General features: G+C 48.6%; 90 protein-coding genes and 1 riboswitch (1 of these 91 running past the window's edge). Of the genes, 41 read left to right on the top strand and 49 right to left on the bottom strand.

Features of this window, described 5'->3' with window-relative positions:
* Positions 1-502 carry the 5' portion of a thermostable hemolysin gene (locus SD53_RS03240; protein ID WP_046518786.1) on the bottom strand. 224 nt of this gene lie to the left of the window's left edge, so the window shows 502 of its 726 coding nt (coding positions 1-502); its start codon is at positions 500-502; its stop codon lies beyond the left edge, outside the window.
* Positions 503-914: 412 nt separating this feature from the next.
* Here SD53_RS03240 and SD53_RS03235 point away from each other — a divergent pair, with 412 nt between their 5' ends.
* Positions 915-1,301, top strand: coding sequence for a hypothetical protein (locus tag SD53_RS03235; RefSeq protein WP_046518785.1), 387 nt, complete (start codon positions 915-917; stop codon positions 1,299-1,301).
* A 67-nt stretch (positions 1,302-1,368) separates the two neighbouring features.
* Here the strand turns inward: SD53_RS03235 and SD53_RS03230 are convergent, their stop codons facing one another.
* The 9 genes from SD53_RS03230 to sdhC all read right to left on the bottom strand — a co-directional run bounded on the left by SD53_RS03230 (position 1,369) and on the right by sdhC (position 11,561).
* On the bottom strand, positions 1,369-1,824 hold the full coding sequence (locus tag SD53_RS03230; protein WP_046518784.1) for a hypothetical protein: 456 nt from the start codon (positions 1,822-1,824) through the stop codon (positions 1,369-1,371).
* A 97-nt stretch (positions 1,825-1,921) separates the two neighbouring features.
* Entirely contained in the window at positions 1,922-2,794 is an 873-nt protein-coding gene (sucD, locus tag SD53_RS03225; RefSeq protein WP_046518783.1) for a succinate--CoA ligase subunit alpha, read from the bottom strand.
* Between the two features lie 10 nt (positions 2,795-2,804).
* Positions 2,805-3,974, bottom strand: coding sequence for an ADP-forming succinate--CoA ligase subunit beta (gene sucC, locus SD53_RS03220; RefSeq protein ID WP_046518782.1), 1,170 nt, complete (start codon positions 3,972-3,974; stop codon positions 2,805-2,807).
* Positions 3,975-4,120: 146 nt separating this feature from the next.
* A complete protein-coding gene (odhB, locus tag SD53_RS03215; protein WP_046518781.1) occupies positions 4,121-5,308 on the bottom strand; it encodes a 2-oxoglutarate dehydrogenase complex dihydrolipoyllysine-residue succinyltransferase in 1,188 nt (395 codons plus the stop codon).
* Positions 5,309-5,421: 113 nt separating this feature from the next.
* On the bottom strand, positions 5,422-8,229 hold the full coding sequence (locus SD53_RS03210; protein ID WP_046518780.1) for a 2-oxoglutarate dehydrogenase E1 component: 2,808 nt from the start codon (positions 8,227-8,229) through the stop codon (positions 5,422-5,424).
* Positions 8,230-8,340: 111 nt separating this feature from the next.
* Positions 8,341-9,060: a succinate dehydrogenase iron-sulfur subunit gene (locus SD53_RS03205; RefSeq protein WP_046518779.1), complete on the bottom strand. Its 720-nt coding sequence runs from the start codon at positions 9,058-9,060 to the stop codon at positions 8,341-8,343.
* 12 nt (positions 9,061-9,072) lie between these two features.
* Positions 9,073-10,845: a succinate dehydrogenase flavoprotein subunit gene (gene sdhA / locus SD53_RS03200; protein WP_046518778.1), complete on the bottom strand. Its 1,773-nt coding sequence runs from the start codon at positions 10,843-10,845 to the stop codon at positions 9,073-9,075.
* Positions 10,846-11,193, bottom strand: coding sequence for a succinate dehydrogenase, hydrophobic membrane anchor protein (gene sdhD / locus SD53_RS03195; protein ID WP_046518777.1), 348 nt, complete (start codon positions 11,191-11,193; stop codon positions 10,846-10,848).
* Positions 11,184-11,561, bottom strand: coding sequence for a succinate dehydrogenase, cytochrome b556 subunit (gene sdhC / locus SD53_RS03190; RefSeq protein WP_082101763.1), 378 nt, complete (start codon positions 11,559-11,561; stop codon positions 11,184-11,186). Before sdhC ends, sdhD begins: the two co-directional genes overlap by 10 nt.
* A 370-nt stretch (positions 11,562-11,931) precedes the next feature.
* Between sdhC and gltA the strand changes: the two genes are divergently transcribed.
* From gltA to SD53_RS03175, 3 genes are read left to right on the top strand one after another with little or no spacing between them, the layout of a single operon-like run.
* Positions 11,932-13,209, top strand: a complete 1,278-nt coding sequence (gene gltA / locus SD53_RS03185) for a citrate synthase (RefSeq protein ID WP_046518775.1) — start codon at positions 11,932-11,934, stop codon at positions 13,207-13,209.
* Between the two features lie 59 nt (positions 13,210-13,268).
* The gene (locus SD53_RS03180; protein ID WP_106693126.1) at positions 13,269-14,483 is read left to right on the top strand and encodes an aminotransferase class V-fold PLP-dependent enzyme; all 1,215 of its coding nucleotides are present in this window, start codon (positions 13,269-13,271) and stop codon (positions 14,481-14,483) included.
* Positions 14,480-14,920, top strand: a complete 441-nt coding sequence (locus SD53_RS03175; RefSeq protein ID WP_046518774.1) for a SufE family protein — start codon at positions 14,480-14,482, stop codon at positions 14,918-14,920. Before SD53_RS03180 ends, SD53_RS03175 begins: the two co-directional genes overlap by 4 nt.
* 51 nt (positions 14,921-14,971) lie before the next feature.
* Here the strand turns inward: SD53_RS03175 and tcdA are convergent, their stop codons facing one another.
* From tcdA to SD53_RS03140, 7 genes are all read right to left on the bottom strand, one after another.
* Complete coding sequence (gene tcdA / locus SD53_RS03170) at positions 14,972-15,760, bottom strand: tRNA cyclic N6-threonylcarbamoyladenosine(37) synthase TcdA (protein WP_046518773.1); 789 nt, start codon at positions 15,758-15,760, stop codon at positions 14,972-14,974.
* Between the two features lie 13 nt (positions 15,761-15,773).
* Positions 15,774-16,481, bottom strand: a complete 708-nt coding sequence (locus tag SD53_RS03165; protein ID WP_046518772.1) for a TIGR01621 family pseudouridine synthase — start codon at positions 16,479-16,481, stop codon at positions 15,774-15,776.
* On the bottom strand, positions 16,482-17,261 hold the full coding sequence (gene kdsB / locus SD53_RS03160; protein WP_046518771.1) for a 3-deoxy-manno-octulosonate cytidylyltransferase: 780 nt from the start codon (positions 17,259-17,261) through the stop codon (positions 16,482-16,484). It lies immediately after the preceding gene.
* On the bottom strand, positions 17,252-17,446 hold the full coding sequence (locus SD53_RS03155) for a Trm112 family protein (RefSeq protein WP_046518770.1): 195 nt from the start codon (positions 17,444-17,446) through the stop codon (positions 17,252-17,254). The genes kdsB and SD53_RS03155 overlap by 10 nt, the downstream gene beginning before the upstream one ends.
* On the bottom strand, positions 17,446-18,429 hold the full coding sequence (gene lpxK, locus SD53_RS03150; protein WP_046518769.1) for a tetraacyldisaccharide 4'-kinase: 984 nt from the start codon (positions 18,427-18,429) through the stop codon (positions 17,446-17,448). The genes SD53_RS03155 and lpxK overlap by 1 nt, the downstream gene beginning before the upstream one ends.
* Entirely contained in the window at positions 18,426-20,177 is a 1,752-nt protein-coding gene (msbA, locus tag SD53_RS03145; protein WP_241481744.1) for a lipid A export permease/ATP-binding protein MsbA, read from the bottom strand. The genes lpxK and msbA overlap by 4 nt, the downstream gene beginning before the upstream one ends.
* 68 nt (positions 20,178-20,245) lie before the next feature.
* Complete coding sequence (locus tag SD53_RS03140; protein WP_046518767.1) at positions 20,246-22,417, bottom strand: DNA internalization-related competence protein ComEC/Rec2; 2,172 nt, start codon at positions 22,415-22,417, stop codon at positions 20,246-20,248.
* A gap of 64 nt (positions 22,418-22,481) precedes the next feature.
* Between SD53_RS03140 and SD53_RS03135 the strand changes: the two genes are divergently transcribed.
* Positions 22,482-23,015: a DUF2062 domain-containing protein gene (locus SD53_RS03135; RefSeq protein WP_046518766.1), complete on the top strand. Its 534-nt coding sequence runs from the start codon at positions 22,482-22,484 to the stop codon at positions 23,013-23,015.
* 33 nt (positions 23,016-23,048) lie between these two features.
* Here SD53_RS03135 and SD53_RS03130 read toward each other — a convergent pair whose 3' ends face one another.
* The 3 genes from SD53_RS03130 to SD53_RS03120 form a co-directional block, all read right to left on the bottom strand.
* The gene (locus tag SD53_RS03130) at positions 23,049-24,287 is read right to left on the bottom strand and encodes a lipoprotein-releasing ABC transporter permease subunit (protein WP_046518765.1); all 1,239 of its coding nucleotides are present in this window, start codon (positions 24,285-24,287) and stop codon (positions 23,049-23,051) included.
* The gene (lolD, locus tag SD53_RS03125) at positions 24,280-24,978 is read right to left on the bottom strand and encodes a lipoprotein-releasing ABC transporter ATP-binding protein LolD (RefSeq protein WP_046518764.1); all 699 of its coding nucleotides are present in this window, start codon (positions 24,976-24,978) and stop codon (positions 24,280-24,282) included. Before lolD ends, SD53_RS03130 begins: the two co-directional genes overlap by 8 nt.
* A gap of 142 nt (positions 24,979-25,120) precedes the next feature.
* Positions 25,121-26,332 (bottom strand): lipoprotein-releasing ABC transporter permease subunit, encoded by a 1,212-nt coding sequence (locus SD53_RS03120; RefSeq protein ID WP_046518763.1) that lies wholly within the window; start codon positions 26,330-26,332, stop codon positions 25,121-25,123.
* 86 nt (positions 26,333-26,418) lie between these two features.
* Between SD53_RS03120 and SD53_RS03115 the strand changes: the two genes are divergently transcribed.
* The 6 genes from SD53_RS03115 (at position 26,419) to SD53_RS03090 (ending at position 34,916) form a co-directional block, all read left to right on the top strand.
* Positions 26,419-27,054 (top strand): hypothetical protein, encoded by a 636-nt coding sequence (locus SD53_RS03115; RefSeq protein ID WP_046518762.1) that lies wholly within the window; start codon positions 26,419-26,421, stop codon positions 27,052-27,054.
* Between the two features lie 224 nt (positions 27,055-27,278).
* Positions 27,279-30,782 carry a transcription-repair coupling factor gene (gene mfd, locus SD53_RS03110; protein WP_046518761.1) on the top strand — a complete coding sequence of 1,168 codons (3,504 nt, stop codon included), beginning with the start codon at positions 27,279-27,281 and terminating at the stop codon, positions 30,780-30,782.
* The gene (locus tag SD53_RS03105; protein ID WP_046518760.1) at positions 30,779-31,840 is read left to right on the top strand and encodes a CsiV family protein; all 1,062 of its coding nucleotides are present in this window, start codon (positions 30,779-30,781) and stop codon (positions 31,838-31,840) included. The genes mfd and SD53_RS03105 overlap by 4 nt, the downstream gene beginning before the upstream one ends.
* Positions 31,841-31,867: 27 nt before the next feature.
* Positions 31,868-32,119: a lipoprotein gene (locus SD53_RS03100; RefSeq protein ID WP_046518759.1), complete on the top strand. Its 252-nt coding sequence runs from the start codon at positions 31,868-31,870 to the stop codon at positions 32,117-32,119.
* Positions 32,120-32,182: 63 nt separating this feature from the next.
* Positions 32,183-33,925, top strand: coding sequence for a DNA repair helicase RadD (radD, locus tag SD53_RS03095; protein ID WP_046518758.1), 1,743 nt, complete (start codon positions 32,183-32,185; stop codon positions 33,923-33,925).
* A 148-nt stretch (positions 33,926-34,073) separates the two neighbouring features.
* Positions 34,074-34,916, top strand: a complete 843-nt coding sequence (locus SD53_RS03090) for an HDOD domain-containing protein (protein WP_046518757.1) — start codon at positions 34,074-34,076, stop codon at positions 34,914-34,916.
* Between the two features lie 48 nt (positions 34,917-34,964).
* Here SD53_RS03090 and lysC read toward each other — a convergent pair whose 3' ends face one another.
* The 3 genes from lysC to nhaD (SD53_RS18920) all read right to left on the bottom strand — a co-directional run bounded on the left by lysC (position 34,965) and on the right by nhaD (SD53_RS18920) (position 38,159).
* Positions 34,965-36,311: a lysine-sensitive aspartokinase 3 gene (gene lysC, locus SD53_RS03085; protein WP_046518756.1), complete on the bottom strand. Its 1,347-nt coding sequence runs from the start codon at positions 36,309-36,311 to the stop codon at positions 34,965-34,967.
* A gap of 110 nt (positions 36,312-36,421) precedes the next feature.
* A riboswitch (Lysine riboswitch) is annotated at positions 36,422-36,595 on the bottom strand.
* A 315-nt stretch (positions 36,596-36,910) separates the two neighbouring features.
* Positions 36,911-37,345: a sodium:proton antiporter NhaD gene (gene nhaD / locus SD53_RS18925; protein WP_206539889.1), complete on the bottom strand. Its 435-nt coding sequence runs from the start codon at positions 37,343-37,345 to the stop codon at positions 36,911-36,913.
* Positions 37,314-38,159, bottom strand: coding sequence for a sodium:proton antiporter NhaD (nhaD, locus tag SD53_RS18920; protein WP_206539888.1), 846 nt, complete (start codon positions 38,157-38,159; stop codon positions 37,314-37,316). Before nhaD (SD53_RS18920) ends, nhaD (SD53_RS18925) begins: the two co-directional genes overlap by 32 nt.
* Positions 38,160-38,296: 137 nt before the next feature.
* Between nhaD (SD53_RS18920) and SD53_RS03075 the strand changes: the two genes are divergently transcribed.
* Genes SD53_RS03075 through SD53_RS03065 form a run of 3 tightly spaced genes read left to right on the top strand, consistent with a single transcriptional unit; the run spans position 38,297 to position 42,938 of the window.
* Positions 38,297-39,541: an MksB family condensin complex protein gene (locus SD53_RS03075; protein ID WP_046518755.1), complete on the top strand. Its 1,245-nt coding sequence runs from the start codon at positions 38,297-38,299 to the stop codon at positions 39,539-39,541.
* The gene (locus SD53_RS03070; RefSeq protein ID WP_046518754.1) at positions 39,542-40,090 is read left to right on the top strand and encodes a condensin complex protein MksE; all 549 of its coding nucleotides are present in this window, start codon (positions 39,542-39,544) and stop codon (positions 40,088-40,090) included.
* Complete coding sequence (locus SD53_RS03065; protein ID WP_046518753.1) at positions 40,083-42,938, top strand: Mks condensin complex protein MksF; 2,856 nt, start codon at positions 40,083-40,085, stop codon at positions 42,936-42,938. Before SD53_RS03070 ends, SD53_RS03065 begins: the two co-directional genes overlap by 8 nt.
* 172 nt (positions 42,939-43,110) lie before the next feature.
* Here the strand turns inward: SD53_RS03065 and SD53_RS03060 are convergent, their stop codons facing one another.
* On the bottom strand, positions 43,111-44,814 hold the full coding sequence (locus SD53_RS03060) for a dipeptidyl-peptidase 3 family protein (protein WP_046518752.1): 1,704 nt from the start codon (positions 44,812-44,814) through the stop codon (positions 43,111-43,113).
* Positions 44,815-45,295: 481 nt separating this feature from the next.
* Between SD53_RS03060 and SD53_RS03055 the strand changes: the two genes are divergently transcribed.
* The 4 genes from SD53_RS03055 (at position 45,296) to SD53_RS03040 (ending at position 52,312) form a co-directional block, all read left to right on the top strand.
* The gene (locus tag SD53_RS03055) at positions 45,296-47,098 is read left to right on the top strand and encodes a glycosyl hydrolase family 18 protein (protein WP_046518751.1); all 1,803 of its coding nucleotides are present in this window, start codon (positions 45,296-45,298) and stop codon (positions 47,096-47,098) included.
* A gap of 88 nt (positions 47,099-47,186) precedes the next feature.
* The gene (locus SD53_RS03050) at positions 47,187-50,252 is read left to right on the top strand and encodes a glycosyl hydrolase family 18 protein (protein ID WP_046518750.1); all 3,066 of its coding nucleotides are present in this window, start codon (positions 47,187-47,189) and stop codon (positions 50,250-50,252) included.
* A gap of 72 nt (positions 50,253-50,324) precedes the next feature.
* The gene (locus SD53_RS03045) at positions 50,325-51,533 is read left to right on the top strand and encodes a lytic polysaccharide monooxygenase (protein WP_052749231.1); all 1,209 of its coding nucleotides are present in this window, start codon (positions 50,325-50,327) and stop codon (positions 51,531-51,533) included.
* A 170-nt stretch (positions 51,534-51,703) separates the two neighbouring features.
* Positions 51,704-52,312, top strand: coding sequence for an outer membrane beta-barrel protein (locus SD53_RS03040; protein ID WP_046518749.1), 609 nt, complete (start codon positions 51,704-51,706; stop codon positions 52,310-52,312).
* Between the two features lie 60 nt (positions 52,313-52,372).
* Here SD53_RS03040 and SD53_RS03035 read toward each other — a convergent pair whose 3' ends face one another.
* Positions 52,373-53,650 (bottom strand): acetyl-CoA hydrolase/transferase family protein, encoded by a 1,278-nt coding sequence (locus tag SD53_RS03035; RefSeq protein WP_046518748.1) that lies wholly within the window; start codon positions 53,648-53,650, stop codon positions 52,373-52,375.
* A gap of 212 nt (positions 53,651-53,862) precedes the next feature.
* Here SD53_RS03035 and SD53_RS03030 point away from each other — a divergent pair, with 212 nt between their 5' ends.
* Complete coding sequence (locus tag SD53_RS03030; RefSeq protein ID WP_052749230.1) at positions 53,863-54,396, top strand: hypothetical protein; 534 nt, start codon at positions 53,863-53,865, stop codon at positions 54,394-54,396.
* A 7-nt stretch (positions 54,397-54,403) separates the two neighbouring features.
* On the opposite strand, the gene bktB is transcribed toward SD53_RS03030, so the two are convergent.
* From bktB to SD53_RS03015, 3 genes are all read right to left on the bottom strand, one after another.
* Entirely contained in the window at positions 54,404-55,588 is a 1,185-nt protein-coding gene (gene bktB, locus SD53_RS03025; RefSeq protein ID WP_046518747.1) for a beta-ketothiolase BktB, read from the bottom strand.
* 513 nt (positions 55,589-56,101) lie between these two features.
* Positions 56,102-56,548: a hypothetical protein gene (locus SD53_RS03020; RefSeq protein WP_148092660.1), complete on the bottom strand. Its 447-nt coding sequence runs from the start codon at positions 56,546-56,548 to the stop codon at positions 56,102-56,104.
* 178 nt (positions 56,549-56,726) lie between these two features.
* The gene (locus SD53_RS03015) at positions 56,727-59,690 is read right to left on the bottom strand and encodes an ExeM/NucH family extracellular endonuclease (RefSeq protein ID WP_052749229.1); all 2,964 of its coding nucleotides are present in this window, start codon (positions 59,688-59,690) and stop codon (positions 56,727-56,729) included.
* A gap of 288 nt (positions 59,691-59,978) precedes the next feature.
* Here SD53_RS03015 and SD53_RS03010 point away from each other — a divergent pair, with 288 nt between their 5' ends.
* A complete protein-coding gene (locus tag SD53_RS03010) occupies positions 59,979-60,212 on the top strand; it encodes a hypothetical protein (protein ID WP_046518745.1) in 234 nt (77 codons plus the stop codon).
* 166 nt (positions 60,213-60,378) lie between these two features.
* Here SD53_RS03010 and SD53_RS03005 read toward each other — a convergent pair whose 3' ends face one another.
* Complete coding sequence (locus SD53_RS03005) at positions 60,379-61,089, bottom strand: alpha/beta fold hydrolase (protein WP_046518744.1); 711 nt, start codon at positions 61,087-61,089, stop codon at positions 60,379-60,381.
* Positions 61,090-61,266: 177 nt separating this feature from the next.
* Between SD53_RS03005 and SD53_RS03000 the strand changes: the two genes are divergently transcribed.
* From SD53_RS03000 to tamB, 4 genes are all read left to right on the top strand, one after another.
* Positions 61,267-62,244, top strand: coding sequence for an ABC transporter ATP-binding protein (locus SD53_RS03000; protein ID WP_046518743.1), 978 nt, complete (start codon positions 61,267-61,269; stop codon positions 62,242-62,244).
* Entirely contained in the window at positions 62,241-63,410 is a 1,170-nt protein-coding gene (locus SD53_RS02995; protein WP_046518742.1) for an ABC transporter permease, read from the top strand. Before SD53_RS03000 ends, SD53_RS02995 begins: the two co-directional genes overlap by 4 nt.
* A 120-nt stretch (positions 63,411-63,530) precedes the next feature.
* Positions 63,531-65,240: an autotransporter assembly complex protein TamA gene (tamA, locus tag SD53_RS02990; protein WP_082101761.1), complete on the top strand. Its 1,710-nt coding sequence runs from the start codon at positions 63,531-63,533 to the stop codon at positions 65,238-65,240.
* Entirely contained in the window at positions 65,237-69,016 is a 3,780-nt protein-coding gene (gene tamB, locus SD53_RS02985) for an autotransporter assembly complex protein TamB (protein WP_046518741.1), read from the top strand. The genes tamA and tamB overlap by 4 nt, the downstream gene beginning before the upstream one ends.
* 311 nt (positions 69,017-69,327) lie before the next feature.
* Here the strand turns inward: tamB and SD53_RS02980 are convergent, their stop codons facing one another.
* The 3 genes from SD53_RS02980 to SD53_RS02970 are packed head-to-tail and all read right to left on the bottom strand — an operon-like array spanning position 69,328 to position 72,151.
* Positions 69,328-70,101 carry a methyltransferase gene (locus tag SD53_RS02980; protein ID WP_082101760.1) on the bottom strand — a complete coding sequence of 258 codons (774 nt, stop codon included), beginning with the start codon at positions 70,099-70,101 and terminating at the stop codon, positions 69,328-69,330.
* A 24-nt stretch (positions 70,102-70,125) separates the two neighbouring features.
* Positions 70,126-70,890, bottom strand: coding sequence for a Nif3-like dinuclear metal center hexameric protein (locus SD53_RS02975; RefSeq protein WP_046518739.1), 765 nt, complete (start codon positions 70,888-70,890; stop codon positions 70,126-70,128).
* Complete coding sequence (locus SD53_RS02970; RefSeq protein ID WP_046518738.1) at positions 70,883-72,151, bottom strand: glycosyltransferase; 1,269 nt, start codon at positions 72,149-72,151, stop codon at positions 70,883-70,885. The genes SD53_RS02975 and SD53_RS02970 overlap by 8 nt, the downstream gene beginning before the upstream one ends.
* A 135-nt stretch (positions 72,152-72,286) precedes the next feature.
* On the opposite strand from SD53_RS02970, the gene trhA reads away from it, so the two are divergent.
* Positions 72,287-72,931, top strand: coding sequence for a PAQR family membrane homeostasis protein TrhA (trhA, locus tag SD53_RS02965; protein ID WP_046518737.1), 645 nt, complete (start codon positions 72,287-72,289; stop codon positions 72,929-72,931).
* On the opposite strand, the gene SD53_RS02960 is transcribed toward trhA, so the two are convergent.
* A complete protein-coding gene (locus SD53_RS02960; RefSeq protein WP_046518736.1) occupies positions 72,928-76,176 on the bottom strand; it encodes a sensor histidine kinase in 3,249 nt (1,082 codons plus the stop codon). The genes trhA and SD53_RS02960 overlap by 4 nt on opposite strands.
* 233 nt (positions 76,177-76,409) lie before the next feature.
* Here SD53_RS02960 and trxB point away from each other — a divergent pair, with 233 nt between their 5' ends.
* The 4 genes from trxB to infA all read left to right on the top strand — a co-directional run bounded on the left by trxB (position 76,410) and on the right by infA (position 79,132).
* A complete protein-coding gene (trxB, locus tag SD53_RS02955; RefSeq protein ID WP_046518735.1) occupies positions 76,410-77,366 on the top strand; it encodes a thioredoxin-disulfide reductase in 957 nt (318 codons plus the stop codon).
* A gap of 26 nt (positions 77,367-77,392) precedes the next feature.
* Positions 77,393-78,103 (top strand): leucyl/phenylalanyl-tRNA--protein transferase, encoded by a 711-nt coding sequence (gene aat, locus SD53_RS02950; RefSeq protein ID WP_046518734.1) that lies wholly within the window; start codon positions 77,393-77,395, stop codon positions 78,101-78,103.
* A gap of 1 nt (position 78,104) precedes the next feature.
* Complete coding sequence (locus tag SD53_RS02945; protein WP_046518733.1) at positions 78,105-78,818, top strand: arginyltransferase; 714 nt, start codon at positions 78,105-78,107, stop codon at positions 78,816-78,818.
* Between the two features lie 95 nt (positions 78,819-78,913).
* A complete protein-coding gene (gene infA, locus SD53_RS02940; RefSeq protein WP_008610216.1) occupies positions 78,914-79,132 on the top strand; it encodes a translation initiation factor IF-1 in 219 nt (72 codons plus the stop codon).
* A 103-nt stretch (positions 79,133-79,235) separates the two neighbouring features.
* Here the strand turns inward: infA and clpA are convergent, their stop codons facing one another.
* Entirely contained in the window at positions 79,236-81,491 is a 2,256-nt protein-coding gene (gene clpA, locus SD53_RS02935; protein ID WP_046518732.1) for an ATP-dependent Clp protease ATP-binding subunit ClpA, read from the bottom strand.
* 48 nt (positions 81,492-81,539) lie between these two features.
* The gene (clpS, locus tag SD53_RS02930) at positions 81,540-81,860 is read right to left on the bottom strand and encodes an ATP-dependent Clp protease adapter ClpS (protein ID WP_046518731.1); all 321 of its coding nucleotides are present in this window, start codon (positions 81,858-81,860) and stop codon (positions 81,540-81,542) included.
* A gap of 255 nt (positions 81,861-82,115) precedes the next feature.
* Between clpS and cspD the strand changes: the two genes are divergently transcribed.
* Positions 82,116-82,337: a cold shock domain-containing protein CspD gene (gene cspD / locus SD53_RS02925; RefSeq protein ID WP_046518730.1), complete on the top strand. Its 222-nt coding sequence runs from the start codon at positions 82,116-82,118 to the stop codon at positions 82,335-82,337.
* Between the two features lie 207 nt (positions 82,338-82,544).
* On the opposite strand, the gene SD53_RS02920 is transcribed toward cspD, so the two are convergent.
* A complete protein-coding gene (locus SD53_RS02920) occupies positions 82,545-84,767 on the bottom strand; it encodes an NADP-dependent isocitrate dehydrogenase (RefSeq protein WP_046518729.1) in 2,223 nt (740 codons plus the stop codon).
* Positions 84,768-85,150: 383 nt separating this feature from the next.
* Between SD53_RS02920 and SD53_RS02915 the strand changes: the two genes are divergently transcribed.
* From SD53_RS02915 to SD53_RS02895, 5 genes are all read left to right on the top strand, one after another.
* Entirely contained in the window at positions 85,151-85,618 is a 468-nt protein-coding gene (locus SD53_RS02915; protein ID WP_046518728.1) for an NUDIX domain-containing protein, read from the top strand.
* Between the two features lie 75 nt (positions 85,619-85,693).
* Positions 85,694-86,794, top strand: a complete 1,101-nt coding sequence (gene mnmA, locus SD53_RS02910) for a tRNA 2-thiouridine(34) synthase MnmA (RefSeq protein ID WP_046518727.1) — start codon at positions 85,694-85,696, stop codon at positions 86,792-86,794.
* A 3-nt stretch (positions 86,795-86,797) separates the two neighbouring features.
* Entirely contained in the window at positions 86,798-87,436 is a 639-nt protein-coding gene (gene hflD / locus SD53_RS02905; RefSeq protein WP_046518726.1) for a high frequency lysogenization protein HflD, read from the top strand.
* Positions 87,437-87,445: 9 nt separating this feature from the next.
* On the top strand, positions 87,446-88,816 hold the full coding sequence (purB, locus tag SD53_RS02900) for an adenylosuccinate lyase (RefSeq protein ID WP_046518725.1): 1,371 nt from the start codon (positions 87,446-87,448) through the stop codon (positions 88,814-88,816).
* 68 nt (positions 88,817-88,884) lie between these two features.
* Entirely contained in the window at positions 88,885-90,039 is a 1,155-nt protein-coding gene (locus SD53_RS02895) for a ribosomal protein uL16 3-hydroxylase (RefSeq protein WP_046518724.1), read from the top strand.
* Between the two features lie 136 nt (positions 90,040-90,175).
* Here the strand turns inward: SD53_RS02895 and SD53_RS02890 are convergent, their stop codons facing one another.
* Entirely contained in the window at positions 90,176-90,598 is a 423-nt protein-coding gene (locus tag SD53_RS02890; protein WP_046518723.1) for a DUF4826 family protein, read from the bottom strand.
* A gap of 215 nt (positions 90,599-90,813) precedes the next feature.
* On the opposite strand from SD53_RS02890, the gene SD53_RS02885 reads away from it, so the two are divergent.
* Positions 90,814-91,854: a Leu/Phe/Val dehydrogenase gene (locus SD53_RS02885; RefSeq protein ID WP_046518722.1), complete on the top strand. Its 1,041-nt coding sequence runs from the start codon at positions 90,814-90,816 to the stop codon at positions 91,852-91,854.
* Positions 91,855-91,940: 86 nt separating this feature from the next.
* Here the strand turns inward: SD53_RS02885 and SD53_RS02880 are convergent, their stop codons facing one another.
* Positions 91,941-92,645: a hypothetical protein gene (locus SD53_RS02880; RefSeq protein WP_046518721.1), complete on the bottom strand. Its 705-nt coding sequence runs from the start codon at positions 92,643-92,645 to the stop codon at positions 91,941-91,943.
* A gap of 314 nt (positions 92,646-92,959) precedes the next feature.
* On the opposite strand from SD53_RS02880, the gene wecC reads away from it, so the two are divergent.
* The gene (gene wecC / locus SD53_RS02875; RefSeq protein WP_046518720.1) at positions 92,960-94,192 is read left to right on the top strand and encodes a UDP-N-acetyl-D-mannosamine dehydrogenase; all 1,233 of its coding nucleotides are present in this window, start codon (positions 92,960-92,962) and stop codon (positions 94,190-94,192) included.
* Positions 94,193-94,234: 42 nt separating this feature from the next.
* Here the strand turns inward: wecC and SD53_RS02870 are convergent, their stop codons facing one another.
* The 7 genes from SD53_RS02870 to SD53_RS02840 form a co-directional block, all read right to left on the bottom strand.
* Positions 94,235-95,089: a transporter substrate-binding domain-containing protein gene (locus tag SD53_RS02870; protein ID WP_125060816.1), complete on the bottom strand. Its 855-nt coding sequence runs from the start codon at positions 95,087-95,089 to the stop codon at positions 94,235-94,237.
* A 61-nt stretch (positions 95,090-95,150) separates the two neighbouring features.
* Complete coding sequence (locus SD53_RS02865; protein WP_046518718.1) at positions 95,151-96,413, bottom strand: lipopolysaccharide biosynthesis protein; 1,263 nt, start codon at positions 96,411-96,413, stop codon at positions 95,151-95,153.
* Positions 96,400-97,692, bottom strand: a complete 1,293-nt coding sequence (locus SD53_RS02860) for an O-antigen ligase family protein (RefSeq protein WP_046518717.1) — start codon at positions 97,690-97,692, stop codon at positions 96,400-96,402. Before SD53_RS02860 ends, SD53_RS02865 begins: the two co-directional genes overlap by 14 nt.
* Positions 97,692-98,399, bottom strand: coding sequence for a hypothetical protein (locus SD53_RS02855; RefSeq protein WP_046518716.1), 708 nt, complete (start codon positions 98,397-98,399; stop codon positions 97,692-97,694). Before SD53_RS02855 ends, SD53_RS02860 begins: the two co-directional genes overlap by 1 nt.
* Entirely contained in the window at positions 98,396-99,301 is a 906-nt protein-coding gene (locus tag SD53_RS02850) for a glycosyltransferase (RefSeq protein WP_206539887.1), read from the bottom strand. Before SD53_RS02850 ends, SD53_RS02855 begins: the two co-directional genes overlap by 4 nt.
* A 31-nt stretch (positions 99,302-99,332) precedes the next feature.
* Positions 99,333-100,058 carry a WecB/TagA/CpsF family glycosyltransferase gene (locus SD53_RS02845; protein ID WP_046518715.1) on the bottom strand — a complete coding sequence of 242 codons (726 nt, stop codon included), beginning with the start codon at positions 100,056-100,058 and terminating at the stop codon, positions 99,333-99,335.
* 27 nt (positions 100,059-100,085) lie between these two features.
* Positions 100,086-101,132 (bottom strand): glycosyltransferase family 4 protein, encoded by a 1,047-nt coding sequence (locus tag SD53_RS02840; RefSeq protein WP_206539886.1) that lies wholly within the window; start codon positions 101,130-101,132, stop codon positions 100,086-100,088.
* 305 nt (positions 101,133-101,437) lie between these two features.
* Here SD53_RS02840 and wecA point away from each other — a divergent pair, with 305 nt between their 5' ends.
* From wecA to SD53_RS02820, 4 genes are read left to right on the top strand one after another with little or no spacing between them, the layout of a single operon-like run.
* Positions 101,438-102,505, top strand: coding sequence for a UDP-N-acetylglucosamine--undecaprenyl-phosphate N-acetylglucosaminephosphotransferase (wecA, locus tag SD53_RS02835; RefSeq protein ID WP_046518714.1), 1,068 nt, complete (start codon positions 101,438-101,440; stop codon positions 102,503-102,505).
* Positions 102,498-103,826: a flippase gene (locus SD53_RS02830; RefSeq protein ID WP_046518713.1), complete on the top strand. Its 1,329-nt coding sequence runs from the start codon at positions 102,498-102,500 to the stop codon at positions 103,824-103,826. The genes wecA and SD53_RS02830 overlap by 8 nt, the downstream gene beginning before the upstream one ends.
* On the top strand, positions 103,823-104,860 hold the full coding sequence (locus tag SD53_RS02825) for a nitroreductase family protein (protein WP_046518712.1): 1,038 nt from the start codon (positions 103,823-103,825) through the stop codon (positions 104,858-104,860). Before SD53_RS02830 ends, SD53_RS02825 begins: the two co-directional genes overlap by 4 nt.
* On the top strand, positions 104,853-106,031 hold the full coding sequence (locus SD53_RS02820; protein ID WP_046518711.1) for a polysaccharide pyruvyl transferase family protein: 1,179 nt from the start codon (positions 104,853-104,855) through the stop codon (positions 106,029-106,031). The genes SD53_RS02825 and SD53_RS02820 overlap by 8 nt, the downstream gene beginning before the upstream one ends.
* 262 nt (positions 106,032-106,293) lie before the next feature.
* On the opposite strand, the gene SD53_RS02815 is transcribed toward SD53_RS02820, so the two are convergent.
* The 4 genes from SD53_RS02815 to recC all read right to left on the bottom strand — a co-directional run.
* Positions 106,294-107,109: an undecaprenyl-diphosphate phosphatase gene (locus SD53_RS02815; protein ID WP_046518710.1), complete on the bottom strand. Its 816-nt coding sequence runs from the start codon at positions 107,107-107,109 to the stop codon at positions 106,294-106,296.
* Between the two features lie 197 nt (positions 107,110-107,306).
* The gene (recD, locus tag SD53_RS02810) at positions 107,307-109,208 is read right to left on the bottom strand and encodes an exodeoxyribonuclease V subunit alpha (protein WP_046518709.1); all 1,902 of its coding nucleotides are present in this window, start codon (positions 109,206-109,208) and stop codon (positions 107,307-107,309) included.
* A complete protein-coding gene (recB, locus tag SD53_RS02805; protein WP_046518708.1) occupies positions 109,201-112,893 on the bottom strand; it encodes an exodeoxyribonuclease V subunit beta in 3,693 nt (1,230 codons plus the stop codon). The genes recD and recB overlap by 8 nt, the downstream gene beginning before the upstream one ends.
* Positions 112,890-115,343 (bottom strand): exodeoxyribonuclease V subunit gamma (gene recC / locus SD53_RS02800; protein ID WP_046518707.1); only part of this gene is annotated, 2,454 nt, incomplete at its 5' end. The genes recB and recC, both read right to left, overlap by 4 nt.

The raw sequence follows: 115,343 nt of genomic DNA, 5'->3' as shown, positions 1-115,343 counted from the left end.
GACGACTTAAAATGCTGCGCACTTGTGTGGTCGCTGCACAGAGCAAATACCGGTAATTCAGTTGATCAAGGGCATAAGCCATTAAGACAAACAACTGCAATAAACTTTGTCTGTTGATGGCATACAAGTGGCCAATCTCTATCAGTTCAGAACGCTCAGCACTGATACCTTGGCGTGCCAGCAATTGTTCAACAGGTGCTGACAGGTACTGTTCAATAAATAAATGACTGTGAATACGGCCTTGTGCAGTACCTGTGGCGGCACTGCGAAGCCCCAGCACCGCCTGCCATTCACCCGCCCGGCTCACCCCCAAAAGATTTGGCATAAAACGTTGCACATCGGCTTGATAGGCTTTGGCAAAGCCTGCTGCGATGAACTGCTCAATAGAGGCTCGTTGCGGATCTGAAGTTTTTACCAACTGCAAAAGCGCTTTGGTGTCGCTATCCGATTGCACAGGCAATCTGACAGCCGCTGAGGGGTCGAACTGATACGAAGACAACATAAGCGCACTCCTGTATACCGATTTAGCATGCAGTGTGCGTCAGGAAGCTTAAAGAAAACTTAAGGAAAAAGCAGGCCTGAAAATTTTATTAAAATCCACGCGCTTTATGCGCCAGATAATGCTGCCAGATCCTGTCCAGTTGCGCCTTACAAGGTAAAAACTGGTTGACTGCTCTCAAGAAAACACGAAAACGCACGAGCATGAGTTGACCTTTCTCAACTCGGTCATGTGCATTTTTATTTCCAATCCGAGGCTAACAGGCGGTAACAGACCGACTCGCAGCCGGGATACAGCAACGCTGTTAATTTTCAGTTCAACTGAATCACAGACAATTTGGTGATCAGACCTGATGGCGAAATGCCCTGACAGGCATATAGCTGCAGTCTCTGACCTTATTGATAAGGAGAACATGATGATGAATTCAATAAAAAAAATCTCACTGGCTGCAGCTATAGCACTGCTGGTTACAGGCTGTTCCAGTACGGAAGAACCCAGTATGGCGCAGATGATGCGCAGCCACGCCGGGTCGATGCAATCTCAGGTTGAATTGCAGAATCAATTAGCCAAGGATTGGGAAACAGGAACAAAAATGGTTGCCCGTGCCAAAGAGCAAAGTATCGATGCACAGCAGCGTATTCAAGAAGCAGAAGAAGAGCTGGCTGAGGCCCGAAGTGACGCAGCCGAAGCACGGCAGCAACAAGAGGAAGGTGAAAGACTTATTAAGGAAAGCCAACTGAAATTTCAGCGGGCTTTCCCCCAACTACCGTTGCAATTGGAACAACAAAACACCGGATCCTGAGCAACAGACTATCGCTAAAAAGCGGGCTTAAAGCCCGCTCTCCATCCTATAACCACAACAAAACGGCTTAACAGGAAACCACCTTGACAGCTCTTTTCTGTAGCTCCTTCAATAACAGCTCTGAATGCAAAAACCATTTAAAGTCATAGACTTCATTGTTTCTAAACTGAACTCGTATGCACGGAGCACCAAGAAACCGCCGATAGTCGACAGAGACAATATCCTCGTTTTTCTTAACAAAGGTATAACCCGAACTTTTTTGTATAAACTCAAATCCGCTTTGGCTGAAGGTCAACTGCTCTGTGCCATGCAGATCAAGTGCATGCTGGTAATGCCGCAGCAAAGCGTCAAAAAACATAAACACTGCCAGACCACTGATTAACCCCAGGATATTGCTGTTGTTGATAAGCTCGGGTTTGTAATAAATAAGCACAAGCCAAAGTGCTAACAACAGATAAACTGATGTTTTCAAATAACGGATCCGACGTTTTAACGCGTCGCTATCAGCTATGAATGTGTTCATTGATCACCAACTTTTAAACCAGGGAACTTTTCTGTGCCAGTAATAAAAAACCCGTCACAAGGACGGGTTTTATTAGCAGAAATGACTAAAGGTTGGATTACCAGCCAGTCAGTTCTTTCAGTGCTTTACCGATATCGGCTAAGCTTTTCACGGTTTTCACGCCAGCGTCTTCCAGTGCAGCGAACTTCTCGTCTGCTGTACCTTTACCACCAGAGATGATGGCGCCTGCGTGGCCCATGCGCTTACCTGCTGGCGCAGTGACACCGGCAATGTAAGACACAACTGGCTTAGTCACGTGTTTTTTGATGTAAGCAGCAGCTTCTTCTTCCGCTGAACCACCGATTTCACCGATCATGACGATGGCTTCTGTCTGTGGGTCTTCCTGGAATAATTTCAGGATGTCGATGAAGTTAGAACCTGGAATTGGGTCACCACCAATACCTACGCACGTAGACTGGCCGAAACCGTAGTCCGTCGTTTGTTTTACTGCTTCATAGGTCAGAGTGCCTGAACGTGAAACAATACCTACTTTACCTGGTAAATGAATGTGGCCTGGCATGATACCAATTTTACATTCGCCCGGAGTGATCACGCCTGGGCAGTTAGGGCCAATTAAGCGTACGCCTAACTCGTCACATTTTACTTTGGCATCCAGCATATCCAGAGTAGGAATGCCTTCAGTGATACACACGATCAGCTTGATGCCACCGTTAGCCGCTTCCAGGATAGAATCTTTACAGAATGCAGCAGGTACGTAGATGACTGATGCTTCTGCACCAGTGGCTTCTACTGCTTCTTTGACTGTATTGAATACTGGTAAACCTAAATGAGTTTGACCGCCTTTACCCGGAGTTACACCACCGACCATTTTAGTGCCGTAAGCAATGGCTTGTTCAGAGTGGAACGTACCCTGAGCACCAGTGAAGCCCTGACAAATTACTTTGGTATCTTTATTAATTAAAACGCTCATGAATTACCCCTTATGCCTTAGCCGCTGCAGCAGCTACCACTTTTTGTGCAGCGCTTGTCAGGTCTGTGTCAGCGATAATGTTCAGGCCGCTTTCACCCAGCACCTTAGCACCCAGTTCAGCGTTGTTACCTTGCAGACGAACGACTACCGGTACTTTCACGCCAACTTCTTTCACTGCGCCAATTACACCTTCAGCAATCATATCGCAACGCACGATACCACCGAAGATGTTGATGAATACGGCTTTGACAGCGTCATCAGACAGGATAATTTTGAAGGCTTCAACCACACGTTCTTTGGTTGCGCCGCCGCCAACGTCCAGGAAGTTAGCAGGTTGGCCACCGTGTAATTTAACTATGTCCATAGTACCCATAGCTAAACCAGCGCCGTTGACCATACAACCGATGTCACCACCTAAAGCGACATAGTTCAGTTCCCACGAAGCAGCATGGGCTTCACGTGGATCTTCCTGTGAAGGGTCTTGCATCGCTTTTAATTCTGGGTGACGGTACAGCGCGTTGCCATCGATCACCAGTTTGGCGTCTAAGCAATGCAGATCGCCAGCCGGAGTGATCACCAGAGGGTTCACTTCCAACAGAGCTAAGTCTTTTTCCTGGAATAATTGCGCCAGACCCATGAAAATTTTCACGAACTGGTTAATTTGCTTGCCTTCCAGGCCTAATTTGAAGGCTAATTCACGGCCCTGGAATGGCTGAGCGCCTACCAGTGGATCGATTGCAGCTTTCAGAATTTTTTCCGGCGTTTCGTGGGCAACAGTTTCGATTTCCACGCCACCTTCAGTAGAGGCCATAAACACGATACGACGTGAAGAACGGTCTACCACAGCACCTAAATACAACTCTTTAGCGATGTCAGTACAGGTTTCAACCAGAATACGACTTACAGGCTGACCTTTTTCGTCTGTCTGGTAAGTCACCAGGTTCTTTCCAAGCCATTTTTCAGCGAAAGCGCGGATCTCTTCTTTGCTTTTCACCAGCTTCACACCGCCCGCTTTACCGCGACCACCAGCGTGAACCTGAGCCTTGACAACAAACATGTCGCCGCCGATTTTATCTGCAGCTTCTACCGCTTCTTCAACAGTTGCTGCGGCGATGCCTTTGGATACAGGCAAACCATATTGGGCAAACAGTTGTTTCCCCTGATACTCGTGCAAATTCATGGCTATTTTCCGTTCATTTTGACATTGAAGGTCACACCGGTGGTGCAACCTGACCTTTAGATCGGCGCGTATTATAGTGCCAATCAGTCTGATAAAAAATGCTGTTGCCCGAAAACAACAGCATTTTTAGTTACTTTTTCCAGATATTAGATATCCAGCAGAATACGGGTTGGGTCTTCCAGCAACTCTTTCACAGTCACCAGGAAGCCTACAGACTCTTTACCATCGATGATACGGTGGTCATAAGACAGCGCTAAATACATCATCGGCAGGATTTCCATCTTACCGTCAACCACCATCACGCGGTCCTGGATTTTGTGCATACCCAGGATGGCAGATTGTGGTGGGTTGATGATAGGCGTAGACATCAGAGAACCGAACACACCACCGTTGGTGATGGTGAAGTTACCGCCAGTTAAGTCGTCCATAGACAGCTTACCGTCACGGCCTTTGATGGCTAAGTCTTTGATAGCTTTTTCGATTTCAGCCAGGTTCATCTTGTCACAGTCACGCAGAACTGGCGTCACCAGACCACGAGGTGTAGACACAGCGATGCTGACGTCGAAGAAGTTGTGGTACACGATATCATCGCCATCGATAGCAGCGTTGACTTCAGGGAAACGCTTCAGCGCTTCGGTGACCGCTTTGACATAGAACGACATAAAACCTAAACGAATGCCGTGTTTCTTCTCGAACACGTCCTGGTACTGCTTACGCAGGTCCATGATTGGCTTCATGTTGACTTCGTTAAACGTCGTTAACATAGCGGTAGAATTTTTCGCTTCGAGCAAACGGTTGGCGATGGTTTTACGTAAACGCGTCATAGGCACACGTTTTTGTGAGCGATCGCCTTGCACCGGAGCTGGAGCTGCAACAGCTGCGGCCTTAGCAGGAACAGCTGGCGCACCGGCCAGGAATTTTTCGACGTCTTCTTTGGTCACACGGCCATTTTTACCAGAACCCTGGATTTTAGCAGCGTCTAAGCCTTTTTCAGCAATCAGGCGACGAACAGATGGCGTTAATACATCATCCGATTCGGCAGCAGGGGCTGCTGCGGCCGGAGCAGCTTCAGCTTTTGCCGCTGGTGCGGCGGCTGGAGCGCCACCTGCAGTCATATGACCAATCACCTGTTCTGCGTTTACGGTTGCACCTTCAGCATGAACGATTTCACCCATCACACCGTCAGCCTGAGCCACCACTTCAAGCACAACTTTGTCGGTCTCAATGTCAACCAGGACTTGATCACGGCTAACGGCTTCACCTGTTTTTACATGCCAGGTGGCGATTGTTGCGTCTGCAACTGATTCTGGTAGTACCGGGACTTTAATTTCCACTTTGTCACCTTTTTAAAATTTGGGGTCTGAATCGTTACTTAAACCAAAGTCAGAGTGCCTTACGGCAGCACTGACAAAATAAATAAAGGCACAACCGAAGTTGTGCCGAATTCTTAAGCAATAGTTAACGCTGCGTTGACTAAAGCCTGTTGCTGTTTATTGTGTACAGACAAGTAACCTACTGCAGGTGAAGACGAGGCTTCACGGCCAGCGTACGTCAGCTTGGCACCGGCTGGGATTGAGGCCCAGAAATGGTGTTGGCTGCAGTACCAGGCGCCCTGGTTTTGCGGTTCTTCCTGACACCAAACGAAATCTTTCACGTGCTGGTAGTCTTTCATGATAGCTGCCATTTCCTCTGCCGGGAACGGATACAACTGCTCAATACGAACTATAGCGATGTCAGTGATACTGCGCTTACGGCGTTCTTCCAACAGATCGTAGTACACTTTACCGCTACACATCACCACACGTTTCACATCCGCAGGCTTGATTGGGTCAATCTCACCAATGGCATTATGGAACACGCCTGACGCGATTTCTTCTAAGGAAGAAGTAGCTAATGGGTGACGTAACAACGACTTAGGTGACATTACAATCAGAGGACGACGCATTGGGCGTACCATCTGACGGCGGATCATGGCATAGACCTGAGCCGGAGTGGTCGGCACCACCACCTGCATATTGTGATCAGCACACAATTGCAGGAAACGCTCTAAACGGGCTGAGGAGTGTTCCGGGCCCTGACCTTCGTAGCCATGGGGCAACAATAATGTCAGACCACATAAACGGCCCCACTTCTGCTCTCCAGAACTTAAGAACTGGTCAATCACCACCTGAGCACCGTTGGCGAAATCACCAAACTGGCCTTCCCAAATCACTAAAGCACGGGGCTCCGCTGTGGCATAACCGTATTCAAAGGCTAAAACCGCTTCTTCAGACAAGGCTGAGTCGTACACCTGGAAAGGACCTTGTGAGTCGCTGATATGCTCCAGTGGCGTGTAAGTCGATGCATCATTCTGATTATGCAATACCGCATGACGGTGGAAGAAAGTACCACGGCCTGAATCCTGACCCACAATACGGATGCGGTTACCGGCACCAACAATAGAAGCGTAAGCCAGAATCTCAGCAAAGCCCCAGTCGATTTTCTTCTCGCCTTTGAGCATCAGAGCGCGGTCTTCATAGACTTTACCAACCTGACGCTGCAACACATGAGTTTCAGGGACGACAATGGCTTTTTCACCCAAAGCGACCAAATCAGCCACAGGCATACTGGCATCGTAAGCGGCAGTCCAGTCATGACCCAAATAAGGAGTCCAGTCTACTGCCACTTCCGTCATAGGACGCCACTCTTCCACCACACAGTCACCTTTATCTAAGGCATCACGGTAACTGTCGACCATCTGTTGTACTTGCTCAGCAGTCACCACACCTTCAGCAATCAGCTTCTGAGCGTATAATTCACGAGGCGTTGGGTGTTTTTTGATTTTCTGATACATCAGCGGCTGAGTTGCATTTGGCTCATCCGCTTCGTTGTGACCGTTACGACGGTAACAAACCAGGTCAATTACCACATCACGTTTAAAGGTGTTGCGGTAGTCTACTGCCAGTTGGGCGACAAAAATCACCGCTTCCGGATCATCACCGTTGACGTGGAAAATCGGTGCCTGCACCATCTTGGCGATATCCGTACAGTACGGCGTAGAACGGGTGTCTTCCGGGTTAGAGGTGGTGAAACCCACCTGGTTATTAATGACCAGACGGATAGAGCCGCCCACTTTAAAGGCGCGGGTTTGAGAGATGTTAAAAGTCTCAGCCACCACACCCTGACCTGCGAACGCCGAGTCACCGTGAATGGTGATAGGCAGAGCTAAAGTACCGTCTGTGCTGCCACGGCGGTCTAAACGGGCGCGTACTGAGCCCATAACCACTGGGTTCACAATTTCTAAGTGCGATGGGTTGAAGGCTAACGCCAGGTGAACATGGCCACCTTTGGTTTCAAAATCAGACGAGAAACCCATATGGTATTTCACGTCACCGGCACCCACCACTTCGTATTTACCGGCAAACTCGTCAAACAACTTGCTTGGGTTTTTGCCCAACACGTTGATCAGCGTATTTAAACGACCACGGTGCGCCATACCAATGATACAGTCTTTCGCGCCCTGCTCGCCGGCACGGTGGATCATAGCTTTGAGCATAGGGATCATGGCGTCGCCGCCTTCTAAACCAAAACGCTTAGCGCCCGGGAATTTAGAAGCCAGATATTTTTCCAAGCCGTCTGCAGCCACTAAGCCTTGTAACAGCTTGATTTTTTCTTCTTTGCCGAGCGCACGTGAAGCCTGTTGGCCTTCTAAACGTTGTTGGATCCAACGTTTTTCGTCGGTCGACACTATATGCATGTACTCAGCGCCGATAGAACCACAGTAGGTGGCCTCCAGCGCTTTGTATAAGTCGCCTAACTTCATACTGGTTTCGCCACCAGCAAAAGAGCCGACGTTAAATTCGGTATCAAAATCAGCCGGAGTCAGGTCGTGATAGGATAACTCCAGATCACGCACACGAGGCTGCTTCCACAAATTCAGCGGGTCGAGATTAGCATGCTGATGACCACGGAAGCGGAAGGCATTGATGAGTTGCAGAACTTTCACCTGACGCTGATCCGAACCGCCTGCGTTCACCGTAATGACTTCACGGTGTTTGTTTTTGGCGAGTTCAGCGAATTGCTGGCGAATGTCACTGTGACGGGATTCGAGTTCTACGCCGTCAATTTTTGGCAGACTGGCAAAAAACTCACGCCATTCATCACTGACGCTGGTCGGTTCAGCTAGGTAGGATTCATAGAGTTCATCAACATAGGCCATGTTACCACCGCCTAAATGAGAAGACTCTAACCACGCCTTCATTACACCTTCGTGCATTTAGTTTCCCTTATTCGAAGCACCTGGAAAAAATTAGCAAAAAGCGCCCCATACATATGAGCGCGCGTCATTTTATACCAATCAGGGCTGTTTCGCTCTGACAAAGGGCGCTTAAAGCGCCCGGTTTAACAGCATAGATTTGATCTGACCTATGGCTTTGGTCGGGTTCAAACCTTTTGGACATACGTTGACACAGTTCATGATGCCATGGCAGCGGAACACGCTGAATGCATCATCTAAATCGTTTAAACGCTGTTCAGTGGCTGTATCACGGCTGTCCGCTAAGAAACGGTAGGCGTGTAACAAACCAGCAGGTCCGATAAATTTATCCGGATTCCACCAGAACGATGGGCAAGAGGTTGAACAGCATGCACATAAAATACATTCGTACAGGCCATCTAACTTTTCGCGATCTTCAGGCGATTGCAGGTACTCACCTGCTGGTGGTAACTCGTCGTTGATCAGGTAAGGTTTGACCTTTTCATACTGAGTGTAGAACTGAGTCATATCGACCACTAAGTCACGCACTACAGGTAAACCCGGTAACGGACGGATCACCAGCTTGCCACCTTTGCCTTTGCCTAACGCAGACAACGGCGTAATGCAGGCTAAACCGTTTTTACCGTTCATATTCAGACCATCTGAACCACATACCCCTTCGCGGCAACTGCGACGGAAGGATAAGGTTGGGTCTTGCTCTTTTAATTTCAACAGTGCGTCTAACACCATCATGTCACGACCCTCTGGATTGTCCAGAGTGTAGTCTTGCATACGTGGCGCTTTATCGACGTCAGGGTTGTAACGATAGACAGAGAATACTAACTTCTTCATGCTGCATCCCTCTTAGTACGTACGTGCTTTAGCTGGGAAAGCTTCACGGAACTTAGGTTCCATATTCACTTTACGCTTAAACATAGATTCAGTGTCAGGCGTGTAGACGCTGTGGCATAACCAGTTTTCGTCATCACGGTCCGGGAAGTCAAAACGAGCGTGGGCGCCACGGCTCTCTGTTCTGTAGTTGGCTGCAACTGCAGTAGAGAACGCGGTTTCCATCAGGTTATCCAGCTCTAAACACTCAATACGCATGGTATTGAAGTCTGAGCTCTTGTCATCCAGACGGGCATACTTCAGACGCTCACGGATTTCTTTTAACTGAGCTAAACCTTCAGCCATAGCCGCACCTTCACGGAATACCGAGAAGTTCAGTTGCATACACTGCTGTAAGTCTTTTTTGATTTGCACCGGATCTTCACCCTGACCTGGCTTGGTTGCTTCCCAGCGCTGAATACGAGCTAAGGCCGCTTGCAGATCGGAATCAGAGGCTGCGCGGTATTCAGTGGTCGCAGCCAGAGCTTCGCCCAGGTGTAACCCTGTAGCACGACCGAATACCACTAAGTCTAACAAGGAGTTACCACCTAAGCGGTTGGCACCGTGTACAGATACACAAGCAATTTCACCACAAGCGAATAAACCTGGAACCACAGATTCAGAACCGTCCGCTTTCGGATGGATCACCTGACCATGCACGTTGGTTGGAATACCACCCATCATATAGTGACAGGTTGGGATCACAGGAATAGGCTCTTTCACCGGATCAACGTGAGCGAAGGTCTTCGACAGTTCACAGACACCAGGTAAACGGCTTTCTAAAACTTCAGCACCTAAGTGGTCCAGTTTCAGTTTGATGTGTGGGCCCCATGGACCATCACAACCACGGCCTTCACGGATTTCGGTCATCATAGAACGAGCGACAACGTCGCGACCCGCTAAGTCTTTAGCATTTGGCGCATAACGCTCCATGAAACGCTCGCCGTCTTTATTTAATAAATAGCCACCTTCACCACGACAGCCTTCGGTCACCAGCGTACCGGCACCTGCAATACCTGTCGGGTGGAATTGCCACATTTCCATATCCTGCAGCGGCACACCGGCACGCAGTGCCATACCTACACCGTCACCGGTGTTGATGTGTGCGTTGGTGGTTGAGGCATAAATACGACCTGCACCACCAGTCGCCAGAACTACAGCACGGGATTTGAAGTAAACAATTTGACCGGTTTCAATTTCAATAGCAGTACAACCGACGACAGCGCCGTCCTGGTTTTTCACCAAATCTAAAGCGTACCACTCAGAAAACACCTGAGTTTTGTTTTTGACGTTTTGTTGGTACAGCAGATGCAATAAGGCATGACCGGTACGGTCTGCAGCGGCTGCAGTACGGGCAGCCTGTTCGCCGCCAAAGTTTTTCGACTGACCACCAAAAGGACGCTGATAGACACGACCGTTCTCAAAACGAGAGAAAGGTAAGCCCATGTTTTCCAATTCAGTAATGGCTTCAGGACCAGTTTTACACATGTACTCGATAGCGTCCTGATCACCGATATAGTCGGAGCCTTTGACGGTATCAAACATGTGCCATTCCCAGTTGTCCGGGTGAGAGTTACCTAACGCAACAGTGATACCACCTTGCGCAGATACGGTGTGAGAACGGGTTGGGAATACTTTGGATAACAAAGCACAGGTTAAACCTGATTCAGTAATTTGCAGAGCGGCACGCATACCTGCACCACCTGCGCCTATTACTACGGCATCAAATTCGCGTACTGGAATATTCACTTAAACACCCCACAGAACAAAGAGACCAACAGCCACATAACCAAACGCTAAGGTGTACAACAGGAACTGTAAAACGCCACGCAAGGCTGCGTTTTTGACGTAGTCAGTTAATACCTGCCACAGACCGATTTTGGTATGTACCGCGATACAAACTAAGGCTAATAAAGTGAAGGCTTTCATCAGCAGACTGGAAAACAGTGATTTCCAGACATCGTAGGTTACTTCAGGAGTAACCAGGAAAAATCCCAGAATAAACAGAGTGTACAGCGTCAGAATAACTGCTGTGGCACGTAACGAGACGTAGTCCTGGACACCGTCACGCTTTAAACTGGCTTGATTCAGAACCATAACCAAACTCCTGCTAAAACAGCTAATACAATCCACAGCACGATAGTCACGACTGCGCTGGTTTTACCAGACTTCAGTTCTTCCCAGTGGCCCATGTCCATAATCAAGTGACGAATGCCACCTAACATGTGATACAGCAACACTGTGATAGTACCCCAGGCGATAAACTTGGCGATGAAGGATTGTAATACCAGTTTCACTTGCTCAAAGCCTTCCGCAGAAGACAAAGACACTGCCCAAGCCCAGATCACAAACACCAGCGCGAAAAACATGGCGACGCCAGTTACGCGGTGCAGGATCGACGCTAACGCAGGAGCAGGAAAAGATATTGTTGTAAGGTCTAGATTTACAGGTCTTTGCTTTTTCACAGTTTCTTGCCCATCGACGCTCTTTATAGAGCTTTGTTGTCATTATGTGTTGCTGATTAATCAGTCAACGCCCAATGGATATACAGGCTATAGCTCGTTGTGGTTCAGCCTGTTTTTTTATCGATCAAACGCTGAACAGGTTTAAAACCCGCGACAGTATATAATTCACTACTTCGGATTACAATTTATGTTTGATTTGGTTATCGAATTTCTGCGTAAAGAAGAGTACAGCATTCTGTTTTGAGCACAATACGACCAGAGTCGAATACTTATTATGCAATCACGCATTAAAATTGACTTTTAGGCGGCACTTGACGTTAGAATAGGTGCGATGAAGGTTTAACCCAATTAAAACAACAGGAGAAATCCAATGGCAGATAAAAAAGCTGTCGTGCAGATCGAAGGACAGGCACCATTTGAACTTCCTATCTATTCTGGCACTGCAGGCACTGATGTTATTGATGTTCGTGCTTTAGGTCAGCAAGGATACTTCACCTTCGATCCGGGCTTTATGGCTACGGGTTCGTGCGAATCAAAAATCACCTACATCGATGGTGATAATGGCGTGTTGTTACACCGGGGTTACCCAATTGAGCAGTTAGCAGAGCATTCAGATTATCTGGAAACCTGTTACCTGTTGCTGGAAGGCGAGTTACCCACCAAAACTCAGTACGACGACTTTGTGCATACTATCACACGCCATACCATGGTGCATGAAAAAATTGCCTCATTCTTCCAGGGCTTCCGTGTTGACGCTCACCCTATGGCGATGCTTTGTGGTGTGGTTGGCGCTTTGTCTTCCTTTTACCATTCAGACCTGGATATTAACGACCCGGAGCAGCGTAAACGCAGTGCTCACCGCTTAATTGCCAAGTTACCTACCATCTCTGCCATGGCGTATAAATACACTGTAGGTCAGCCTTTTGTGTATCCGCGCAATGACTTAACTTATGCAGAAAACTTCCTGCATATGATGTTCTCTGTGCCAGCCGAAGATTACAAAGTCAGTCCAATTCTTGCCAAAGCTATGGACCGCATTTTTATGCTGCACGCGGACCATGAGCAAAACGCGTCGACCTCTACAGTGCGTTTAGCCGGCTCTTCAGGCGCTAACCCATACGCTTGTATCGCTGCAGGTGTGGCTTCTTTATGGGGCCCTGCACATGGTGGCGCCAATGAAGCCTGTTTAAAAATGCTGCAGGAAATCGGCTCTGTAGAGCGTATTCCTGAATTTGTGGCTCGCGCTAAAGACAAAAACGACAGTTTCCGTCTGATGGGCTTTGGCCACCGCGTCTACAAAAACTTTGACCCTCGTGCCAAGGTGATGCGTGAAACCTGCCACGAAGTGTTAAAAGAGCTGAACATTAAAGATCCTCTGCTGGATGTGGCGATGGAGCTTGAGCGTATTGCGCTGTCAGACCCATACTTCATCGAGAAGAAACTCTATCCAAACGTGGATTTCTACTCAGGTATCATTTTAAAAGCCATTGGTATTCCAACCAGTATGTTTACGGTGATTTTCGCCATGTCACGTACGGTCGGTTGGATCTCGCACTGGGACGAAATGTTGTCCGACAAAGGCCACAAAATTGGTCGTCCGCGTCAGTTGTACACCGGTTACACCAAGCGCGACTACAAAAAAGCCTAACCAGCTACTGAGGCCGGATGTTATGATCCGGCCTCGTTTTTTCTGCCCGGTTGGCCATCGTGAACTTCAATTTATCCGCTTTACGGCAACAATTCCCGTTTTTTAGCGCCCATCCTGATTGGATTTATCTGGATAATGCGGCCACTTTGCATAAACCCCAAGTCGTTTTAGATGCAATGAACCTGTTTTACAGCCAACAAAACAGCAATGTGCACCGCTCTGCCCATGGTTTAAGTCAACAAGCCACAGCAGCCTTTGAAGCCGCCAGAAGCACAGTAGCTCAGTTTCTCAATGCCCGTTTTTCGCATGAAATCATCTGGACCAGTGGCACTACAGCAGGTTTTAATCAACTGGTGTTTGGCATGATGGGGCCTGTGTTACAGCCCGGCGACCGGGTATTAATTTCATCTATGGAACATCATGCCAATATTGTGCCCTGGCACATTCATGCCCTGCCTTTTGGTGTGACCTTGGATAGAGTGCCCTTAACAGCCGACCATCGTTTTGACCTCACTGCTTTTGAAGAATTACTTAAGCTCAAACCCAAAGTAGTCAGTATCAGCCATGTCTCCAATGCTTTGGGCCATATTCAGCCTGTAGCAGAGATAGTACGTCTGGCCAAGGCCGCAGGTGCCATAGTGGTGCTGGATGGTGCTCAGGGCATTGTCTGGGAGACAGTGGACGTACAAGCGCTGGATGTCGATTTTTATCTGTTCTCCGGCCATAAGCTGTATGGCCCAACGGGTATTGGTGTGTTGTATGGCAAAACCAAGTATTTAGAGCTGCTGCGGCCACTGCTGGGCGGTGGCGAGATGATTAAAACCGTCTGTTTCTCTCACAGTAGCTGGAATGATTTACCCTACAGATTAGAAGCAGGCACCCCCAATATGGCAGGCGCTATCGGCCTTGCTGCCGCTATTTTATGGCTACAACAGCAGGATTTAACAGCTATGCAGCAGCATAAAACTGCTCTTGTGCAGCGATTTTATGCCGGTTGCCAGCAGATTCCGGCTCTGGAGCTATTATCTGGTCCGACAACTAACGCAGGAATTGTGGCACTCAACCTGAAAAATGAGCACCCTGCCGACCTCGCCACCTTGCTCGACCAGCAAAAAATCGCAGTCCGGGCCGGAACTCATTGCGCTATGCCGCTATTTCAGGCTCTGAATGTCAAGGGTTCTGTACGCTTCTCATTCGCCTGTTACAACAGTTTCGATGAAGTTGACCGAACTTTGACCGCTTTAGCTACAGCAGTGGAGTTATTTGCTGAATGATCCGACCAGATATCTTTACAGAAACCGCCACTGCGCTGAAAACTATTTACGACAATCAACTGCCACAGTTACGCCAGTTGAAAGATTGGCAAAGTAAATACCGGATTTTAATGACGCTGGGCAAAGAGCTACCGGCTTTTGACAGTGAATGGCACAGGGATGAATTTTTAGTACAGGGTTGTGAAAGCAAAGCCTGGCTGCTGCATTATCAGGATCCAGTGACAAATCAGCACTTTTGGGCTTTTGACAGTGATGCCCGTATTGTTAAAGGGCTGATTATTCTGCTGTTAGTGCAGTTAAATGGACTGAAAGCGGAAGAATTGGCGCACGCGAAACCTGAGTTATTACTGAGCGAATTACAGCTACAACAAAACATCAGTCAGTCGCGCAGCAATGGTTTGCAGGCTGTACTAAATAAAATAAAAGCCGTTATGTGATTTTATTCGCCGCCATCCATGGCGCTCGCTGCTCTATAGGAGCCCGAATTATCAGGCTTTATTCGCTTTTTCAGCGAGTTTTTTAAGTACTCTGGAGACAGCCACAAAAGCAAAAGAGCCTGTCACTACTGTGACTGCACCAAAACCACCGCTGCAATCTAAACGCATAGGGCCATCAAATTCAGGTTTGGTCTGACAAACAGTGCCATCGCCTTTTGGATAGACCAACTGCTCGGTTGAATAGACCGCATCTATACCAAAACGCCGTTTCGGGTTGCGGCTGTAGTTGTAGTCACGGCGCAGGGTGTTACGCACTTTGGATAACAGAGGGTCATACACAGTCTGGCTTAAATCAGCGAGCTGAATTTGCGTCGGATCCACCTGCCCGCCCGCACCACCTACTGTGACTATCGCAATTTTATTGCGTTTGCAGTGGGCGATCAGCGCCACTTTGGCTTTAATCGAATCAATGCAATCCACCACATAGTCAAAATCGGTGCTTATCAGCTCAAATAAATTGTCATGGCTGACAAAATCTTCCACCTGATGCACTTTGCACTCCGGATTAATGGCTTTAATACGTTCAGCCATTACCGCTACTTTGTCTTTGCCTATGCTGTCCGATAACGCATGCAGTTGCCTGTTGGTATTGCTGATGCAAATATCATCTAAATCAATCAGAGTAATTTCGCCTATACCGGAGCGCGCCAAAGCTTCAGCAGCCCAGCTACCCACACCACCTATGCCGACCACACAGACATGAGCATTCTGAAAGGCGTCCAGCGCTTTGCTGCCATACAAGCGGCCTATGCCGGCGAAACGTAATAAATAATCGGACACGTTAAATACTCTTTTAATCCAGGCTCTTAGAAGTCGTAGGTTTTTGATACGAAGGCCAATCCAGTACAGCAGGGTCTGCCCAATTCTGATTGAGATACTGTTGCAGCGACTCAGTCAAAAACTCCTGGCCAGCAGAAGGCGGCAATACCAGCTTAATTTGCGCCCCCTCCCAGCTAAAATACAAGGCATAGGCATGCAGATAGAGACGATCGGCGGCGCTACCCTGGTATAACTCATCACCTAAAATGGCAGCGCTGACACTTTTTAACGCCACCCGTACCTGATGGGTTTTACCAGTAAAAGGCTTGACCAGAAAAGCTCTGCGTCCTGCCACATCGTAAAACGCCGAGACAAAATAACTGACCGCAGGATTGGTTAAAGCCCCCGTCAGCTTCCAGGCCGAGCGGCGCGCCTGCACCATATCGCCTTTGACCCAACCTTGTTTTTTCTTCGGTTTTTGATCGGTCAGCGCCAGATAAAACTTTTGGATCTGTTGCTGCTGAAACAATTCAGCCAACTTCGCTGCCGCTTCACTGCTTTTCGCCAGCAGCAATAAACCGGACGTGCCTTTGTCCAGCCGATGCACCGCATACAGCTTCAGGCCAAACTGAGCTTCAGCCAAAGCCACCACACCGGGTTCAAACTCGGAATGAAAGCTCAAGCCGGACGGTTTATCCAGGACCAGAAAATCAGCATGTTCAAACACCAGTGTTAAGGTCATTTACAGAGTAGCCGCTACCCGACGGGCCCGTGCTAAATCTTCTGGCGTATCCACGCCTACTGCCGGAACTTCAAGCGCAGTAGCCACATGAATAGCCTCGCCTTGCCACAACACCCGCAGTTGCTCTAAGCATTCAATCTGCTCCAGTTGCGACGCAGGCCAACTGACATAATCTTTAATAAAACCAGCACGGTAGGCATAAATACCTAGATGACGACGATAGATGTCCGCCAACTGGGTTGTAAAATTTTTATCTCTGTCATACGGAATTACCGAACGGCTGAAATACAGCGCATAGCCCTGTTTGTCACTTTGCACTTTCACCACATTAGGATTTTGTACTTCGTCCTGATGTTCAATAGGCACGGCTAAAGTCGCCATCCGGGCTTTGCTTTGGCTGGCTAAGTTTTCAGCCACCTGACGGATAATAGCAGGCGGAATAAAAGGCTCGTCGCCTTGTACATTGACCACTACGGTGTCAGCGCTCAGGCCTAACAAAGTCACCACTTCAGCCAGACGTTCAGTGCCTGAGTTATGGGCCGGGCTGGTCATACAAACTTCAGCACCAAAAGCTTCACACACCTGTTGCACCCTGGCATCGTCTGTCGCAATCACCACCCGCTCTGCACCACTTTTCATGGCCTGACGGTAAACCCGTTCAATCATAGTCTGGCCAGCAATATCAGCCAGAGGTTTGCCCGGTAAACGGCTGCTGGCGTAACGGGCCGGAATCACCACCAGAAAGCCTGTTTTAACTGGCGCCGCTTGTACTAACGCCATTTTTCCGCCTCATCCAGAGTTAAGGTACGGGCTTCAGAGGTTAATAACACCGGAATATGTTGTTTGATGGGATAAGCCAGACGATCCGCAGTACAAATTAATTCCTGCTTTTCTTTATCCAGTTTCAGTTTGTTTTTGCAAAGTGGACAAGCAATGATGTCCAGTAAGGCGATATTTAAAGCCATTATTTCTCTCTCCATCGGCGCAGCTGGTGCTGCAGCCAGAATTTAAATTCATCCGACAGGTCGGCTTCGACCGGCAGGTAATACCAATGGGCTTTAGCAAAAGCACGGCATTTGACTGCATCTTTTTCCGTCATCAGCACCGGGCCTTCGATATCCGCCAGACTCTGTTCATCAAAAGCAAAATGATCGCGGAAAAAAGCAGTACTTTTGATCTCGATGCCAATACTTTTGACCGTATCGACAAAACGCTGGGGATTACCTATAGCGGCTACTAAAGTCACAGCTTGTGCTTGCCACTGACTTTGACCATCCAACGCTTGTGGCGTAACAGGCTTTAACTGCATCTGGTGCTGTGGCGTTGTTGTGCCCTTCGCTAAGGCATATTCACCGCTGTTGACAATCACTGCATCCACTTTTTTTAAACGCGACACCGGCTCCCGCAAAGGCCCTGCCGGCAGTAACTGCTGGTTACCCAAACCGCGTTGACCGTCAATCAATACCAGCTCCAGATCGCGTTTTAATCGGTAGTGCTGCAGACCATCATCACTGATCACTATATCGCAGTCTGTGGTTTCCAGCAGATACTGCGCAGCAGCCACTCTGTCCGGACAGACCACCACAGGGCACTGACTTTTGCTCGCCAAAAGCAAAGGTTCATCCCCCACATCACAAGCCTGATGCAAAGCAGTAACCCGCACTGGCGCCGTAATACGGGCCCCATAACCCCGGCTGACAATACCAGGGGTAAATCCCTGCGCTGTTAAAAACTGACAAAGCCACAAGGTAAAAGGCGTTTTGCCAGTGCCACCCACCGAAATATTACCGACAATAACAACGGGTTTTTCCACCGCAAAAGATGCAAACCAGCCACGCTGGTAGCCGAAACGGCGAAGCGTAGCAACCAGCCGATAAAGCAAGCTCAGTGGCCAAAACAACAGCGTAAAAGGGTGCTGGCGATACCAGCCTCTCTCCCACCAGTTCATCCGGCTTCACTAAATTGCATTTTATACAACTGAGCATAATAGCCATTTTGTGCCAGCAAGGACTGATGATTGCCCTGCTCTACAATCTGGCCCTGATCCATCACTAAAATTTGGTCAGCATTTTCAATGGTAGACAAACGATGCGCGATCACAATACTGGTGCGGCCTTTAAATAATTCATCCAACGCGCCCTGAATTTTACGTTCTGATTCAGTATCCAAAGCAGAAGTGGCTTCATCCAGAATAAGCAGCGGCGCCTGACGTAATAAAGCCCTGGCTATGGCAATACGCTGACGTTGACCACCGGATAAAGTCACACCATTTTCGCCAATTTCGGTATCAAGGCCGTCAGGCAACTGCTGCACAAACTCCATCACATGGGCTTTTTCCGCCACTTCCAACAGACGTTCCCGGCTTAATTCACCACGATAGCCATAAGCGATGTTATTGGCGATGGTGTCGTTAAACAGCACCACATGCTGCGAGACCACGGCCATCTGCGAGCGCAAAGAATCCAGCGTACAGTCTTTGGTATTGATGCCATCCAGTAAAATTTCACCTTGCTCAATTTCATAAAAACGCGGCAACAAACTGGAAATGGTGGTTTTACCGCTGCCAGAGCGGCCAACCAAAGCGACGGTCTGACCAGGTTCGACTTTGATATTAATCTGCTTTAATACCTGTTTGTCATGACCCGGGTAGTGAAAGCTCAAGTCTTTAATTTCAATGGCACCTGTCACCTGTTTCAGTTCAATAGTGCCCGTATCCTGCTCTGGTTTTTCATCCAGCACTTTAAACACATTAGCCGCCGCTGCCATGCCACGCTGAAAATCACTATTGACCGTAGTCAGTTGTTTCAGCGGTTTTAACAGCAGCATCATGGCGGTGATCATTTCACTAAAGGTACCCGGGGTTAGGGTATCCAGCATAGCGGGGAAGCTCGCCAGATAAATCACAAAAGCCAAAGCAAAGGAAGCAATCAGTTGGATCAGTGAGACGCTGATGGCGCGGGTCGCTTCCATTTTGACATCGAGCTGACGGTTGCGGTTATTCACCATTTTGAATCTGTTGTTTTCTAATTCGCCCGCACCAAAGGATAAAATCACTTTATGGCCATTTAGCATTTGCTCCGAGCTGGTGGTGACATCGCCCATCGCATTTTGCATATTGCTGCTGATTTTACGAAAACGTTTCGACACCTGCGCTACGATCACCGCAATCAGCGGCGCTATCACCAAAAAAATCAAGGAGAGCTGCCAGCTGTTATAAAACATCAACCCTAAGCATCCCAGAACAAACACACCTTCGTGGATAAGCACCACCAGGGCTTTGCTGGACGCTTGTTTGATTTGTTCGGCATCGTAGGTAATTTTTGAAATCAGCTCACCTGTTGAATGTTTGTCATGGTAACTGACAGGCAAAGCAATCATCTGACGGAACAGTTGCTGGCGTAAGTCTTTGACGATATGAGTGCCAGCCCAGTTCAGGCAGTAGCTGGAGATAAAATGAAATACACCACGCAGAAAAAACATACCGACCACAAACACCGGCGCCCAGGCTAAATAAGCGGTATCTTTTTGCGTGATCCCCCGGTCAATGAAGCTGGAAAACTGAGAGATAAAATAAATATCCACGCAGGCGTAACCCGCCATACCAAACATCGCCAGTGCAAAACCCGCTTTATAGGGTTTTAAATACCGCATCAGGCGTTTAAAGGTGCTAATTGAACCCGTTGTTTGTGAAGACAAATTTAACCCCAAAGAATAACAAAACCGCTACCATTCTACCTTGTTGCGCCGGCGCTTTCAGCAATTGTTCACGGCTTTTGCAACCAAAATGGCAAAGGCTGCTGGCGATAAGGCCAGATATGGAGCTGTTGTTCTGTCTTTTCAATCCGGATAGCCCCCTGCTCTGCGGTATTGAGCAGAGGGATTTGCAACAAAGCAAGCCGCCCGAGGACCTCAGCGCTGGGGTGACCATAGGCATTATGGGCGGCAGCACTATTGAGCGCCAGTAAGGGTTTAACACGACTTAAGAAATCCAGTTGGCTGGAACTTTTACTGCCATGATGCCCCAGCACTAACAGATCGGTTTTTAAGTCAGGCCGAGACATTAATAACTCAGCTTCGACGCTATGACCTATGTCGCCGGTCAGTAAGCTTTGCCAGCCAGCAGTGGTGATGGCCAGCACACAGGAGCTGTTATTGCCTTCCCCACTTTGAGTTAAGCTTCGAAAGGCCCAGAGCTCTGCATCCAGATAGCGCTCAGGCAAGGACAAACAAGGACGTTGCGAAAAGCCTGTGTCAAAGTCGGCTATTAATTGCAGCTTCGGATAAGCCTTGAGTACTTCGGCAAAAGCCCCGGTGTGATCAGTATCGGCATGGCTTAACACCAAATAATCCAGTTGCCGTATGCCCTGATAATGCAAATAAGGCAACACATAAGCTTCGGTGGCATTAAAACTGCCGTAGACAGGGCCAACATCGTACAACAAGCCTCTATCGCCTTTTTGCAACAGCACGGCCGTCCCTTGCCCAACATCAATCAGATGCAATTGCCACTGCGGCGTTTTAGGCCATAACAACAAGATAAAAGGCAGCGACAACAGCGCAATTCTGTGTTTTGGCACTGCCGCCGGCAGAAAAAATACAGCGAGCAATAACAAGGCGATGCACAACGCAGAGAATGCGGTTTGTGCTGGCAGTAACCACCAATACTGCATAGAGGCTCCAGCCAGCAGCCAGTGCTGTAACGGCGCTAGCAACAGATCCGCCAGTTGCCAGTGCCACAGCATCTCTGCAGGCAACACCAGCTCCAGCAACAAAGCGATCAGCAGATAAGGGATCACTAAAAATGAGCACCAGGGCACAAAAATCAGATTCGACAGCAAGGCCAAAGGGGCTACGCCATGAAAAAACAGCAAGGTAGGCGCGCTCATCAACAGCGTCATCACCGCCTGAAACTTTAAGCCATGTATGATCACCCCTGACAAGCTGCGGTCCTGAAGCGGATAACGCCAGACAAATAAAAAAATTAACGCCACCGCATAGAGCGTCAGCCAAAAACTAATGCTCATCACCCACAAAGGATTAAGCAACAACAAAAGCCCACAGACCAAAAGCCAGCTTTGGCTGTAACTTAAACGTCTGTGCTGCTGTAGCAAATACACAGCTAAAGCCAAAGCGAGCAAAGCCCGTAAGGTGGGAATAGCAAAACCTGCCAATAAGCTGTAATACCAGGCCGCAGTGAGCGCGATAAAAGCAGCAGCTTTTCTGCACCAGAGCAGATTGATATGAAGTGTGGCGACCCCCAGCATCAGGCCATAGACCCAGCCAAACAGCAGACCAATATGAAAACCGGATATCGAAATTAAATGCCCTAAAGCTGTGGCTTGTAATCCTAACCACAACTCGTCGCTAAAAGGCCGTTCCCCTAAGGTAAAAGCTGTGATCAGTGAAAATGATGGCAGGTTGCCAATTTTTTGCTGCAGGCGCTGATATAGCTGCTGACGATGATCCCATTCAACATCCAACACCAGTGCGTCCTTCACCACACAATTGCCAATAATGCCCAGCACATAGGCATTGGCTTCTACATGCACTGAACCTGGATTAGCCGGCGCCCGCACGGCTTTGCAGCGCAGTTTAAACCACCAGTCTTGTCCCTGACCTAACAGCGCAGGCGCCTGCTGCCAGCGCACTCTTACCAGATAACCTTGCTGTGGCCCTTCACTGATTTGCCATAAAAATCTGCTGAACTCAGGATCTTGTTGGCTGATACTGACCACTTGCCCTTTCAGCCAAGGTTCGGGCCACGCCAATAACTGCGTACTCTGTGTTTGATGCTGCTGCACTTGCCACAGCCAAAGGCTTAACGCACAACAGAGACCAGTGAAAAATAACAAACGGTAGTACATGCAGGTCAAAATCAAAGCCAGCAGGAAAATAAGCCACAAAAGCTCTGGCACTATTGGTAAAAATAATGACAATAGGCATCCGCTGATCACACCGATGAAAAAACGGTTCACGTTAATTTTTCATTAATGAGTTGTAATGGCAAAGAATCTAATTAAGAAATATCTACCAGATACCGAAAAAATCAAGCAGCATCCGTCGCTAACGATCTTTGGCACTTTGTTGCATGACAACAATTTGTGGCACTTTAACCGCCGATCAGCCCGTGGTGCTTTTGCCGTCGGACTATTTGTAGCACTGATCCCTATGCCATTTCAGATGGTGTTAGCCGCAGCTTTGGCGATTTTATTCAGAGTCAATTTGCCTTTATCAGCCGCGTTGGTCTGGCTCACCAATCCATTGACCATGGGACCAATCTTTTTTATCTGTTATCAATTAGGTGCTCTGATTTTAGGCCATCCGGCTCATCATGTAGAATCGCAGGTCAGTTTAAGCTGGTTGCTGGAGAGCCTCGATACCCTAGGCAAACCTTTTCTTTTGGGTAGCCTGATCATCGGCTCTACGTTGTCAGCCTTAGGTTATGTACTGGTGGATTATTTCTGGTGTTGGTCGGTGAAAAAAGCCTGGCAGAATCGCAGGCAACAACGCCAGGATCAGACAGACCCCGACTGACTCTGGCGTGTTTTTCTATTCAGTTGAACCAGCTCAGCGTTGACCCAAGACAAAAGCTGGCTGCACTTTACTGGCACTAAGTGCAGGGTAAATGGTGGCCAGCAAGCTCATCACTAAGGCGATCCCTATGGTCATCACCACTTGCACAGGCTCAATATCAGAAGGGACATAATCGACAAAGTAAATGCTGGAGTCGAGCAAACTAAAGCCCGTCAGGCTGGTGATCAGCCGAAACAGTGGTTCGATTTGCCAGGCCAACAATAACCCGACAGCGCCCCCTACTAAAGTACCAGTCAAACCGTTCAGCCAGCCAAGCCACATAAAGGCTTTAACAATGCGACGCCTGGGCATGCCCATGGTTAATAAAATAGCGATATCACCTTGTTTTTCCCGCACCGCCATCACTAAAGTCGCTACAATGTTAAAACAGGCTACCGCCAGCACCAGCACTAACACCAGATACAAAATACTGCGCACCATCTGAATATCGGTATACAAATGGCCTTGAGTGCGAAACCAGTCCAGCATGTAGACATAATCAGTGGCCTGAGCACCTAATTCACGTGATAACACTGGAGCTGCAAAAATATCGGCAATTTTAAAGGCAAAACCCTGCACTGCTGCGGGCGGGTAATTCAGCCATTGGCCTAAGGCGGCAATATCCACCCAGGCTTGCTGATAATCCAGTTGACCGCCAATACTGACGATAGCCACCACTGTTAAGCTGACATGCTTGTGGCTGGCGAGTTTACCGTCAGCAGTGACTTGCGGCAGCATCAGTTGTACTTCATCGCCAACATTGGCCTGCACTTCATCCGCAACACCTTTACCAAGCACGATCTGATGTTCGCTGATATGGTTTAACTCTCCAGCCACCACAAAAGAGCCTAAAGCACTGATGCCTTGTTCAAGCTGCAGATCAATACCGCGTAAACTGGCGGCCTTAACTTTAGCACCGCTGCGGATCATGGTATTGGTTTTGATGTAAGGTGCACCAGCCACTACGCCGGGATGCTGCTGCAACGGCCTGATTTTTTTCTGCCAGTTGCGGATAGGATCCGACACCGCCTGCAACTCGACATGAGGAATGACAGACAACAGCTTGTCTTTTAACGCCAGTTCAAAGCCATTCATTACCGACAAGGCCAGAATAAGAATAGCCACGCCCAAACCTATACCTATAGTGGAAGAGGCTGCGATAAAACGAATAAATGCATTGCTGTTACGGCTTTTGCGATAACGCTGCGCCAGTTGCCAGGACACACTAGCCATGAGACAAACCATCCATCGTTTTACCTAAATGACCGTCCCGCATCCAATACTGTTGGTCCAGCTTCTTTGCCAAAGCCAAATCATGAGTGACCACAATAAAACTGGTTTTCAGCTCACGGTTTAATTCGCGCAGTAACTTATAAATACTCTCGGCGGTTTGATGATCCAGGTTACCCGTGGGCTCATCCGCTAATACCAGCGCAGGCTCGCCCACCAAAGCCCGGGCAATAGCCACACGCTGCCGCTCACCGCCACTCAACTCCGCCGGTCTGTGTTTCAGCCGATGGGCAAGGCCAACCCGGCTCAACATAGCGGCGGCTTTTTGTTCGGCTTTTTCAGTGGATTCACCACGGATCAGCAGCGGCATAGCCACATTTTCCAGCGCAGTAAAATCCATCAACAGATGGTGAAACTGATAAATAAAACCAAGATGCTGATTACGCAGCCGGGCTTTGGCATGAGCCGATAATTTAGCCACCGCCTTGCCTAATAAGGTGAGCTCACCACTGTCTGGCTGGTCCAACGTGCCCAGTATATGCAACAAAGTGCTTTTGCCAGATCCAGAACTACCCACTATCGCCAGCATATCGCCAGCTTTGACGTCCAGACTGATTTGATGCAACACAGCAGTGACATTAGCACCATCTGTGTAACTTTTACTGATGTGACGGGCCGTTAAAATACTGGTCATTCGATCCTATCCAAAAAAATTGAAAGTACAGTGTCGTCGTACTGTAGGGGCGGGTGTTGTGTCCACCCGTTTCGTCAATAGAGCTGAGCTTGGGCGAAAGTACGCCGTCAACAACGCTGCAGCGTCAAGGACGACGAGGAAACTATTCATCTCTGAGCACTTCTGCCGGTTGTACTTGCACTGCCCGCCAGGCTGGATAAACCACCGCCAATGCGGTCAGCACTAAAGCACAGACGACGATAAAGAAAATCTGTACGGGCTGAATGTCCACAGGCAACGCCACACCAGCCACTACACTAATGCCCAAAACCGATAAAATACCATTTAGTTGCCACGCCACAACAATACCAGCCACCGCACCAGTTAATGTACCGAGCAGACCGTTATTCATACCTTGCACCGCAAAAACGCTGAAAAGCTGGCTGTCCGTCATGCCCTGGGTTTTTAAAATGGCGACTTCGCGTTGTTTTTCCGTCACCATCATCACCAGCGCAGAGACGATGTTAAACGCAGCTACGGCCACGATCAGCAACAACATCAGCCACATCATGGCTTTTTCCATGGCAACGGCGGAAAACAATTTGCCGTGACTATCACGCCAGTCTGTCACCTGAGCCACGGCCGGAAAGTCGGCAATCTGATTGGCTAAAGCCGGGGCAACAAAAGGTTCAGCGAGACTTAACCGCCACTGCGGCGCCTGTTTAGCTTTACTGCCAAGACGTTGTAAATCAGGCAAATGCAATAAAGCCACACCATTATCCACTTCGGAGCCGGTATTAATTAACCCTGTTACAGTAAATAACCGCTGGCGTGGTAACCAGCCCATAGGGGTAAAACTGCCGCCCTCGGCCAGTAACAAACGGATTTGTTGACCCGGACCTACCTTTAACTGATCGGCAAGGCCTGCGCCTAAAATCACTGAATAAGGTTGTCTGGTTAAATCAGCCCAGTCCCCAGCAACCAAAGACTGCTGCAAAAATGCCGGGATTTGGCCAGGCTCTATGCCTTGTAACAACACGGCGGTCAGTTGCCCCGGACTCTGGGCTAAAGCTTCAAGTTGTAAATAAGGTGTTGTCTGCAGAATTTGCGGGTACTGCTGCTGTAACGCTGCGATATCCAGCCGTTTATTGGCCTCAGTTTGTACTATCAAATGTGGGATCACCCCCAGGATGCGTTTTTTCAGCTCAGCCTCAAAACCATTCATCACCGAGCTGACAATAGTCAGTGCCATTACCCCCAAAAAAATACCTGTGACAGAAAACAGCGTGATAAAAGACAAAAAGCCGTGACCTTTCCGGCTTTGGCTGTAACGCAAACCAATACGGACACTGAGGAGGAATTGCAGGCTTTTCACAGACTTCCACTTGGGTTGATAAAGAAATTGCTGCGATAATAGTGATTATCCGTTAAGGTTACAAGCTTGCTACCCGAGGTATCCTTATGCAACAGCCAGGCAATATCACCCCAGCCGCAGAATTAGCAGACGAATTTGCGGACTACTTTCAGATTGAACATCAAACCACGGTCAATTTAGTGCCATGTTCCGGGCCTCTGCCGGACCAGGAAGGGTTTTTACGTCTTATTCCTGATGCCTTTAAAATGACCAGCGAACTAAGTCAGTTAAATAACTCTTCCATTCGCACTTTAAATGCGGTGAAAGAGTTGTCTGCCGATTTAGCTCATTACCTGCAACAACAGGCCCGTAAACTGGATGCATTAACCCATTATGTGCTGCGCTCGCAGGATGACCCCAAACAACGTTTTCATACCTTTAGTTATGGTGGTTCAGGTGTGCAGGTCTGGATGAACGAGGCTGTAGCTTTAGGCCAGATCTACGAAGTTAAACTGTTTCTGGACAATAATGACGGTGCTTTGTATTGCCTGGGTCAGGTGATTGACGTGATTCATCGGCAAGGGGCACAACCTGAGCAACCAGCGCAGTATCTGGTGAAAATTTTATTTCGCCGCATTCGGGATGAAGACAGAGACATGGTGGTCAGAGCCAGTTTGCATGAGCAGTCTAAACAACTGAAACGTAAAGCTGAACAACGCCAACAGCAAGCACAGCAGCAGTAAACACCCCTTCGTACTTGAAGTTGCAGCTTGGTGGACTGCCTGTGCTCGCCTTGCTTACGAAAAGCAGGAGCACACAGGTAAGCGTTGCTCTGGGGAGCTCGCACTCTTGTCGCCTCTTTGCCACTGCAATTACCTTGGGTACAGATTGGATTGTGTTGAAACTAAATCAAACAACAGACCGTACTAGGCTGCGGTCTTTTTATAACGAGTAAAGAATTTCTCTGATGATCCGCATTGAAGCATTACCTACACCCACCTCCAGCACAGATTTAAAACAGTGGGGCCGCTTGTCAGGCGCCGCTTTGCCATGGGCGATTTATCAGCTATATCAACGCCAGCAAGGCCTTTATTTGGTGATAGTCCCAGACACCACCACAGCGCTGCGTTTAGAGCAGGAGCTGACGGTGTTTTTCCATCAGAACGCCACTCAAGTCTGGATTTTTCCCGACTGGGAAACCCTGCCCTATGATGTGTTTTCACCGCATCAGGATATTATTTCCCAGCGTATCAAGACCCTGTACAGCTTGCCACGTCTGCAGCGTGGTCTGGTGATAGTGCCGCTCAATACTGCGCTGCTACGTTTAACAGAGCCCAGCTATTTGCAGCACTATAGTCTGATGCTAAAAAAAGGCCAGCAACTGGATTTAACGGCGCTGCGGCAGCAATTGGTCGCAGTGGGATACCGGGCAGTGGATCAGGTGATGGAGCATGGCGAGTTTTCAGTGCGTGGTTCTTTGCTCGATCTCTACCCTATGGGCAGCACGCTGCCCTACCGGATTGACTTCTTAGATGATGAAATTGACGGCATTCGGCTGTTTGATCCGGACAATCAGCGCACTGTGCAGCAAGTGAGCGAAGTCGAATTATTGCCAGCCCACGAATTCCCGCAGGATAAAGCCGCAATAGAACGTTTCCGTATCCGGTATCGTGAACGTTTCCCGGCACGAAATGAAAAAGAATCGCTCTATATGCAGGTCAGCCAAGGCCTGATGCCGGCTGGTATTGAATACTACCTGCCACTGTTTGCTGAGCAGACAGTGCCGCTGTTTTCGATGTTGCCCAAAGAGACGGTGCTGCTCTGTGTCGGTGATTTGGAAGCCGCAGCTGAACGGTTCTGGCATGACTTGCAACGTCGTTATCAGGACAGAGCCATTGATTTACTCAAGCCGATTTTAAAACCGCAGGAATTGTATTTAGCGGTAGATGAGTTTTTTGCTCAGTTAAAACAATGGCCCCGCTTGCGTTTAAGCCGGGCAGAATTGCCGGAACGTGCCGGACAAGCCAATGCCGCGGTCGCGGATTTACCTGAGCTGACGGTCAACCATCAGCTAAAAAACCCGCTGGAGAAGCTGCAGCAATTTATTCTTCAGATCAAAAAGCAGCAAGGCCGGGTGCTTTTTTTTGTTGAATCCGAAGGTCGGCGTGAAAGCTTATTGCAACTGATGCAACGTAACCAAATTCGCTTGCAGCAATTTGAATCGGTGGAAGATTTTTTAACCGATCAGGTGGATTTAGGCATAGTCATTGGCTCGCTGGAGCAAGGCTGTTTGCTACAACAGAGCCAGAGCAAAGCCAAAGCAGGTGAAGAACCGCTGGCTCTGATCAGTGAAAACGAGTTATTTGGTCAAAAAGTTACCCAAAGACGTAAACGTAAACACAGCCAGCAAATCTCTGGCGACACCATCATCCGCAATCTGGCGGAACTGTCAGTGGGCCAGCCTGTGGTGCATTTACAACATGGCATAGGCCGCTATCAGGGTTTGCAGGTGCTGGATGCTGCAGGCATCAGTGCGGAGTTTGTCACCATTGAATACGCAGGTGGCAGTAAGTTGTATGTGCCTGTGTCGTCCTTGCATTTAATCAGCCGGTATACGGGGTCGGATCAGGACCATGCCCCGCTACATAAGCTTGGCAACGACAGTTGGGAAAAAGCGCGGCGTAAAGCGGCGGAAAAAGTACGGGATGTGGCGGCAGAACTCTTAGATGTCTATGCCCAGCGTGCGGCCCAAACCGGTTATGGCTTTAAACTGGATGCAGAGCAATATGCCATTTTTGCCGATGGTTTCCCATATCAGGAGACTGTGGATCAGCTTGACGCCATAGCGGCGGTGCTGGCCGATATGCAGGCTGAACGTGCGATGGACCGTCTGGTCTGTGGTGATGTAGGTTTTGGTAAAACGGAAGTGGCGATGCGCGCCGCTTTTGTCGCTGTCAATGATAACAAGCAAGTTGCAGTGTTAGTGCCGACAACGCTGTTGGCGCAGCAGCATTTTGACAACTTCCGCAACCGTTTTGCCAACTGGCCGGTAAGAGTCGAAGTGCTATCGCGTTTTATCAGCACCAAAGAACAAAAAGCCATTTTGGAAGAAACCGAACAAGGCAAAGTCGATATTTTAATAGGCACCCACAAACTGCTGCAGGACGACATCAAGTTTAAAGACCTGGGCCTGCTGATTGTGGATGAAGAACACCGTTTTGGCGTGCGGCAAAAAGATAAAATCAAAGCTCTGCGTGCCAATATCGATATCCTGACCTTAACGGCCACCCCTATCCCTCGAACGCTGAATATGTCGCTGTCCGGCATGCGCGATTTATCCATTATCGCCACACCGCCCGCCAAACGTTTAGCCGTCAAAACCTTCGTGCGTGAGTATGAGGAAGGCTTAATACGTGAAGCTGTGCTCAGGGAAATCTCCCGTGGTGGTCAGGTGTATTTCCTGCACAACGATGTAGCGAGCATTGAAAAAACCGCGGCTGATTTAGCCCAGCTACTGCCGGAAGCATTAATTGGTATAGCCCATGGCCAGATGCGGGAGCGCGAGTTGGAACAAATCATGGCTGATTTTTACCATCAGCGTTTTAACCTGCTGCTCTGTTCGACCATTATCGAAACCGGCATCGACGTGCCCACCGCCAACACCATTATTATCAACAGAGCCGATAACTTTGGTTTGGCGCAATTACACCAGCTCAGAGGCCGGGTTGGCCGGTCGCACCATCAGGCTTACGCTTATTTACTGACGCCACCGCCCAAACGTTTAACCAAAGATGCAGAAAAACGTCTCGAAGCTATTTCGGCTTTGGAAGATTTAGGTGCAGGTTTTGCGCTGGCCAGTCAGGATATGGAAATTCGTGGTGCAGGCGAGCTTTTAGGTGATGAGCAAAGTGGCCAGATTGAATCTGTTGGCTTTAGTTTGTATATGGACATGCTGGAACAAGCCGTTGAGGCGTTAAAAGCTGGCAAAGAGCCAAGCTTAGATGCGCTGTTAACCCAACAAACCGAACTGGATATGAAACTGCCAGCGCTGCTGCCGGATGCCTATATTCCGGATGTCAGCTTACGCTTGTCCTTTTACAAACGCTTAGCCTCCTGTCGCGACGAGCAGGAACTGGATGATGTGCAGGTCGAATTGATCGACCGTTTTGGTTTATTACCAGACGCGGCGAAAAACTTAGTCAAAATCACAGAGTTAAAAATGCAGGCACAACAGCTTGGTATTAAACGACTGGAAGCCAATAGCAAAGGTGGTGTGCTAGAATTCGCTGAACGAACTTCGGTCAACCCATCTTATATTATCCAGCTTATTCAGACTCAGTCAAAAGTCTTCAAGCTCGAAGGTGGTAATAAGCTGAAATTTATCAAAGATTTACCTGACACCAACAGCAGATTCGCCTTTGTCAGCTTTATGCTGGAAGACTTTGCTAAACATCAGACAGGAGCATCATGAAACCTCTGCGTTTTACATCGCTGGGACTGGCTCTGGTGGCGTTATTTGCCACCAGCACAGCTTTTGCCAATAGCTGGTATGAAATCGAACTGATCGCTTTTAGCCGCAGTGCGGATAAAAGTTTAAAAGAGCAATTTGATTCCCCAACAGCCGAATTAAACAGCGCGAATGCGATCGATTTAATGCGCCCCTTAGTGCAACCTGCAATCGCTGATTTGATTCAAGCTATACCTGCCTGTGCTGCAACCCCACAGCAAGATACCGCGAGCGCTGCCCCTTTATCCGCTGCAGTTCAGCAACAAATTCAGCAACTGTTAAGCCAACATCAACACACTATGCAGCCAACAACCGGCGCTGAGTCGTTGGATGTGCAATTAGACAGTGACGCTGCAGCAGCCTCGTTGTATCAGCTAAACTTTCAGAATTGTCAGATGGAACAATGGGATGCTGATGGTCAGTTAATCAGCCGACCTTTAACAGCACAAGAGCTGGCTTTGCAGTTACCTGCGCCAGCGCAAATTCCAGCGACCTTCACAGGCGATGGCAAGGAGAGCAATCAGGCCTACCTGGTAGGGCCTGACGGATTGCAACTTAAAAACCTGGCTTACCAGCTACAACGTCAGGCTGGTAAACAGCTACTGTTGCACACAGCGTGGCGACAACCTTTAGTCTCAGGCCGGAATAGTCGCAGTCGTTGGTATGCAGGAAGTTATCAGGATAATGAAAGCACAGAGGCTGTGCAGACTGTTGATTTAATGCAACAAGTGCAGCAGCAGTTGGCTGCAGTGCAGCAAGGTCAAAGCAGCTTGCAAGTCTGGTACAGTCCGTGGCAATTTGATTCTTTAGTTCAGCTACGTTTGGGCCGCTTTATCCAGTTTGACGCTACTTTTTATCTGCGCCAAACCGATGATGCCACTCAGCCGGCACAAATTGCAGTGAAGCAGAGCGCGCGCTTAACTTTGGGCCAGATCCATTATCTGGATCACCCTCGTTTAGGGGTGATTATCCAGGTGAAACGTTTTACCCCGCCCGCAACAACAGGGGCGGCCACACTTTAACTCAGTTGATAACACAAGGAATCTGTTATGAAAAAAATCATGGTTTTGTTGGCAGCACTCAGCCTGTTAGGTGCCTGTAGCAAACTGACGCAAGACAACTACAACCAGGTCAAAGCAGGCATGACCTATGAAGAAGTGACGGGGATCTTAGGCACTGCCACTCACTGTGATGAGGCTATAGGTACCAAGAGCTGCCGCTGGGGTGATGATGAAAAAAATATCAAAATTACCTTTTTAGCTGACCGCGCGACCGTGTTCTCCAACCACGGTATTCAGTAATCACTTTTTTGCCGCAAGTAAGGGGGCTGTTTTAGCCCCCTTCTTGTTGTATGCACCATTCTGATGCTGCAATTACGAAACTATCAACAGCAAGCGGTTCAATCTGTCGTTGTGCATTTTCGCCATAAGCCGGATGCGGCTTTGCTGGTATTGCCGACAGGCGCAGGCAAGAGCCTGGTGATCGCAGAACTGGCCCGACTGGCCCGTGGCCGGGTGCTGGTATTGGCTCATGTTAAAGAGCTGGTGGAGCAAAATCATGCCAAGTACCAAAGTTATGGCTTAGAAGCCGCGATATTTTCTGCTAGCCTCGGCCGCAAAGAGACCGCTGCCAAAGTAGTGTTTGCTTCCGTCCAGTCAGTAGCGCGCAACCTGAGTGAATTTACTGAACAGTACAGCTTATTGGTGATAGACGAATGCCACCGGGTCGGTGATGACGAAGACAGCAGTTACTTAAAAGTGATCCGTGCTTTACAGGGGCAGAATCCGGATTTAAAAGTGTTGGGACTAACCGCAACACCCTATCGCCTCGGTTCTGGCTGGATTTATCAGTACCACAGCAGAGGTTTGATCCGCACTACTGAACCCCGCTTTTTTAAGTACTGTATTTTTGATTTGCCGATCCGGTTTTTACTGGCTGAGGGTTATCTGACTCCGGCAGTGCTGATGGATGCACCAGTATTAAGTTACGACTTCGCGGGCTTAAAACCCACTGCCAGTGGTTATTTTAAAGAAGCGGATCTGGACTTACGCATCAACCAGCAACAACGGGCTACGCCACAAATTATTCAACAAGTGATACAACATGCGGCTCAGCGCACAGGCGTGATGATTTTTGCTGCGACTACAGCCCATGCCCGTGAGATCTTAGGCTATTTACCGGCCAGTCAAACCGCATTGATTTTAGGCGATACACCGCAAAAAGAGCGGGATGCACTGATCCACAGCTTTAAACAAAAACAGTTGAAGTATTTGGTGAATGTCGCGGTATTAACCACGGGTTTTGACGCGCCGCATATCGACTTGATCGCTATTTTACGTCCTACTGAATCAGTCACCTTGTATCAGCAGATTGTTGGTCGTGGCCTGCGTTTAAGTCCAGGCAAAACCGATTGTCTGGTACTGGACTATGCGGGAAACAGATTTAATCTGGAACAACCCGATATCGGCGAGCTGAGGCCAGAGCCGGGCACAGAGCTGGTGACAGTGCCCTGCCCTGTGTGTGGATTTTTTAACAACTTCTGGGGCAAAACAGACGACAGAGGTCTGGTGCTGGAGCATTATGGTCGCCGTTGTCAGGGCTATAAAGAAGATCAGAGGGCCACACCTATAGCCTGCGGTTATCGTTTTAAAGCCAAGTTTTGCCCGGACTGTGGTGGTGAAAATGATATCGCCGCCCGTCACTGCGGTGACTGTGGTCTGGTGTTAGTCGACCCGGATAAAAAACTCAAAGAGGCGTTGAGTTTAAAAGATGCCTTAGTGCTTTATGTCACGCGAATGCAGCTACAAAGCCATCAAAGTAAAGAAGGTAAAACCTTACTCAAAGTCAGTTATTTTTCCGCAGAAGGTGCAGAAATCGCCGAGTATTGGAGCTTGCAGACCAAAGCACAAAAACAAAAGTTTTTGACCTTATTTGTGCCACCTCATCTGGTCGACAGGCACAGAGCCTTTACCGAAGCGACAGTGCATAAAGTGGTCCAACAGGCACACCGATTTCAACCGCCAGAGGCCATCATAGCCCGCAAGGAAGGACGTTTTTGGCAAATCCGTGATAAGCTGTTTCAAATTCAGGGCAAAGACACCGAATAATTCCCACTATCTGGACAAAATGAAAAATTCTTTTACGTTACTACTGGGCAAAGCCAATAAAATTCGCTAATAATCAGGATGTTCGTCTATCGCAGAATAAGAAGTTACCACACAAAGATAATTCTCCTATGTCACAGGGTTGTAGTTTATGTCAAACGAAAATGCGTTATTAAGTTTGCTGGTTGAAAAAATACAGAATGATACCTTAGTCCTGCCAAGCCTTCCTGAAATTGCCTTACGAGTGCGCAAAATGGCAGAAGATCCGAATGTGAATTTAAATCAGATGGCAGACATCATTTCTCATGATCCGGCCATGTCAGCCCGGATGATGAAAATCGCGAACAGTGCATTCTTAGGTCGCACTGTGCATGTGAATTCCTTGCATCAGGCGGTGACCCGGATTGGGTTACGCTACATCAAAAACATAGTCACAGCGATGGCGGTGGAACAGTTATTCGTCTCTCACTCAAGCTTAATTAAAGAGTTGATGGGCAAAGTCTGGCATGACACCCTGGAAGTGGCTGCAGTCGCTTTAGCGGCGATGCAACTGTACAACAGCAACCTGAAAGTCAGCCCTGTTAACTTTGATACCATGACCCTGGCTGGTCTTATCCACAATATAGGCGCTTTACCTATTCTGACCGAAGCAGAAAAACATCTGGACCAGTTTGGTGATAAAGATTTTATTACGCACTGTATTACCGATCTTGCTGGCGGCATTGGTGGCAGTATCCTGCGCAAATGGGAATTTCCTGAAGAGTTAGTCGAAGTCGCAGAACAATGGAATACCAGCCTGGCGCATGGCGACAAAGTGAACTACCTGGACTTTATCCGTATTGCGACCATCCAAAAAGGTCTGGCGAAGGACAAAACCGAAGTTCGGGTTGCACTAAAACCTTATGCCGATCGCGGTTTGATCAATGGGATAGATTTTTATCGCTCACCTGAATTTGTTGCTATTTATCAGGACATGAAACAACTGTTTGTCTGATGCAATAACAGCATGAAGCTGGGCGGGTTTTAACCCGCCCTTTTTGTTTTAATTAAATAATTTCTGATGCAGCTCCTTCACCACCGCTGCCGCTGACGCGTCCTGGACTAAAAAGCACAGGTTGTGTCGCGAAGCGCCGTGGCAAATCAGACGCATGTTAATTTGCTCTAAGGCGCTAAACAGCTCCCCTGTCACACCTTTGGCGCTGTGCAGATGATTGCCAATCACAGCCACTAAACTTAAGCCCTGCTCTACCGACACTTCGCAAAAGGCTTGAAGCTCCTGCAGCGCTGGTTCTATGGCAGAACTAAAAGCGCTGCCTGTCGACTCGTCCAGCGTTAATGCTACGGAAATTTCGGATGTCGTGACTAAATCTACAGAGATCTGATGACGACTTAAAATATCAAAGACCCGGGCTAAAAAGCCTGCAGCGTGTAACATCTCAGGACTTTTCACCGTGATCAGCGTCTGAGATTTGCGCAGGGCAATGGCCCGGTAGGCCGGTCTGTGTTCAACCGCTTTTGCTATCCAGGTACCACCAGCTTGTGGTTCACGACTGGAACCGACAAAGACTTTGATATTACGACGCATCGCCGGAATTAAAGTGGCAGGATGCAAGACTTTGGCACCAAAAGTCGCCATTTCGGCTGCTTCATCAAAGCTGATTTCATTGATACAACGCGCATCAGAGGTTAAACGTGGGTCAGTGGTAAAAATCCCGACTACATCAGTCCAGATCTGTACGGTTTGTGCATTTAAGGCTTCACCTAATAAGGCGGCGCTGTAATCCGAACCACCACGGCCCAAGGTGGTGGTTTGCCCTGCCTCATCAGCGCCAATAAAGCCCTGAGTGACTACGATCTGGTCATGCAATAAAGGCTGTAAATGGGTCTGTGCCAAATCTGCAATGGCTGTAATTTGCGGTTCGCCTTTACCAAAACGGCTGTCTGTGCGCAGAACACGGCGCACATCAAAACACAACGCCGCGGCACCTCGTTCGACTAAAACCTGAGTAAACAACACCGAACTTAACCGCTCACCAAAAGACTGGATCAGATCTTTGTGCGCGCCAGAATACACAGCACCACCTGTTTCAATCAGGTTACGTAAATCCGCCAATAAGGTATTGATTTGCGCCGCTACAGCTTCAGGGTGCTGCAAGGCATTCAGTACCGCCAGTGTAATACGTTCTATCCCTTCAAAGGAGGCGTAACGGGCCTGAACTTCAGTTTGTTTGGTGATATCGACCAATAAATTGGTCACGCCTGAGCTGGCACTGACCGCAACCAAACGGATATTCGGATCTGCTAACACTATATCAGCACAACGGGACATAGCCGGGAAATCGGCCACTGAAGTTCCGCCAAATTTGGCGACGATAAGTTGATTAGACATTCGAGTCTCTCCTTATTCAAAAAGTCATAAGGCAGAGCATGGCATTTGCAGGCAGTAAATAAAGCTGTGATGCAGGCATAATGCTGCATACAACTGATCACAGACACACAAAGGCCAGAAGCTCTCCACCACAAAAAACAGGTGACAGTCGTAAGGATTCAGCCTTAACAACCGAACCAGTGGCCGCTACAGCCTCTGATCCTCGGCGTTAATCCCCCTCAAACATCCTGCGGCTTGTAGCAGCCTGAGATGTTCTACCTGGTTAACGCTCCTCTTCTGGTCTATACCCGTCGTTCTTGAAGCTGCAGCTTTGTTGACTGCGTGCCCTCGCCCCAGTCACATAGGACTACTATGCTCCTGAGGACTCGCGCACTGGTCGTCGCGCTGCAACTTCAATGACTTAGGGTATACTCCCCGTCGTTGTTGAAGCTGCAGTAAACGGGCGGGGGTAAACCCCGCCCCTACGCTCCAATTACGTTGGGTATCTCATAATCACGTATGATTGACGGCGCTGAGCTTAAGTGACTTTTTTTTAAAAGGCAATAGCCGTTCAGCCGTCTTTTCAAAAAAGCTGTAATTTAATTACAGCTTTTTTGAGGTTAGCTCAGTGCGAACTGGCCAACAAAATAAACACCGATATACCCCAGGCTATAACAGCCCAACAGGTATCCTGCCATTCTAAAGTACGTACCAAAAGTCAGTTCTTTTACTTTACTCATGGCGATAATACCGGCTGCAGAACCTATGATCAGAATAGAACCGCCTACACCAGTGGCATAGGTTAAGGTCAGCCATTCGGCTGTGGTCATGGTTAAATCGGCTTTGAGCAAAGCGGCAGTTAAAGGCACGTTATCAATCAGTGCAGACATTAACCCCATCAGGTAATTGGCTTGTACCGGCTCTAAATACTGATACAAATGGGTAATATTGGTCAGCACGCCAATTTCTTTCATAATACCAACCAGAAGTAAAACACCTAAGAAAAACAACAAGGTATCAAACTCAACTTCCCGGATATAACTTAAAATGTTCACACCGGTTTTCTTGCGCAGCAGGTATTGAGCTGAGAGGAACATCACACCTAAACCAAACAAAAAGAGATCGGACTGGCGGGATCTGGAACAGAATATTAAACAGCAAGGTGGAGCCTATAGTGGATGCAAAAATAACTGCAATCACAACGTCTGCTTTTTCAATAGGTTTAGCTGATTTTTCCAGCACTATACGGCCTTTCATTTTGCGCGATAACAAAATCGCCAGCACGGCCACAGCAAAAAGCGCAGGTAAAATCAGTAGTAGCAAATTAGCGATAGTGACTTTGCCAGCTAAAAAGAACATCAAGGTGGTGACATCACCTGTGATTAACGACACGCCACCACTATTGACAGCAAAAATAATCAAAGTGGCATACTGAATACGTTTTTTCACTTCCAGCTTAATACTGCTGATCACCGCAATAGCCACTAGGGTGGCAGTGACGTTGTCGGCAAAAGACGAGAAAATAAACGCAAATACTGCGATGATAAACATCAGCCGGCGTTCTGACAGTTCAGAGGGTAATAAACGCTGTACTATCTGAGAAATAAAACCTTTGCTGTTCAGATAAGCAACAAAAGTCATGGTTGACATCAAAAACAACCACAAAGTGGCTATTTCTAATAAGTTATGATTCAACTGCTCGCTGATTTCGCTGCTTGTAGCCCCGTGCATTGGAAAAATAAAAGCAAGGATCCAGCAAAGAGTACCGAAAAAAAGTGTCGTTTTTGCCTTGTTTACGTGGATAATATCCTCTATAACGATCATCACAAAGGCTATTGCCACCAGAGCCAAAATTACTGCGCTTACCATGATGTAGTACCAGCTTTATTGTTGTGGAAAAGGAAGGAATTTGCGGGGCGGTATTCTACCAGCACCTGCCAAATGCCACTACCCTGTCAAAGTCACATTTGTGAAATATTTATGATAAGCATGAAAAGAAAGGACAAATGATAGCGCCACGTAAAATTATCCGCTGCTTAGACGAGCACTGGACTGTGATTGAGCAGTTGGTTGAACGAAGTAGCAGCGGTAACTTCAGTTTTCAGGATGTACAACATCTGATCCTGCGTCATAACAGCGGCATGAGCAGTGAGCAGGTATTTCGCGAAGCCCAGCGTTTTCTACAACTGGAAATCCTCATCCCCTTAGCCAAATCCAGTCAACTGGAGCTGAATCGTTCTGTGCTGGAGTTTGCACAGCAACTGATGCAGGAGCAGCAGTTGGGTTTGGCCACAGATATCGAAAGCCGTATTCTGGAGCTAAAACGTTTATCCGAACGTATGCAACAGGCCGCCCAAAACCGTGACAGCAGTGAACTACGTCGTTTCTCACGCGTGATGGACGAGCGTATTCGTGAAGTGCTGAAGCACTTTGGTCAAAACGAAAGTGCCATTTTATCGCTTGTTGAACGCGCTAAAGCCGACGAAGGCAAATTGAGTCTGGCACGGCGTTACGCGGCTGTGATGGATGCGTTTGACGATTATATCGATCCGGTGTTGGCGCTGGTGGATATTAACGGTCCTTTCCAACTTACCGTCTCTGCTGTGGAGACTATGCTCAGCGACCTACTGCAACTTATCGAAGTGACAGGCACGCTGAACACTGAAAAAGAAACTCTTATTCAGCTACGCACCCGCTTGATTGAAATGAATCAGGTGGGCCGTGAAAGTTTAAGCCGCTGTGCCGACTTATTGATGCCACTGCGGGACGAGCTGCGCCGCAATACCTTGTTATCCCGTAACGCCAGTTTCTTATTAGGTCAAATGCGGAAAAAGGGCATCGATCTGACGCTGGAACCTCTGGTTCCCGCTATCAGCTCGGACAGTCAGCGGTTCTCCTTAGGGTCGGCCAATCAGATTACCAGTTATATGGCGGAGCTGTGTCATTACGAACATGATGCTTATCAGTTGCCGGAGGAAATTCTGAGCAACCACAGTATGCTGATGCAGGTGCCAGAACTGAAAGATGTGGTGCACAAAGCTAAAACGCTGAAAAAACTGCCGGATTTAAGCCGCTGGCTGGCCGACAGTTACCCTGAATTACCAGTCGATGAGCTGCTGTTTTTGTATCAGGAATTATCACGCTCGGATGAGCTGAGCTTAGAGCACAGCAAGCACCACACCGAATTGACACTCAATGGCTATAAGCTGACCTTACACCCTTTTCAAAGCAGCGACGCCGGGACTTTATAAATGCAATTAAATTTAGATGAACTGACCCAACTGGCTGAAATCAGCAAAAAGCTGTCGAACGGTTACCATATCAGCGAACAGGATTTTGCTTTATGGCAGGAACTGGACCAGCAGGAAGACTCCTACACAGCTTTATTTGGTGCCTTGGGCAATACGCTTAAACGCGACAGCCGCGGTTTCTTTTATTTTGAAGTGGATGACGCCACCGCCAGCATGGGTAAAATTTCCCGGCTGTTTGCCCTAACGCTATTTGCTTTGGTGGAGTTTTATGCCGACAAAGGCCAGGACCCGCTACGCGCTTTGTTTGAACATGAAATCACCACAGAAATCTGGGGCCAGTTGCTGCAGCAGCAATACCATTTGTTTGAACAACTGGAAATTTTCTCGGTCACCGACATGAAACGTGAAATTGCCAACCGCTTATTACGTTATGGCCTGGCACGGCCAAGCGGCGATAACATCAAATTATTATCGCCAGTGTATCGCTATTTAGACGCCTTAATGGACGTGGATCACAGTGCAGTCACAGAGGAGCAAGCCGATGTCTGAGCAGCATCATTCATCAAAATCAGAGCTGTATGGCTTAACCAAACTGGCGCTACTGAACACCGCAGGCTATGCCAAATGTGTGATCCCGCTGGATGATTCTTCCTCTATTTGCGCCCCAAATAATACGGGTAAAAGTTCGGTGATCAACGCCCTGCAGTTCCCGCTGATTAACGACTTGCGTTTAACCGAGTGGGATGGCCACGATTTGGACGAAACCCGTAAATTCTATTTCGGCACTGACCAAAGTTACATCTTACTGGAAGCCAATTTACCAGACGGCCCTGTGGTGATTGGCGTGGCGGGCCGCGGCAAAATTGCAGGTTATGCCTTCCAGTATTTTTGCTACAAAGGCAAACTGGATTTAAACCATTATGTCGATGGCAAAAGCTATGTGCGTTATAACAAACTGGATCATCATTTACGCGGCTTGGGTTTTGACCCTATAGAGTTAAAACAGTCTGAACTCAATGCCATGTTAACAGGTGGTGCCACGCCTTTTGACAGCCGTATTAACCTGCGGATGATCCCGCTTGCGAACGTCTCTGATGCACCAGTCTACAAAGATATTTTCCGCCGGATCTTAAACCTGCACCGCTTAACAGCACAGGATGTAAAACGGCTGCTATTGCCGGTATTTGCCCGGCATTTAGGCGACCCTAAGGTCGATTTTTATCAGGTTTGGCACAATGCTTTTGAAAAGGTCAATAAAGACAGACGTGAATTAAAAGCGTTGGAAAACCAACAGGAAGCCGTCACAGCTTTAGAGAGCCTGCTGGATAACCGCTCTGTGCTCAAAGGCCGTTTAGCCACGTATGCGCCTAAGCTGGATGTGGCTTTAACTGAATTCCACAGCTACTTTGACGATCAGCAGGAGCTTCTGAACGAACAACTGACCGGTCTTTTGGCAGAGAAAAATCAGCTCGAAGAACGTCAGCGTTTGTATGTCGGCCAAATTAAAGAATTGTCCGGCCGTCAGCAGCAGTTACAACAGTGGTTTGGCGAATTTGATGCACTGCAGCAAAAATTCAGCTTAAGTAATGAAGCCACCTTGCAAACCAACTTAAGCAATATCCGTAGCGCTTACGAGCAGTTAAGCCACAGCTTGCAAGGCGCCAGTCAGGTCAATGCCACCACCCTGGCGCATCAAAAAAGCCAGACCGCCAAGCAATTACAAAGCTTAAAGCTGCAACTGAAAAACCTCGAATTTAACCTGTATTCGCGTCTGCGCGAAGATTTAAGCCTGCCGGAAGTGCAGCAGATTACCCGTATTCTGAACCCGGATTTATTGTCACTTTCTACCACTGGTGGCGGTGATGTTGAAATTCTGGACGATGCGCTGTTTTCAGAGCAACTGGAAAAAATTGCCGATTGCTTTAAACAAGGCAAATTGCATTTACCAGGCGTGGTCATTGACCTGCATCACCTGCAGCCGGTCGAGCAAAATAGCCTCGAGAACAAAATTCAGCTCAAAGAGCAAATTGATGCACTGCAACAAACTTTGCAGACGCTGGAGCAGCAACTGGCGGTGGCTGGTGATTTGGCCGGTAAAACCCGCGAAAAAGACCGCTTGTATCAGGAGCTGTTGCAAGCGGAAGAAGACATTAAAAAGTTTGGCCGCTACCAGCAAATGCTGGACATCAGTGACGAGCAACAGGCGCTGCAATCCGAGCTTGAAATTGAAGAAGACAAGCTGCAGGAACAGTTGGCCGAAGTGCAGCACAAGGCCTCTACCCTGTCTGATCGCCGTAACTTAGTAGCGAATAAACAAGAGCAATTAAAACGTCAGGCCGAACGTATTGAGCAGGAGAAAAAAGAGCGGATTGACTTCCAGCTTGATTTCTACTCCGGTAAAGTCACACCTTATCCTATTGAAGTAACGCTGGATTTTGACAACTTAGCCGACGTGTTACGCGATTTTAATAAGCAGTGTAATGAGCTGAAACTCATCGACGTCAATATCAAAAATACCTACCTCTATATTTTTAACGCCGGTATTACCAAGTTTGAAGTCGAAACGGACGAAGAGCTGAAGTTCCAAAAACTGATAAGCGCTTTCCATCACCTGGATAAAGAACGTGAAGCGATAGAACGTCGTGCCCGTGTCGCGTTGACGGAAGTAGCGTCCACCCTCAAAGGCCTGCGCGATGACTTAAACCGCTTGCACCGGGAACTGAATAGCTTTAACCGCGGCATTTGGCGTCATCAGATTTCGAACCTGCAGGATTTTAAAATTGAGATTGTCGACCGTGCTTTATTGGTCGGTCATATCGATACCATTCTGACCACCTCAGAGGCGTATCAGCAAGGCGATACACTGGATTTATTAGCTCCGAGCGCCAGCAGCAATGAGCGTGAAGTGCAGGCGGCGAAAGACTATTTAATTCAGGCCGCCAGCGAAAAAGGGGGTTTAACCTTATCCGACTTGTTTGATATCCGCTTTAAAGTGGTGAACCGGGCTGGTGAAGTGGAGTTTTTCGACAAAATTGATTCCGCAGGCTCCAACGGTACCCGTATCACCATTAAGTTATTGTGCGGTATGTTGTTTATCCGTCAGTTATTGGCCGAACGGGAACGCGGTAAATACCGTATCCCGATTTATATCGACGAAGCAGCCGATATAGACCCGCATAACCAGCAAGCGCTGATTGAAACTGCACTGAACTTTGGTTTTGTGCCAATTTTTGCGTCTGTGAAACCTCAAACCTCGTGCCGTTACATAGTGCCTATCCGCACCGTTGCGGGTGGCGCACAAAACTGGGTCGATGAAAAAGACTGGATTTTATGTGAAAAAATTCCGGTGGCTGGTGACATTGCGGAACAAGTTTCGACAGAAGCAGAACCTGCTTAATCGAGCAGACAAAGGGTCAGAGCCAAAGCTCTGACCCTTTGTCTATACCCAAGTTACTTGATGGTGCGGTGAGGCGACAAGCCAGTGAGACCCCGGGAGCATAGTTAACCTATGTGACCGGGGCGAGATGGCGCAGTCAACAAAGCTGCAACTTCAAGGACGACGGGGATAGTTATAGACCCAATACAGCTTTACCCTGATTAAAGATAATATCCACCGGAATATTGGCACTACTTAAACGCGCCAAATCTTCAGCGAGTTGCGGTTTAATCACACCTTTATCCGCCATCAATGACGCCACACCTTCGTAGTTACCATCGCCTTGTAAGGTCAGGATCAGTTGCGATAACGAGGTCATCGCCTGTTTCATTTTGACGTAATCCACCTGATAAGTACCGTCGTCGTTACGGACAAAAGCGCCTTGCTCGGCGAAATAGTTAAAACACACCATATTGGCTTTGCCGTGGGCACTGGAGGCACCAAAACGTACTGAGCGGAAAATACCGGCCATAAAAGTGGTGTAAAAATCTTCCATTTTGGCATCAGGCAATAAACCCTGCTCCGACAACTGGGAAATCATATACAAACCTAAAATGTCGGCTTTGCCCTCTTCCAGCCCACCGGCCAGCTCTTTTAAGCTTTGACGCACTGTACCTTTACCATTGATGGTATTTTTAATGCCCAGGCCATGTGCCACTTCATGGAACATCACGTTATTAAAAAAGGCATCAAAAGTGACATGCTGGCGCTGTGAAGGCGCAATCAGCACATCAGCGATAGGCGACATAATATGTTCAAACTTGGCCTGCATCGCATTTTTTAACTGCAACCGGCGGGTGCCTTTTTCCAGTTGTACCTGCTCGTCGTTTGGCAGGTTAATGGCGATGGTTTTGCCGCCAGAATTAGAATGACCGGCGTAATAAATCACGTCATAGGCATTTAAATCGGCATCAGTGCCCGGGCTTTCGGTTTTATATTGCTCTGGTACCGGCAAACCTTTTTGCAGCGCTGGCAAAGTAGCGGCGTATTTAGCTAAACGCTCACTCCAGGCTAAATCTTTCACCAGAACATAAGCTTCAAAAGCAGCGCGGTAACCAAATAGCTGATCTTCATAGGTTTCGATAGGACCAATCACCAGATCGATAGGGTTGGTTTTCATCGCCATCCAGGCGAAGTCAGACGGCTGATAGTTGTCGTTTAAAAAGGCCTCAGCGCGCATCGTCAGGTAGTTGGCAAAGTCTTTATCTTCCGATAACGCCGCGGCTTCTTTTAATAAAGCGGCGGCGGCTGTCAGTTCAGTTTTGTAGACTTGTGAATAAGGCACAGCCACTAAGGTGCCGTCTTTGTCGCGCTGCACTATCGAATACAGGCCGTTTTTATCGGCAAAGTCGGTTTTTTCAAACTCTTCTTTGGTCATGTCAGATGGATAAAACTGCGCGCCCAGCGGCTTGGCGGCATAGCCGGTCAAAAACACCTCATCGCCTTGTAATCTGTCCCAGGGGCCGTAGTTCACATCAGCAAAAGCTTTGGTTTTGGCATCGGTAATTTTGGCCAAAAAGCTTTGCTTATCTTCTGAAAACGCCTGTTTCCAGAATAACTGATCCATGATTTCGGAGGCTTCAATTAACTTAACCAGCATTTGCTTATGCTGCGCTGAGACGCCAGACAAGTCTGCGGTTAAGTCCACAGTACGGTAAATATCCAGGCGTTTTTCAAAACCGGCCACCAAAGCTGGCGCTGCCGAGGCCACCTGCTCAGTCGCAGCGCTTTGCTGTGCTGTTGTTTGCTCTGTCGTTTGCTCTGATGCAGGCTTACAGGCAGTTAAAGCCAAAGCGCCGCCAAGGCTTAATGCCAGCATGATTTTGTTGTAGTTCATCCGCAGTCCTCTCTGAGTGGTTTCATTTTAGGTTTTTATAGTTGTTCTGCTGCCTGCTCAGACAGATACAGGCAGTGAATTGACACAGGCCGATCATACTTCAGTTCTGATCTGGCCTGTAGCTCTAAGCCGCTAAGTTTTTAGTGATTTTGCAGTTTATCGCCGCTGCTGTCACTGAGCGGAACGCGACCAGCCCCAACCGAACAGCAAAAAAACCTCTTTAAGGCACAAAAATGACTAACGCTGTCATAAAATAACTGATTTCCTCACAAGCAAATTAAAACTCATCTACATGATAAATAACAACTTAATAAAACCATCATAAATTTATCATCATTTTGTAAAGATCCAAAATTGACAGCGATGTCATTTAAATCAACTGTTATAGACGCTGATGATTCACCGGGAGCAGGATGGTCCGAAGTCGGTGATTTTTAGCAAAACAACAGGGTATTGCTTACAACAAAGAACCGGAGATTTCATGTTAACAACATTCATCACCCTGGCCGCTCAACAGGCGCGCCACAAGGTTTTTACCACCAGATTACGCCATCCTGCTTATGTACTGACCATCACCAGTCTGCTCTGTTCATTGCAGCTTAATGCGGCGCCAGCAGCGCCTGGCAAACCTCAGATCGCATGGCAGGAAAGCAATGTCAGTCTGGTCAATGGCCAGTTGAGTATCCCAGTGCAATGGGATATGTGGTGGGGTACCAATGGTAACGAGTGGAACCTGACTCGCAATGGCGCTGTAGTGTACAGCTCTTCCTTAACGCCAAATGGCCAGAATGCCCAAAGTGGCAGCACCAGCTCTGTAGTCACCAGTGCGGGCAGTTATGAGTTTGTCGTACAACTGTGTAATCAACAAGGGGCAGAAAAAACCTGTACTGCCAGCGATAAACGGCTGATCACAGTGACAGGTGCCGGAGGTAGCGACACAGGAGGTGGAGATACCGGAGGCGGCGACGATGGTTTCGATCCCTGGACTGACATCAATACCAGTCACTATCCTCAGCCGCTGAAACAAAACAACGTCGCTCATAGCAACAGCACAGGAAAAATGGTCGGCGGTTATTTTGTCGAATGGGGTATTTACGGCCGTAATTACCATGTAGCGGATATACCAGCGAAAAATCTAACCCATCTGTTTTATGGTTTTATTCCGATCTGTGGCCCAAATAGTTCGCTCAATGACGCCAACCCGCAAGGCTACAGCGCCTTAATGGCGCAATGTGCCGGTAAACCCGACTACACAGTGGTGGTCCATGACAAATTTGCGGCATTGGAAAAATCCTATCCGGGTGATACCTGGGATCAACCGGTGCGCGGCATATTTGCTGAATTGTACCGACTGAAAAAAACCCATCCCAACCTGAAAATTTTACCTTCAGTTGGTGGCTGGACCTTGTCTGATCCGCTCTACACCATAGGGGTTAACGCCCAAGCCCGCGCTACTTTTGTAGCGTCCATCGTCACTCTGATCAAAACCTATGATTTCTTTGATGGTGTTGATATTGACTGGGAATTCCCCGGCGGTGGTGGCGCCCACCCTACCCTTGGCTCTCCGCAGGATGGTGCAGGTTTTGCGCTCTTAATGCGCGATTTACGCCTGGCGATGGATGCATTAAGTGCAGAGACAGGCCGAACCTACCAACTGACAGCGGCCATGAGTGGCGGTGTACAAAAACTGCAACTGGTCGACTGGGAGGCCGCACATCCCTACATGGACTACATCAATCTGATGACCTACGACTATTACGGCGCATGGAACGGCACTTTGGGCCATCAAACCACCTTATACCCCAATCCAAACTCCCCTATGACAGGCTTCAGTGCTCATGAGGCTGTGCAGCACTTGCTGGCCCGTCAGGTGCCTGCTGGCAAAATCAGTATAGGTGCGGCCATGTATGGCCGGGGCTGGAAGAATGTCAGCAATGTGAGCAACAACAACCCCTTTACTGGCACAGGCGGCGCAGGCATCAGCGGTAGCTGGGAAGCGGGTATTGAAGATTACAAAAAAATCGAGACCAACTACATGGGTGGCGTCAATGGCACAGGAACCAATGGTTATAGCTTGTTATGGGATGACACGGCCAAAGCCAGCTATGTCTGGAACCCAACAACAGCGACGTTAATCAGCTTCGATACCAAACGTTCTGTGCAGGCCAAAGGCAACTATGTACTGCAGTACAACTTAGGCGGCATTTTCGCCTGGGAACTGGATGCAGACAACGGCCATATCCTCAACGCCATGCATGAAGGTTTAGGCCATCCGGCGCAATAACTGTCTGTCAGCAGCGGCCCTGCCATTTAAAAGTCTGGAGCCGCTGCTTTTCACTGCATTCTTCAGGACTCAAAATAAGAGAATCATTATGCAACAGGTACAAAAACTCTATCTGTCCGGGCTGTTAAGCCTGAGCAGTTTCAGCAGTCTGGCCATAGACTGCACTCCGCTTGCCACCTGGGATGCCGGCGGCACTTATGTCGCTAACGCTCAGGTTAAGCAGTTAAACAAAGCCTACAAAGCCAACTGGTGGAATCAAAACCGCGATCCGGCTTTGTATTCCAATCCCTATCAGGAATGGACTTTAGTTGGCAACTGTGATGGTGCACCACAAAATCAACCACCCGCAGCTAGCATCACCAGTCCAACCGCCAATGCCAGTCTGAATGCGGGCGCAACGGTCAATTTCACCGCCACAGCCACAGACCCAGACGGCAGTATCAGTAAAGTCGATTTTTACCTGAATAATCAGCTATACAGCTCTGACAGCAGCAGCCCCTATCAGGCGCCATGGCCAGCGGTCACAGGTAACCATCAGCTCTATGCGGTAGCTTTTGATAATCAAAATGCCAGTAGCCAAAGCAGCGTTATTGCCTTTAGTGTAACCGCATCCCCCGCCAATCAGCCTCCGGCGGTGAGTTTGTCTGCTCCTGCCAACAATAGCCACTACAGAACAGGCGAAAGCATTTTAATCAGCGCCTCAGCCAGTGACAGCGATGGCAGTGTCGCTAAAGTGCAGTTTTATCTTGGCAACACTTTATTAGCAGAGCAGACCGCAGCGCCTTTTACCACCAGTTGGACAGCAGTTGCAGGCCAGCAGCAACTGAAAGTCATAGCCACGGATAATCTGGGCGCAACCAGCGAAGTCTCAGCTTTCGTTACTGTGACAGATGAACAAAGTGGTCATGCCGCTTGTCGTCCTGATGGTTTGTACGCTACGCCCAATCTGGATGTACCTTATTGCACAGTGTACGACAGCAATGGCCGCGAGCTGATGGGGGCCGATCATAAACGCCGCATTATTGGTTATTTCACCAGTTGGCGTCATGGTGCCAACGGCCAGCCAAGCTACTTAGTACCGAATATTCCGTGGAGCAAAATCAGCCATATTAACTATGCTTTTGCCCATGTAAACGCCAGCAATCAGATTGGCATAGGCAACACACAAAGTGTCAGCAATCCGGCGACAGGCATGGAATGGCCTGCAGTGGCAGGGGCCGAAATGGATCCGGAGTTTAATTACAAAGGCCACTTTAATCTGTTGAATAAATACAAAAAACAGTATCCGCATGTGAAAACCCTGATCTCCATAGGCGGCTGGGCGGAAACAGGGGGGTTCTTTAATGATGCCGGTGAGCGTGTTGCCAGCGGTGGTTTTTACAGCATGACCACCAACAGCGATAACAGCATTAACTACAGCGGTATCAATACCTTTGCCGACTCAGTGGTCAACTTCCTGCGCACTTATGGTTTTGATGGTGCCGATATCGACTACGAGTACCCATCCAGTATGAAAGACTCGGGCAACCCGGAAGATTTTGCCTTATCCAATGCCCGCCGTGCTGGTTTAATGGCCTCTTATGTGGTGCTGATGAAAACCTTAAGAGAAAAACTGGATGCAGCAGCAGTGGCAGACGGCAAACATTATCTGCTGACCATTGCCTCGCCCTCCTCCGGTTATCTGCTGCGCGGTATGGAAGCCTTTCCTGTCACCCAGTATCTGGATTACGTCAATATCATGAGTTACGACCTGCATGGCGCCTGGAACCAGTATGTTGGCCCCAATGCGGCGCTGTTTGACGATGGACAGGACAACGAGCTGGCGACCTGGAACTACTACAACTCAGCGCAGTACCAGAATATTGGCTACTTAAATACCGACTGGGCTTACCACTATTTCCGCGGAGCTATGCAGGCAGGCCGCATCAATATTGGCGTGCCTTATTACAGCCGCGGCTGGAATAATGTCACAGGTGGAACCAACGGTTTATGGGGTAAAGCACCGTTACCAAATCAGAATCAATGTCCAGCAGGTACTGGTGGCTCGGCGCAAAACCAATGTGGCAGCGGCGCTGTCGGCATAGACAACCTCTGGCATGATTTGGGCAAAGATGGCGATGAAATGCCCGCAGGTTCGAATCCGCTTTGGCATACCAAAAATCTGCAAGCTGGGATCTTAGGTAGCTATGCCACTGTTTATGGGTTGGATCCGCTCAACCAACCAGCGGATCAACTGATTGGCACCTATCAGCACCACTACGACAGCACACTGGTCGCGCCCTGGCTGTGGAACAACAGCAAAAAAGTCTTCCTGTCGATTGAAGATGAAACCAGTATTGCCGCCAAAGCCGATTACATTATCGAACGCGGTATAGGTGGCGTGATGTTCTGGGAGCTGGCGGGTGATTACAGCTACAACAGCAGCAAAGGCGAATATGGCTTTGGTGATGACTTAACCAGTATTTTCTACAACAAATTTAAAACCGCGTCCTTGTATGGCAACCAGCGCGATCCACGGCCACTACCGGCCAGCAGTCTGGATCTGAAGGTCAGTCTGGGTGGCTTTAAATTAGGCGACTCCAACTACCCATTAAATCCTAAACTGACCCTGGTCAATAACAGCGGCCAGACCTTGCCAGGTGGCACAAAAATCAGCTTTGATGTGCCTACAGCCACAGGCAATAACGTCACAGACCAAAGTGGTTTAGGCACCACTGTGATTGAAAATGGCTCCAACAGCTCAGGCAACAATATTGGCGGACTGGACAATGATTTCCACAGGGTGGAGTTTACCCTGCCGGGTCACAGTCCGTTAGATGCAGGCGCGACATTGGAAGTCACGCTGAATTACTACTTACCTATTCCTATGCCGTCGAACTGGCGGGTTACTGTAGGCTTACAATCTTTTGCACTAAAACAGGATTACCCACAGTTACCTGCCGGCACCATCAATGGCGGCACTGGTGGTGACGGCGGCGGTAGTTGTGCTGGCGTGCCTGCAACTGTTGTGACCTACCCTGCCTGGCCGCGCACAAATCATGCAGCAGGTGGCGACTATATCCGCTATCAAAACCTGATTTACAAAGCCAATTGGTGGACCAATTCAGTGCCGGGTTCAGACAGTAGCTGGACTTTGATCTGCACCTCATCTTAACAGCTACGCCTCTTTGTTCTCTTCCCATCTTTGCGCCGGATCCTGACCGGCGCCTTTTTAAGGAGATTTTTTATGAAGACTTCAACACTCTTGTTGAGCAGCGGTTTCACCCTGCTAAGCCTGTTGTGCTCTTTTACCACTCAAGCCCATGGTTATGTTGAATACCCCAAAGCCCGCCAGCAAATTTGCAAGGAAGATGGCGGCTACTGGTGGCCCGCAGATGGCTCAGGCATCCCCAATTTAGCTTGTCGTGCCGCTTTTGTGCAGTCCGGCGAGTACCCCCTGAGTCAGCACCATGAATTTTCCAGTAATGTCGCCAACTATCAGGATATCAATGCCGTCAAAGCCAAACTGACCACAGGTTTACTTTGTGCGGGCGGCGATGCCCGTAAAGCCGGTATGGATGCACCTTCTGCAGATTGGCAATACAGTACTGTCGATTTAAGCAAGCAAACTAACCTGCAACTAAAATTTAAAGCCACCACACCGCATAATCCCAGCTACTGGCAAGTGTATTTGTCCAAAGCAGGCTTTGATCCGGCCACCGAGCCCTTAAGCTGGGATAAATTACAACTTATTCATCAGCAAGCTGATGTCATCGCGCAAGCCGGGTATTACTTACTGAAGATCAATTTGCCTTTGGATCGTCAGGGTAAAGCCGTACTCTATACCCGCTGGCAACGTGAAGATGCGGCTGGCGAAGGGTTTTATAATTGTTCTGATCTGTTCTTCGTCAATGGCGGCACTGAACCCCAACCAGACCCTGTCTGGTTTGATAAAGGCAGCTATTTAACCTCGGGTCAAACCGGAGCTAAGGGCGAAACTGCGGTACTGCGTGTCTTTAACAGCAATGGTCAGGAACTGCTGCAATACAGTCTGTTGATCACAGAGTCCTCAGCACTCAATCAACAATGGGCACTGGATTTAGCGGCGCACGTGAATAACCAACAGAGCGAGGCGCTGCGTATTGGTATGTTAGACAATGCGCAGATCACAGTGCAGCCTAATGCCAGCCAAAACCGCTTTTATCTGGCTGATAACAGCTACTTTGTTAATCTGGATTTAAAGCCAGCAGACACTGCAACGCCGGGTTGTGCGGGTGTAGATACAGCTCAGATTTTTGCTTACCCCAACTGGCCACAACAGGACTGGAATGGTCAGCCCAGCCATGCCGTTGAAGGCGATTATCTGTCGTATCAGAACAAGCTCTATCGCGCCAACTGGTGGACTCAGTCTGTACCGGGTTCAGACAGCAGCTGGACTTTGATTTGTACCCTCTGATCAGCTGATTCTGAAAATGAAATAAGCCCGTTTACACTGTGCGGGCTTTTTTGTTAGCCGAATAAAACATCTCTATGAAACAAACAGTTACAAAACCAATAAAATAGATGTTTACATCATGCTTTAATTAAATTTACATTGCAGGCTGGATTACTATAAAAGGAACTTCGATGAAAATCTCAGTTAAATTGCTGCTTGTATTGCCTTTATTGACCGCTGCCCCTGCTTTGTTCGCTGCTGCTTCCGACTTCGCTGTCAGCGCTGATGTTGGCGCAACACGTCAATCTTCTGATGGCGAGTCTGGCACTGAAGCCTCAGCCTCTTTGGGCCTGAGTTATCAAATCACCCCACAGTGGTCAGTGCTGCTGAACTACACGGATTCAGGTGAGGCTGATCTGACAACAGTCAGCGATACTTTTGCGATTGGCGATGTGCTCTACGATGCCACACTGGCGTTGGACAATACAGCTATTGGGCTCTTTGCGCAGTATATGACTGAGCGTCAAGCTGAACACTGGTCTTTTGGTGGTCGTCTGGGTCTGGTGCGTTGGGATACGGATCTGAATTTAACCCTGCATGCGTCCCCTGATGTAGGTTTAACTATTTTGTCTGATACAGGCACCGACCTGGCGGCAGGCTTAGTAGCACAATACGCCTTAACAGAAAAATGGGACATGACACTGGGCTTAGATTATATGCGCTACAGCATCAGTTTCGAGGACGAGTCTACCGATGTCACCAACACCAGGCTCTACATTGGCTTAAAAAATACCTTTTAAGCCAATAACCGGGCTCTGGAACTCTGCTATTTATTAAGTTACAGAGCCCTGTTGACAGCGTTAAATCACTAATCCCCAATCCTGATAAGCATCACGGGCCAACTGCTGCCGAAATTGTGGCGCTGCTATCTCAATTAAAGCTTTGGCTCGTTCGGTTAAACTGCGGGCGCGCAAATTCGCCACACCATATTCAGTCACCACATAATGCACATGAGCACGGGTGGTCACCACGCCTGCACCAGGAGCCAACAAAGAACTGATGCGGGACACTGTGCCACCTGCCGCTGTGGCAGGTAATGCAATCACAGAGCGGCCGCCTTCTGATAACGCCGCACCACGGACAAAATCCATCTGACCGCCTACGCCGGAATAAATGCGAGTGCCGAGCGAGTCCGCACAAACCTGACCGGATAAATCCACTTGCAGCGCACTATTAATCGCCATCACCTGCGGGTTTTGCCGGATCACAGCGGTGTCGTTGGTGTAAGCCACATCCAAAAATACCACTTCAGGGTTGTCATCGACAAAGTCGTACAAAACCTGACTACCCATCGCAAAGGTCGTGACTATTTTGCCCGGATGTTTTTTCTTATTGCGATTGGTGAACACGCCTTTTTCCAGCAGCGGCAATACACCATCGGAAAACATTTCGGTGTGAATACCTAGCTGTTGCCGGTCGCCAAGGCAAGCCAAAGTGGCGTCCGGAATTGCGCCTATGCCCATCTGCAGGCAATCGCCGTCCCGCACCAAACTTGCGACATGACGGCCAATTTGCGCGGTGATCGGATCCTGTGCTGCAGGCAGATGTAAAGGAATTGGACTTTCCAGTTCAACATAAGCCGCAAAATCAGACAGATGCACAAAGGAATCACCATGAGTACGCGGCATATTCGGATTAATCTGCGCGATGATTTTTTTCGCCGATTGCAACGCCGCTCTGGTGGCCTCTACTGAAATCCCCAGGCTACACAAACCATGTTTATCCGGCGGCGACACCTGAATAAGAGCGGTATCGAGCCGTTGCTCGCCGCTTCGGAATAACTTAGGTATTTCCGACAAAAAAGCCGGTACATAATCGGCTAATCCGGCATTGACGGCAGGACGGCTGGGGCGGCCAACAAAAAATACCCGCTGACGTAAATGCCCTTGTAGCTCAGGAGCTGCCAATACGTCGCTATGCTCGGTATGTAAACTCAGTAAAGTTAAATCCTGCTTATCAAGCGCAACTTTTGCCAGACTAGTGAGCATGGCATAAGGGGTAGCGGCCATCGAATGGCACCAAATGGTTTCACCATTCTGGATCAGTGAAAGTGCTTGTTCGGCCGAATGACAACGCATAAAAGTCCTGTGCTTTAAGTAAATGACGCCTGCAGTTTAGTAGGCTTTTATCAGGCTAATACTGATACGGATCAACAGAAAGCATTGATAAAGGTAAATTTTTTGTTATCTTACTCAGGTCAGTTCAGGCTGAAACACATTACAAAACCAACACTTAAATTTATATCGCCTTCAACGACGAAGGTCTGCTGTTCAACACAAGGATGAATGAAATGAAAGTTGCTCTGTTCTATCCCCTGCTGCTGGCTACTCTTGCAGGTTGCGCCGTACAACAAGCTCCGGTACCTGCCAAACCGGGCTTGACAGCCTGGGATGCCATAGTAATGTCGGAACAATCAGCGCCCGAAGCTGTTCCGGGTGTCTTTTCTTTGCAGATAAAAAATGCAGCAAGGATAGGCGATATTGTTTATCTGAATACAGAATACGATTATCGCGACAGACGGAATGTTACTTTGGTATTAACACCAAAACTGTTAAAGGAATTTGCCGCAAGCTATCCGGATCACCAACCCGAACAGTACTTTTTAGGACGCACTATAGTCGTCAATGGCGCAGCTGCCCGCCAAACCATCTGGTTTTTCAGCCAGGGTAAACAAACCGAAAAGTATTATTTCCAGACCCATATCCCCATCTGGTACACAGGTCAGATCCTGTCACCATTAACGGCAAAGGCCTATTGGCAACAAAATAAAAAGGCAGCAGAGCAGATTGAATCACCAGTTGATGAAGAAACATCGCTCAATTGATTGAGCGTTATAAACGCTCAATCAACAGCGCTATGCCCTGCCCGCCGCCAATACACATGGTAATTAGGCCATAACGCCCTGCTGTTCTTTGTAACTCGGCCAGAGCTTTGACCACCAATATGGCACCAGTAGCCCCAACCGGATGCCCAAGTGCTATAGCGCCACCGTTGGGGTTTACTTTGTCAGGGTGAAACCCCAGCGTTTGACTAACTGCCATGGCCTGGGATGCAAAAGCCTCATTGGATTCAATCACATCAATATCACCAAGCGATATGCCTGTCTGTGCCAGTAATTTCTGTACCGCTGGTATAGGCCCTAATCCCATTAAGGCAGGTTCAACACCGGCAAAACTGTAGCCCAGAATACGGGCCTGTGGCCTTACACCAAGACGATTCGCCTCACGCAAACTGGTGAGCACCAAAGCAGCGGCACCATCATTTAAACCAGAAGCATTGCCGGCTGTCACCAGTCCGTCTTTTTTAAACGCGGCTTTAAGTACACTTAAGCTCTCGACTGTAGTCTGCGGTCTTAGGTGTTCATCCTTATCGATCCAAAGTTCAGACTGGCGCGATTGCACTAAAACCGGCGTAATTTGCTGATCAAAATAACCTTGGTGCTGTGCATAAGCAGCACGGCGCTGACTTTCAGCAGCAAAACTATCCAGCTCAGCCCGGCTAAAACCATACTGAGCCGCGATAGTCTCTGCAGTCAGGCCCATATGACCACTACCAAAAGGGTCGGACAAAATACCTAAGGTTAAATCTGTGACCGCAGCATGGCCTAATCGCAAGCCTTTACGTACCGCAGGCAACAAATAAGCACCATTGCTCATACTTTCAGCGCCACCTGCTAAAGCAATTTGGCCTTGCCTCAACTGAATAAGCTGAGCAGCAGAAATCACCGCCTGTAGCGCCGAACCACATAAACGATTGACATTAAAAGCTGCGCTGCTGACCGCTAAACCAGAATTCAGCGCAATATGCCGGGCCAGATACGCATCTTCAGGGCCTGTGATAATAATATGACCAAAAACTGCATGCTCAATCTGTGCTGCATCCACCCCACTGCGGCTAATCGCAGCCTTAGCCGCAGCAGTGCCAAGCTGTGCAGGGCTTAAGGATGAAAGCGCGCCAGCAAAACTACCGATAGCAGTACGGGCACCGGCAAGAATAACCACATCAGACAATTGCATACTATCCCCGAAAAACAGACTGTAAAAAGCCAGCTTATCTCAGTTTTACCCGCTCTGGTAGGAGGACTGTCGCTAGATTGCGGCTATAGAGCAGTTCAAGTTTTACGCGAGGAATACAAGACATTCCGCCATCAGCTTAAAAGGGTTAAAGGCTGACAATGGAATCTCGGTTTATGCTTTTTAATAACCACTAAGGTTTATCAAAGTCTATCAGGGGCGAATTACAGCCTTTAACGCAAAGCATTGGGGCGGCTGGAGCGCAGCGTAAGCCGTCCCAGCCGTACTAGCGGCGACAATAGCGCATTGTTATGTGAGCGTTTTTCCTTCTTCAGCAACAAATAAATGTGTTTGTTGGTTTGTCCAGGCGTGCCTGATTACTGCTGACACTATGTATGCCCAATGACATAGACAAGGTCAGATTTTGGCACAAAGCTATCTGTTGCTGACCTGATGCAGATACACGGCTTGGGACAATGGCTTGAAGCCCGCTATTACTACAAACTATTGCTGTATTTACAGCCTATCATCAGGCCCACAGAGAGGGAGTTTTTGCATCTCCTGCGCTGTGGCGCTGTCGTTACATTCGCCAATAATGCGCTCGTAACCATGTTCAAAACTGCTGTCGAGTTCAAAGTAGCCTTCTTTGCAAAACTGTTTGGTTTCCATCAGTTCAGCCAGTTCGTCGTACAAAGGGCCTTCGCCTGGTTCTTTGTCATAACGGTCAGCATTGGCAGGCCGGGCTCTGGTGCGCATTGCGTGCTCCTCTGCCATACGCTGCATCATTACTTTTTGTTCTATCTGCATAGGACGGCCTTTGCGATAGCTGAATTGTTTGCTTTGATCCGGATGCACACAGGCTTTAAATACCGCCTTTGCCGAAGAGCGCTTGTGCGGTGTTGAAGAGCATCCGGCAAGCAGCACAACAACACTCATAAGAGCGACCCAATACTGTGGTTTCACCTGACTATTTTCCTTTTACTAAGCAGTTGCGCTGCATGGAGGCTGTGGATCTGAATCAACCAGACGCTGGCTAACCTATTTTGTTCCTTGTAACACAAAATAACCCCGATGCGCAGCCAAAAAAACGGCCACCCGCAGGTGGCTGTTTTCATACACTCAGGTCAAACTCCGACAGAGCTTAACCAAATAACCATCCCAATACAGCGTTAATCACCGAAATCACCCACTGCACCACTGCATTGCCTTTGCTGTCTTTTACTTCAATAACGTAATGGACAGTAGTGCTGACGCCCAAAGAGTCTGTCGCTTTGATGCTGAATGTAAGTTCAGGCTGATGTTTAGCATTCAGTTTCTTTTTCAGTGTCAGTTGACCGTTTTTAAAGCTCAGGTATTTGTTGCTGTCAATCAGCTCAAGGCTTTGGATACTGGTGTTGTTGCCTGTGGCCTCAGCCTTGACTGCCGCCAGCAGAGTACCAGGACGAATACTGTCAGAAATCACGGCGGGTAAGCCTTCTAAGCGAATCACGGGTAACTCAGGTAAATCATTTAACTGCACTTCAATGCGGGCAGGTTCAGACACCAGGCCTGTTTCAGTTTCTGCTGTCAGCTCAAAACGGAGCACCTGACGGCTTTCAAAATCCAGTTCTGCGCCGGCTGCTACCACTAACTGGCCGTTGGCATTAACACTGAATAAATCGGCCTGCTCACCTGATAACTGGTAACCGGTAATAGTTACCGCAGAGCTGGTCACAATTTGGCCTACCACAGTGCCAGCGGCAGCTTGCTCATCCAACAGGAAAAACTGGTCTTGCACTACCGGCCTGGCAAAATACACCGACATCACCATAGGATCGTGATCCGAAGATCGGAATGGGCCAGGCGCATAGAAGTTGGCTTTGGCGACTTCAGATTTAAACTCTTCGTTGTAATCCAGGATCACAGGTTCATCGGCGTTGATGGCCCACTCTGTCACTTCGGCCACGCGGTTTTTAATCTCGCCAGCAGCAAATACATGGTCCAGCGTGCCTGACTCGCCATTAAACAGATAAGAGCTGATTTTATTACCATGCAGTTGCTGGCTGACCTGCACATAGCCTGAGTCGTTCATAGCGCGGATTGGGTCTTCCTGCATATAGGCGTTAAAGTCACCGACTATTACGCTATTGTCTGTTTCTACCCCTGTTGGGTAACCGGCCAGCCAGTTGCCCATTGCAGTTGCAGCCTGCAGACGTAACCCATTCCAGCAGCCCTGACCGTCGCCTGAGTCACTATTGGCCAGATCGGTTTTATCACTTGGGCAGCTACCTTTGGATTTTAAATGCACTACGGTCAAATTCAGCAGTTCACCAGATTGCTGCAGTTTAAAGCTCTGGCTGATTAGAGGTCTGTTGCCGTAATCAAAAGGAGCGGCATTGCCAATAGCGGCTGTGCCTGCCTGCACCACTTTGTCTTTGCGATAAATGATCGCAGAGGTGATTTCATCCGTGCCCACTTTAGCTACATTAAAATCAACAAAAGCCCAGACATCGGCACCGGCTTTTGCATTTAAACCACGCACTAAATCAGCAATGGCCGATTGCTCGGAAAAACCGTCGTTTTCAATTTCCAGTAAACCGACTAAATCGGCGTTCATCGCAGAAATCGCGGCAATTATTTTGTCGCGTTGTTTGGCAAATTCAACAGCAGTTGAAGCACCACGCGAGGTTGGGAAACCATTGCCTGCGCCGTCACCGTTGAAGTAGTTCAGCACGTTGATGCTGGCAATACGGTAATCGCCTTTGCTGATCGCAGGTTGCTCAGTGCGTGGATTGCTGCTGACAAACACAGGTTCAGTTAATGGGTGAACCCGGTATTTGCTAAAACCGTAACCCAGCACAGCGTCAAAAGGTAAAACTTCATCGCCCACCCGCACTGTATTGGTCGCTGATAAACGCGGAGCCGGATACACGGTATCTTTATTTTGCAGGTTAGAGCCGTCGTCCAGTACCAGCTTGTTCAGGCTGTTGGCTGCCATCACAGCTTTAGCTGCATCACCGGGCAATGCAATTTGTGTTGGCTGATACAAACGCTCAGACGACAAGCCAAGCTCGTTGTAACGGCCCAAACCATAGTTATCCGTCACCACCGTTGGCTCAGCTACACGTACTTTCATGCCTTCAAGGGCTTCAAATTGGCCTAAGCTGGCGACAGGTAAAGTGACAGGCACAGCCGCAATAGCTTCGCCTGCACCACACGAAGTTAAATCCACCAGTTTTGCCAGTTGCGTCTGACCAAAAGACTCTTCTACCACAGCGCTGACCCGAACCTTGTCGCCCACTACTGCGGCTTTGCCAAACAGGTTGTCGTAGACAAACACAGCTTCAGAGCTGTTCGCATTTTGATCCTGATCGGCCGCTTCTTCCTGAATAAAGAAGCCTTTTAAGCCTGTGCTGTCCTGAAAACTGGCGGTGACTACGGCTTCGACTGACACTGTCTGACCTTTCAGTGGAGAGACATCCGTCTCGCCCTGAATGGCAGAAATCAGCGTGGTTGCATCACCACATTGGCCATGCACATAAACAGGTTCTTCTGGTGTGCCTGAACCTGAACCGTTGTACTTGCCGATATCGCTGAAGTCATCCTGCGCAAACTGGTCGTACTGTAATGAAGGGTCAAATACGTCAGTGGTTGTGGTATCCCCTGTCGTGACTGACGCTTTGCGTCTTAAGCTTTTATCAACAGTCGAAACACCGCCGCTATTCCACGCACTGCCCGGGTCAAAGCCGACCTGACCAAAAGAATCTATCACCTGATCGGCTTTGGACAACACCAGTGCATCATCACCGTTGTACCAGGATGAGCTATTAAGCAACTGAGCTTTGTCTTTCAGCGCTGCAACAGAATTACTGTTGGCAATCACATAGACAGCGCCAGGGGCTAGCGTGCCGGTTAAATTAATAGTGGTGGCGGCAGTGGTGTTGCCATTAAAAAACATCTGCAGTTTGTACTGGCTTAAATCAACGGGCTGACTGCCCAGATTTACCAGTTCTACGGCTTTATTATTGGAAGACCCCTCAACATATTCAGAGATCAGTAATTCGGCGTGCAGTGCTGGACTGAGTGCCAGCGCAACGGCAACAGCACATAGGTTTTTTATGCTCATGGAGTTCACTTTTGGGTTATTTATGATTTTAACGGGTAAACATTAGAGGTTAACAATGTTACAGGCATATTAATAAACCAAGGGCTTTATTTAATCAATCGCAATATTTACACCATTGAACTGAATTCAGCAGAGATTCATCGTTAATTTCAGGCTTTTTTACCAAGCGACGGAACAAAGCTGACTGTGCTTGTGTCAGAGCCTGTGCATGAGAACTCCTCCCGGAGTGAGAGAAGTAATTCACCACCAGGGAATATTATTAAAAAGCGCTACACAGGAGCTCAATCCATGATGATCAGTATCCGTAATCGTATTTTAGCTTTTTTAGATTTGGCCCACTGCCAGTACAAAGTCGAAGGCAATACCATCACCACTTCTTCTGCGGTGCTGGCCTTTACTGCGGACCATTTGTCGATCCGGCGTGAAGGCAAACCTGAACGTTTGATGCCCTATGAAAAGTTAAATATGGATAAAATCTTGTTTTTGCTGACCGCACAGGCGGACAAAACACCAACGCATTAGCCTTTGACTGAGTGTTATCCGTAAACTGCAGTACAAACTGAAAGCCAGGCTGGCTCCGTGCTTCTGATGTGACCGGAGTCAGTGCTTCAGCGGTGAACTCCCTCACCTTACGTTGTCTGTCTCTTGATAAATGAACCCTGGTTAGGCTCACTGCATCTGCGTTGGCTTACATCGGCTTGAGCTGATGCTGAATAAAATGCCTAAGCTGTGCCGCCGCCTGCGCTGGCACAGCCTGCAATAAAAAATGCGGTGCATCCAACTGGACCAGTTGCATATCAGGTTGCAACTGCGCCAGGGTTTTTGCATTAAAAGCCCAAATCAGTCTGTCTTGTTTTGCCTGCAAATACAGCAGTGGCAAAGTTAAAGTCGCAAATTCTTTCAGTACATCCACCTGCAACACTTGTTTGGCCCTGTGTTTAATCACTGGCTCTGACACCATCGTCAGGGCTTTTTCCAACAAGGCCGATAACTCTGCACTGGCATAACGTCCTTGCAACCACAAAGCCGTCCAGTGATGGACCAACTCGTTCCAGGGGAGTTTGTCTACCGCATGAATGAAACCTTTAAAGGCGGGTAATGGATTGCGGCCAAAGGTGGCACACAACACCAGGCCGGTTAAGTATTGGGGCTGCTCTGCAGCCAGTAAAATGCCCAGCGGTCCGGAAAAAGACTCCGCCAGCACCATAAAAGGATGTCCCGGCAATTGGGGCCGGATAAAGTCCAGCAGTTGCGAATAATCCAACAGTTGATCCAAAGGGTAAGCGATCACCTGAAGTTGATACTCAGGGGCGAGTTGCTGCGCCAGTTGCTGATACAAAATCCCGGTTCCATCCAGCCCCGGCAGCACTACTATGGTAGGAGCCGTGTTTCCATTCATCCGTTCACATCCCCTTTATCCAGCCCGAGGGTTAGTGTACTGCAGGCAGATGACAAAGCGCTGACAAAATGTCAGCTTTAGCTTAATAAATTGTTACAGCTTAGAGTTGTGATACCAAGGATGGCATTGATATGCTTCAGCCACTCTTGTGAATTCGCGACTTGATAAGGACAGCCCATGCTCAGGATTTCTGCATACCAAATCGAAAAAAGTTACAGTACAGTCAAAGCGGTCAACCGTGTTAGTTTTGAAGTTCAGTCAGGTCAGATTTTTGCGCTGCTCGGTCCAAATGGCGCGGGTAAATCCTCTCTGATCCGCATGCTGGTCGGCTTAACCCGCCCGGACGCCGGAAAAATCAACATTGAATTCAAAGGCGAGCAACTCAGTACCTTGCCAAAGCGTTGTTATGGTTATCTGCCAGAAGACAGAGGCTTATACCAGGATAGAACAGTTCGGCAAAACCTGACCTACATCGGCAAACTCCGTGGTATGACCGCATCAGAGCTGGATTCGGCGTTAAGACTGTGGTGTGACCGCCTCGATTTGTCAGAAAAAATGGAGGATAACTTAAACAAACTGTCCAAAGGCAATCAGCAAAAAGTGCAACTGATTAGTTGTGTGTTACATCAACCTGATTTGCTGATTTTGGATGAACCTTTTTCGGGTCTGGATCCGGTCAATCAGGAACATGTATTGTCGATCCTGACGGAGTTAAAACAAAGTGGCACCACAGTGATTTTAAGTGCCCACCAGATGGCCCTGATTGAACGTTTAGCCGATCAGATGTTACTGCTGAACAAAGGAGAGCTGGTTGCGCAAGGCAGTCTGGCTGAGGTCAGTGTGCAACTGGATCCCAAACAATGGTATGAAGTGAGCTTTACGCAGCAGATCAGCACCGAAGCATTGCAAGGTTTAACCGCGGTGGCCGAATGCAACAGGCTGGAGGCCACTAAAGTTCAACTGACCTTAAACCCAGGTTATAGCGTCAGTCAGTTATTGCAGCAATTAAGTGGCCTGGCCGATTTGGCTGATTTCAGCCGTATTCAACCCAGTTTGCACCAACTCTATCTGACCGCGGTACAGAACCATAACCAACAACAAAGCCTGAGCAAGCAAGCGCGTCAGCAACAGAATGCAGAAGGAGATGCCGCATGAATTTATGGGCTATCGCTGTATTTGAATTTCAACGTTATTTTAAATGGAAACAGGAAATTATTAGTCTTGGGTTGATGCTGTTGTCTTTAGTGCTGATGAGCACCTGGCCACTGCTAAAAACCTGGCTGGATAATGATTATAAAGTAGCGCTGATCAGCAATGCCGCCAGTCCTTCGATCAGTGGTTTTCAGATCAGTCAGCTCCCGCCCGACTTGGCCGATACTGCACTCTCGGGTGTGGGCGAAGTCTGGGATTTAGTTGTTCAGGTAAAAGACAACACACTGCTGATAACAGCGGAATCCAGTGCCAGTTGGCAGGATAAAATTACGCCGCAACTACAAGATTGGTTGCAAAAACAACGTATTGCTCAGTTGCCTTTAACCGCAGAGCAAAAAACTATCGTCAACACTTTGCCAGAAGCTCAATTGATTTTTCTGAAAAAAGACTCCGCTAAACAAAACAAAGAGCAACAAATGGTCAGTGGTGGTCTGTTGATCCTGCTTGTTATTGGTGTGTTCTCCGGCTTTGGTTTTATGTTTACTGCCATCACCACAGAAAAGCAACAGCGGGTGACAGAGCAGCTTCTGACACTGATCAGTACCAGAGAGTGGATTGACGGTAAAATTTTAGGTATCTCGTTGTTTTGCCTGAAAAGTATGCTAACCACAGGTTTGTTTTTGTATCTGATGGTGCAGGCTGTTTCACTGGCCAAGGGCAAAGGTATGTTTCTGCTGCCCATCACGGCCTGGGAGCTTGCCAGCGCTGTGCTTTTTGTCAGTTTAGGGTTGTTACTGATCAATAGTTTTATGGCGGGTTTCGCCGCGACTATTGATGACCCTAACCACTCAAGCCGCTCTTTAGTGATGTTTTTACCTACTGTGCCTTTAGGCGTTGTGTTCAGTGCCATGGACAACGCTGAGGGGTCGTTGATGCATATCCTGAGTTTGTTTCCACTGACCTCATTTGCCGCAATGCCGATGCGAATGGCATCGGTATCCGTGCCCTGGTGGGAGTGGCTGGTGTCACTGTTGTTATTACTCGCCTGCTTGTTTTGGCTGAAAAGTGCAGCCAGCCGGGTATTTGAACTGGGCATTCGGATGTATGGCAAAGAACCGGAATGGTCGTTGTTACTGAAAACCTTCTTATTTGCCAGGGTGAAAGAATAAAAAACCAGCAACTGGTCTGGGGCCCGGTTAAAAACGTACTGAACTTCGTGTGACTGTTATACTCTTAGAACACAGCCGGGTGCCACTGATCCGGTATTACCACAAAGGATAGTTCGCATTTTGTTGTACAGGACTCTGGCCATTCTGGCGCTGTTTGCTGCCTCTGCAGCATCAGCGCATCCCCAAATTGAACTCAAGGGCGTTTCCGGCCCCCTTGCTGATAATATCGAACTGTATTTAGATCGGCTGCCCGCTAAAAATAATCTGGGCTCCAGACGTTTTCAGACCAAAGTAATAGAAGACGTTAAACAGGCCGCCCGGGCTGTGGGCTATTACCGAATCAACATCGAGCCTAGTCTGGTCGGTAAGGACAATAAACAGAAACTGCGCTTGACCATTACACCGGGCGAGGCAGTGCGCCTCAAATCCGTCAAAGTAGAGATCCTTGGCGAAGCCGCAACAGACCCTGAATTTACGAAACTAGTCAAACAGATAGGGCCAAAAGTGAACCACAGGGTGCATCATGGCCGCTATGAGGAAATAAAGAATCAGCTCAATTCACTGGCACTGCGCCGGGGCTATTTTCAGGCCAGGTTTGTTAAACAGGAGCTATCGGTCGCGCCACGTTTATTGCAGGGCTTTATTCATATTCAGTTTGATTCCGGCCCCCGCTATCACTTTGGTGAGGTCAGCTTCGAAGGCAGTCAGATCCGTGAAGAGCGTTTGCGCTCGATGCTGCCGTTTAAACCGGGCGACTACTATCAATCCAGTCAATTGGGTGAACTCAATCAGGATCTGGCTGAAACCAACTGGTTTCGCAGCATAGACGTGACTGTGGACGATCCGGAAAATGTCGAGCAACAGCTTGCGGTCAAGGTCAAAGTAGAACCTCAGATCCGCAACATCGTAGAGACAGGTTTGGGGTACTCCACCGATCTGGGGCCACGTATTAAACTGAATTGGAACAAACCCTGGCTAAACGACAGAGGTCATAGCTTATCCAGTAAAATGGCCTTGTCCGGTCCCGAGCAAACTGTGGAGGCTGGTTATAAATGGCCGAAGAAAAATGTCACTGAAGATTTTTATAAACTGAATTTTGGTATCAAAAATAAAGATTTAGAAGACACCCGGAGTCAGGAATACAACACAGCTCTGGAACGGCATTGGTTACTGGAGGATGCCTGGTACCGAACAGCGTCTTTACGTTGGTTGTATGAAGACTACGTGCAGGGTACAGACTCCGGCAGCGCCAATCTGATCATGCCGGGTATCAGCTTCAGCCGTAGCTGGGACAGTGGCGGCAGTATGCCGTCTAAAGCCAGCCGCTATTTAATTGGTACTGAAGTTTCAGATCCGGCCTGGGGCTCCGACAGCAGCTTTGTACGTTTGCGCAGCCGTGTGGGCTGGATAGGATCGTTTTCTGATGATCAGCGTTATCTGCTGAGGGTAGACGCCGGTGCTGTGCTGATGGAGGCCATTACCGAACTCCCCCCTTCATTACGTTTTTTTGCCGGCGGTGATAACAGCATTCGAGGTTACTCCTATGAATCCATTGCTCCTGTCGATGCCGAAGGCAGTTTACTTGGCGCCCGCTACCTGGCCACAGCCGCAGTTGAATACCAACACAGGGTGTCGGGCAACTGGTGGGCGGCAGCCTTTTTTGACGCGGGCAGTGCCTGGAATGACAAAGCCGATATATACCGGGGTGTGGGCTTAGGTGTGCGCTGGGCCTCCCCTGTTGGTCCTATCCGTATTGATTTGGCCTGGGGATTGGATGTGCCCTCCAATCAGGCTCTGCAATTGCATTTTAGTCTGGGGCCTGAGCTATGAGTCTGGAATCGAACAAAATGCCTGAGGTGAAAAATATACGCTCAGGTTTTAGTTGGAAAAAGTTGTTTTTAACCATCAGCTTGCTGTTTTTACTTAGTCTTATTCTGTTGTTTTACACCACTAAACCGCTGCAGTTACTGTCAGGCTTATTACCAGAGCAAGGTCCGGTAAAGCTGAATGAAATCAGCGGCACCCTGGCCGATGGAGTGACATTAAGCGGATTTGAGTTCAACCAGGATGGCGTCAGACTTCAGATCAACAGTCTGACGGCCAAAGTGAGCTGGTATTGTTTGGGTAGGTTTGAGCTTTGTCTGGATAATGTGTCTGCAGATGCTGTACATCTGAACCTTGAGCTGGCCACGCCCGTTCAAGCCGAAGCCGAACCACAGGATACGCCGTTGAGACTACCCGCCGTCAGTATCCGGCAATTGCAACTGACTGATGTTCGGGTACAACAGGCTGAGATGAAGCTCCGTCTGCATCAACTGAACACTGAAATAAAGCTTGGCGGCCGGACCATCCAACTCGGTGACACCCTGCTGGATCAGCTACAACTACACCTACCCGAGCCTTCAGCAGCACAGCCTATCCCAACGCCGACCCACGCCAATACGAAGCCGTGGTGGCAGTATCAGGCCCCTGAACTGGCCGCTTTTGAATTGCCGGTCTGGCTAAGCATTAAAAAGCTCGATCTGCAGCAGCCGCAAATCACCGGAGCGCAACAACTGGATGCGAAACAGCTCAGTTTCTCACTGCAGGCGACTCCCGATCGGTTGGAGGTGAGCCAGTTGCAAGTTACCGATCTGCATATCAGGCAACAGGATTTCCCTGACAGCCCTATTCAGGCCAAAGCCGAACTCAGTGTCGGCAATACCGCACCTTTTGCCATACAGGGTGCTGTAGAGGCACAAAGTGCAGGCCTGGGCCTTGATGGCAAGCTCGCAGGCTCTTTGGAAAAGTTACAACTGGAACTTGAACTGACAGGCACGCAACACGCCAACGCTTTGCTGGAATTGGCTGTTCTGACTGATGATTTACCACTGAAATTACAGTTAAACGCCACTGATTTGCAGTGGCCACTGCAAGGTGAAGCCTTATACACAATGCAGCAGATACAGCTCGATGCTGAGGGGTCATTGGCCAACTTAACACTCAAAGTACAGAGCCAGCAACAACTGCCACAACTTGCTGATAGTCAGCTCTCTCTGGATGCACGCTGGCAAGCTCCGCTGTTGAGCTGGTCGGCTTTGACTCTGAAGTCTGCCTCAGGTGCTATCAGCAGCAGCGGTTCTGTGGATCTGGCCAAAGAGCTGGCTCTTGATACTGTGCTGTCGCTACAGCAGGTGCAACTGGAGCCCTGGTTCAAAGACTATCCGGGTCAGATCAGTGGTGAGCTGCAACTCAAAGCCAGTTATGACCAGCGCCAGTGGCAGATGGAACTGCCAACCCTGACTCTTCAGGGGCAGGTACGGCAGCAGCCCCTGTCTTTGTCTGGTCAGTTACAAGCCAGAGGCAAGGAGATGACGGTGACGCAATTAAGCAGTAACAGCCTCAGAGTGCAACATGGTAACAACAGAATCATGGCCGAAGGTCAGGTAACAGACAAGTGGCAATTGGCTTTGTCTGTGATCGCTCCGGATCTGGCCAGCTCTATCCAGGGCGCACAAGGCAGTCTGATGGCTGATGCCAGTATTACAGGTCCGCAACAACACCCTGCCCTGGCGCTCAAGCTACAAGGCGAAAAGCTGCGTTACAAAAAATTAGTGCGCCTGCAAAACCTGGCTCTGGACGCTCAACTGAACAGTAATAACCTGGACCATCAGGTGGAACTGAGGGTCGGCAAAGGCAATCTTTCGGGGCAGCCACTCCATTCAGCTCAGTTGTTGCTCACAGGCAATAAAAACAGCAGCGATCTGGTGGTCCAGTTAGACGCAGCAGATTACCAAGCCCAAGTTCAGGCCGCAGCGACAGCACAACCTAAACAACAGTGGCAAATAGCAGTACTACAGGCTCAGTTACAAACGCCTGTCGGTCACTGGGCCTTGGCAGATCGCTTGCAACTGGCACTGGATTGGCCCAAACAACAACTTAATCTGCCAGCTCATTGCTGGTCGTCAGAGCCCGGTACATTGTGTTTAGAAAAAGCCAGCCAGATCAGCAGTAGTCAGGGTGAGGTACAGATTGGTATAGAGCAATTTCAACTGGCCTTGTTAGAGCCTTTTATCGGCGAGTCGCAACGGCTTTCGGGTGAAGCAAAGGCTGCCATTGCACTGAACTGGGGCAAAAAACAAGGCCTCAATGCAAGAGTAAAATTAACGGGCACCGCAGGAAAATGGCAACAAACAGACGTCAATCCGCTGCAACTGCCCTGGCAAAGCTGGGATGCAGCACTAACGCTGAGCCCGAAACAACTCTCCACCAACTGGCAAATGCAGTTCAGTGATGAGCGTTCGCTCAAAGGCTCTGCCAGTCTACCCGACTTAAGTATGCAGGATAAAAAGCTTGAAGCTGAACTGCTGTTAACCCGACTGGATTTGAGTTTTTTACGCACTTTATTGCCAGAACAAAGTGAATTTTTTGCCACTTTAGATGGTCAGGTGCGCGCCAGTGGCACCTTAGGCCGACCTTTGTTGTCAGGCCAAATCAAAGTCAGCGATATGAAACTGCAAGGTCACAACGCACCGCTGGATATAGAACAAGGCAAGGTACAACTGGACTTTTTGCAGCAAAAGGCGCTGCTGACGGCAGATATTCAAAGTGGTGAAGGTAAAGCGCAGCTCTCAGGTTATGCCGACTGGTTTAACTTAGCCAACTATCAGGCCCGGCTAGCCTTGAGCGGACAGCAACTGCCGCTGAATCTGCCGCAAGGTGTGGTGTACATCAATCCGGAAATGACGGTACTGGCGCAAAACCAGGTGGTTGCGGTGCAAGGTACTATCCAGATCCCCAGAGCAGATATTGCCATCGACGACTTGCCGCAAAATGCAGTACAAGTTTCGGATGATGAAATCCTGCTGAACAAAGAACTGGAAGTTAGGCGTGGTGCCACAACCAGTGCTATCAAGCTGGTGACCGAAATGCGGCTGATCCTGGGTGAGCAGGTGAATTTGCAGGCTTTCGGTTTAAAAAGCCGGCTCAAAGGTCAGTTAGTGTTCAGCCAGAATGGCCCCCAACAACGCTTAAAAGGGGAAGTGAATATTCTGGATGGAACCTTCCGCTCTTATGGCCAGGATTTACTGATCCGCAAAGGCAAGCTGATGTTTAATGGTCCGGCCGATCAGCCTTTTTTAAACATCGAAGCCATTCGCAACCCTTCTTCCACTGAAGATGATGTAATAGCCGGGATCCGGGTGAATGGCCCTGCAGATCAGGCCTCAGTGGTGATCTTTTCTGAACCCTCCAAACCTCAGGCCAACGCTTTATCCTATCTGCTGATGGGGCGTGATTTGTCTGGCGGCGGAGATAGCAAAAGTAACCCGTTAACCAGTGGGCTAATAGGCCTGGGAATAGCCAATAGTAACGGCATGGTGAGTCAATTAGGCAAAGCTTTTGGTTTTGAACAATTCACCCTTGATACAGCAGGTACAGGAGATGATTCTCAGGTTACCGTCAGCGGCTATCTGTCACCCAAACTGCAATTGAAATATGGCGTCGGTATTTTTAACTCTTTAGGTGAGTTTACCCTGAGGTACGAGTTGATGAAAAACCTTTATCTAGAGGCGGTACAAGGCCTGGATAGTGCTGTGGATGTGCTTTATAAGTTTGAGTTTGATTAAATCCACCAGCTCCAGCGTCAGGCATTCAGCTAAAAAAAAGCCCGGCTGACAAAGCCGGGCCAGAACGTGGTCTTTGGATGGGCAAAGACTTCGGAGTTCGACAACAGGTTGTTGTCATAGGGTCACACCATGTAACACAACACTTACCCGACTGTGCATCAAGGTGCCTTCCTGGCTGGGCGCAGACTTCCCACTTGATTGCACATTACGCAAATGATAACCGTTCGCATTACGCAATTAATCATAACAGCTTTCTTGCTCTGTGCAACTGTTTTTTTACGCTTAATTTTCAGTCCATAAAAAAGGGGGGGCTAGACAGCGCGAAGCAACAAATGTTGATACCGCCCTATGGAGGCATAAGGCTCCTGTCTGTTGTATTGCAGTTCGACCTGTAACAACTTGTCAAATTCAGTTTCTTGCTCAGAGCGGTCACGCAAATAATCATGAAAACACCGCACGCCGGTTTTCGCTTCAATTACAAAACCAGCCTCTTTGCACCACGCATAGACATCATCAGGTTGCAGCGGATTTTGTGGGCTTAAACTGACTTTTTTCTTAAAAGCTAAATCGCGCAGCACATAGTTAAAGTTGCCATAAATAATATTGCTCAGGCGTTTGGCATCTTTGTTGTAGAACATCAGCGACACCAGGCCGCCGGTTTGCACTAAAGCACGTAGCTGCTGGATAGCCTGTGCCGGTTCATGCAACCATTCAAGTACTGCATGACAAAGTACCACAGGAAAAGCTGGCCAGTGCTGCTCCGATAACTGCTGTAGTGCCAGAGCATGACACTGGATTTGTGCCTCAACCCCACGCGCTTTTGCCTGCTCAAGCGCTATATCCAGCATATCCTGCGACAAGTCGGTTAAGGTAACCTGATGTCCCTGCTCTGCCAGAGCCAGTGCCAGTTGGCCCTGCCCCGCTCCTACATCCAGAATACGACTTGGTGCCGCTAAATCGGCACATTCGGCAAAATCACGCAGCAATACCGCCTGACGCAAACGGCCTTTGGTGGTTTGATAGATGTTTTTCTGAAATTTGCCCGCTATGCCATCAAAATTGCGGTCTTGCTGTTTTTTACTCACTGCTGATCTCTCACTGGCCAGAGCCTAAGCTGGATTATCGATATCAATAAATTCACAAAGTACCCCTGTTTTCTGCTGCACAAATTCAGCCAGGGCTTGAATTCCATACCGCTCGGTGGCGTGATGACCGGCAGCAATAAAGTCGATGCCAAGCTCACGCGAGCTGTGAATGGTTTGTTCCGATACTTCACCACTGATAAAAAGCTCTGCACCAGAGGCATAAGCCTGTTCGATGTAAGACTGGCCACCACCTGTACACCAGGCCAGTTCAGTCACGGGTCGTTCCAGCACTGCATGCAACAGAGGTTCGCGGTTTAACTCCAGATGCAGTCTGTCTGCTATTTGCCGGCTGGTCATCGCGGTAGTTAGAGAGCCACGCATCAAGACGCCTGCCGGGCTGACACCAGCTACAGCCTGCCACTGGGTTAAGCCCAGCTTTAATGCCAGTTGGGCGTTATTGCCAAGTACAGGGTGTACATCCAGCGGTAAATGATAGGCCAGCAGGCTGATGTCCTGTTTCAGCAAGGTCTGTAAGCGGCGTTTTTTCATACCGGTAATGGGATAGTCTTCGTTTTTCCAGAAATAGCCATGATGCACCATCACGGCATCCGCGCCCGCAGCGACCGCGGCGTCGAGCAACGCCTGAGAAGCGGTGACACCTGCAATAATTTTTTTGATCTGGCTTTTGCCCTCAACCTGTAAACCGTTGGGACAATAGTCTTTGATCATCCCCGTTTGCAGTTCCTGCTCAAGAAGTTGCACCAGTGCCTGGCGGCTGATTTCACTCATCTGTTGTCTCCTGCGTGGCTATGCTGTGTTTCAGCTTTGCCAGTTTAGTTTTTGCCTCAATCCACTGCGCCATAAACTGTGTGCTGCGATGCTGATGATGTCTGAGCATGGCTCCAGTGAAATTGGTTAATCTGTGTTGTGTCAGTTGTTGCCGGACCGCCATCAGTTGTTGCCAAACGCGGGGCTGGTGGTGGTGGCTGGCAAAACGTTTTAACAAAATATCTATGCCTTGTTGCTGTTTTTGCTGCCAAAGCCGCTGATCCTGATACAAGAGGACGGCCGCATCTGCGAGTTGTTCAGCAGTTTCTCCGATCAGCCCGCCCCACAGCCCCTGCTCTGTCATACCTTCTGCTCCAACTGCAGTGGTCACATTTGGCGTGCCCTGAGCCATGGCATCAATAAACTTGCCTTTTAAACCCGCGCCAAAAGGCAAAGGGGCCAATAACACTCTGGCGTGTTGGATCACTGTGGCTGCATCTTCAGCCCACCCTTTGACAAGAAATCCCTCTTTTGGCTGATGCAACTGCGTCGCCTTAGGCGGTGGATAAGCACCATAAATATGCAATTCGGCTTTTGGCAGTTGTTTCCGGATCAGTGGCCAAATTTGCTGTTTCAGCCACAGAACCGCCTGCCAATTTGGCTCATGGCGGAAATTGCCGATAGAAACAAAATGCTGACGCTGGTCAAATGGGGCTAAATTTTCAGCCGTTTTGCCGTCCAGCCAAAACGGGCAATAACACAACAGCTCGGCCGATACTTTAAACTGCTCCGTCAATAACTGCATTTCAGCCTCTGAAATAATCAGCGTCAGATCCGAGCGGTAAATAGCGGCAATCTCACGTTGCGCCTGTTCAGAATGCAAATCCTGTAGTGTCAGGTCTCTGCCTGCTTTGAATGCCTGCTGACGGGCTGAGCGTAAAAAATGCAGATCTTCAGTGTCCAGCACCCTGAAAGCGTCAGGACACTGCTGCTCGACACGCCAACCGAACTGCTCCTCAAGCATAAAACGATCAAAGATCACTACATCAGGCTGCCAGGCTCGCAGTTGCCGATCAAAACTACTGTCGTTTAACTGAATTTGCTCCTCGCGGATCTGCCACTGACTTAACTCAAAGCGATGCGGACTTTTTTCAGCCGGACTGGCAAAAATAACCTCCCAGCCCTGCTGCCGAAACATCTGGAGCAAAGACAAAATCCTGCTTCCTGCAGCAGAAGACTTAGGTTCAGGCCAGACATAACCCACCACTAAAAGCACAGCCATAAAAAATTAGTTTCATCCTCAAATCAACAGGCCGCTAGTTTACCTTTATCCAAAGAAAATAACGAATTGCACTGCTTGCTTTGAACCGGGCAGTGTTAGCATAATGTTTTGAGGTCAGTCCAGATAAAACAAACAATGAAAGCAGTCAGCCCTTACAGCACGTCAGAAGAAGTGAGCCATGCCATCAGTCATGGCATCGGCGTTTTAGCCAGTCTGTTTGGCTTGTATCTGATGCTTGAGCTGTCATCCGCTGCTGATTTTTGGCGGCAGTTAAGCAGTTGGGTATTTGGCCTGAGTCTGATTTTATTGTATGGCAGTTCCACCTTGTACCATTCAGTGCAGAACCTGAAACATAAGTTGTGGCTTCGAAAACTCGATCACTCTGCTATTTTCATCCTGATCGCCGGTACCTACACCCCTTTTACCCTGGTCAGTTTGCGGGATAACTGGGGCTGGTGGTTGTTTACCCTGGTTTGGAGCATTGCTTTTGCCGGTGTGCTGCTGAAACTGTTTACCGGGGCTAAATATCAAAAACTATCCGTTGCCTTGTATCTGATTATGGGCTGGATCGTACTGGTGGCCATCGATCCTATGCTCAGTCATGTTCCGCCCTCTGGTTTGTGGTGGTTGCTGGCAGGTGGCTTATTTTATTCGGGGGGGGTGCTATTTTATGTGCAAAAAACTTTATTTATGCACCACCTGATCTGGCATTTATTCGTATTGGCCGGCAGCACGTGCCATTTTCTGGCGGTGTATTGGTATGTTTTACCTCAGAGTTAAACTGGTGTTGAAGGCAATTCAAACCAAAACAAAGCGCCTTGTTCTGGTTCACTTTCAAAACCAATTTCGCCATGATGGGCATTGATAATAGTCTTACAGATATTTAACCCCAAACCTGTCCCCTCAGCTTTGCGACTGGTCGAGCCGTCGGCCTGAGAGAACTTTTCAAAGATACGGCTGCGGAAACTGTCCGGAATACCAGAGCCTTGATCCTGAACCTCAAACCGAATATGCCCACTGCGTTGAGTTAACCGCACAAACACGGTCTGGCCGGCTGCCGAAAATTTAATCGCATTGGATAACAGGTTATCCACCACTTGCCTGATCCGGGTCGGGTCCGCCATCACCTGACAATCCGCTAACTGAGTCTGGATACTCACCTGATACTTCGCTGCATAAGGGGCTATGCTTTCAACAGCCTGTAACACCAGTTGTTTCATCGCAGTATTAGCAAAAGATAAACTAAAATTGCCTGATTCAAACTTCTGCAGATCCAATAAATCATTAATCAGTTGAGACAAGCGTTCACTGTTCCCCAGTGCTGTTTGTAACAACTGCTGATAATGTTCAGAGCCCTCAGCGACGGCTTTACTGGCAAGCAATCCGACAGCGCCGCGGATCGACGTCAAAGGTGTGCGCAGCTCATGACTGACCGTTGAAATAAACTCATCCTTTAAGCTGTTTAACCTTTTTAGCTCTCTGTTATTTTCAGCCAACTGCGACAAACTGACCTCCAACTGCCGGGTTCGCAACGACAAAGTCGCCGAGCTGTCCTGCAGCGCTTTAGTCCGCTCTTCCACCATAGTTTGCAGAACTGTCTGGTTATAGGCCCTTTCCTGCACTGAGTGCTGCAACAGCTTATTAATTTGTCGCATATGGCGTAGCCGGTAAGCATGCCCGCCAGCTAACAGCAACAGCAGCAACAAGCCAAGCACAGCGATCACCCAGCCACGCTGCCACCACAACGGTAAGACCTCGAAAGTAAGCAGATAGGGTTGGTCCGAAAACAACGCATGTTGATTCGAACCCAGAGCTTTAAACTGATAAGTTCCGGGCTCTAACTGACTGTAATTGACTTTGGTGTAACCCGTGCTGTATTGCCAGCCATTATCAACACCTTCCAGTTGGTAAATAAACTGATTCCGTTTAGGATCGTGGTAATCCAGACTAGCCAATTCCAGACTGATGCTCTGGCCGGGCTTTAATTCAATCCTGGACCAGGAGTTTTGCATAATAGCGGGTTTTAGTTTTTTCTGATCAATCCAGATAGCAGAGACCTGGGTTGTACTTTTATGATGATTCAGCCAGAGCAGATCTGCATGGACGATAGACAAACCTCCGGCTGTGGCCAGATACAAGTTCCCTCGTTTTGACACCGAAAAAGCTTTAAAAATCATTTCCTTGTTTTTCAAGCCATCCTGCTCGGTGAAGGTGATCAAACGCTCTTGCTGGTAAGGTTTTAAACTTAAACCCTGTGCCGATAACAACCAGATATTGTTCTGTCTATCCGTATAGGCGCCCAATAATTCAGCTTTAGGCAGATGAAATACCTCCCCTAAACCCGACACTATACGGTTTTTCAGATCCAGGCTGAGTAATCCGCTACGGCTGCATACCAAGATAGTCTCGTCCGGTCCCTGTGCTATACATTGGATATCCAGCGCCTGCTCAACTGGCACCAACTCTGTCATCGAACGTAATTCGCCGTTGGAGGGGTCAAGCATAAACAGTCCGGAATAACGGGTGCCTATCCAAATCTTACCCTGGATCTCTTGCACCACCTGCACCGCATCTCCCACTTTCTGCTGAGCCATATCCTGTAACCAGAATTGATGACGACCGGCCGGATCCCAGCGCATCAGACCGTTTTGCCATAATCCCAACCACAAGCTGCCATCTGACAAGCTAACCAAATCACGCACGTTTTGCCACTGAGTACCGGCTCTGTTTTGTCCTGAATCCAGTTGCCGCAGTTGTTGCTTGTCTTCATCAAATTGCCACAAACCTGTGTCTGAACCTATATAGAGGTCTCCCTGAGCGGATCTGGTGATGGCATTGACCCGGGCTGGCATCGCAACAGACAGTACAGCTCCGGTTTTTCTGTTGAGCCGATAAAGCTGATCCGAGCTTCCCAACCACAGCATGTCATCTTCCACCTTTACCGCGGTCCACTGCTGTTGAGCCAAAGCAGCAGCTTGCGGGCTCCAGCGGGTTAAATCAGTAAAAGCCGAAGGTTGATGCCGGCCATAAAATAGACCCCGCTCCCTGCTGCCAACCCACAACAAACCACTGCGATCGACCAGCAAAGAACGCACGTTAATACCAGCGAGTAATTGTTTGCTGTCAGAAAAAGCTTCAAAGGCACCAGAAGTCAGGGAGACCTTATAGACCCCATCAAAAGTACCGACCAACAAGTTCCCCTGCTGATCCGCTTCAAGTGCATTGATAATAGGACTGACCGCATCATCGAAAAAAGGAACAGATGTAAACTCAGACGAAGCAGGGTCAAATTTAAATAATGAGCTGCGCCCTCCTACCCATAACTCATTGCCATGAGCATATAAAGTACGCATTTCATTATTGATACTATGCGGACCAAAGGCCTGATACGGCTTACTGAGTCCTTGTTCTGCAGTCCAACGATGCAGCCCCTCGCTGGTTGCAATCCAGATGCTGTGATCGTCAGTCTGAGCCAGCGCCCAGATCCGTGGATGAACCAGCGGCTGCGCCGAGTCTTGTGCCCCTATCTGCTCTAAGGTGCCGTCCGGGTGCAATAGCTGCAACCCTTTGTTGGTTCCTATCCAGAGCCCACCATTTTTATCCAGTAATAAACTCTGAATGTAGTTACTACTTAACACTAAAGCGCTGTCAGGACTGGCAGAATAATACGAGACTTGCCCGGTGTGGGTATTGACTTTGCTCAGCCCCATGCCCCAACTGCCAATCCAGAGCTGGCCTTGTCCGTCCATCAGCAGTGCATCAATATCCGGCACCAGGATGTTCTGACTGACAGATGCAGGCAGCACATCAAAAGCTTCCAGTTCGTAGCCGTTGTATCGCAACAGGCCTGTATTGGTAGAACCCAGCCAGATATACCCGTCTTTATCCTGCACTATCCGGTAAATACTGGCATTGGGCAAACCATCATCGACGCTCAGACGGGTGAAATGCGTTTGAGCAAATAGAGCAAAACTGCCGCATAGCAGCCAAAAGATGAGCAGCACAGAGGACCACCGGATCATCATCTATTCAGCTCTCCGGTCCGAGTAAACACAAAAAAACCTGATGCAAATTCAACCCCAGCAGAGGAACCACAGCCAATAGGTGTAAACAAACAATACCATAGCCCGGCCTCCTTGCCAGAGCCTGAATTGGAAAAAATACAGTTGTGCTTTATCTCGCTATTGCAATGCCATAAAATCGGCCCCATTAACGAATCAACTGAATACCTTATTGAATTTAAATGCCGGAGTAATGCATGTCCACTATTAAACACAGCCGTTTATTGATTTTAGGTTCAGGCCCTGCGGGCTATACAGCGGCTGTCTACGCTGCGCGCGCCAATTTAAATCCGGTGCTGCTGACCGGCATGCAGGCCGGCGGTCAGTTAACCACCACCACTGAAGTAGAAAACTGGCCGGGTGACCCACACGGCTTAACAGGTCCGGCCCTGATGGACCGGATGAAAGCGCATGCGGAAACCTTCAATACCGAAATTCTGTTTGATCACATCCACACTGTCGATCTGAAACAACGTCCGTTTCTGTTAACAGGTGACAACGGTCAATATAGCTGTGATGCACTGATCATTGCTACAGGTGCCTCAGCCAAGTACCTGGGATTACCGTCAGAGCAAACCTACAACGGCCGTGGCGTGTCTGCCTGTGCCACTTGTGATGGTTTCTTTTACCGCAATCAAAAAGTTGCTGTTGTAGGGGGTGGTAACACTGCTGTGGAAGAAGCTTTGTATTTAGCCAATATCGCCTCAGAAGTGCATTTGGTGCACCGCCGTGACAGCTTTAAAGCGGAAAAAATTCTGGTAGACCGCTTAATGGCGAAAGTGGCGTCAGGCAATATTATTTTGCACACCCACCGTGAACTGGAAGAAATTCTGGGTGATGAGATGGGCGTCAACGGCATCCGCTTAAAATCCACCAACGGCCAGCCGACTGAGGATGTAGCCGTTGCGGGTGTGTTTATTGCGATAGGTCATAAACCAAATACCGACATTTTTGCCGGCCAGTTGGAAATGAACGGCGGTTATCTGAAAGTACAAAGCGGAACAGAGGGCAATGCCACTCAAACCAGTATTGAAGGTGTGTTTGCTGCCGGTGATGTGTCGGATCATATCTACCGTCAGGCCATTACCTCGGCGGGTACAGGTTGTATGGCGGCGTTAGATGCAGAGCGTTATTTAGACGCTTTAGCCAAGTAATGTCGCAGCGACAAAGGTAAATAAGGGTGATCTATTTACCTGAATTATCAGCGACCTCTTTTGAGTTTCCTCCGGTCAGTCAGGCGCTGACTGAACCGGACGGCTTGTTGGCGATGGGCGGTGACTTATCGCCACAGCGTTTACTCAAGGCCTATCAAAACGGCATTTTTCCCTGGTTTAGCCCCGGTGATCCACTGTTGTGGTGGAGTCCCTCCCAGCGAGCTATGTTCAGACCAGGTGTATTAAAACCCAATCGCACACTGCGAAAAGTCCTGCATCATGCAGACTTTCGGATCAGTATTAACAGGGCTTTCGCTGCGGTGATCAAAGCCTGCAGTGCCCCTCGTCCAACGCAACAAGGCACCTGGATAGTTCCGGATATTCAGCAGGCCTATATTACCTTGCATCAGCAAGGCCATGCCCATAGTGTTGAGATTTGGTCTGATGATGAGTTGGTTGGTGGTTGTTATGGCGTGATGGTAGGGCAGCTATTTTGTGGCGAATCCATGTTTAATACCCAGCCCAATACGGCAAAAATAGCACTGGTGGCGTTACAGCAGCATTTATCCACCTTTGCCACAGGCTATATTGATTGTCAGATGATGAATCCTTTTCTTCAACAGTTAGGGGCCGAGCCTCTTTCGCGTCGGACTTATCTGACTTTGCTGGCGAATCATAAAACGCTACCCTGTCCAGCGGATAGCTGGCAAGCAAAGGATATAGAGTTGGAGCTTTAAGATGTCAGGCTTAAAACTTGGAGTCAGTCAGCAGCAACAATGCAATTATCTGCCAGATCGACAAGAGCGCCTGTTGTTTACCTTACCGGATGAGCCTCTGAGCGCTGAATTCTACCAACAACTGCTGACACTGAATTTCAGACGCAGTGGCGAACAAATTTATACCACCTACTGTGAAGGCTGCCAGCAGTGCCAGTCAGTACGACTTAAAGCGACAGAGGTTCAACTCAGCAGCAGCCAGCGCCGGCTCTGGAGCAAAGCAAAACGCAGTCAGTGGCGCTATCAATGGGCACAGACTGAAGATAAAAATAACTGCACTGAAAAATACTATGCTCTTTACCAGTCTTACATCGACAGCAAACATGCCGGCAGTTCGATGTCACCGACCAGTCCGGAGCAAATGTCGTATCTGTGGCAAGCCAACTGGTTGAAAATACAGTTTCTGGAGCAATATCTGGACGATCAACTGGTGGCGGTAACCGTCGTGGATTGCACCCCGGATGCCTTTTCCGCTGTTTATACTTTTTATCAGACCGGTCATGCGCTGGCGTTTGGCACTCTGGCTATCCTGGCGCTGATTGAGCAGGCAAAAGCGGAAACAATCCAGTTTGTGTATCTGGGTTATTACATCCAGCACTGTCAAAAAATGAATTACAAAGCAAAGTTTTTGCCACAACAACGTTTTATAGCCGGAGAATGGCTGTCATTTTGCTAAATCTGTCTATGTTGCTTTACTTATCTGCCCTTTTTCGGCAAAATCTGCGGCAGTTTTTTGAACTGATGAATTTAAATAAGAGGCTGGCACGCTGAATGGCGAAAGAAGACGTAATTGAAATGCAAGGGACTATCTTAGATACCCTGCCAAATACCATGTTTAAGGTCGAGTTAGAAAACGGCCACGTAGTTATTGCCCACATTTCAGGCAAAATGCGTAAAAACTACATTCGCATTCTGACAGGCGACAAAGTCACTGTTGAATTAACTCCTTACGATCTGACCAAAGGTCGCATCGTGTTCCGTCAACGTTAAGATTTGATGGAACCAGATAGCGTTACAGGCTATTTGCTGCATTCGGAATAAAGAAAAACCCGGCCAAGCCGGGTTTTTCGTATATCAATAGCATGACTCAGTTTCAGGCGGGTATCGCCTCTTCGTTATAGTCAAACTCCAGCTCGTCGCCTTTCAGATCAACACGCACATCGCCGCCATTGGCCAGACGGCCAAACAGTATTTCGTTGGCCAAAGGTTTTTTCAGTTGCTCCTGAATGACCCGAGCCATTGGACGGGCCCCCATCGCCTGATCATAACCTTTGTCAGCCAGCCATTGACGGGCAGCACCAGACAATTCCATTGACACTTGCTTTTTATCCAGTTGCACCTGCAAGTCGCAGACAAACTTATCGACAATCTGCAGAATAATGTCGCGGGCTAAATGTTTAAACCAAATGATGCCATCTAAACGGTTTCTGAACTCAGGACTAAAAGTCCGGTTAATCTCGGCTAAGGCGTCGTGGCTGTGATCCTGCTGTTTAAAGCCGATGGTTTTACGCACCGTCTCCTGTACACCGGCATTGGTGGTCATCACCAGAATCACATTACGAAAATCAACTTTACGGCCACTGTTGTCCGTTAAGGTCCCATGATCCATCACCTGCAACAAAATGTTGTAAATGTCGGTATGGGCCTTTTCGATTTCGTCCAGCAGCACCACTGAATAAGGGTGTTTTGATACCGCATCGGTCAGCAAACCACCCTGATCAAAACCGACATAACCCGGCGGTGCACCAATCAAACGACTGACGGCATGACGTTCCATGTACTCGGACATATCAAAGCGCAGCAACTCAACGCCCATGATTTTGGCCAGTTGCTTTGTCACCTCCGTTTTACCTACCCCGGTAGGACCTGCGAATAAGAAGTTCCCTATAGGTTTTTCTTCATTGCCCAAACCAGAGCGGGATAAACGAATCGCCGAAGTTAACACTTCAATAGGCTCGTCCTGACCAAACACCACCATTTTTAAGTTGCGGTCTAAGTTGGCCAGCACATCTTTATCAGAAGCCGACACGGACTTCTCCGGAATACGTGCCATTTTGGCAATAATGTGCTCAATTTCCGGCACATTAATCACTTTTTTCCGTTTCGACACAGGCAATAAACGCTGACTGGCTCCGGCTTCGTCAATCACATCTATGGCTTTATCCGGCAGATGCCGCTCGTTGATGTATTTGGCCGACAGCTCTGCGGCAGCACGCAGCGCTTTTTGGGTGTAACGTACCCCATGGTGCGCTTCGTAGCGCTCTTTTAAACCTTGCAGAATTTGCGTAGTGTCATCGACACTGGGCTCCACCACATCAATTTTCTGGAAACGGCGCACCAGCGCTGTATCTTTTTCAAAGATGTTTTTAAACTCCTGATAGGTGGTGGACCCTATGCAACGCAGGCGGCCACTGGAGAGCAGAGGTTTAATCAGATTAGAGGCGTCCATCACACCACCGGATGCAGCACCAGCACCAATGACGGTATGAATTTCGTCAATAAACAACACTGCATCTTTTTCGCTTTCGATTTCTTTCAGCAAGGATTTTAAGCGTTTCTCAAAATCACCACGGTATTTAGTACCTGCCAGCAACGAGCCCATGTCCAGCGAATAAATGGTGGCATTGGCAATGACGTCAGGCACCTGATTATTCACAATGCGGTAGGCCAGACCTTCGGCAATGGCAGTTTTACCCACCCCAGCTTCGCCGACCAACAAGGGGTTATTTTTCTTACGACGGCACAGCACCTGAATAGTGCGTTCCAGCTCCATATCCCGGCCAACCAGAGGATCGATCTGACCATTTTTCGCCAGAATATTCAGATTGGCGGTGAAACTTTCCAGGTATTTATTTTCATCAATCTGCACATCACCGTTTTCATCCTGCTGCTCGTCCTGGTGCTCAATTTTTTCGGTTTTAATCACGCCATGCGAAATGTAATTGACGATATCCAGCCGGCTGATGTCGATTTTTTTCAGCAAATACACAGCCTGTGATTCCTGCTCGCTGAAAATAGCGACCAGGACGTTAGCTCCTGTGACTTCCGACTTACCTGAGGACTGCACATGAAACACGGCACGTTGCAGCACACGCTGAAATCCAAGCGTAGGCTGGGTGTCGCGGTCTGTATCGTCATCAGGTAACAAAGGGGTGGTTGAATCAATAAAGTGCGACAGATCAAGCCGCAAACGGTCTATATTGGCACCGCAGGATCTCAATGCCTCGCCGGCCGCTGGGTTATCCAACAACGCTAATAATAAATGTTCGACTGTCATGTACTCATGACGTTTTTCCCGCGCAAACCGAAACGCCAGATTTAAGGTTAACTCAAGATCTTTGTTCAACATACAACATCACTCCTAATCCACCTGAGTTACTACAGCAGTTGTTTGGCGTTAAGCCCGCTCCATCGTACATAACAACGGATGTTCGTGCTCTTTCGCATAAATGGACACTTGCTGAACTTTGGTCTCTGCTACCTCGGCGGTAAATACACCACAAACCGCCATACCTTCGTAATGCACTTTCAACATAATTTCGCTGGCTTTTTCATATTGCATATTAAAAAACCGGGTCAACACATCAATGACAAAATCCATCGGGGTGTAGTCATCATTATGCAGTATGACTTTATACAGAGAAGGAGGTTTCACCTGTTGCCGGGTTTTCTCCACTACTCCGTGATCTATTACGTTGTTTTCTTTATAACCGCTCATAAACTATAGCCACGCCTGTTCAAAGCATCAAAATTGCATTGATGAATTTTTTCACCGGACCCAAAGCCACTACAGGCTTTGCGGCCACTCTGTATGCCTTATCTTATAGATAGTACCTGCAACGCCCCTTTACAAGGGTGTAAAAAACTTGACTAGCTGCACAAATTATCTACAGTAAATGGTGGAGTCTGCCTGCAGCTCCCTGTTGCTCCGTCTTAGAATACAGAATTTAGCTAACTTAGAGAAGGAAGTAGTATGGCTACCGGTAAAGTGAAATGGTTCAATAATGCCAAAGGATTTGGGTTTATTCGTGAAGATGGCCGTGACGAAGACATCTTCGCCCATTATTCAACCATTAACATGGATGGCTACCGTACGCTGAAGGCCGGCCAGGACGTGGTATTTGACCTGTCTGAGGGCCCAAAAGGGTTACATGCAGTAAATATTGCACTGCCAGAAGGCCATAAACCTGAGTAAGGTTCTGAAGCTCACTATCCATATATGAAATGCCGGCCCAAGCCGGCATTTTTCTTTATTCTCTCCAATTCAAATGCCTAGAGGACCATTATGCTCCCAGCATCGTGCGCGTTTGCCGCCTAGCCGCAACATCAATTAGGTTGGGGAATATCTAAGTAAAAAGGCGCACTAGGCGCCTTTTAGTTACTTCATCAAATTGACAAAAAATTACAGTGCTGCTAAGGCCTGATTAAAGGTAGCACTTGGACGCATAGCTTTTGATGCTAACGCATCGTCTGGCTTGTAGTAGCCGCCGATATCTACCGCTTTGCCTTGCACAGAGTTTAATTCCTGCACAATTTTGGCTTCGTTTTCTGTTAACGCTTTAGCTAGCGGTGCGAATCGGGCCGCTAAAGCTGTATCTTTGCTTTGTGCCGCCAGCGCTTCAGCCCAGTAGAAGGCTAGATAGAAGTGGCTGCCACGGTTGTCCAACTGGCCTAGTTTACGGGTTGGTGATTTGTCGTTATCCAGGAATTTAGCCGTCGCCTGATCCAACGCATCTGCCAGTACCTGAGCTTTCGCATTGCCAGTCACCTGACTTAAATGCTCCAAAGATGCAGCCAACGCCAGGAATTCACCTAATGAATCCCAACGTAAGTGGTTTTCTTCAACAAACTGCTCGACGTGCTTAGGTGCAGAACCACCGGCACCAGTTTCAAACAAACCACCACCGTTCATCAGAGGTACGATAGACAACATCTTGGCACTGGTACCTAATTCCAGAATTGGGAATAAGTCTGTTAAGTAGTCACGTAATACGTTGCCTGTGACAGAAATGGTATCCAGACCTTGTTTCATCCGTTTTAAGGTGTGACGGGTCGCCTCTTCCGGTGCCATGATCTGAATATCTAAACCACTGGTATCGTGATCTTTTAAGTAACGTTCTACTTTAGCAATCAGCTGAGCATCGTGAGCACGGTTTTTATCTAACCAGAATACCGCAGGAGTTTTGCTTAAACGGGCACGGTTGACCGCCAGTTTGACCCAATCCCGGATTGGTGCATCTTTGGCCTGGCACATACGCCAGATATCACCTTGCTCGACGTTATGCTGAATAAGCACAGTGCCTGTCGCATCAACCACACGTACCTGACCCGCCGCTTTCATTTCGAAGGTCTTGTCGTGTGAACCGTATTCTTCGGCTTTTTGCGCCATTAAACCCACGTTTGGTACTGAACCCATAGTGCGTGGATCAAAAGCACCGTGTTCTTTACAGAAATTGATGGTTTCCTGGTAGACACCAGCATAGCAACGGTCAGGAATAATAGCTTTAGTGTCTTTTAACTTACCGTCCGGGCCCCACATCTGGCCAGACGAACGGATAGCGGCAGGCATAGACGCATCGATAATCACATCGCTTGGCACATGTAAGTTAGTGATGCCCTTATCAGAATTCACCATCGCCAGTGCTGGTTGTTTGGCATACACAGCTTTAATGTCGGCTTCAATTTCAGCTTTTTTATCGGCTGGCAGCTTGGCGATTTTTGCGTAGACATCACCTAAACCGTTGTTGGCATCGACACCCAATTCAGCAAAAGTGGCGGCATGTTTTTCAAATACTTCTTTGAAGTACACTGTCACCACATGACCAAACATAATAGGGTCAGAGACTTTCATCATGGTGGCTTTTAAATGCACCGACAGCAGCACGTCTTTCGCTTTTGCATCGGCAATTTCTGCGGCAATAAAATCACGCAGCGCTTTTTTGCTCATGGCTGAGGCATCAATGATTTCACCGGCTTTCACTGCGGTTTTTTCTTTCAGCACTGTGACGCTGCCATCCGCAGCCACATGCTCGATACGCACCTGTCCGGCCTCTTTAATAGTCACAGACTGCTCGCTACCGTAGAAATCACCAGCGCTCATATGAGCCACATGAGATTTCGACTCTTTGCTCCAGGCGCCCATAGAATGCGGGTTCTTACGGGCATATTGTTTGACAGAAGCAGGAGCACGACGGTCAGAGTTACCTTCACGCAGCACAGGGTTGACTGCACTACCTTTGATTTTGTCGTAACGGCTACGCGCTTCTTTTTCTTCGGCTGTTTTTGGCTCTTCCGGATAATCCGGCAGTGCATAACCTTTGGCCTGCAATTCTTTAATGGCCGCCACTAACTGAGGAATAGAGGCACTGATATTCGGTAGTTTGATAATGTTGGCTTGTGGCGTATTCGCCAGCTCACCTAAGGCGGTCAGAGCGTCTGGTTGACGCTGCTCTTCAGTCAGAAATTCAGGGAATAAGGCAATGATACGGCCAGCCAAAGAAATATCCTGAGTTTCAACTTCAATGTCAGCCGTTTTAGCAAAAGCCTGCACTATAGGTAAAAAAGAATAGGTGGCCAGGGCCGGGGCTTCGTCCGTAATAGTGTAAATAATATTTGAGGTGGTCATATCGTTTCCTGGATTTACAGCAAAATTGAGTCGTTAGCCAGGCACATCAGAGTTGAAGTGACCTGTGCTGTTTAAAACGTTACAGTTACTCGTGGTGCGCGAGTATAACAGCGCTGATTCTAAGCGCCTAGTCAAGGACATGCGCTTTACGACAGAAGTAGTAGATGCCCAAATACTGTCAGGCCTTATCCTACCTAATTGTCAGGCTAAAATGCAGCATCCGGCGGCCTGACCACTTAAGCAACACTGACGATTTATGGGCATCTTGCCGCAATTACAACAAAAGATCGGTTTTTTTGTCCATCTATGGCATAAAGAGCGCGCCTTGTTGGTTTTTTCTCTGTCTTCTTTTAACCAACACATCCATAGGAGGAGCCTCTTTTATGTCCCGACCTTTATTGCACTTAACCGTGGCCGCTGTGTTGTATTTTCAGGGTCGTTATTTATTGGTAGAAGAAAAAGATAAAAATTCTGGCCTTTTGGTACTGAATCAGCCTGCAGGTCATGTGGAAGAACAGGAGGATGTAGTCAGTGCCATAAAACGCGAGTTGTGGGAAGAAACTGGTTTAGACTTAGCCCCTGATGCCTGGTTAGGTATTTCTCAGCTTAAAGCCGCCAATGATCATTTTTATGTGCGGGTAAATTTTGTCTTTACCCCTGCTACGTTACCCACTCACTATCAGCCACAGGACGATGATATCAGGGCCTTGCACTGGTTGACTCTGGAGGAGTTACGCACTCATGCCCTGCCCGTGCGTAGTCCACTGGTGCTGGATGCCATCACGCAGTTTGAGCAAAACCAGTTGCTGCCGCTGTCTCAGATCCGAAATGTGGTCACAGATTCGCTTTGATTAACATTTTTTGGCAAAGAATTTGGTGCTATAATCCGCGCCCGTTCCCATCCAGCCAGTTAAAAGTACGGTGTAATGTCAGATAACAGCAGCAAAAAAGTCATAGTCGGTATGTCCGGCGGCGTGGATTCCTCAGTCTCAGCCTACCTGCTGATGCAGCAAGGTTATCAGGTCGAAGGCCTGTTTATGAAAAACTGGGAAGAAGATGATGACAGCGAATACTGCGCTGCTGCAGAAGATTTAAAAGATGCTCAGGCGGTCTGTGACAAGCTGGGTATTAAGCTGCATAAAGTCAACTTTGCCGCTGAATACTGGGACAACGTGTTTGAATATTTCCTGGCCGAATACAAAGCCGGCCGCACGCCGAATCCGGATATTATGTGCAACAAGGAGATTAAGTTTAAAGCTTTCCTTGAATTTGCTGCCGAAGCTTTAGGTGCCGACTATATAGCCACAGGCCATTATGTGCAGCGCCGCGAAGTCGACGGTCACTGGCAGTTATTGCGCGGACTGGACAGCAATAAAGATCAAAGTTATTTCCTCTACACCATAGGTGAAGAGCATGTAGCGCAAACCCTGTTTCCTGTCGGTCATCTGGAAAAACCTCTGGTACGCGCCATCGCCGAAGAACAAGGTTTAGTTACCCACGATAAAAAAGACAGTACGGGTATCTGTTTTATCGGCGAGCGCAAATTTAAAGATTTCCTGCAAAAGTATTTACCAGCCCAGCCTGGTGATATTTACACAGTAGACGGCGATAAAATTGGCCAGCACGATGGCCTGATGTATCACACTTTAGGCCAGCGCAAAGGTTTGCGGATTGGCGGCTTAAAAGATGGGGATGATCAGCCCTGGTATGTGGTAGCCAAAGATTTGGTCAATAACCGTTTGATTGTCGCTCAAGGCCATGATCACCCTAGCATGTTCTCTAAAGGCTTAGTTGCCAATCAATTGCATTGGGTCGACCGCACAGGACCGCAGCAGCTACTTCGCTGCACGGTCAAAACCCGTTATCGTCAGACCGATATTCCATGCACCCTGACCCCAATGCCGGATGGCACTGTGGTTGTGGTATTTGATCAGCCTCAAAAAGCCGTGACCCCGGGTCAGTCTGCTGTGTTTTACAGCGATGAGATTTGTTTGGGTGGTGGCATTATCAATTCGGCCATACAGTAATTTATGCAACACAGTATTGAGACTCAAACCCTTGCTCTGGCGGGTATGTGCCAGGCCCTGAAGCTTTTACAACAAGTCACCCGCACTAATGATGTCGCGCTTAGTGATTTGCAACTGTGTTTAGCCAGTATCGCGAACTTATCTCCGGCTGAACCTTTGGATATTTATGGCAAGGATCTGGCGAACCTCAAAGCAGGTTATCAGTGTCTGGTCGAGCAGTTAGGTGACAATCAGCGTAAAGATGTTGAACTGACCCGTTATGTGGTGTCCGTCATTGCGCTGGAGCGTAAACTGAGCAAAAACCGCGATAATCTGGATAACCTGGGTAAACGCTTATCCCGTTTAGAGCAGCAACTGCAGCATTTTGCCATTACCGATGAAAATATCATCGCCAATCTGGCGGATATTTATGTTGAATGCATCAGCTCGTTAGGCACCCGAATTCAGGTGGCCGGACAGCCAGAACTGCTGAAGCAACCGCTGGTGCAGCATAAAGTCCGGGCTTTGTTATTAGCCGCTATCCGTGCCGTGGTGTTATGGCGTCAGGCCGGTGGCAGTCGTTTGCATTTTATTTTCAAACGCAAAGCCTTGCTCAGTGAAGCCAAATCCGTGTTACAGACTATTGCCCCAACCCATTCATAGGAGCACCTAATGGAATTATCAGCATTAACCGCCATCTCCCCTGTCGATGGCCGCTATGGCTCAAAGGTAAGCGAGCTGCGCGAGTTTTTTAGTGAATATGGTTTAATCAAATTCCGGGTGACTGTGGAAGTGCGTTGGTTGCAAAAGTTAGCAGCTACAGCGGCCATTACAGAAGTACCGGCTTTATCCGACAGCGCCAATGCATTACTCAACTCAATTGTCGACAATTTCAGTCTGGCAGATGCACAGCGGGTCAAAGACATTGAGCGCACCACCAACCATGACGTCAAAGCTGTTGAATATTTATTAAAAGAAAAAGTAGCCAATCACGCTGAGTTAGCAGCGGTCAGTGAATTTATTCACTTTGCCTGTACCTCAGAAGATATCAATAACCTGTCACACGGTTTGATGTTAGGTGCAGCCCGAGATCAGGTACTATTGCCATTGTGCGACCAGTTATTAAGCGAAATCAAAACCTTAGCTCAGAAGTACAAAGCTATTCCTATGATGGCCCGTACTCACGGTCAGCCTGCCTCACCTACCACTTTAGGTAAAGAGATGGCGAACGTATATATGCGATTAAAGCGTCAGCGTGAACAAATTGCCAAAGTGGAGCTGCTGGGTAAAATCAACGGCGCTGTGGGGAACTACAACGCACATTTATCTGCTTACCCAAACCTGAACTGGCATCAGTTTGCAGAAGAGTTTGTCACCAGCTTAGGTTTAAGCTGGAACCCATACACCACGCAAATTGAACCACATGACTACATTGCCGAGCTGTTTGACGCCATAGCGCGTTTTAACACCATTCTGCTCGACTTCGACCGTGATGTCTGGGGTTATATAGCGTTAGGACACTTTAAGCAGCGCACTATTGCCGGTGAGATTGGCTCGTCCACTATGCCGCATAAAGTCAACCCCATCGACTTTGAAAACTCCGAAGGTAACCTGGGTCTGGCGAATGCCATATTCCAGCATTTATCGTCTAAGCTGCCGGTATCACGCTGGCAGCGCGATTTAACAGATTCGACTGTGCTGCGTAACTTAGGTGTAGGTTTTGCGTATACAGTGATTGCGTACCACGCCAGCCTCAAAGGCATCAGCAAACTGGAAGTAAACGAAGCCAACCTGCTCAGTGAGCTGGATCAGAACTGGGAATTACTGGCTGAGCCGGTTCAGACCGTCATGCGTAAATATGGCATTGAACAGCCCTATGAAAAGCTGAAAGAACTGACCCGCGGTAAGCGCATCACACCGCAGGATTTAGCTGTGTTTATCGACAAGTTAGAACTGCCGGAACAAGTGAAAACCGAACTTAAAGCGCTGCGCCCGGATAACTATATAGGTGCAGCTGTCGAGTTAGTCGATTTACTGAACTAAGCTTGGTGTTAACAAGTGATTTTTTACAGGGCGATTTTATCGCCCTGTTTTTATGGTGAACCAGAACTATGTACCAATTATGTTTAAATGAATTAACACCAGCGCAGTTTTTAGCAGAGTACTGGCAGAAAAAGCCACTGCTTATCAAAGCGGGCTTTAGAAACTTTATCGACCCAATCAGCCCGGATGAACTGGCAGGCCTTGCCGGTGAAGAAGAAATCGAATCCCGTATTGTCAGCAATAAAAATGCAGTCTGGGATATGGAAACCGGTCCTTTTGAAGATTTCAGCCATTTAGGCGAAGACGGCTGGACTTTGTTAGTGCAGGCTGTCGATCACTGGCACCCACAATCCGCCGCTTTGATCGAGCCGTTTCGTTTTATCCCGAACTGGCGTATTGACGATTTGATGGTGAGCTTTTCTACTGCAGGGGGCGGCGTGGGCCCGCATCTGGACCAATACGACGTGTTTATTATTCAGGGTCAGGGCAAAAGGCACTGGCGGGTCGGTATGCCGGACAGTAGCTTAAAACAGATTTGCCCTCACCCCCGTTTATTGCAGGTTAGCCCTTTTATCGACTGCATCAATGTGATCACTGAACCTGGCGATATTTTATATATTCCACCGGGTTGCCCGCATGATGGTATCTCTTTGGATCCCTCACTGAACTACTCGGTCGGTTTCCGTGCGCCAGCACAAAAAGATTTGCTGACAGGTCTGGCTGATCATCTGATCGATCAGGACATTACAGGTCAGCGTTTTACTGATCCAGAGCGTCAGGTCCCCGCTTCTGTAGGCGCTATCAGCGAGCAGGATTTAAACCAGGTTCAGGCTTTGCTACGTCAGTTAGTGGATGATAAAGCCTTTGCCGCAGAGTGGTTTGGCAGTTATATCAGTCATGCTAAACATGAACTGGATACCACTGAACCTGATCCACATTATGAAGCTGACGAAATTGCTGAGTATCTGGAAGAAGGCTCAGTGCTGGCGAAATTAGGTGGACTGCGCACTTTGTATTATCAGGCAGGCCCTGCAGAGGATATTCAGCTTTTCATCAATGGTGACCGCTTTTTAGTGCCAGCGAATGAACTCAAGACAGTAAAAATGCTGACCGATCAGGTGAGTCTTGCAGTCGAAGATTGCCAGCATTTTGCTGCTGACCATGGCCGCTTACAGTTGATCACTGTATTGATTAACAAAGGCTACTGGTATTTTACTGAGTAAAGCAAAGTACCTGGCAAATAAAAAACCGCCCTTTTTTGAAGTGGCGGTTTTTATGGTGCTGCTGAACTGGCGCCGTTGAACTGACGTTCAACATCCAGCCTAACGCGCTGTAAAGATTTATATACTTTGGATCGACTTAACTTTGCTTAGTCCAGAGCTCTTCTTTATCAAATAAATCATATAAACCATGGGCACGGTGGATCAGCAAATTAGCAAAATCCTTCTTCGTTTGATCAATAGCCCCTGAGCTCATGATTTGGTCGGCTTTGAGTTGCCAGTTTAATGAGAATGCTCTGACCGCTTCACGTGCATCTTTCGCGACTGACAATGGCAGATGATCTGTAGGTAAATCACCACTTATCACCCAGTATTGTTTGCGATCTTGGGCGGTAATCTTCCAAACCGCCATTAATGGTGTTAAATAACGAGATTCAGATACCGCGACGTTATCCGGCAGTATGCCCTTTTCTGCCAAATAAGCATTGGCTTTCTGGAACTGATGACGGGCCCATTCGTTATTGAGTTCTTCCCGTTGTTGCGCGGTTAGTTGTTCTTTCATTGCTGCTTTCCTTTCTCCAAGTCGCGCTACTTTATGTGACTCAATCGCTACAATCAAGAGCCAGCATAAATTGTCGACAATCATCTGGTCTTACCAGATTTTGTTTTTCGGTTCCGATGGCGAAAGCAGTGATGAAGTGGTACATTCCGCGGCGCAAAAAGCCCTTACGCCCTGCCCTCTATGGCGAGGTGAGTTATATCAACGGAGAATAAGTCGTGGCTGTATTTAACCATCCTGAATTTGATAACCATGAGCAAGTTGTATTCTGCAGTGATGAAAACACTGGTTTAAAGGCCATTATTGCTATTCATAGCACAGCCTTAGGTCCGGCAACAGGTGGCTGCCGTATGTGGGATTACGTCGCTGATGAAGATGCCTTAGTTGACGTGTTGCGTTTATCCCGCGGCATGACGTACAAAAATGCCATGGCGGGTTTGCCACTGGGCGGCGGTAAAGCGGTGATTATCGGTGATGCGAAAAAAATTAAATCCGAAGCTCTGTTTCGCAAGTTTGGTCAATTCGTACACTCATTGAGTGGCCGTTATGTCAGCGCTGAAGATGTTAATATCACCACAGGCGATATCATGATCGTCAACAAAGAAACGCCTTATGTGGCTGGCTTGGAAGGCTTGAGCGGCAACCCTGGCCCATTCACCGCACTGGGAACTTACCGTGGTATCAAAGCAGCAGCTAAGCATAAATTTGGCACCGATGATCTGAAGGGACTGACGGTCGCGGTACAAGGCTTAGGCAGTGTCGGTTTTTATCTGTGCGAATACCTGCATAAAGAAGGCGTAAAGCTGATTGTGACAGACATCAATCAGGACGCCGTTAGCCGCGCCGTTGCTCAGTTTAATGCGACAGCCGTGGGTTTGGATGAAATCTATGCAGTTGACGCCGATATCTATGCGCCTTGCGCTTTAGGTGCCACCCTTAACGACAGCACTATTGCGCAGCTCAAATGCAAAATCATTGCAGGTTGTGCCAATAACCAGCTCAAAGAAAGCCGTCATGGTGAACTGTTACGCCAAAAAGGCATTTTGTATGCGCCGGATTACGTGATCAACGCTGGTGGCATTATCAATGTGGCGATGGAAATGCGCGAGCAAGGCTACAACGCTGAAGAGTCTACCGCTAAGGTCAATCAGATTTACCATACGCTGATCACTATCTTTGAGCGCGCTGATGCGCAGCAAAAACCCACCAACGAAGTGGCTGATTTAATGGCGCAGGAAATTATCCGTAACGCCCGTTGATACTTATCCAGTTCAAGCGTTGATCAACAAAGGGGCTTAAAGCCCCTTTGTTATTTTCAGTCGTTTCCTGATGGAACCTTCTGTAGTTATTGATACCAGTCTGTCCAGTCTTTGGTCAGCCAGTACACTTGCAAACTGGCGGTTTCCGCAGCCAATTTTGAGAACAAATCATAGTTTGACAAATTCACCGTCAATAAGCAGTTTAAGCCACAATTCACCGGCCTGAAGGTTGCGCTGGATGCGGCATACACCTGTGCATTGAGCTGGTGCATTTGGGATAATTTCTTCACCCGCAGCGCATGGTAATCGCTGCTGATAAATAAATAGTTTTTGGTTTTATCCAGCTTTTGCTCCAAAGAGGCAAACTCATGATAAGTGGTTGGTCCGCCATCAAAACAGGAGATAGCCGCATACTCTGTTTTCTGCTTTAACAGTTCTTCATAAGGCGCGCAGTGCAAGGTTGTCATATACACATGGGCGGGCCGCTGCTGCGCATTCATCATCAAAGCCAACTGATTAATTCGATTACTGGCACAATCCGGTAAACTATGCTCGTTGCCGCCACAGCCCAGCAGCACATAGTCGCCATTAAACTGAGCAGGCAGTTCCGCGGTACTAATCTGGGTGTTGTACCAATGCCGCACCTGATTGGCCAGCAGCGTATTACCAGTTAAATAAAACCACATCAGCAGCAACCACAAGCCTTTATGGCGGTAGTACAGACAGGCGAAAAAAAACAGCCAGAGAAATATATTCTGCGGGTATAAAAAGGGTTCTAAAAAATCTTTCACTTTCTGATCCTTGAACTGTATCAGTCACTGTTTATACCCTAAGTAATTGATGTTGCGGTGAAGCGACAAGTGCTCGAGCCCCCAGGAGCATAGTTCACCTATGTGATTGGGGCGAGAGCACGCAGTCAACAAAACTGCAGCTTCAAGTACGACGGGTATGCAACGATACCACAGAGTCACTAAGTCACCATTCAGCTAACACTGTTATTTTATTAAAAATTTTTTCAACTGCCGCAGTCTGTGATCTAAGCTTTCTGGCGTGCTGTGGTAAGATGTCAACACAGAAAGAGCCAACAAGGTTAATGGAGTTCGTTATGTTTAAAACGGTATCAGTGATTGGTTTAGGGTATATTGGCCTGCCTACGGCTGCCATGTTGGCATCACGCAAACTGCGTGTGATTGGTATAGATGTGAATCAACACGCTGTGGATACGATCAATCAGGGTAAAATTCATATCGTTGAGCCTGAACTGGATATGCTGGTGCATGCCGCAGTGACAGGCGGTTACTTATCAGCGCAAACCAGCCCGGTTGCTGCTGATGCCTTTATGATTGCGGTGCCTACCCCTTTTTTTGATGATCTGTCACCGGATTTAACTTATGTTGAAGCGGCCGTAAAATCTATTGCCCCTGTGCTGGCAAAGGGGAATTTAGTTGTGCTGGAGTCTACCAGTCCGGTCGGTACCACAGAAAAAATCTGTCAATGGATCAGTGAAGCCCGTCCTGATTTAACAGTACCTACAGACTCGGCTCAGCCAGATATTCATGTGGCCTATTGCCCTGAGCGTGTGTTACCCGGCCGCGTGGTTTATGAACTGATTGCCAATGACCGTATTGTTGGTGGCTTAACGCCAGCCTGTTCGGAAAAAGCCAAAGCGCTGTATCAAACCTTTGTCACAGGTGAATGTTTAGTCTCAGACGCCCGCACGGCTGAAATGTCGAAACTGACTGAAAATGCCTTCCGCGACGTCAATATCGCTTTTGCTAACGAGTTATCTTTGATCTGTGACGAGCTGAAGATCAACGTTTGGGAACTGATCAAAATGGCAAACCGCCACCCTCGCGTAAATATTCTGACGCCAGGTGCGGGTGTAGGTGGTCACTGTATTGCCGTAGACCCCTGGTTTATCGTGCACTCCGCCCCAGAACAAGCCAAACTCATTCGTACAGCCCGTGAAGTGAACGACTTTAAGCCGCAATGGGTATTGCAAAAGATATTATCTACCGTCGCCAACCATGCGCTGCATAAACCTTCTATCGCCTGCTTTGGTCTGGCCTTTAAGCCGGACATCGACGATTTACGGGAAAGCCCGGCTTTGCATATCGTCAATGATTTAGCCGCAGCTTATCAGGGCAAGATTTACGCTGTTGAACCGAACGTTGAAAAAACCAATAAGCTGGCGTCCAACGTCGAATTGGTCTCAGTAGAACAAGGGTTAAAAGCAGACATTGTGGTCATTCTGGTGAACCACAAAGGTTTTGCAGATTTAGATTTCAGCAAAACGACTCTGATCAACGTTGTAGGCCCACTGCGCTCTGCTCACTAAATCAAGCTGGCGAGGAAAGCCGATCCCTAAGCGATCGGCTTTTTATTGCTCAGTCCCGTTCACCACCTGGTGCTGTACTTCGGTGTAAGCCTGCTCTAACTTCAATTTAGTGTTGTCATCCACCCAGCGGAACAATGCAGCTTTATGCTCAGGTTGCTGCCATAACCGCCGCAGAGCCTTGTTGATCTGCTCGACCAGTTGCTGTCCTTGCGGATTTTTACTGCAGGTAATGTAGGACACCACATAAGGCGCAGCATCTGCTATCGCCAGACTTTGGATCTGCTGTTGCGCTGAGTCCTGCCGCAGATAAAAGGCCATACGCTCCGGATATTCCACCACATAATCCACTCGTTTTGATAACAGCAACGAGGCCGCATTCAACTGGCTGGTAAATTCCTGAGGGATAAAATTGTTGGTCCGGGCCGCATCCATGACCGAAGCAGGATAAAAACGATTTGGCTGATAAGCGCCGGTCAGAGTCCGATCCTGCGCCAGTTTTCGCATATCCATACTGCCATTTTTTTGCCAGGCCGGATGCTGTTTTAACTCAGTGCTTTGCCTGAAGTGCACTGCCAGGCCGGGCAACACTGCGACAGCTTTGGAATACCATCGGCTTTTTGCTCTTGTTTCGGTGAACAGCGAACCAAAACTACAAACCCCGGTATTGCGTTGCAAGAAGGCTTGCTCCAGCCTTGGTAAATTCACCACTTTAATCCGGTGAGTCAGATGCGGTAACTGAGCTACCACAAGCTGTTGCAGCAGGTCAAAGGTCCCCTGCTCCTGATGGGGACCGGCAGTAATTTGATGTGGGGGCCAATCCGTTTTTAACCAGGTCACGTCGCTGGCAACACAGTGATGACACAGCAAATACCCCATCAGGATAACGGCTTTATACACAGCGCCCCCTAAAGGCTTTTACATCGGCTTATTCTAACCATAGCATAAGCCTGAGCTGAGTTTAGCTTTGCTTCTGCTGTGCCTGTGATTTTTGCTGCACGATCTGCCACACACAGGCGGCAACCAGCATCGATGTGATCAGCACATTGCCAGTGAGGAATAACCAGGCGGTCAACTGCACCGTTAAATCATAATTAAACCAGCAATAAGCCAACGCAGTTATCGCGACGGCTAAAGTGACGAGCATGGCTTTGTGGTGATTCGCACCTAAAGAGGTTAGCAACACCTCAAAATAAGTTTTCAGTAACGTCAGCCATAAAGTGGCCAGAACCAGATGCAACATCAGTAAATCAGCCGGATCCAAGGCTTCATTAAAGGAAATTTGATACAGCCAATCACCCAAAGGCCACATCAGCAGATAAGGCAGGGATAACAGGGGTAACGTCACCAGGAACACTTTACGGAAAAATTTTAGTTTGTCATTCAGCAGCATCAGCCGGCTTAACCGGCTTAAAAATACCTGTGAAAAAATCACCGGCAATAAAGTGATCGGCATAAATAAAATGAATAGCTTTCTGAACTGGCCAAGAGCCAGCAGTGTGCTGAACAAGGCCAGAAATATAAATGGTATGTTGGTCATAATAATGGCAAAGACGTCATGCAAGGCAAAATGCAATCTGTGTCTAATATCCTGCCAGCCAAGGTAACCGGAAAAGTGACGGACATAATCACCCAGCCCAGCTTTAATCTCAGGCCACAGCACATTCAGCCCCATCAGCACTGGTACCAAACTAGCCACAAGCACAGCCTCCAGCATGGCATCCAGTTGGGTCATCACACCGGCAAAAAGTAAAGCCACCACCACCAGTAAACTTAAAGCACCAACGAATTGGGATTTTACTTCGACAAAAAACTGCTGGCGGCCTTTGAGGTAACAAAATATCGCCTGACTGACTGCCCAGACCAAACCAATCAATAAACTGAGCAAATACAAATAATAAGGTACGGTATCATTGATCCAGTAATCGATGCCGACTACCGCCAGACACAACAATAAAAACACCACAAAACTCAATACCAGGCTATTGAACAACAAACTGATTTGTTGTTGTCTGGCAGAGTGATGGATCAGGTAAAAACTGACGCCAAAAGCTATGGTTGGGAAAAACAGATTCGCCAGCATATAAACATAACTGAAGACACCAAAGTCGCTGGCCAGCAGTTGCCGCGCAACCACCAGATTGAGTAACCAGCGTGAACCAAAATTCAGACCATGCGCCAGACTGTTGTTTAGCAGCTTACGGGCAAAATCACTGCGTAACATCTGAAAGCTCCGTCTCTGTTGGCTTGGCTTGTAACTGGCAATGGATCAACGCCGCCGTATTAATAAAGCCCCAAACCGGCCACAACATGCCGGAGCTAATGACATGACCGGCAATACAGGCGACCAGAAGCAGCAACAGATTCAGCAGTACTAGCGTGGCGGCCAGCTCAGAGTTGTAAAGCCGGCATAAATTTAAATTCTGAGCAATAAAACCGATAAAAACCCAGCTAAAAAACATCACCCCCGCCACACCATAAAACACATATAAATCAAACGGATCCGATTCAGCCCAAAACTTCCACAGATGCTCTGATACACCAATTAAACCTACACCAAACAGACGATGTATATCGCTGTAATAAAAACTGACAACCTGCCAGATTTCGGCTGCGTATTTATCGCGGGAGGATAACAAAACCCCCAATAAACCTTGTTGCTGATAAATATGCTGTAGTTTTTCCGCCAGCCCAAGCTGGCTCAATAACAACGGCGCTTGCCAGATCAGCAAAGCCGCGAAGAGGAGCAACAGTAAGATCGCCAGAGCAAGACGTGTCCAGTTTAAACTGATAAACCAGGGCATCAGTGGAATAAACAGCACCAGGATCAAGGTCCCCAACATGCCGGTTTTAGTCAGCATTAAACTGGCACACCAGACGGAACTAACAGCGACAGCCAGAAAAATTAACTTTTGCTGCTGCCAGTAATACTGCAATAACCAGGCTGACAAAACTAAAAGCACCACGGAGAGCTCGTTGGCCGCATTAAAGAATCCTTTACTGCCTAAATCGACCTGAGTTAAATGGTGCTGAGGTAAGTAAGAGGTATAGCCGTAACCTAAGGCTCCAAGCATAAAATTCACCAACACAATCAGATAGTTCAGCACAAAAACACGGTGCAGGGATTTCAGTGCAAAGTTCTTATCTACGTCAGAGAGACTCAGCAAATAATAAAACGCAATCAAAGGCGAAATCAGCTTCAGGATCAGACCCAGATCATCAGCTAACGAGCCCCCCAACTGCAGCCAGCTAAAAAAAGCGCCAGGCAATAACAGCACAAAAAGCGCTGGAAAGAGTAAAAAGGCTTTACCGGTCCGCAGGCCGAGTGACAGCAGCATTAGCGTCAGCATCAGCACTTTATACAGCGCTGACAAGCCAAAACTGCGGCCAAACTGATTTAACAAAAAACCGTTACAGGCATCGATCAGCAGGTAGCAGCTACATAGCAACAGGATCAGTTTATCCAGCGGCTGAACATGCAAAGCAGAAGCAGATACGCGCATTAAAGACGCCATAACATCAACAGAATAAAAGTACAGCTAAACCCCAACAGCGCACCAAACACAACCATCAACCATAAAGCAGGACGCAGACTTTGTTCCGAGGCTTTAGGGCTTTGCAGTTGTTGCAGTGCAAAAGGTTCAGCCTGCTGGGCATAGGCCAGCTCGAACTGCAGTTGTTGCAGTTGCTGCACCGGAGCGTCGCTGCTGAGTTGCTGCATAGTGTGCAACTGCTGCTGTTTCTGCTGAATAAACTGCTGACGCCAGCGCTGATCCCACTGCTGCAGTAGCAGAGCCAGTTCAGTTTCAGCGCTTTGCGCTGAATTGCTGGTCCATTTCAGAGTGACCAGATTACCCCGCCTTTTGTGCTCTACACTCAATTGCTTTGCATCCGCTGAGCGCTCCACAGCGTGAAACAAAGCCGGATCTTTGAGCAGAACTAAGGCTCTGGACATGTCATCCGCAGAGGCACCACCGACATTGGCAGGGTTTTTATCAGCGGGATCATCACGTCTGGTTAATCTTTCTGTCTGCCAGTCGGTTAAGCTAACCACAGCGACGGCCTGATAACGCTCTGGCGTACTCAACTGAACAGCATACAAAGCCACAGCCCCCAGCATAGTGGTTGTGATTAGCAGCAGCCAAAACCGCTTTAGCAACACAGCGCTCAGACTGACAAAATTAGCGTCGACTAATGGATTCTGACTCATTTTTTCGAAAACAATCCTTTCACACCTTTGCTCAGCAACTGCTGGCGGAACTTAATGGCCCATTGCAGCTTTTGTTTCAGGTAATAGCGGATTTTAGTCGACCATAAACCGTAACGACAGAAAAACAACAAGCGCCCAAAAGAGAGCTGCTGCTGCTCCATCACCAGCCGGTAAAACTGTTGGTTCTGCTTGTTACGCTCATTCATCAGCGGCAGGTGTTTTTCAACAAAATAACTTTGCGCAGCCAGACGTTTAGGTGAAGTGGTAATGCGGCCTAATTCATGCCCGACGTGCACCACATAGGTCGCTTCAGCCAGACGTAAGGCTTTACCATAGGCCGCCACTAAGCGGATCCACATGTCGTAATCCTGAAACGCAGCAAGTTGAATATCAAAACCACCTTGTGCCAGTATACGGCTGCGCTTGACCAACACCTGATTGGATAAACAATGCACATCCAACAGCTCGTTCAACCCCACCACAGCAGCCTCCGGATAGAGCTGTTTACGGATAGTGCCGTAGTCCCAGAAATAGCTGGAACAGACAAAAGCATACTGGTCGTCATAGGCCTGATAGAGTGAACTCAGACGGTTTGGTAAAAACTCGTCGTCATCATCCAGGCCGGTAACAAACTCGCCTTTGGCTTGTGCTATCGCCAGATTGCGCGCGGCACAAGCGCCCTGGCCCCTATCTTGCCGGAACAATCGTACCCGGGGTTCATCGGCATAGACCCGGTTTAGGGTGTCCCAGGTTGCATCGGTGGAGGCATCATCCACCACCAAAAGTTCGAAATGAGGGTAATCCTGCGCCAGCACAGAACGGATGGCACGTTGCACCATATCCACCCGGTTAAAAGTGGGCATATAGACGCTGATCAAAGGTAAGTCGGACTGTTGCTGCACTCTTCTTCTCTCTGTTTTTTATTCGTTTTTATCAGAGCTTATTGGTTAAATATAACCAGGCGTAGGTCAGCAGATTCGTCTGACGACCAAGACGGGATGGCTGTGATAACAATCTGTAAGCCCATTCTAAATGCAATTTACACCACAAGGCCGGAGCCCGTTGCACATGTCCGGTAAACACATCATAAGTACCACCCACGCCCATGTAATAAGCTTCAGGTAACAGCTTCTGGCATTTACCAATAAATAATTCCTGCTTCGGTGAGCCCATGGCTACTGTGACAATACGGGCACCACTGTGAGCAATACGGCTCATGAGCTCGTTTTCATCTTTAAAATAACCGTCCTGGGAGCCAACAATATTGACCCCCATGGCAGTTAGTTTTTCTACGGTTTGCGCCATGACATGTGGTTTGGCCCCTACCAGAAACACCGGAGTTTTGGTGATGGCCGCTTTTGCCATTAAGGCCTGCCATAATTCACAGCCTGGAATACGTTCTACTTTGCGGCCTAATTTACGCCGCATCACTTTGACGACTCCCATGCCATCGGCATAACGAACATCGGCTTGATTCAAAATAGTCATCAATTCCGGATTTTTACTGGCAGCAATCACCTTCTCCGGATTCATCGCTATCGCAGAACCAGAAAACACCGTACCGTCATCCTGTATGACATAATTGACCAGCTCGGCCATATTGCTAAACGCCATGACCCCAATGCCACCTACCTGTACCACTTCAGGTTGTATCGCCATCTTTGATTTTACCTTTTTCTATCGTCGTTACTCAGGTGCTAACGCCTGATACAAGCTGTGTATTTTTGCTGCCACATCATCCACCAGACAATGCTTTGCATACTGGCGGCCCTGCTGCTGCAATGCGGTGTAGTCTGAGTCTGACAAACTTAATAGCTGCTGAATTTTTTGCAGTAACTGTTGCAGTAAAACAGCCTCGTCAGCTTGCTCCAGTACCCAGAATGAATCGGCTCCCAACTGCTCTGCCGAGCCATCGGTTAAGGTGGCTATCACAGGGGTATAACAGGCCATCGCTTCGGTCATCACCAAACCAAAAGATTCATTCCGCGACAGATTTAAAAAACACTTACTGCGCTGATAAAACGCCTTTAACTGTTCTGCTCCCTGCCCCTGTTGCAGCCGTAAATTTGGATAGTCAGACCTTAACTGTTCAAACTGCGTCAGATAAGGCCCGGTGCCTATTACACAGATTGTTTTATCTTTTAGTTGCGGCAACAGTGCAATTAATCTGTCCATGCCTTTGTTTTTGTCCAATGCCCCGACATACAGCAGGTCTATGTCTTTTTCTGCCCGGCTCAATTGCGTTGTCTGTGCATAAACCTGTGCTATGCCAGCGGACAACACCACGGCTTTGGGTGCTGAGGTATAGGCCTTAGTGCGGAGTTTTTCACTGGTGAAGATCCATTGGTCCACCGCGCCACAACACCAGCGATACAAGGCACCAAAAGGCTGGTAGTGGTAAATATCACTGCCGTGACAAGTGACTACAATTTTAACCGAAGGTTTACGCAGGTATTTATACACCAGCGCCAGCCAAATGGTTGGATAAAAAAAGTGTACATGAATCACATCCACAGTTTTAAAACTCAGAACATGACACCAGAAAAATTGCAAAAACAACACAGGGTATTTCAGCAGGCGGTTGAACAGACTGTCGTTATGCCAGCGCATATAAAAATAAGACAAAGCCTGATGTTTTTTCAGCGCCAGCATCTGATTTTTGACAAACTGCCCCTGAAAAGGCGCAGAGGGCTTAGGCCCCATATTGGTGATAATCAATACGGCTTTAGTCACAACGAATATCCTGCATCAACAGCCGGTCTGAGGCTTAATAAAAAACCAAAAACAACAGCGGATCTTAACTAATAGGGTATGCCAACGTCTTGATTCACAGCACAAAAATCAATCAAAACCAGAATCTCTGACAGCAAGTGTGGCATAAATATCAATTAGAGCATTATTTTCAAACAAAGTCGTTATTCCTTTCAATTTTATCTCCTGCACGCCGTAGTCAGCCCTGATTTCTTCACCTATAATCAGGCCAATTTCGTTTGTGCCTCTTTGTCTTAGGTCAGGCTCAAAAAACTGATGGAAATCACATGACAGAACATCTGCAGCTGTTTATCACCACCTTTGTTCTCACCCTAACTGCTATTTTTATATTAATCCCTTTATCGGTCAAAGTAGGGCTGGTGGATAAACCTGCGGGCCGTAAACAACACACCGGCTCAGTGCCATTGATAGGCGGTATCTCGATATTCACCGGCGTAGGCCTGACCCTGGCCTGGTTTGGCTTGCCGGATAACGTGCACTATTACTATCTGCTCTGCGGTGGCACTATTGTGATTTTAGGTGTGTTTGATGACTTTATGGATTTAAGCGTCAAACTGCGGCTTTGTGTGCAGGTATTGATAGGCTCAGCCATGGTGTACGGCCTGCAATTGCATGTGGGCAATTTGGGCAATTTGTTTGCGCTTGGCGATGTCACTTTGGGTTACCTCGGCATCCCCATCACCCTGATTGCCGTGATTGCCGCTATTAACGCCTTTAATATGATTGACGGCATAGACGGTCTGGCCGGTATGCTCAGTGGGGTGACCTTTGTTTCCGTCACCTTGATGATGGGGATGGGCGGCCAGTTGGAGCATGCGGTTTTGCCTATGGTGCTGGTGTTTGCTCTTATTCCTTATTTGCTATTTAACCTGGACGTGGTTGGCAAAGGTAAAGGCAAAATTTTTATGGGTGATGCCGGCAGTATGCTGATTGGTTTAACTGTGATTTGGTTACTGATCATTGGCACTCAAAGCGATACCGCCAGTTTTCGCCCTGTCACTGCACTGTGGATCATCGCTGTGCCGTTGATGGATATGGTAGCTATTATGCTGCGCCGCATTCGTAAAGGTCAGTCGCCCTTTTTAGCCGACCGTGAACATTTACACCATATCTTCCTGCGCCTTGGTCTGAACTCGCGTCAGGCTTTGGTCGTCATCACCAGCTTTTCCTGCATGCTGGCTACTTTGGGTGTTCTGGGTGAATACCTGATGGTGCCCGACTTAATTATGTTAATTTTGTTCCTGATAATATTCAGTGTTTATTCATACACTTTGCAGCATATTTGGCGTATTACCCGTGCTATAAAACGTTACAAAGCGAAACGACGTGGTTAAGTTCTTAGTCAAAGTCGCCAAAGCCAAAGCCGTTGCTTTATTGGGTGAGCGTCTGGTCAAACTGGCGGCCGGTGCATTAATTACCATCATAGTGGCACGGATGCTGGGGCCTGAAGCCACAGGCTATTACTCTATTGTCATGACCTGGAGTGCGTTTCTGGCGCCGCTGGCCAATTTAGGTTTGAATAATCTGGTGCAAAAATCGGTGCAATCTGCACCTGACCTGCGTACAGGCCAGCAAATCTTGTATACAGCCACCTGGCTTCGACTGATCGCAGGCTTTGTGTTTGCCGCACTGATGTTTATTGGCTTTAGCTGGTATTTGCCCGCTGAGTTTGAACCTTATCAGACCGGGGCAGCGATCCTTTTCATCGGTCAGCTATTTAATGCGTTTATTTTATTTGAATACCACCAGAACTATTTAGGCCATTTCCGCACCCTCGCCTACAGCAAATTGGGCTTGGGTCTGTTAGGTCTTGTCGCCAAACTGGCCGTACTTTGGTATGGCATGGGGATTGGCGCTTTGTTTTGGATTGTCGGTCTGGAATTTGCGGCCGTCGGTCTGTTGCAGTATCAAATTTATAAGGGCCACAGCAGACGCATTAAGGCGCTGTCTGGTCGCCTGACGCCAGCCTGGTTTAACTGGCAGCAAGGTAAAGAGTTGCTGCGTCGCTCTAGCTGGCTCTGGGTTTCAGGCATTTTATCTGTGGTCTATCTGCGTATTGATCTGATCATGATAGAACGGCTGATTGATATTGAAGCTGCGGGTGTGTATGCCGCTGTTAGCCGTATTTCCGAACTTTGGTATGTGATCCCAGCGACGTTAGCCGTGCGGTATTATCCGGAGCTACTGAAAAGCCATCAGAGCAGTTGGTCAGGTTATCTGTTATTGCTGCGAAAATATTGTGGTTATTTTTTTGCGATGGCTTTGGTCATTGCCGTGGTGATATTCATCGTAGCGCCACCTCTGGTACCACTGATTTTTGGCGATAAATTTCAGGCGGGTATTGCAGTACTGCAAATCCATATCTGGGCTGGCGTGTTTATCTTTATCCGGTATTTAATAGGTCAGCATTTAATTATTACCGGTCAGGAGCCACTCTCGTTGGCCAGTCATGGTATAGGTGCAGTATTGAATGTGCTGCTGAATTGGTGGCTTATCCCGGTGATGGGCATTGATGGCGCAGCCTGGGCAACGCTGATTTCATATGCCTATGCGTCATTTTTCTTTTTATTTTTTTCCGGCAGGACCCGTCGTCAATTATGGCAACTGATGACAGTCAAAGCCTCTGGTGTGGTGGTAGAGAAAGAGACGGTATGAAAAAACAACTGCAACAAATCAGACAAAAGCTCGATAAGGTTTTATTACCTTATGCAGCCAAAAGCCGTCTGGCGGCGACACTGTATTACGCCTTTTTTAATCCGCATTTTCGCCGTGAGCAACATGCCACAGCCGCAGGCCGGCATCATTATCACCTGCACGAAGAAAGCAGCACTATTGCCACAGTGATTTTACGCCGCAACATTCACCGCTTGGAAAAAGGTCTGAGCATGGTGCCACGTAAAGCGTTGTTTGCACTGGACTATATCGACGAAACCTTAACTGCATTACAGAATTTACTGGCCGATCATCAGGCACTTGATTTGGTGTTGTTGAAATATTGCCACGATGTACTGGACAGCTATTTCTCTGTCACCCAATGGCCAGAGACTGCGTCTCAGCCCGCGACTTTTGCCGCCTTAAAAGCTCAGATAGCGCCACGTTTGGCACAAAGCCGCCCTTCAGCACCTGCTCCATACGCTGAAAGACCCCGTGCTGACATCAGTTACCAGCAGTTTTTAATCTTGTGTCAGCAGCGCTGCTCTGTCCGTACCTTTTTACCGCAAGCTGTGCCAAAAACTGTGCTAGAACAAGCCGTTGCTGCTGCGGCTCAGGCACCCAGTGCCTGTAACCGTCAGCCGTTTCGTTATATAGCGGCCACTGAAGGTGAGATGCTGACCAAACTGGCGAATTTGCCGATGGGTACAGTAGGTTATGCCAACGGTATTCCTGCCCTGCTGGCTGTGGTCGGTGATTTAAGCGCTTATCCGTTTGAGCGCGATCGCCATGTGATTTATATCGACGCCAGCCTCGCCAATATGCAACTGATGCTGGCGCTGGAAACCATGGGCCTGGCCTCTTGTTCTATCAACTGGCCTGATATCGAAAACTACGAAGCCAAAATTGGCCGTTTACTAAAATTACAACCTTTCGAACGAGTCGTGATGCTGATTGCTGTGGGTTATCCTGATCCGCAGGCCTTGATCCCTCACTCCGAGAAGAAAACCGCTACGGAGTTATTAACTTATGTCTGAATCCAAAGCCTTATTAGTTGAAATCAAAGGGGTGCAGTTCCGCAATAAAGGCGCCTACCTGATGTTGCTGGCCTGCTTACAGGGTTTAAAAACCTTAAACAACACCGAGTTGGTGTTATCGCCAGGCCCCAACCTGCCCTATCGTGAACGGGCTTTATTAGGCGCCTGGCAAAAAGTGTCATTGCGCCGTAAAGCGCTGGATTTAACGCCATGGTTTGGCAAATTGCCTGGTTCACTACGCAAGCTGATGAAGCGCTATGGCATGGTAACAGAACGAGATGTCGATGTAATTTTAGAAGCCAGTGGTTTTGCTTATGGCGACCAGTGGCCCTTGAGATTTTTGCAAAATACCGCCCGTGAAGTAAAACGTTTTAAACAAGCAGGTAAGCCTTTTATCTTTATGCCGCAGGCCTTTGGACCTTTTAGCAGCGCAGAAAGCAAAGCGGCGATGCGCGATATTATTCACAGCGCAGCGCTGATTTATGTGCGCGATCCGGTGTCCTACAGTCATTTACAAAGCTGTGAAGCCAACCTGCCGGATACCGTCAAATTAACACCTGATTTTACCGTCGGTTTAAAAGGCCACAGCAGCACAGCTTTGCCTGAGATCGAAGGCAAATTTGCAGCGCTGATCCCAAATAGCAAAGTGGTGTCCAAGTTTAACCACGCCAATGCCGAAGCGGAACGCACTAACTATGTTGAAGCTTTTGCGGCTGCGGCCAACCAATTGGTGGAGCTAGGTTACGCTGTGGTTCTGGTCAATCACGAAGGCAAAGACGATCAACTGCTCTGTCAGGAAATAGCCCGCCTGGCGCCTTGTGAAATCATTCAGATTGAAGACCCGCTAGCCGTCAAAGCTTTTATTGGTCAAAGCGCTGTTGCTATCAGCTCACGTTTCCATGGCGCTATTAATGCGCTGAGTCAGGGCGTGCCTTGTATCGCCACCAGTTGGAGCCACAAATACCACGCCATGATGTCAGATTTTGGTATGGCGGATTATTGTCTGGAAAAACTCTCAGCAGTCAGCCTGACGCAAAAAGTAAGTCAGTTGTTGGCAGAACAGGAAGAAATCACGCCTCGTCTGGCCGAAAATGCCGCCAAACTGAAGCAAAAAAACCAGACCATGTGGCAGGGTTTATATAAGACTTTAGATAAGTACTTAGGCCGCTAAACGGCTTGGTTTTATACCCAAAGTAATTGGAGTTGCAGCGCGGCGACAAGCGAACGAGACCCCAGGAGCATAGTTGTCTATGTGACTGGGGCGAGAGAACGCCGTCAACAAAGCTGCGGCTTCAAGTACGAAGAGTAGATACCCAAAGTAATTGGAGTTGCAGCGCGGCGACAAGCGAACCAGACCCCAGGAGCATAGTTGTCTATGTGACTGGGGCGAGAGAACGCCGTCAACAAAGCTGCAGCTTCAAGTACGAAGGGGATCAGGACCAGCTCACCCAACCAAAATACCATGTGGCCAGGATCACCAAACCAAAGGCAATACGGTACCAGGCGAAAATCTCGTAGCTGTGGTTCGAGACAAAACGGACAAAGGTACGTACCGCCAATAAGGCACTGAAGAAGGCAGTAACAAAACCTACGATAAACATCGGAGCCTGATCAAAGGCCAGCACATCGCGGTGTTTAAATAAGTCGTAAAAGGTTGCAGCAAACATGGTCGGCACCGCTAAAAAGAAGGAAAACTCGGCCGCCACTTTACGATCAAAACCAAAAAACAAACCGCCAATAATAGTTGCACCTGAGCGTGAAGTGCCTGGGATCATAGAGACTATTTGTGCACAACCTACTTTTAGTGCATCTTTCCAGGTGATGTCGTCGACGTCATGAATTTTCACCTGATGAACACGGCGCTCGGCGTATAAAATCACCAAACCACCCAGCACCAGCATGGTTGCTACGGTAATAGGGTTAAACAGATACAACTTAATGTATTTGATAAACAACAAGCCGATGATGGCAGCAGGCAGGAAAGCAACGAACAAATTCAGTACAAAGTTCTGCGCTTTTTTATCATGAGTGACCCCAGTGACCACATGGATAAAGCGCTGGCGGTATTCAAAGACCACGGCCAGAATGGCCCCTAACTGAATGGCAATTTCAAACACTTTGCCTTCATTATAAAACCCAATCAAATCCCCGACGACAATCAAATGGCCTGTGCTGGATACGGGCAAAAACTCAGTCAACCCCTCAACAATACCCAGAACAAAAGCTTTTACTAACAACCAAAAATCCATGACAACTCCCTTAGTGTGTTCCAGGCAAGCCAGGCCCTGCCGGAGCGCGTTATTATCAACGTCCGGGCTAAAGATGCAACCTTTAATACCTCTCGCCTCTGAAGCTATAGCTTGGTTAACAGCGAACTCTGCCCCGATTCAGACAAACAACCAGGCTATCGGGAGCTCACGCGCTTGTCGCCCCCTGGCAACACCAATTACGTTGGCTCTGCATCAACCAGCCTTACAGCGCCCTGACGTTGCACCTTTTGCTCAATGGCCGAGGCTAACAAGTCCGGTTTGGCAGTCACCAGACTAAAAAGTTTCGCCGCCCGGGTAATTCCAGTGTAAATCAGCTCGCGGGTCAACACTGGACTAAAGCGGTCCGGGAGCACCAGCACCGCATGACGGAATTCTGAGCCCTGAGATTTATGCACAGTGATAGCGTAGGCGGTTTCAACCTGCTGTAACCGGCCAGGTAATACCCAACGCACCGCTTTATTGCTGTCTTCGCTGGCAAAAGCGACAGCCAGCATCCATTTACCCTGATAGGGCCGCAATAAACAGATACCGACATCACCGTTCATTAAGCCCAGCGCATAATCATTTTGCGTGACCATCACGGGTCTTCCGGCATACCAATGGCTGCTGTGCTGGATCAGTCCTTTGTGATGCAAAACTTTTTCCACCAACAGATTCACCTGCTCCACGCCCAGCGGGCCCTGACGCACAGCACATAATAACTGAAAGGCGGAAAAATCTGCCAACACTTGCTGCGCCCAGCGATCGATCTGCTGCTCCGTCGCGTCCAGCGCCGGACTTTGGGCAACAGTCGTTAAATAAAAACGAAAACCTGCTGCATCTGCTTGTTGTGTTTTGCTTTGGCCTGATAAGAAAAATTCTTTGAGTTGGCCGGGCTCTGCAACCTCCAGATACTGCAGATCAGCATAGGCAGCCCGACAAATAGCAATAGCTTCGGCACTTTGACCATGATTCACTGCGATCGCCAGCTTGGCGATACCACTGTCTGGGGCGAAACGATGGCTGACTCTGAGCATACCGATTTGTTGCTCCAGCGCTTTACCTTGCTGACTGATTAAATGCTCAGGGATAGCGGCCGGGGATAACTGATTCAGCCAGGCTGCGCTCTGAGGCCAATAGTGGCCTTGTTCAGCCCATTGGCAAAGCTGTGCCATTAAAGCCCCCGCCTCCACCGAAGCCAGTTGGTCCTTATCTCCTAATAAAATCAACCGGGCATGCTCAGGTAAAGCGGACAATAAAACGGCCATCAGTTCGACATCCAGCATGGAAGCTTCATCCACCACCAGTAGATCCAAAGCCAGGGGCTCAAACACATTTTGCTTAAACTGCCGGCTTTGCGCTCTTGCCCCCAACAATCGATGTAAAGTCGAGACCTCGGTTGGGACCTGCGCTTTAATCTCTGCCGATACCGGTAGTTTATCCAGGGCGCTGCGGATAGAACTTCGAAGCCGGACCGCCGCTTTTCCTGTAGGAGCCGCCAGTTGAATGCTCAAAGGAGCAGCGCCCCGTTGCTGTTGCAATTGCTGCAGTACCGCTAAGAGTTTGACCACTGTGGTGGTTTTGCCCGTACCTGGCCCACCGGTGATCACGCTAAAACTGCTGCTGGCGGCTATGGCGCAGGATAAACGTTGCCAGTCAGGTTCAGTGGCTGTGGCTGGAAACAACGGCTCCAATAGCTGATCCAGCAGCGCTGGCTGGATGGTTTGACGCAGCAACTGACTGCGCTCACTGCTTTGTTGTAAATAGCAGGCTATTTGCTGCTGATAACTAAAATACCGCCGCATATACAAGGCATGATTGGCATAAACAAAAGGCTGGTTCCTGTCTTCATTCAGCCGGATCAGTTCGGGATAAAGTGCCATCAATGCCAGCCATTCGGCTTCTGAGTGCTGCGGCATCTGCTCTAGTGGCAGACATAAATGGCCCTGCGACAGCGCAAAACTGCACTGACCAATCAACAATGCCAGAGCAGGAGGTAGCTGTTGCTGTTCACGGAAAAACGTCACCAGCGCTTTATCCAATGCCCGCCAGTCTTTGCCCTGCATGTGTAATTCAAGTTGCAGTGTTAAATCAGACATCAGTCCGCTCCTTCGCCAGCCACTGTCCTTGCAACAAGGCATCCAGCGCCATCACCAGCTCCAGCGGAATATCCAGGCTAAGCACCCCTTTTGTTGGAGCATCCCACCCTCGCAGAAACCAATACAAAGCACCGCCTATATGGTGTTGTGGCTGATAATCCGCCAGACGGCTTTGCAATAAGCGATGGATAGCCACCGCATACAAGGCAGCCTGCACATCGTAGCGGTGCACCAGCATTTGCTGTATCAAAGCATCCTTGTGGTACAGCCCGTCTGCGCTGTAGTTCGATTTATAATCCAACACCCAATAACGACCATCCTGCTCTAAGGTTAAGTCAATAAAACCTTTTAGCATGCCTTGTAGCTGAGTGCTGCGCAGCGCTGGCCGCGCTAATTCGGGCCACAGATACTGCTGTACCAAATCATCAAGCTGTTTGCTGCTGCAGTGCTGAACGGCTAACCAAAACTCCAGTTCTGCACGGTAGCTGCCCTGCGGCAGACTGGATAAACTGCTGTGTTGCCCCTGCCATAATGGGGTTTGGAGCAGCGCTGTCAGCCATTGCTGCAACGGCTCTGTCGCTGCGTTTAGGTGGTCGGTTTCAGGATAAGGTGCTTGTTGCTCCGCCCAGTAGCGGATTTGCCATCTGCCATCTGACAGTGGCTGCACTAAGCCGTATTTTTGCAATAAAGTCTCAAGAGCGGTTTGCCATAAGTCCGGCTGGTGCGCCAGGCGATCAAAGCCCTGATCTGCGCCCCACTCCAACACATCATGCAAAAAAGTACCGGCCTGACTGCCACGGACAAAGCCTTGAGCAAAGGTCAGAGTTTTTGCTTCGCTGGGTTCAACCTCAGCCTGCAGTTGCTCAGCGGCTAATTCTTGTTGTAATTCCTGAAAAAGCTCTGCGGCTTTACTGTCCTGCTGATGCTGCTCCAGTAACGCACTGTAACTGGCTATCCACCACAGCTCTCTCACTGAACGAGTCATTTGGGCATAAGGCAATAGCTCACCGGACTGATCCTGGACTGAAACCAGAGTGCGCTGTTCTGATAAGTTGTCGGCCAGACGGATCTCTGGCTGTGAAAGCAAAGGCTGTAGCTGCTCCAACAAAGCTACAGGCGATACCAAAGCATCGTCAGATAACAGATAGCCTATCGCGCTTTGCTCTTTGACCGGCATTAACCCCACCCAGCAATAATGCCGGGCCCGGGTTAAGGCCACATACAACTTACGCATATCTTCGGCCAAACGTTCCCGCTCAGCCTGTTGGGCCTGCTGCTCACTGGCTTGCAGCACCACGGTCAGCTCCCCATCCTGATGGTAAGTCAGCGGGCCTTTGCTGACATCGACAGGCCGGGCTAACGCAATAAAAGGTAAAAATACCAGCGGGTATTCCAGGCCTTTGGATTTATGAATAGTGACAATTTTAATCAGGGCTTCATCGCTTTCTAAGCGCAGTTTTTGCTGCTCAGCCGCTAAATCACCTTGCCCTGCCAGATGCTCAGCCAGATAACGAATCAGCGCAGCCGGGCCTTCCAGCTCCATAGAGCGTTGCTGCAACAGCTCGGCCAGATGCAAAATATCGGTCAGCAGCCGCTCGCCTGATGCTTGCTGCTGCAGAAACTCCGCCACCTTAAAGTCACGCATCAGTTGCCATAACATCACCAGCACGCCTTGCTGTTGCCAGAGTTGCTGATAGCTGGCAAAACGTGCCAGTTGCTGCTCCCATAACAGCTCATCCTGCAGCAGTTGCTCAAGCTCGGTATAACTTAACGCCAAACTCCAGCTCGACAGCGCCGAGCGTACCAAAGCTTCGCGCTGTGGCTCAGCACAAGCTCTGAGCCAGAGTAATAAATCCAGCGCCACCGGGCTTTCAAATACAGCGCCTTTGTCGGATAAGTACACAGCAGCTAAATTTCGTTCAGCCAGGGCTTTTTTAATGGCATTGGCTTCCTGCTGGTTATTGACCAACACCGCTATATCGCTGGTATTAAGGGCGCTTAACTGGTTGTCCTGCATAAAACCGGCCTGGCTTGTTAAAAACAGCGCAATTTGCTCAGCACAAGCCTGTGCCATTTCTGCCAATACGGCGCCTTTACTAAAAGGTTTGCCATCCGGGGAGGCTTTGATACAAAACTCCAGCGCTGTGGCAGCTTGTTGTCCCACGACAAAGGTTTCTTTGCGCCCCTGCGCTTTTACCGGGTAAAAACTTAATAAATCCGGCCTGCCTAATACAAAAGCGCCCAAAGCACGCTTTTCGGCATAACTAAATAAGTGATTGACCGCGCTGACCAGGGCATGAGTGGAACGGTAGTTTTTTGGTAACTGAAAATGCCTGCCTGCTGTGGCTTGTTTGGCAGCTAAATAACTATAAATGTCCGCACCACGAAAGGCATAAATAGCTTGTTTTGGGTCGCCTATTAACAAAATGCCGCAGTCGGTTCTGTTTTCACTGAGCTGATACACCGCATCAAATAACTGATACTGCACCGGATCGGTGTCCTGAAACTCATCAATCAGCGCGAGCGGGAATTTGCGCCGTAGTCGTTCGGCCAATACCCCGCCCTGATCTTTTGTCAGTGCTTGTTGCAAACGGCTTAACAGCTCATCAAAACCCAGTTCAGAGCGTTCTAATTGCAGTTGTTGGAAACGCCGGGCAAACCAAAAAGCAGCATGCAGCACTAAATCCTGCTCTGGATCCGGCAAAGCCGCCAATGCATCGGCCAGTTTTGCCATCGCCTCAAACGCCGGATGATATGGCACCGGGCCTTTAAAGGCTTCAGCCAAACCCTCTGGCGTTAGGCGGCTTTGCCCTGTGTGTAAATCCGGGTCGACCATGTCCGGGTCGCTGCTCCAGGCCACTAGTTTAGCTAACCAGCTATCGAGATAACGTGCCTGTAATTTACGGCCGTCGACCTCTTTGCGCTCAATAGCGCCATGCAGCAAGCTACGGATTTCGCTCACCCAGTTAGTCCAGGGCGCTTTAAGTTCAGCGAGCTTTTGCTGACGCTGTGCTTTGACTTCAGGCAATACCACCGCAGGTGCGGCAGGTTCGGTAAATAATGACAGATGGCTGATGAGCGGCAGAATCTTTTTGCGCAAAGTTTCAGGGTTTTGCAGTAATTGCCAGACGGTGGCTATATGTTCTTGCGGCAAAGGGTAATAAAAATTACGCCAGTAATCGCGCATCACATCCAGTTGCAACTGCTCCACATCTGTCACCAGATTTTGTTCAAACAAATAACCGCTGGACAGCGCAAATTCAGCCAGCACTTTGTTACACCAGCCATGAATGGTCGAAATGGCTGCTTCATCCAGATACTGAACCGCCAGCTCTAACTGATAGGCACAATGCGGCCACTGCTCTGGGGTAAACTCATTGCGCAAGCTTTGTAAAAACGGATCCGCCTGCTCTGTTTGCTCCCTGAAATAACGGGCCGCATCAGCCAACCGCTGGCCTATACGTTCGGTTAATTCCTGAGTGGCAGCTTCGGTAAAAGTCACCACCAGAATATCGGGTGGCAATAAGGCTTTAGTGCAGCCATGACCTAACACTAAACGTAAATACAACGCCGCTATGGTATAGGTTTTACCCGTACCAGCGCTGGCTTCAATCAACTGACTGCCGGATAACGGGAAAGACAATAAATCCAGATTAGCTATGACTGGTGTTATAGCGGTACTCATGCCGACACCTCGCTGTAGTTAACGGCGAGCAATGGTCCATATAAAGCACTGGCGTTTTCTGCGAATTGGCCTTCTTGCCAAAGCGCATCAAACCGGGCAAATGCTCGTTGTAGATAAGGGCTACGTTGTACCGAACCCGCGTTGAAGTCATCGCCCTCATATAAACGCTCCAGCTTCGCCAACAGCTTGTCGTCATGCAAAGCTGCACCTTTTTCCAACTGTTTGACCAGTTCCACGCCCACATTAAATTCCAGCGCCAAAGGTTCGGATAAGCCTTGTTGCATCAGTTGCAGGATCTGAGAAAGCTGCTGTTCTGCCTGTGGTTTTTCAATGGGGTGCAGCACGAGCTGTCCAACGCGAGACAGCAGATAAAGCGTTAGTGGCATCCCATTGGCACAGCACAGCAGCAACTTCAGATAAGGCGCTATGACATGCCGCCAGTTGATGCTACGGTCTTTAATTAATGCAACAGGTAATAACTCGGCACAAGCCAGAGCCTGATGGTCACTGCTGCGTCTGAAGCCGGTTAAATGTTCGGCCAGCTCGCCGTGCTGACTGACAAAACGCAGCGGATAAAAGCCTGTGTCCACTGTTGGAAAAGCGCTTAAAAACTGCTGATAGCCAATGGCCAGCTCTTCAAGCCCTGCCATTAAATCCTGCTGCATTAACACAGCACCAGAGCCTACAGCCAAACGGCCTTGCAGCCGGAATAATTCTAGCTGTTGCTCTGTCTGTTGTTGCCAGTTTTGGCCTTGTTCAATATTAGGTTTTAACTGTGCCACTAACTGCTGCTGCATTTGCCAGCGCTCCAGCGGATCAAGCGCAAACACTTCATCGTTAATACTGGCCAGCTCAGGCAACTCCAGCCGTACTTTTAAACGTTCATGGAAAAAGAACCGCACCGGCTCACGGATAAAATCGGCGGCTTGTTTTAAGTTCCAGTGCAAATCGCTAAGGCTGGGTAAAGACTCATTTTTTGGTGCAGCAACGACTTTTTGATGCAAACTGGCCCACTCCTGCTGATAGCTGACAAGGCCAGAGCCTGCTTCACGGTAACGCCTGCTAAAAGGCTGTAACGGATGCTCAACTGTGATTTGCTTTAAAAGATCAGAGCCATCCTGCATAACCCAGCCCGCCGATAAATGATCCCTAAGCTGACTGACCAACACCGAAGGCGCACGCGCGCTGTTATCAAACACACTAAAGCCCACCCAACTGATATACAACTGCTGGCGGGCCGACAATACAGCTTCGAGCAATAAATAACGGTCATCATCACGGCGCGAGCGGTCGCCACTGCGATAGTCCGACGCCATCAAATCAAAATCCTGCCGCTGCTGGGCCCGCGGATAAGCGCCATCGTTCATACCAAGCAAACAAATTACTGCAAAAGGAATAGAACGCATCGGCAGCAAGGTGGCAAAGTTTACCCGGCCACTGAAAAAGCGTTGTTGTAAACCACCGGCCTGCACTGGTTCTAACAAGGCCTGGCGGGCAATCTGTACACTCAATTCTTCGTGAAGGTCAGCGCCTGTGGTGTTGTCAAGCCAGCTTTGCAGTTGCTGCTGTAATTGCTGCACCAGTTGCTGGCTTTCCAGCTCATCCGGCGCAAAAAAGTCCTGCAGCAACTGAGTAAAAAGCTGATACCAGGCGGTTGGACTGCGTTTTACTGGCAATTGCTGCCACAGCTCGTCGATTTTTTGCAGCAGTACCAGCACAGGACCAAGTTCGGCCGCCTCTAAACCAGCTACATCGGCATAAGGCGCTATACCTTGCCACGGCGCTGTATCCCCTGCCACATACCCCAGTAGCATACGGCGGATACCAAAAAGCCAACTGTTTTGCTCAAAACTATGCCGCAACCCCAACTGCTGACGATGCTGCTGATCCAGCCCCCAGCGAATACCAGCCCCCTCAATCCACTGCTTAATTTTGGGTAAGGCCGCGGCTTTTAAGCCAAAACGCTGCTGTAAGGCACTGATATCCAGCATATCGAACACAGTACTGGCGTTTAAACGTTGTTGCTCCGGACTCAACAACACCTCCAGCGCCTGCAACAAAGGCTGCTGTTTTTTGCTGTGTTGATCGGAAATACTGTAAGGGATAGAGCGCAAATCACCCGGTGCTACTTTGCCAAACACAGCTTCAATTAAAGGCGCATAGCTGTTGATGTCCGGCACCATCACCATCACATCTTTGGCGCCCAGCTCTGGGTTCTCTGCAAAAAGCTGAAGCAGGTGATCATGCAGAATTTCCACTTCGCGAAGTGGGCTATGGGCTTTTTGAAAGCTAATACTGCGCGCCGCTTCAGGGGTTAAAGCCGGCCACTGGCTTTGGGTTTCGCTGATGGAGCGTAGCTGCAAAATATCGTCCTGCAACTGACCTAATAAATGGCTGGTGTCAGGCGATTGAAATAAATCAACTTTTTGATGGGCAAACAGCTCTTTATG

The organism is Rheinheimera mesophila (genome assembly GCF_000986865.1).
GTDB classification, from domain to species: domain Bacteria; phylum Pseudomonadota; class Gammaproteobacteria; order Enterobacterales; family Alteromonadaceae; genus Pararheinheimera; species Pararheinheimera mesophila.
The sequence above is the reverse complement of the archived record's forward strand: the minus strand, read 5'-3'. Positions and strand labels throughout refer to the sequence as shown.

Bases quoted from the DNA above. Each gene is read 5' to 3' on its own strand.
- SD53_RS03050 (WP_046518750.1), top strand. From the start codon at position 47,187: ATGCAACAGGTACAAAAACTCTATCTGTCCGGGCTGTTAAGCCTGAGC.
- bktB (WP_046518747.1), bottom strand. From the start codon at position 55,588: ATGCAATTGTCTGATGTGGTTATTCTTGCCGGTGCCCGTACTGCTATC.
- wecA (WP_046518714.1), top strand. From the start codon at position 101,438: ATGACAGAACATCTGCAGCTGTTTATCACCACCTTTGTTCTCACCCTA.
- clpS (WP_046518731.1), bottom strand. From the start codon at position 81,860: ATGAGCGGTTATAAAGAAAACAACGTAATAGATCACGGAGTAGTGGAG.
- nhaD (WP_206539888.1), bottom strand. From the start codon at position 38,159: ATGGTAAGCGCAGTAATTTTGGCTCTGGTGGCAATAGCCTTTGTGATG.
- SD53_RS03235 (WP_046518785.1), top strand. From the start codon at position 915: ATGATGAATTCAATAAAAAAAATCTCACTGGCTGCAGCTATAGCACTG.
- SD53_RS03000 (WP_046518743.1), top strand. From the start codon at position 61,267: ATGCTCAGGATTTCTGCATACCAAATCGAAAAAAGTTACAGTACAGTC.
- sdhD (WP_046518777.1), bottom strand. From the start codon at position 11,193: ATGGTTCTGAATCAAGCCAGTTTAAAGCGTGACGGTGTCCAGGACTAC.
- gltA (WP_046518775.1), top strand. From the start codon at position 11,932: ATGGCAGATAAAAAAGCTGTCGTGCAGATCGAAGGACAGGCACCATTT.
- trhA (WP_046518737.1), top strand. From the start codon at position 72,287: ATGAAAGCAGTCAGCCCTTACAGCACGTCAGAAGAAGTGAGCCATGCC.
- sucC (WP_046518782.1), bottom strand. From the start codon at position 3,974: ATGAATTTGCACGAGTATCAGGGGAAACAACTGTTTGCCCAATATGGT.
- SD53_RS02860 (WP_046518717.1), bottom strand. From the start codon at position 97,692: ATGCGCGTATCTGCTTCTGCTTTGCATGTTCAGCCGCTGGATAAACTG.
- SD53_RS03010 (WP_046518745.1), top strand. From the start codon at position 59,979: ATGATGATCAGTATCCGTAATCGTATTTTAGCTTTTTTAGATTTGGCC.
- purB (WP_046518725.1), top strand. From the start codon at position 87,446: ATGGAATTATCAGCATTAACCGCCATCTCCCCTGTCGATGGCCGCTAT.
- SD53_RS03175 (WP_046518774.1), top strand. From the start codon at position 14,480: ATGATCCGACCAGATATCTTTACAGAAACCGCCACTGCGCTGAAAACT.
- SD53_RS02845 (WP_046518715.1), bottom strand. From the start codon at position 100,058: ATGGCGATACAACCTGAAGTGGTACAGGTAGGTGGCATTGGGGTCATG.
- SD53_RS03155 (WP_046518770.1), bottom strand. From the start codon at position 17,446: ATGGCTTTAAATATCGCCTTACTGGACATCATTGCTTGTCCACTTTGC.
- sucD (WP_046518783.1), bottom strand. From the start codon at position 2,794: ATGAGCGTTTTAATTAATAAAGATACCAAAGTAATTTGTCAGGGCTTC.
- kdsB (WP_046518771.1), bottom strand. From the start codon at position 17,261: ATGGCGTTAGTACAAGCGGCGCCAGTTAAAACAGGCTTTCTGGTGGTG.
- SD53_RS02820 (WP_046518711.1), top strand. From the start codon at position 104,853: ATGTCTGAATCCAAAGCCTTATTAGTTGAAATCAAAGGGGTGCAGTTC.
- recD (WP_046518709.1), bottom strand. From the start codon at position 109,208: ATGTCTGATTTAACACTGCAACTTGAATTACACATGCAGGGCAAAGAC.
- SD53_RS03035 (WP_046518748.1), bottom strand. From the start codon at position 53,650: ATGCGTTGTCATTCGGCCGAACAAGCACTTTCACTGATCCAGAATGGT.
- SD53_RS03115 (WP_046518762.1), top strand. From the start codon at position 26,419: ATGCAACAGCCAGGCAATATCACCCCAGCCGCAGAATTAGCAGACGAA.
- SD53_RS02920 (WP_046518729.1), bottom strand. From the start codon at position 84,767: ATGACCACCTCAAATATTATTTACACTATTACGGACGAAGCCCCGGCC.
- SD53_RS03075 (WP_046518755.1), top strand. From the start codon at position 38,297: ATGATAGCGCCACGTAAAATTATCCGCTGCTTAGACGAGCACTGGACT.
- SD53_RS03030 (WP_052749230.1), top strand. From the start codon at position 53,863: ATGAAAGTTGCTCTGTTCTATCCCCTGCTGCTGGCTACTCTTGCAGGT.
- infA (WP_008610216.1), top strand. From the start codon at position 78,914: ATGGCGAAAGAAGACGTAATTGAAATGCAAGGGACTATCTTAGATACC.
- SD53_RS02815 (WP_046518710.1), bottom strand. From the start codon at position 107,109: ATGGATTTTTGGTTGTTAGTAAAAGCTTTTGTTCTGGGTATTGTTGAG.
- cspD (WP_046518730.1), top strand. From the start codon at position 82,116: ATGGCTACCGGTAAAGTGAAATGGTTCAATAATGCCAAAGGATTTGGG.
- SD53_RS03070 (WP_046518754.1), top strand. From the start codon at position 39,542: ATGCAATTAAATTTAGATGAACTGACCCAACTGGCTGAAATCAGCAAA.
- SD53_RS02825 (WP_046518712.1), top strand. From the start codon at position 103,823: ATGAAAAAACAACTGCAACAAATCAGACAAAAGCTCGATAAGGTTTTA.
- SD53_RS03040 (WP_046518749.1), top strand. From the start codon at position 51,704: ATGAAAATCTCAGTTAAATTGCTGCTTGTATTGCCTTTATTGACCGCT.
- tamB (WP_046518741.1), top strand. From the start codon at position 65,237: ATGAGTCTGGAATCGAACAAAATGCCTGAGGTGAAAAATATACGCTCA.
- SD53_RS02915 (WP_046518728.1), top strand. From the start codon at position 85,151: ATGTCCCGACCTTTATTGCACTTAACCGTGGCCGCTGTGTTGTATTTT.
- SD53_RS02890 (WP_046518723.1), bottom strand. From the start codon at position 90,598: ATGAAAGAACAACTAACCGCGCAACAACGGGAAGAACTCAATAACGAA.
- SD53_RS03055 (WP_046518751.1), top strand. From the start codon at position 45,296: ATGTTAACAACATTCATCACCCTGGCCGCTCAACAGGCGCGCCACAAG.
- SD53_RS02970 (WP_046518738.1), bottom strand. From the start codon at position 72,151: ATGGCTGTGCTTTTAGTGGTGGGTTATGTCTGGCCTGAACCTAAGTCT.
- SD53_RS02855 (WP_046518716.1), bottom strand. From the start codon at position 98,399: ATGAGTCAGAATCCATTAGTCGACGCTAATTTTGTCAGTCTGAGCGCT.
- SD53_RS02995 (WP_046518742.1), top strand. From the start codon at position 62,241: ATGAATTTATGGGCTATCGCTGTATTTGAATTTCAACGTTATTTTAAA.
- clpA (WP_046518732.1), bottom strand. From the start codon at position 81,491: ATGTTGAACAAAGATCTTGAGTTAACCTTAAATCTGGCGTTTCGGTTT.
- lpxK (WP_046518769.1), bottom strand. From the start codon at position 18,429: ATGAACTGGTGGGAGAGAGGCTGGTATCGCCAGCACCCTTTTACGCTG.
- SD53_RS02960 (WP_046518736.1), bottom strand. From the start codon at position 76,176: ATGATGATCCGGTGGTCCTCTGTGCTGCTCATCTTTTGGCTGCTATGC.
- lysC (WP_046518756.1), bottom strand. From the start codon at position 36,311: ATGTCTAATCAACTTATCGTCGCCAAATTTGGCGGAACTTCAGTGGCC.
- SD53_RS02945 (WP_046518733.1), top strand. From the start codon at position 78,105: ATGTCAGGCTTAAAACTTGGAGTCAGTCAGCAGCAACAATGCAATTAT.
- SD53_RS03065 (WP_046518753.1), top strand. From the start codon at position 40,083: ATGTCTGAGCAGCATCATTCATCAAAATCAGAGCTGTATGGCTTAACC.
- radD (WP_046518758.1), top strand. From the start codon at position 32,183: ATGCTGCAATTACGAAACTATCAACAGCAAGCGGTTCAATCTGTCGTT.
- SD53_RS02895 (WP_046518724.1), top strand. From the start codon at position 88,885: ATGTACCAATTATGTTTAAATGAATTAACACCAGCGCAGTTTTTAGCA.
- hflD (WP_046518726.1), top strand. From the start codon at position 86,798: ATGCAACACAGTATTGAGACTCAAACCCTTGCTCTGGCGGGTATGTGC.
- SD53_RS03210 (WP_046518780.1), bottom strand. From the start codon at position 8,229: ATGCACGAAGGTGTAATGAAGGCGTGGTTAGAGTCTTCTCATTTAGGC.
- SD53_RS02975 (WP_046518739.1), bottom strand. From the start codon at position 70,890: ATGAGTGAAATCAGCCGCCAGGCACTGGTGCAACTTCTTGAGCAGGAA.
- trxB (WP_046518735.1), top strand. From the start codon at position 76,410: ATGTCCACTATTAAACACAGCCGTTTATTGATTTTAGGTTCAGGCCCT.
- SD53_RS03060 (WP_046518752.1), bottom strand. From the start codon at position 44,814: ATGAACTACAACAAAATCATGCTGGCATTAAGCCTTGGCGGCGCTTTG.
- SD53_RS03005 (WP_046518744.1), bottom strand. From the start codon at position 61,089: ATGAATGGAAACACGGCTCCTACCATAGTAGTGCTGCCGGGGCTGGAT.
- mfd (WP_046518761.1), top strand. From the start codon at position 27,279: ATGATCCGCATTGAAGCATTACCTACACCCACCTCCAGCACAGATTTA.
- SD53_RS03100 (WP_046518759.1), top strand. From the start codon at position 31,868: ATGAAAAAAATCATGGTTTTGTTGGCAGCACTCAGCCTGTTAGGTGCC.
- SD53_RS03015 (WP_052749229.1), bottom strand. From the start codon at position 59,690: ATGAGCATAAAAAACCTATGTGCTGTTGCCGTTGCGCTGGCACTCAGT.
- recB (WP_046518708.1), bottom strand. From the start codon at position 112,893: ATGAGTACCGCTATAACACCAGTCATAGCTAATCTGGATTTATTGTCT.
- SD53_RS03130 (WP_046518765.1), bottom strand. From the start codon at position 24,287: ATGGCTAGTGTGTCCTGGCAACTGGCGCAGCGTTATCGCAAAAGCCGT.
- mnmA (WP_046518727.1), top strand. From the start codon at position 85,694: ATGTCAGATAACAGCAGCAAAAAAGTCATAGTCGGTATGTCCGGCGGC.
- SD53_RS03090 (WP_046518757.1), top strand. From the start codon at position 34,074: ATGTCAAACGAAAATGCGTTATTAAGTTTGCTGGTTGAAAAAATACAG.
- SD53_RS03230 (WP_046518784.1), bottom strand. From the start codon at position 1,824: ATGAACACATTCATAGCTGATAGCGACGCGTTAAAACGTCGGATCCGT.
- SD53_RS03205 (WP_046518779.1), bottom strand. From the start codon at position 9,060: ATGAAGAAGTTAGTATTCTCTGTCTATCGTTACAACCCTGACGTCGAT.
- lolD (WP_046518764.1), bottom strand. From the start codon at position 24,978: ATGACCAGTATTTTAACGGCCCGTCACATCAGTAAAAGTTACACAGAT.
- SD53_RS03135 (WP_046518766.1), top strand. From the start codon at position 22,482: ATGGCAAAGAATCTAATTAAGAAATATCTACCAGATACCGAAAAAATC.
- SD53_RS03165 (WP_046518772.1), bottom strand. From the start codon at position 16,481: ATGACCTTAACACTGGTGTTTGAACATGCTGATTTTCTGGTCCTGGAT.
- wecC (WP_046518720.1), top strand. From the start codon at position 92,960: ATGTTTAAAACGGTATCAGTGATTGGTTTAGGGTATATTGGCCTGCCT.
- SD53_RS03105 (WP_046518760.1), top strand. From the start codon at position 30,779: ATGAAACCTCTGCGTTTTACATCGCTGGGACTGGCTCTGGTGGCGTTA.
- SD53_RS03045 (WP_052749231.1), top strand. From the start codon at position 50,325: ATGAAGACTTCAACACTCTTGTTGAGCAGCGGTTTCACCCTGCTAAGC.
- SD53_RS02865 (WP_046518718.1), bottom strand. From the start codon at position 96,413: ATGTTACGCAGTGATTTTGCCCGTAAGCTGCTAAACAACAGTCTGGCG.